At 72.5% G+C, this 115,343-nt stretch carries 74 protein-coding genes, 1 tRNA gene, 2 pseudogenes and 1 CRISPR repeat array (2 of these 78 only partly in view); of the genes and pseudogenes, 48 read left to right on the top strand and 29 right to left on the bottom strand.

Annotation, left to right across the window (positions count from 1 at the left end):
- The 9 genes and pseudogenes from G443_RS05045 to G443_RS05010 form a co-directional block, all read left to right on the top strand.
- On the top strand, positions 1-772 hold the 3' portion of the coding sequence (locus tag G443_RS05045; protein ID WP_051314296.1) for a hypothetical protein. It extends 1,286 nt beyond the left edge of the window; the window shows 772 of its 2,058 coding nt (coding positions 1,287-2,058); the start codon falls outside the window, past its left edge; the stop codon is at positions 770-772.
- Positions 773-1,073: 301 nt separating this feature from the next.
- Positions 1,074-1,508, top strand: a complete 435-nt coding sequence (ssb, locus tag G443_RS05040) for a single-stranded DNA-binding protein (RefSeq protein WP_026420281.1) — start codon at positions 1,074-1,076, stop codon at positions 1,506-1,508.
- A gap of 97 nt (positions 1,509-1,605) precedes the next feature.
- Positions 1,606-2,193 carry a GGDEF domain-containing protein gene (locus G443_RS05035; protein ID WP_051314297.1) on the top strand — a complete coding sequence of 196 codons (588 nt, stop codon included), beginning with the start codon at positions 1,606-1,608 and terminating at the stop codon, positions 2,191-2,193.
- 148 nt (positions 2,194-2,341) lie between these two features.
- Positions 2,342-2,671, top strand: coding sequence for a hypothetical protein (locus G443_RS05030; protein WP_026420282.1), 330 nt, complete (start codon positions 2,342-2,344; stop codon positions 2,669-2,671).
- Positions 2,664-3,563: a bifunctional DNA primase/polymerase gene (locus tag G443_RS05025; protein ID WP_051314298.1), complete on the top strand. Its 900-nt coding sequence runs from the start codon at positions 2,664-2,666 to the stop codon at positions 3,561-3,563. Before G443_RS05030 ends, G443_RS05025 begins: the two co-directional genes overlap by 8 nt.
- Before the next feature lie 57 nt (positions 3,564-3,620).
- Positions 3,621-4,883 carry a DUF3631 domain-containing protein gene (locus G443_RS05020; RefSeq protein WP_051314299.1) on the top strand — a complete coding sequence of 421 codons (1,263 nt, stop codon included), beginning with the start codon at positions 3,621-3,623 and terminating at the stop codon, positions 4,881-4,883.
- 117 nt (positions 4,884-5,000) lie between these two features.
- A pseudogene (locus G443_RS25720) lies at positions 5,001-5,372 on the top strand (RRQRL motif-containing zinc-binding protein); the annotation flags it as partial.
- Positions 5,373-5,430: 58 nt separating this feature from the next.
- Complete coding sequence (locus tag G443_RS05015; protein WP_026420283.1) at positions 5,431-5,649, top strand: helix-turn-helix domain-containing protein; 219 nt, start codon at positions 5,431-5,433, stop codon at positions 5,647-5,649.
- Positions 5,650-5,717: 68 nt separating this feature from the next.
- The gene (locus tag G443_RS05010; RefSeq protein WP_245588932.1) at positions 5,718-6,797 is read left to right on the top strand and encodes a site-specific integrase; all 1,080 of its coding nucleotides are present in this window, start codon (positions 5,718-5,720) and stop codon (positions 6,795-6,797) included.
- Between the two features lie 68 nt (positions 6,798-6,865).
- On the opposite strand, the gene G443_RS05005 is transcribed toward G443_RS05010, so the two are convergent.
- From G443_RS05005 to G443_RS04995, 3 genes are all read right to left on the bottom strand, one after another.
- Positions 6,866-6,939: transfer RNA gene (locus tag G443_RS05005), tRNA-Pro, on the bottom strand.
- A gap of 150 nt (positions 6,940-7,089) precedes the next feature.
- On the bottom strand, positions 7,090-7,716 hold the full coding sequence (locus tag G443_RS05000) for a DUF4291 domain-containing protein (protein ID WP_051314300.1): 627 nt from the start codon (positions 7,714-7,716) through the stop codon (positions 7,090-7,092).
- Positions 7,717-7,909: 193 nt separating this feature from the next.
- Positions 7,910-9,349, bottom strand: a complete 1,440-nt coding sequence (locus G443_RS04995; RefSeq protein WP_051314301.1) for an alkaline phosphatase — start codon at positions 9,347-9,349, stop codon at positions 7,910-7,912.
- A gap of 782 nt (positions 9,350-10,131) precedes the next feature.
- On the opposite strand from G443_RS04995, the gene G443_RS04990 reads away from it, so the two are divergent.
- The gene (locus G443_RS04990) at positions 10,132-11,076 is read left to right on the top strand and encodes a hypothetical protein (RefSeq protein WP_026420285.1); all 945 of its coding nucleotides are present in this window, start codon (positions 10,132-10,134) and stop codon (positions 11,074-11,076) included.
- A 540-nt stretch (positions 11,077-11,616) separates the two neighbouring features.
- Here the strand turns inward: G443_RS04990 and G443_RS24875 are convergent.
- On the bottom strand, positions 11,617-15,135 hold the full coding sequence (locus G443_RS24875; RefSeq protein ID WP_026420286.1) for a glycoside hydrolase family 2: 3,519 nt from the start codon (positions 15,133-15,135) through the stop codon (positions 11,617-11,619).
- Positions 15,136-16,561: 1,426 nt separating this feature from the next.
- Between G443_RS24875 and G443_RS04975 the strand changes: the two genes are divergently transcribed.
- Entirely contained in the window at positions 16,562-17,560 is a 999-nt protein-coding gene (locus tag G443_RS04975) for a pirin family protein (protein WP_035292903.1), read from the top strand.
- A 286-nt stretch (positions 17,561-17,846) separates the two neighbouring features.
- Here G443_RS04975 and G443_RS04970 read toward each other — a convergent pair whose 3' ends face one another.
- Complete coding sequence (locus G443_RS04970) at positions 17,847-18,677, bottom strand: aldo/keto reductase (RefSeq protein ID WP_026420287.1); 831 nt, start codon at positions 18,675-18,677, stop codon at positions 17,847-17,849.
- A 371-nt stretch (positions 18,678-19,048) separates the two neighbouring features.
- On the opposite strand from G443_RS04970, the gene trxA reads away from it, so the two are divergent.
- Positions 19,049-19,420: a thioredoxin gene (gene trxA / locus G443_RS04965; protein WP_026420288.1), complete on the top strand. Its 372-nt coding sequence runs from the start codon at positions 19,049-19,051 to the stop codon at positions 19,418-19,420.
- A 365-nt stretch (positions 19,421-19,785) separates the two neighbouring features.
- Here trxA and G443_RS04960 read toward each other — a convergent pair.
- Positions 19,786-21,416, bottom strand: a pseudogene (locus G443_RS04960) (PucR family transcriptional regulator).
- A 127-nt stretch (positions 21,417-21,543) separates the two neighbouring features.
- Between G443_RS04960 and pruA the strand changes: the two are divergent.
- Both pruA and G443_RS04950 read left to right on the top strand, forming a co-directional pair.
- Positions 21,544-23,169, top strand: a complete 1,626-nt coding sequence (gene pruA, locus G443_RS04955) for an L-glutamate gamma-semialdehyde dehydrogenase (protein ID WP_026420290.1) — start codon at positions 21,544-21,546, stop codon at positions 23,167-23,169.
- A gap of 25 nt (positions 23,170-23,194) precedes the next feature.
- Complete coding sequence (locus tag G443_RS04950; protein WP_026420291.1) at positions 23,195-24,124, top strand: proline dehydrogenase family protein; 930 nt, start codon at positions 23,195-23,197, stop codon at positions 24,122-24,124.
- Between the two features lie 497 nt (positions 24,125-24,621).
- Positions 24,622-26,793: a CRISPR direct-repeat array (repeat unit 37 nt; unit sequence GTTGCACCGGCCCTCCAGGGCCGGTGAGGATCGCAAC).
- Between the two features lie 233 nt (positions 26,794-27,026).
- Here G443_RS04950 and G443_RS04945 read toward each other — a convergent pair.
- From G443_RS04945 to G443_RS04930, 4 genes are all read right to left on the bottom strand, one after another.
- Positions 27,027-27,389, bottom strand: coding sequence for a hypothetical protein (locus G443_RS04945; RefSeq protein ID WP_026420292.1), 363 nt, complete (start codon positions 27,387-27,389; stop codon positions 27,027-27,029).
- Between the two features lie 698 nt (positions 27,390-28,087).
- Positions 28,088-28,501: a RidA family protein gene (locus tag G443_RS04940; RefSeq protein WP_026420293.1), complete on the bottom strand. Its 414-nt coding sequence runs from the start codon at positions 28,499-28,501 to the stop codon at positions 28,088-28,090.
- Between the two features lie 16 nt (positions 28,502-28,517).
- Positions 28,518-29,291 carry an IclR family transcriptional regulator gene (locus tag G443_RS04935; RefSeq protein WP_035292905.1) on the bottom strand — a complete coding sequence of 258 codons (774 nt, stop codon included), beginning with the start codon at positions 29,289-29,291 and terminating at the stop codon, positions 28,518-28,520.
- Between the two features lie 61 nt (positions 29,292-29,352).
- Complete coding sequence (locus G443_RS04930; RefSeq protein ID WP_026420294.1) at positions 29,353-30,390, bottom strand: sugar kinase; 1,038 nt, start codon at positions 30,388-30,390, stop codon at positions 29,353-29,355.
- A 310-nt stretch (positions 30,391-30,700) separates the two neighbouring features.
- On the opposite strand from G443_RS04930, the gene G443_RS04925 reads away from it, so the two are divergent.
- The 4 genes from G443_RS04925 to G443_RS04910 all read left to right on the top strand — a co-directional run bounded on the left by G443_RS04925 (position 30,701) and on the right by G443_RS04910 (position 35,419).
- On the top strand, positions 30,701-31,423 hold the full coding sequence (locus G443_RS04925) for a bifunctional 4-hydroxy-2-oxoglutarate aldolase/2-dehydro-3-deoxy-phosphogluconate aldolase (RefSeq protein WP_051314303.1): 723 nt from the start codon (positions 30,701-30,703) through the stop codon (positions 31,421-31,423).
- Between the two features lie 101 nt (positions 31,424-31,524).
- Positions 31,525-32,676, top strand: coding sequence for a M20 family metallopeptidase (locus G443_RS04920; RefSeq protein WP_051314304.1), 1,152 nt, complete (start codon positions 31,525-31,527; stop codon positions 32,674-32,676).
- The gene (locus G443_RS04915; RefSeq protein ID WP_051314305.1) at positions 32,673-34,007 is read left to right on the top strand and encodes an alanine racemase; all 1,335 of its coding nucleotides are present in this window, start codon (positions 32,673-32,675) and stop codon (positions 34,005-34,007) included. The genes G443_RS04920 and G443_RS04915 overlap by 4 nt, the downstream gene beginning before the upstream one ends.
- 77 nt (positions 34,008-34,084) lie before the next feature.
- On the top strand, positions 34,085-35,419 hold the full coding sequence (locus G443_RS04910) for an MFS transporter (protein WP_081715668.1): 1,335 nt from the start codon (positions 34,085-34,087) through the stop codon (positions 35,417-35,419).
- 283 nt (positions 35,420-35,702) lie between these two features.
- Here G443_RS04910 and G443_RS04905 read toward each other — a convergent pair whose 3' ends face one another.
- Together G443_RS04905 and G443_RS04900 are read right to left on the bottom strand one after the other, a co-directional pair.
- On the bottom strand, positions 35,703-36,653 hold the full coding sequence (locus G443_RS04905) for a glycoside hydrolase family 16 protein (RefSeq protein ID WP_026420296.1): 951 nt from the start codon (positions 36,651-36,653) through the stop codon (positions 35,703-35,705).
- A 1,131-nt stretch (positions 36,654-37,784) separates the two neighbouring features.
- Positions 37,785-38,750, bottom strand: coding sequence for an arsenic resistance protein (locus tag G443_RS04900; protein WP_026420297.1), 966 nt, complete (start codon positions 38,748-38,750; stop codon positions 37,785-37,787).
- A gap of 804 nt (positions 38,751-39,554) precedes the next feature.
- Here G443_RS04900 and G443_RS04895 point away from each other — a divergent pair.
- From G443_RS04895 to G443_RS04880, 4 genes are all read left to right on the top strand, one after another.
- Entirely contained in the window at positions 39,555-43,019 is a 3,465-nt protein-coding gene (locus G443_RS04895) for a hypothetical protein (protein ID WP_253860143.1), read from the top strand.
- A gap of 70 nt (positions 43,020-43,089) precedes the next feature.
- Positions 43,090-43,914: a hypothetical protein gene (locus G443_RS04890; protein WP_253860142.1), complete on the top strand. Its 825-nt coding sequence runs from the start codon at positions 43,090-43,092 to the stop codon at positions 43,912-43,914.
- A 28-nt stretch (positions 43,915-43,942) separates the two neighbouring features.
- A complete protein-coding gene (locus G443_RS04885; protein WP_253860141.1) occupies positions 43,943-44,842 on the top strand; it encodes a S8 family serine peptidase in 900 nt (299 codons plus the stop codon).
- A complete protein-coding gene (locus G443_RS04880) occupies positions 44,806-45,639 on the top strand; it encodes a hypothetical protein (RefSeq protein ID WP_504919247.1) in 834 nt (277 codons plus the stop codon). The genes G443_RS04885 and G443_RS04880 overlap by 37 nt, the downstream gene beginning before the upstream one ends.
- A 22-nt stretch (positions 45,640-45,661) precedes the next feature.
- Here the strand turns inward: G443_RS04880 and G443_RS04875 are convergent, their stop codons facing one another.
- The 3 genes from G443_RS04875 to G443_RS04865 form a co-directional block, all read right to left on the bottom strand.
- Entirely contained in the window at positions 45,662-46,021 is a 360-nt protein-coding gene (locus G443_RS04875; RefSeq protein ID WP_026420301.1) for a DoxX family protein, read from the bottom strand.
- Positions 46,018-46,623, bottom strand: coding sequence for a TetR/AcrR family transcriptional regulator (locus tag G443_RS04870; RefSeq protein ID WP_026420302.1), 606 nt, complete (start codon positions 46,621-46,623; stop codon positions 46,018-46,020). The genes G443_RS04875 and G443_RS04870 overlap by 4 nt, the downstream gene beginning before the upstream one ends.
- Before the next feature lie 453 nt (positions 46,624-47,076).
- Complete coding sequence (locus tag G443_RS04865; protein WP_026420303.1) at positions 47,077-47,541, bottom strand: NUDIX hydrolase; 465 nt, start codon at positions 47,539-47,541, stop codon at positions 47,077-47,079.
- Between the two features lie 298 nt (positions 47,542-47,839).
- Here G443_RS04865 and G443_RS04860 point away from each other — a divergent pair, with 298 nt between their 5' ends.
- Positions 47,840-48,223 carry a VOC family protein gene (locus G443_RS04860; RefSeq protein WP_103056897.1) on the top strand — a complete coding sequence of 128 codons (384 nt, stop codon included), beginning with the start codon at positions 47,840-47,842 and terminating at the stop codon, positions 48,221-48,223.
- 335 nt (positions 48,224-48,558) lie between these two features.
- On the opposite strand, the gene G443_RS04855 is transcribed toward G443_RS04860, so the two are convergent.
- Positions 48,559-52,557 (bottom strand): type VII secretion protein EccC, encoded by a 3,999-nt coding sequence (locus tag G443_RS04855; RefSeq protein WP_026420305.1) that lies wholly within the window; start codon positions 52,555-52,557, stop codon positions 48,559-48,561.
- A gap of 143 nt (positions 52,558-52,700) precedes the next feature.
- Between G443_RS04855 and eccD the strand changes: the two genes are divergently transcribed.
- The 10 genes from eccD (at position 52,701) to G443_RS04800 (ending at position 66,286) form a co-directional block, all read left to right on the top strand.
- Positions 52,701-54,098: a type VII secretion integral membrane protein EccD gene (gene eccD / locus G443_RS04850; RefSeq protein ID WP_026420306.1), complete on the top strand. Its 1,398-nt coding sequence runs from the start codon at positions 52,701-52,703 to the stop codon at positions 54,096-54,098.
- Positions 54,099-54,179: 81 nt separating this feature from the next.
- Entirely contained in the window at positions 54,180-55,631 is a 1,452-nt protein-coding gene (gene eccB, locus G443_RS04845) for a type VII secretion protein EccB (RefSeq protein ID WP_051314308.1), read from the top strand.
- Positions 55,632-55,782: 151 nt separating this feature from the next.
- Complete coding sequence (locus G443_RS04840) at positions 55,783-56,112, top strand: WXG100 family type VII secretion target (protein WP_026420307.1); 330 nt, start codon at positions 55,783-55,785, stop codon at positions 56,110-56,112.
- A gap of 53 nt (positions 56,113-56,165) precedes the next feature.
- Complete coding sequence (locus G443_RS04835; RefSeq protein WP_026420308.1) at positions 56,166-56,453, top strand: WXG100 family type VII secretion target; 288 nt, start codon at positions 56,166-56,168, stop codon at positions 56,451-56,453.
- A gap of 98 nt (positions 56,454-56,551) precedes the next feature.
- A complete protein-coding gene (locus G443_RS04830) occupies positions 56,552-57,475 on the top strand; it encodes a WXG100 family type VII secretion target (RefSeq protein ID WP_026420309.1) in 924 nt (307 codons plus the stop codon).
- Between the two features lie 147 nt (positions 57,476-57,622).
- Positions 57,623-60,838, top strand: coding sequence for a hypothetical protein (locus tag G443_RS24870; RefSeq protein WP_026420310.1), 3,216 nt, complete (start codon positions 57,623-57,625; stop codon positions 60,836-60,838).
- 62 nt (positions 60,839-60,900) lie between these two features.
- Positions 60,901-62,724: a WXG100 family type VII secretion target gene (locus tag G443_RS04815; protein WP_026420311.1), complete on the top strand. Its 1,824-nt coding sequence runs from the start codon at positions 60,901-60,903 to the stop codon at positions 62,722-62,724.
- 49 nt (positions 62,725-62,773) lie between these two features.
- The gene (locus G443_RS04810) at positions 62,774-63,256 is read left to right on the top strand and encodes a YbaB/EbfC family nucleoid-associated protein (RefSeq protein WP_030107302.1); all 483 of its coding nucleotides are present in this window, start codon (positions 62,774-62,776) and stop codon (positions 63,254-63,256) included.
- A 119-nt stretch (positions 63,257-63,375) separates the two neighbouring features.
- Positions 63,376-63,726, top strand: a complete 351-nt coding sequence (locus G443_RS04805) for a hypothetical protein (protein ID WP_030107301.1) — start codon at positions 63,376-63,378, stop codon at positions 63,724-63,726.
- Between the two features lie 19 nt (positions 63,727-63,745).
- A complete protein-coding gene (locus G443_RS04800; protein WP_253860139.1) occupies positions 63,746-66,286 on the top strand; it encodes a WXG100-like domain-containing protein in 2,541 nt (846 codons plus the stop codon).
- On the opposite strand, the gene G443_RS04795 is transcribed toward G443_RS04800, so the two are convergent.
- From G443_RS04795 to G443_RS04785, 3 genes are all read right to left on the bottom strand, one after another.
- On the bottom strand, positions 66,204-66,830 hold the full coding sequence (locus G443_RS04795; protein ID WP_253860138.1) for a hypothetical protein: 627 nt from the start codon (positions 66,828-66,830) through the stop codon (positions 66,204-66,206). The two genes, G443_RS04800 and G443_RS04795, sit on opposite strands and share 83 nt — an antisense overlap.
- On the bottom strand, positions 66,758-67,687 hold the full coding sequence (locus G443_RS04790) for a hypothetical protein (RefSeq protein WP_253860137.1): 930 nt from the start codon (positions 67,685-67,687) through the stop codon (positions 66,758-66,760). The genes G443_RS04795 and G443_RS04790 overlap by 73 nt, the downstream gene beginning before the upstream one ends.
- 69 nt (positions 67,688-67,756) lie before the next feature.
- Entirely contained in the window at positions 67,757-67,969 is a 213-nt protein-coding gene (locus G443_RS04785; protein WP_156038848.1) for a hypothetical protein, read from the bottom strand.
- A 442-nt stretch (positions 67,970-68,411) separates the two neighbouring features.
- On the opposite strand from G443_RS04785, the gene G443_RS04780 reads away from it, so the two are divergent.
- From G443_RS04780 to G443_RS04765, 4 genes are all read left to right on the top strand, one after another.
- Positions 68,412-72,434 (top strand): hypothetical protein, encoded by a 4,023-nt coding sequence (locus G443_RS04780; RefSeq protein WP_253860136.1) that lies wholly within the window; start codon positions 68,412-68,414, stop codon positions 72,432-72,434.
- Positions 72,428-76,252, top strand: a complete 3,825-nt coding sequence (locus G443_RS04775) for a hypothetical protein (protein ID WP_253860135.1) — start codon at positions 72,428-72,430, stop codon at positions 76,250-76,252. The genes G443_RS04780 and G443_RS04775 overlap by 7 nt, the downstream gene beginning before the upstream one ends.
- Entirely contained in the window at positions 76,249-82,455 is a 6,207-nt protein-coding gene (locus tag G443_RS04770) for a hypothetical protein (RefSeq protein WP_253860134.1), read from the top strand. The genes G443_RS04775 and G443_RS04770 overlap by 4 nt, the downstream gene beginning before the upstream one ends.
- A gap of 273 nt (positions 82,456-82,728) precedes the next feature.
- The gene (locus tag G443_RS04765) at positions 82,729-83,709 is read left to right on the top strand and encodes a hypothetical protein (RefSeq protein ID WP_026420313.1); all 981 of its coding nucleotides are present in this window, start codon (positions 82,729-82,731) and stop codon (positions 83,707-83,709) included.
- A 410-nt stretch (positions 83,710-84,119) separates the two neighbouring features.
- Here the strand turns inward: G443_RS04765 and G443_RS04760 are convergent, their stop codons facing one another.
- A complete protein-coding gene (locus G443_RS04760; RefSeq protein WP_051314309.1) occupies positions 84,120-86,954 on the bottom strand; it encodes an AAA family ATPase in 2,835 nt (944 codons plus the stop codon).
- 306 nt (positions 86,955-87,260) lie between these two features.
- Between G443_RS04760 and G443_RS04755 the strand changes: the two genes are divergently transcribed.
- Both G443_RS04755 and G443_RS04750 read left to right on the top strand, forming a co-directional pair.
- Entirely contained in the window at positions 87,261-90,152 is a 2,892-nt protein-coding gene (locus G443_RS04755) for a helix-turn-helix transcriptional regulator (protein WP_162147333.1), read from the top strand.
- On the top strand, positions 90,149-92,602 hold the full coding sequence (locus G443_RS04750; protein ID WP_026420315.1) for a right-handed parallel beta-helix repeat-containing protein: 2,454 nt from the start codon (positions 90,149-90,151) through the stop codon (positions 92,600-92,602). Before G443_RS04755 ends, G443_RS04750 begins: the two co-directional genes overlap by 4 nt.
- Here G443_RS04750 and G443_RS04745 read toward each other — a convergent pair.
- The 3 genes from G443_RS04745 to G443_RS04735 are packed head-to-tail and all read right to left on the bottom strand — an operon-like array spanning position 92,595 to position 94,695.
- Entirely contained in the window at positions 92,595-93,392 is a 798-nt protein-coding gene (locus G443_RS04745) for an ABC transporter permease (protein ID WP_026420316.1), read from the bottom strand. The two genes, G443_RS04750 and G443_RS04745, sit on opposite strands and share 8 nt — an antisense overlap.
- Positions 93,389-94,327 (bottom strand): ABC transporter ATP-binding protein, encoded by a 939-nt coding sequence (locus G443_RS04740; protein ID WP_026420317.1) that lies wholly within the window; start codon positions 94,325-94,327, stop codon positions 93,389-93,391. The genes G443_RS04745 and G443_RS04740 overlap by 4 nt, the downstream gene beginning before the upstream one ends.
- Positions 94,324-94,695, bottom strand: a complete 372-nt coding sequence (locus G443_RS04735; RefSeq protein WP_026420318.1) for a hypothetical protein — start codon at positions 94,693-94,695, stop codon at positions 94,324-94,326. Before G443_RS04735 ends, G443_RS04740 begins: the two co-directional genes overlap by 4 nt.
- A 308-nt stretch (positions 94,696-95,003) precedes the next feature.
- Between G443_RS04735 and G443_RS04730 the strand changes: the two genes are divergently transcribed.
- A complete protein-coding gene (locus G443_RS04730) occupies positions 95,004-95,426 on the top strand; it encodes a GntR family transcriptional regulator (RefSeq protein WP_026420319.1) in 423 nt (140 codons plus the stop codon).
- Positions 95,427-95,504: 78 nt separating this feature from the next.
- On the opposite strand, the gene G443_RS04725 is transcribed toward G443_RS04730, so the two are convergent.
- From G443_RS04725 to G443_RS04705, 5 genes are all read right to left on the bottom strand, one after another.
- The gene (locus G443_RS04725) at positions 95,505-96,764 is read right to left on the bottom strand and encodes a cation:proton antiporter (RefSeq protein ID WP_051314310.1); all 1,260 of its coding nucleotides are present in this window, start codon (positions 96,762-96,764) and stop codon (positions 95,505-95,507) included.
- Between the two features lie 748 nt (positions 96,765-97,512).
- Entirely contained in the window at positions 97,513-99,060 is a 1,548-nt protein-coding gene (locus G443_RS04720; RefSeq protein WP_026420321.1) for a tryptophan halogenase family protein, read from the bottom strand.
- Positions 99,061-100,378: 1,318 nt separating this feature from the next.
- Positions 100,379-101,401, bottom strand: a complete 1,023-nt coding sequence (locus tag G443_RS04715; RefSeq protein ID WP_035292908.1) for a class I SAM-dependent methyltransferase — start codon at positions 101,399-101,401, stop codon at positions 100,379-100,381.
- 115 nt (positions 101,402-101,516) lie between these two features.
- A complete protein-coding gene (locus G443_RS04710; RefSeq protein WP_051314311.1) occupies positions 101,517-102,644 on the bottom strand; it encodes a branched-chain amino acid aminotransferase in 1,128 nt (375 codons plus the stop codon).
- A 296-nt stretch (positions 102,645-102,940) separates the two neighbouring features.
- Positions 102,941-103,090 carry a hypothetical protein gene (locus G443_RS04705; protein WP_155886255.1) on the bottom strand — a complete coding sequence of 50 codons (150 nt, stop codon included), beginning with the start codon at positions 103,088-103,090 and terminating at the stop codon, positions 102,941-102,943.
- Positions 103,091-103,887: 797 nt separating this feature from the next.
- Here G443_RS04705 and G443_RS04700 point away from each other — a divergent pair.
- From G443_RS04700 to G443_RS04690, 3 genes are all read left to right on the top strand, one after another.
- Positions 103,888-104,115: an MbtH family protein gene (locus G443_RS04700; RefSeq protein ID WP_026420323.1), complete on the top strand. Its 228-nt coding sequence runs from the start codon at positions 103,888-103,890 to the stop codon at positions 104,113-104,115.
- Positions 104,116-104,374: 259 nt separating this feature from the next.
- Positions 104,375-105,712, top strand: coding sequence for an aspartate aminotransferase family protein (locus tag G443_RS04695; protein ID WP_026420324.1), 1,338 nt, complete (start codon positions 104,375-104,377; stop codon positions 105,710-105,712).
- Between the two features lie 90 nt (positions 105,713-105,802).
- A complete protein-coding gene (locus tag G443_RS04690) occupies positions 105,803-106,618 on the top strand; it encodes an alpha/beta fold hydrolase (protein ID WP_026420325.1) in 816 nt (271 codons plus the stop codon).
- A 379-nt stretch (positions 106,619-106,997) separates the two neighbouring features.
- Here G443_RS04690 and G443_RS04685 read toward each other — a convergent pair whose 3' ends face one another.
- Positions 106,998-107,723: a FadR/GntR family transcriptional regulator gene (locus tag G443_RS04685; RefSeq protein WP_026420326.1), complete on the bottom strand. Its 726-nt coding sequence runs from the start codon at positions 107,721-107,723 to the stop codon at positions 106,998-107,000.
- 537 nt (positions 107,724-108,260) lie between these two features.
- On the opposite strand from G443_RS04685, the gene G443_RS04680 reads away from it, so the two are divergent.
- From G443_RS04680 to G443_RS04660, 5 genes are all read left to right on the top strand, one after another.
- Positions 108,261-110,057, top strand: coding sequence for a gamma-glutamyltransferase family protein (locus tag G443_RS04680; protein WP_026420327.1), 1,797 nt, complete (start codon positions 108,261-108,263; stop codon positions 110,055-110,057).
- Positions 110,058-110,154: 97 nt separating this feature from the next.
- Entirely contained in the window at positions 110,155-111,801 is a 1,647-nt protein-coding gene (locus G443_RS04675; protein ID WP_026420328.1) for an ABC transporter substrate-binding protein, read from the top strand.
- A 1-nt stretch (position 111,802) separates the two neighbouring features.
- Complete coding sequence (locus G443_RS04670; RefSeq protein ID WP_026420329.1) at positions 111,803-112,756, top strand: ABC transporter permease; 954 nt, start codon at positions 111,803-111,805, stop codon at positions 112,754-112,756.
- A complete protein-coding gene (locus tag G443_RS04665) occupies positions 112,753-113,646 on the top strand; it encodes an ABC transporter permease (RefSeq protein WP_026420330.1) in 894 nt (297 codons plus the stop codon). Before G443_RS04670 ends, G443_RS04665 begins: the two co-directional genes overlap by 4 nt.
- On the top strand, positions 113,643-115,343 hold the 5' portion of the coding sequence (locus G443_RS04660; RefSeq protein WP_051314312.1) for an ABC transporter ATP-binding protein. 210 nt of this gene lie beyond the right edge of the window; 1,701 of the gene's 1,911 nt are visible here — the first part of the coding sequence; its start codon is at positions 113,643-113,645; the stop codon falls past the right edge of the window. Before G443_RS04665 ends, G443_RS04660 begins: the two co-directional genes overlap by 4 nt.

Here is a 115,343-nt window from a genome sequence, read left to right as displayed (position 1 = left end):
GGTGTCCATGTCGGTGCAGGACCCCGAGGAGCTGGGCTATCTGTTCGGCTGGCAGTGCAAGGCGTCCCCGGGCGACATCCCGTATCCGGGCTGTGGCCTCTACCTACAGGACGCGAGTGGCAACCCCAGGCCGTTCAAGGGCTTCCGTCTCGTGGGCGACGCGTTGGAGAACCTGGCCATCGCCGTGGCCGGGTCCCGGCCGGCCCTCGACGCCGCCAGCGCCGAGGTCGCCGGGCCGGACTACACAGGCCGGTGGGACTGGGACCGGACCTCCCACCTGTTCGACGACGGCGACGACGCCGAGGACGTCCCCCTTGCGTCTGCAGCAGCGGAGCCGGGCGGCGCTGCGACGACCTCGCCGCTGGACCAGCTCGACGACGCCGCCACGGTGTTCGCGCAACCCGCACCGCTCGTTGCGGGCGGTGGAGAAGTCGACTGGTCCGACCCGTCGGCGTGGCCCTCGATCACCGTCCCCACCACCGCCCCGGTCGAGGTGGCGGGCCTGCCTCGGTTGATCAGCCGGCTCCTCGAGGTGATGGGCACCGCCGACCGTGCCCACACCGCGACCCTCGCCGGAGACCTCGACATGGAGCCCGACAAGCTGGGAGGTCTCCTTCGGGCTGTCGACGTGAGGCCGCTTCCGCACGCGTTCAGCGTGCGGGGTGAGACCCGGCGTGGCTACGCCCGGGTCGACCTCGAGGCGGTTGCGGAGCGTATCCGCGCCGGGCAGGTGGAGGTGCCGGCCGAGGTCGCCGAGTGGGGTCGCGAGTAACCCCCACACCCCCTCCCACAGTGGGTCCCACACCCCTCCCACACCCCCACACCCCTCCCACGTGGGACCCCCACACCCGAATATGGGGATCTGCCTGGGGATATCGGGTCCCTGTGGGGGTGTGGGACCCCCACAGCCCACCCCCCTTCTGCGGGGGGTAGGGCCGCACACCCCGGGGGAGGCGTGGGACCCCCACACCCCCCACACCTCGCCACGCACACACGGTCGCACCGGCCTCCCCGGTGCTGATCAACCACACCCACGTACGACTACACAGAGTCACATAGTTGGAGGGATTGTCATGGCTGGCCTGCCCGAGATCGTCGTCACCGGGACCCTCGTCGCCGACCCGGAGATCCGCTACACCGGAACCGGGGTGGCCGTGTGCAACTTCACCGTCGCGGCCAACGACCGCCGCCGTAACCAGACGGGCGAGTGGGAGGACGGGGACGCCACGTTCCTGCGCTGCTCGGTGTGGCGACAGTACGCCGAGCACGTCTCCGAGTCCCTGTCGAAGGGGCAGCGGGTCCTCGTCACCGGGGAACTGCGGCAGCGCAGCTACGAGCACGACGGGCAGAAGCGCACCGCGTTTGAGCTGTCCGTCAACGAGGTGGGCCCGTCGCTGCGGTGGGCCACCGCGAAGGTCACCAAGGCCACCAGGAGCCCCGCCGGTTCCAGTGACGAGCCGTGGACCACGGGAACCCGTGGCGCGACCGTCGACGAGCCGCCCTTCTGACACCGCAGACGCACCACACTCCCGGGTGCCCGGGCCAGCCCCAGCCTGCCAGCAACAGGCTGGCCCGGGTGCTCCCAACTCCGATTGGAGCACCGTCATGTTCCCACGTTCCCGTCGGCGGCTGCGCGCCGAGCTCGCCGCGGTGCGCGCCGAGCGCGACGACCTGCGGCGCAAGCTGCGAACCGACCCACTCACCGGCCTGCCCAACCGCAGCGGTCTGCTCGACGTCGCCGCGCGCACCACCCACGGCACCGTCGGGTTGCTGCTCCTCGACCTCGACCGGTTCAAGCCGGTCAACGACACCCACGGCCACCGGGTCGGCGACCGTGTCCTGCGGGCGGTGGCGCACCGGCTGACCCAGGCCACCGACCCCACCGAGGTCCCCGTGCGCTTGCACGGGGACGAGTTCGCGATCTGGCTCGGACCGTGCGACCCGGCCCGCGCGACCCGGCGGGCGCGGGACCTCACCCTCGCCCTGGCCGCGCCGTACCGCATCGGCGGCCTGGTCCTGACCGTCCCGGCCAGCATCGGCGCCGCCGCCTCGAGCGCCCCGGTCGACGTGGCGGGCCTGCTCGCGCACGCCGACCGGGGCATGTACCAGGCCAAACGCCGGCGCGCCGCCGCCACGGCGCTGCCAGGTCCTGCCCGGCCGGCCACGCCCCGTGTGAACCGGGAGACGGCCTGATGCGGCGGCCGCAGCGCTCGAAGCGCACCAAGCCGTCCTGGTCCCAACCGCCCCGGGGGCGGCCGTCCCGCTGGTCCTGCCGCGCCCACGGCACCCGCCGAGGCCGGCCCTGCCCCGACTGCACCGAACCCAACGAGGGGAGCACGACGTGACTACCGACCCGACCCGACTTGGTCTGATCGAGGCCACCACCCGGCACACCGTCACCGCCGTCCTGGTCACCCCCGCCCTGCGCCGCACCAGTGGGCTGCGGCCCAGCGAGTACGAACCGCGTCGCCTCGAGGTCACCTACACGCGCGAGCCCGGCTGCGACTGGCACGTCGTCGTCTCGGTCACCGGGCCGATGGTGCTCCACACCGGACGTCCGGTCCGGCGGATCATCGGCGAGTACTGGGGCGGCGCGCGGATCGAGACCGCTCCCGGGTGGGTTCAGACGTTCGTGGAGCGACACCACCCGGAGGTGGTCGGCCGTGTCTGAGTCCGAGCTGATGCGCGCCGCGCTCGCGGCGGCGCGGCGGGGGTGGCACGTCTTCCCGTGCCGTGCTGGTCGGAAGCCGCCGGCGGTCCGATCCTGGGAGGACCGTGCGACCACCGACGCCGATCGGATCCGCCGGTGCTGGGCCGCCGGTGAGTGGAACATCGGGGTCGCCGCTGGCCCGAGCCAGCTCGTGGTGATCGACCTCGACGTGGCCAAACCCGGCGAGCACCCCCCCAGGGGGCTGGGACATGCGGGGATCAGCGGAGGCCTCGACAGCCTCACCGCCCTCGCAGAGGACGAGGGCGCCCCCCTCGCGGACCTGCTGGACACCTACACGGTTCGCACGCCCAGCGGTGGCGAGCACCTGTACTTCCAGGCCCCGCCCGGGTGCGGCGTGCGCTGCTCTGCGGGGCGGCTCGCCCGGTGGATCGACGTCCGCGCCGCGGGCGGGTACGTCCTCGGCGCGGGCTCGGTCGGCCCCGGCGGGCCGTACACACCCACCGGGGCCGACCACATCGCCGAGCTGCCGGGGTGGATCACCCGCCGGCTCGCTGATCGGCCGGCACCGGCGATCTCAGCGCCACGTCAGACGGCCGTCACGCACCCAGACGCCTACGTGCAGGCCGCGCTCGACGGGGAGTGGCGGCGGGTGCGTACGGCCCAGCCAGGCGGCAGGAACCAGGCGCTGTTCGTCGCCGCCGCCTCGCTCGGGCGGCTGGTGGCGGCGGGTCGGCTGACCGAGGTCGAGGTGCGCCGACACCTGGACCAGGCCACCACCCCCCATGTCCCAGCCGCGTACACCCAGCGCGAACGGGACGCGACCGTGACCAGCGGCATCCGCCACGGAATCCGCCGGGGAGGCCACCCGGCCGGCAGGGACACCGCAGCCTGACCGACCGCGCGGTGGGGGCCCCACGGGGGCCTCCACCGCCGAACCGTAAGGACACACATGACCTCGCACGCCCCGGACGGCGCCGCCACCCTCGACGCCGTCACCGCCTACATCCGCCGCTTCTCGGCTCTCCCGTCGCACCACTGCGCGCCCACGCTGGCGCTCTGGTACGCGCACACGCACGTGGCGGAGAAGTTCTACATCACCCCTCGGCTGATCCTGTCCAGCGCCGAGCCCGGGTCCGGCAAGACCAGGGTTCTGGAAGTCGCTCAGTACCTGGTGGCGCGCCCGGAGATGACCATCATCCCCTCGAGCGCCGCGCTCTTCAGGATGATCGCGGACCTCCCGACGATCCTCCTCGATGAGATCGACGCCATCTGGAACCCGAAGTCGGCCGGCCAGTACGAGGACCTGCGTGCCCTGATCAACTCGGGGTACAAGCGGACCGCGACGATCCCGCGTTGCGTCACCGAGGGCGGCGCTGTGAGGGTGGAGCACTTCAGGGTGTTCGCACCCGTCGCACTCGCGGGGATCGCGGGGCATATGCCGCCCACCATCACCACGCGCGCCATCATCATCCACATGCGCCGCCGCGCTGCCGGGGAGCAGGTGGACTCCTTCCGCGAGCAGACGGTGGAACGGGAGTGCCGCCCCCTCCGCGAGGCCCTGCACGGGTGGGCGCGGTCGGTCGCGGACCGGGTCGAGACGGCCCTCCCGGCGCTACCCGACGGTGTTCGGGACCGGCCGGCGGAGATCTGGGAACCGCTCCTAGCACTCGCCGACGCCGCAGGCGGGCACTGGCCGGACACCGCCCGCGCCGCATGCCGATGGTTCGCGGTGGAGACGGTGCCGGAGGAAACCTCGATCGGCGTCCGGCTGCTCTCGGATGTCCGCGAGGTCTTCGCCCGTCGCAGGACTGACCGGGTGCCGACCACGGCGCTGCTGGCTGACCTCAACGCCCTCGAGGAGGCGCCGTGGGGCGATCTGGCAGGGCGCCCCCTCGATGCGCGCCGACTGGCGCGGGAACTGGGGCGGTACGGCGTGCGTCCGGGGCCGATCCGGGTGCACGGCGCGGTGACGAAGGGGTACCAGGCGTCGGGTTCGACGGGGCTGGAGGACGCCTGGAGCCGCTACCTGCCGCCACCGGCGGTTACATCGGTTACGACGGTTACACCGCAGGTCAGCCCCGTAACCGAGGACAGCCACGTAACCGACGGTGCGGTTACGGCGGAACGTGCGGTTACGCCCCTGACCAGGGATGTAACCGCTGTAACCGATGTAACCGACTTCCGGGGGGTCGTCCCCTCCACCGCGTCCTGAACCGAACCGAGGGCCGCCCGCGACCGCGCGGGCGGCCCTTCACATCTTCCACGTGAGAGGACACGCCATGCTTCCCACCTACGTCCCCGTACCGGTCCTGCTCGCGGAGCGCGACCGGTGACCGCCCAGCGTCGGTGGCGGACCTCGCTCGACTGCTACGACCCGACGGGGGACCGCCACCCCGTGCCCACGTACCCGTGGGGCGCGGCACCGCCGCACCTCGTCACCCGGCGCCAGCTGCGCGAGCAAGGGCTGTGCCCTGGCGGACAGGGGCCGGTGGCGCAGATTCTCCGGGTGCGTCGGCGGCGTCCTACCGAGCCCCTGTTCGCGCTGCTGTACGACATCCGCACGGCCCGCGAGAAGCGTGTGCCGACGCCCGCGCAGGCTGTGGCGATCGCCGCCATGCTCCGCGCGCAGCGGCTCTGCGGGACGTGCGGGAAGGACGCCGGATACCGCGTCCCCCGAACACCGCCCTGCGCCGGCGACTGCGTTGACTGCGCCGGCCTAGCTGGCCGCATACCTGGATATGGAGGTCCCGTTGTCCACGATGAACAGATTCAGCCCGAATGCCGTACCGAAGCGGCACCTGTACCGGGTTACCGACGTCATGGTGCTGCTGTCGATGAGCCGCTCGGTGATCTACGAGCAGATGAGGGCGGGCCGGATCCGGTCGGTATGTCAGGGTCGCGCCCGGCGCATACCGGCGTCGGCACTCGCCGAGTACATCGCGCTGCTTGAGTGCGAAGCGAAGGGAGATCGACCTTGACCAGACGGCGTAGCCGCGGTGATGGCGGTCTGCACTGGCACGCCGGTCGTCAACGGTGGATCGCGTGGGTGACGACCGGGTATAGCGATAGCGGGAAGCGCCGGACGCGCAGCGCCAGCGGCCGGACGAAGACTGAAGCCAAGGAGAAGCTCCGCGAGCTGGTCAGCGACCGCGACGCCGGCCTCACGAGCGACGGTGGATACACCGTTGCGGACGCGGTGACCAGCTGGCTCGCACACGGGCTTCATGGGCGCAACCCCAAGACCGTGGAGAACTATCGGTACAACGCCCAGGGGCACATTCTCCCATTCCTAGGCCGGCGGAAGCTTCGCGAGCTGTCGGCCGAGGACGTCGAGCTCTGGTTGTCCCGGCGGGCGGCGCACCTGAGCACGCGGACGCTACGGCTGCTGCACTCGATCCTGAGCCGCTCCGTCCGCCATGCCCAGGCTCGGGACAAGGTGGCGCGCAACGTCGTGAACCTCTGTGACATCCCGGGGGGCCGACCGGGGCGTCCGTCGAAGTCGCTCACCCTGGAACAGGCCATGTCGGTCCTAGACGCAGCCGTCGGGACACCGTTGCACGCCTACATCGTGTTGTCCCTATTGATAGGCGCACGCCCCGAGGAGCTGCGACCGCTCACGTGGGATCACGTCGACCTGCACGGCCGGCCGGCAGCGACGCCGCCGGTACCACGCAGCATCGAGGTCTGGCACTCTGTCCGCGCGGGCGGAGACACCAAGACCAAGAAGTCTCGACGGACACTGGCGCTGCCGCTCCGCTGCGTCGTGGCGCTGCGCCTTCATCGCCTGCGCCAGGTTGCGGCGGCCAAGCGCGGCGGCCGCCGCTGGGACCCGCGCGGGCTGGTCTTTCCGTCCACTGCCGGCACGCAGCTCGACGCGCATAACGTGCGCCGGGCATTCCGCCGAGTCATCAAGGCAGCCGGCTTACCACCGGAGCAGTGGACGCCACGGGAATTGCGGCACAGCTTCGTCTCGGTGATGTCGGCATCTGGAGTCCCGGTGGAGGACATCGCGCGACTCGTCGGGCACAGCGGGACGGCGGTGACTGAGCGGGTCTACCGGAAGGAGATTCGCCCGGCGCTGAACGAAGGAGCGAAGATCATGGACACCGTCTTCCAGACACGGTAGACAGGCAGATAGGCAGGCAAAAAGCGATCAGGGCCGATGCCCTGTAGCATCGGCCCTGATCGTAACCGTCGGGACGACAGGATTTGAACCTGCGACCCCTTGACCCCCAGTCAAGTGCGCTACCAAGCTGCGCCACGTCCCGGTTACCGTCTCGGTGTGAACACAGACTACCCCACGCCTCCCACGCGGCCCGACCGGGGGGTGCGTATCGTCGTCAGGCCGTTCTGACCTGGGGTGATGTGGCACCAGGAAGAACGAGGTCCCCTTGTTCCCGGGCTACCGGTAGGGGGTCTCACCTGCCCTGGCCGTTCGTCCGGGCGGGAGCTGGCCCGGTGACGTCGATCCGCTCGGCGATATCGGCGGGCACCGTCAACGGGTGCTCCTCGGGCAACAGCGCACGCGCCCCGTCCTGATCGCCAGCCCGCACCAGGCGCCCCACCTCGCGGGCGAGTTCGGTGACGTCGGTGAGTTCCACGATCCACTCGTCGACGTAGCGGCGGCTGGCCTCCGGGCCGAGCCCGATCTGGATGGAGCGCTGGGGAAGGGGGTTCAGGTCCATGTCCCGGTCCGGGTCCCACTGCACCCGGACCGGGCTTTCCGCCAGCTGCCGTCGCCAGGCCTCCCTGTTCGGGTGCCGTCCCGCGCCGTGGCTGCTGGCGCACGACCGGCGAAGAGCCCACCACAGCCCTTCGAGGCTGATCCGCACGGCGAGCACCCGTTCCTGGCCTGGCTTCGTGGCCCAGCCGCAGCGGTACATCATCCAGCGGAACGAGGGCTTGATCCAGGTCATCCGCTCCTGCTTGAAGGGAGCGACGAAGGTGCCGGCCCGCAACGCCGGGTCGGCGATCGCGGCCGGGTAGGCCTGGTAGACCACGACGCTGCTCGCGTCGGCATTGGCTCGGACCTCGCGGAGGGACACGGGACGAGCATCGGGTGCGCCGGCCGCTGGGGCAACGGATTTCCCCGGGGTGGCCCCGGGAGCCCGGCCGGGGCGACGGGTGGTCACGGACGGGGAGGAGCACGGTTGGGCGCCGGGTATGGGTCCGGGCTCGCGGGGCGGGGCCGCCACCAGTGGTGGCGGCCCCGAGTCAGTCCGGGTCGACCAGGAGTGCTCAGCGTCCCCAGAAGTCGAAGACGACCTTGGCGACATCGGTGTTGTTCAGGTACTGACCCCGGACGGGGTCGATGTTGTCGGCGTGCTGTTCGAGACGGCTCGCGCCCGGTCCCTTCGCGAACAACGGCACGAGGGCGTTGGTGTGGTTACCTGAGTGCCAGGAGACGTGGGGCAGCTGCCCGGCCGAGCCGATCACCGGGGTCCAGGTCGGGTCGGCGCCGGGGCCGGCCAGGTAGCCGGTCTCGTGGTCGGCGGTGACGACGACGAGGGTCTCGTGCCAGCTGCTGGACTCCTCCACCCAGTCCACGACGGCCTCGACGGCCCGGTTGAAGTCGATCTGCTCCTCGATCACCCGTGCGGTGTCGTTGTCGTGGCTGGCCCAGTCGACCGCTCCACCCTCGATCATGAGGAACAGCCCCTCGTCAGAGGCGTTCTCCAGGACGGCGAGGGCACTGGTCGTCATGTCGGCGAGGGTGGGCACGTTCTCGACTGGCGGCGCGGTGTAGGGGAGCGCTCCGGGGACCGGTCGTCCGTCGGGCGTGCGGTCCGGGCCTCCTCGGTCGTACTGGAGGGTCGCCGCGACCTGGGGAACGCCGAGCACGTGGCGGGGTGGGTTCGAGGACTGGGCGAGCGCGGCGAACTCCTCGGGGGTTTCGACGAGGTCGAACGCGGTGGCGCCCCGCTGCACGGCTCCCCAGGTCCACTCGTCGACGTAGCGGTGGTCGGGCTCGTCGCGACGCTGACCGTCCTCGTCGAAGTCGGGGTGGCCGGGGCCGAAGACGACGTTGATGTCGTGCTCGAACAACATCTCCTTGGCGATGCCGTGGTAGTCGTTGCGGTCCGGGTTGTGGGCCACGTAGGCGGCGGGGGTGGCGTGGCTGAACGGCACGCTGGAGACGACGCCGGATGCCTTGCCCAGTTCCTGGGCCCGTTCGGTCAGGTTCTTGACGGGACCGCGGTCCGGGGCGAGACCGATCGCACCGTTGTAGGTGCGGACTCCGGTGGCCAGCGCGGTGCCGGCGGCGGAGGAGTCGGTGAAGTCCTCGCTGGGGTAGTCGAACCCGGCCCACGCCCGGTCCGCCTCGTAGGAGTGACCGTCGTGGTAGGTGGACATGCCGAGCTGGACGGGCCAGTCCTCGTAGACCTGAGCGGGGGTGGCGGGCAGGTGCTCGGTGGTTCCCGAGTCGGGGTCGACGCGGACCTGGTGCGCGGTGGTGCCGTGTTCCCAGAGGCTCGCGACGTCGACGTGGTTGTAGCCCATGCCATCGCTGATGAGGTGAATGACGTTCTTCGGGCCGAAGCCGAGCGGGGCCACGTGTTCCGCCGTGCCCGGTTCCAGACCCACGGCGGTGGGCGCGCCGATCGTCAACGCGAGGGCGCTCGCCGCGGCCACGGAGGCGGGTCTCCGCCAGCGTTGTCTACCCGCTTTCTCGGTCATCACGTCACTCCCTTTCCGAGTGGGTGCTTCCGTTTCGCTGGTGTGGCCCGCCGGCAGGGCATTCACACTCTGTCATCACACTTTGGTGAATGCAAGATGGACGTACTGTCTCGTTCGGGTCGCTCTCGTGCGGTTCCTCGTGTTCGGGGCCGCCGGGCGACGGCCTCGATGTCACTCTCGGTAACGTTCGTGGTGCGAAGTTCCCTTTTCTCCGCGCGTGCGGTTCCTTTTCCGTGAGGAGGTTCGCGGCCCTTTCGGGAAAAGGCGGGTCAATCATCTCCCCCGATTTCCGGAATCGGCGACGGCGGTGGTGGGAAAAGGGTGCTCCACGTGTTTTCGGCGTGCCGTTCGCGCGGCGCCGGAAGCGGGGGGCGTCCGAGGAGCGGGGGCGGCGTGGTGCCGTTCGCGGTGCGCAACGGCGGTGCGCTCTGGCGCGCTCCACTCGGCCGGATCGCTGACCGTTCGGCCGGAAGGGGGTCACCTGTCGGGTGGCGGCGGGCGGTGGGGGATTCGCCGACGCCGGCAGGTGCGGGGCGGCCGGGGCGTCCGCTCGGATTCGTGAGTTCCGCGTGAAGTGGGCCGGTGGTCCGTGCTTTCCCGGACCACCGGCCGTGGCATCCCGTCCGCGACCGGGCACCGAGGGTAGTCCCCGCCGCCGGGGTTCCGGCCACCGCACCGCACGCCGGGCCGAGCCGGCTGGCACCGGCTTCACCGGTCCGGCGGCGGCGGATCGCCGTGATGGACGTGTCGTCGACCGGGGTGAGGCCGGTAGGAAAGGAGGGGTGGCGGCGAAGCACGACAACCAGTGGCCCGTGGTGGTAACCGACTCCTGCGCCGGGGCCTACGCCCGGTGGCGCGGGCTCACCGACCACGGCGCGGCGAAGGCGACCCTGCGGCGGATGGTCGACGAGCTGGGTGAGGTCACCGACCAACTCCCGCCCCAACTGGCGGGCCGACGGAGCAGGTCCGGGTTCTTCCTCCTGGTCCCGGACACCCTGGTGCTCCCCCTGGTGCGCGACTCGGACGGGTCGACCCGCTGGATCGCGACCCACTGCGTTCCCTTCCCGGCGTGCGATCCGCCCGACCTGGACGCCCTGGTGGCCCTGCGGGGCCGGGAGCTGCTGGCCCGGATCCACCTGACGCGGCACGCGGTCGAACGGTTCCAGGAACGCTGTGGGGGCGCCCCCGACCTCGACGACGCCGCCCGGCAGCTCAGGAGCACGATCGCGCCGACGGTGCGGGCTCGTCGCCGCCCACCGGGTTGGTGCCGGACCACCCCCGCCGAGGTGTTCCTCGTCGCCGGCGAACACGACCAGTACTGCCTGCCGTGTCGGCCGGGAGCGGTGGCCGAACTGGACGCGACCACCTGCCTGCACCGCGCCTCGGACCTCTTCGAGCGCACGGGGGCGAGGCTGCACGCCGTGTGCCAGGTGGACCGGACCCGGTTGCCGGTGGGCGGCGAGGCCGACCGGCTCCTGTCGTCCTCGGTGCCCCTCGGCGGAACCCTGGCCTGGGCACGTCCGAAGTGGGCGGCCCCCCACGACGGGGCGACCTGGTGGGTCGTCTTCCCCAACCGCGTCGCCGCGCCCGTCCGGTGGCAGCCAGCGAAACCCAACCGGCCGCTGCGGGTGCTCGGAGTCCACGACGGCCGGCCCTGGCCGGTCCGGTTGTGGAGCCGTATCCGCCACCGGCTCCGCCGTCGGGGGACTGGAAACCGACCCGGGTGATCCGCATCGTGGACCGGTGCCCCGGTGGGGAGCGGCCAGCGGAGGAGGTTTCGGGGCACGGGCCGTGGCATTCCCGGGTGACCGAGGAGCCACACGGGGCGCCTCCGCGGGGGAGTGGACACCGGGTGCCGTGCCGGGAACGGCGCATCGCGCGGGCAGGGGCCGCTCACTGTCCTCCCCGCGCACCTCCCGGCTCGGGGAGGCCGGTCGCGACCCGGGACGTGTGCGGCGGTGGCACCGCATGCCGCCGTTCCTGGCGCCCCGCGGTCGCTGCCACGCCGTGGGGTTATTCCTCAAGAGTTCGGTCGTTCACGGACCAGGGCGGAGGGGCGCTCTGCTGGAGCCGTGTCGATGTCGCTCGGCGCCTCGACCGGCGGTCGGAGCCGGACCGCCCGCCGAGGCCGGGCAAGTCGCGGACGAGTCGGGGCACACCCTCCCCCGGACGAATCTGGGCGGATCGCCAGCGGGTTCGGGCGACCGGTCCGGATCGGGCAGGGGCCGGCCCGCCGTCCCGGGCCGGCCCCGTACCAGTGGTCCCGCTCAGCTCAGGTCGAGCTCCCACGGTTCCTCGGTGACCTGCCTGCCCTCCCCAGTGGAGTAGTACGCCCGGGTCCGCACGGTCACCGGGCCGTCCCCGTCAGGGACCACCCGGTAGCGCAGGTGCGCGCCCTCACCGGGAGCCAGCTCGCCGACGGTGTGGTCGCCCAACGCTTCGACCGTCCACCCCTCGGGCGCCACGAACGCCGGCCGCACGTCGCGCACGACCTCGCCGGAGTCGTTGACCACGCTCACGGTCATGGCGGCCTCCGCACCGGCGGTGGCGTCGCCGGCCAGCAGGTGCGTGGTCACCCCGGCGGCCTCGGCGGTCCGCAGGTAGGGCTCACCTCCGGCCACCGCCGGCCCGGGCAGGCCGGCGCCTTCGGACAGCACCAGCTGTGGTGGCACACCGAACCGCCCCGTGCGCGGGCCCAGCACGGTCAGACCGCCTCCGGCTCCCCGCAGGGTGACGGTGACCTCGCCGTCGGCGACGGCGGCCCGCATGTCCTCGACGTCGAGGTCGAGCAGCACCCGGTAGCCGTACTGCCCCGGGTGGAACCCGGACTCGTGGGACAACGCGCCCCTGGCGTCCGCCGGGTCGTCTGGGAGCACGACGGCCTCCGTCTCCACCACGGTTCCCGCGCCGGACACGGTCGCGCTCAGGGTGGTCGGGAAGACCCGTTCCGAGGTCTGGGGGAACGAGGTGCGCGGCAGCGACGGGCGGGACGCGGCCGCCTCGAGGACCAGCTGGGCGCTGTCGAAACCACCGTCCCGCAGGTCCTCCGGCACGGTCAGGTGCCAGCGGAACTCGCCGTCACCCCACCCGACCACGGCCGACGCGCCGTCCTGGGAGAACACCTCCGAACCCTGGGGCCACTCCACGTCCGCGCCCGCCGGGTCGAGGGCCAACGTTCCCGCCGCCTGCTCGGCCGCCGCGCCCCACGCCGCCAGCACCGTCTGGCCGGAGGCGACCGGTTGGCCGTCGGAGAGCAGCTCCGCGTCCAGTCGCCCGGCGACGAACCCGTCAGGCGGACGGACCTCCACCGTCGTCAACTCGGTGACCGCGAACGTCTCGGGCGAGACCGGTACCTCCGCCCAGTCCGAGGACGGCAGCTCCGCCCCGGTGCCGTCGGTGCCGGTCACCCGCCACCGCAGCGTGGTCTCCCCGAGGTCCCGACCGGAGAACAACGACGAACGCACCACCAGTCCGATCGGGTCGTCCCCGACGAGCCGTTGCACGGGGCGTTCCCCGACCAGCAGCACGTCGTCGGCGTTGGCCAACCCGACCCCGCCCTGCGCCCCGTCGGCGTCGAGGTAGCCGGGCACCTGGAGGGTGCGGTCGTAGGCCGCCCACCCGTTCCACTCCCACTCCAGGTCGGTGAGCTCGGTGAACAGGTAGCCGCTCATCTTCTGCTCGGCGCGGAACAGCTCGGCGGTGTACCGGAAGGGCGTGGCCACCTCCTGGTCCTTCTCCCGGCCACCGCTCCACGGGCCGAACTCGGAGTTCATCAGCGGCTGCCCGGACTGGGTCCGCCCGTCCTCGAAGTTGTGCGTCGACCCGGGGTAGGTGTTGGACACGATCCGGTCCACCGTCGCCGCCCACTCCTCCCAGGTGGAGTAGTAGCCGTGGAAGTCGTTGATGTCGGTGACCAGGTGGCCGTTCTCGCAGCACGGCGAGTTGTCCACCACCAGCCGCGTCCCCCGCACCAGGTCCGTGGTCAGGTCGAACATCCGCTCGATCCAGGGTTTGGCGTCGTCCCTGATCGGGCCACCCGGTGTGGCGTTGAAGCCCCACGCCTCGTTGAACGCGTCCCAGATGACGATGGACGGGTGGTTGTAGTCGCGGTGCACGGCGTCCCGCAGGACCTCCTCCCACAGGCGTTCGGCCTCCGGTCCGTAGCCGTCGTAACCGAAGTTCGGCTGGTCGTACCAGACGAGCAGCCCCAGGACGTCCGCCCAGTGGTAGTACAGCGGGTCGTTGACCTTGATGTGGGGGCGCACCGAGTTGAACCCGAGCTGCTTGGTCAGCGCCAGGTCGAACAGCACCGATCCCTTGCCGGGGTCCTCCAGCTCGCCGCCGCGCAGGTCGGCGCCCTGGTACAGGCCGGTGTAGCTGTAGTTGCCCCACGGGTTGAAGTTCTGGTCCAGCACCGAGCGCAGGTAGACGGGCCGGTTGTTCAGGAACAGGTACTGGTACTGCTCGGCCGGGTCGTCCTGCTCCTCGGGCGAGTGCCCGGGGAGCCACTCACGACTCACGGTGCGCAGCCCGAACCAGGTGTCCACCCTGTCCGATCCCGCCTGATCGGTGAGGCTCGCGTCCACCCGGTACAGCCAGGGCGCCTCCGGTTCCCACAGCCGGGGGTCGGGCACGTCGATGACCGCGCTTCCCGCGCCGTCCACCAGCGTCACCGTCGCCGTGGCCACCACCTCGCCGACGGTGGGCTCCACGGGCACCGGCAGCCCCGGCGCGGACACGCCGTCCTGCCGCTGCCCGGCACGCGCGCCCGGTTCCCCGTCCTGGGCGCGCACCGCCAGCTCCACCGTCCCGTCAGGAGCGCCCCGCGCCTCGACGTCCACCGTGACCCGGGCGGCGGTGGCCTCGCGCCCGTCGAAGTCGATCTCCGGTGTGGTGTGCACCGTGGTGAGCCGCGCCGAGTCCGCCGGTTCGATCCACACCGACTGCCAGATGCCGCCCGTGTCGGTGTACCAGCCCATCTGCTTGCCCTGGGGGTACGGGGTGGTCGCGGAGTTGTCCGGGACCTCGACGCGCACGACGAGGGAGTGCTCCGCCCCGGGGCGTAGGGGGCCGAGATCGACGTCGAAGGGGGAGTAGCCCCCGTCGTTCTCCCCGACGCGGTTCCCGTCGAGGAACACCTCCGCCCGCCACTCGACGGCGCCGAAACGGAGCAGGGTGCCGCGGTCGGTCGGCCAGTCCTCGGGGACCGTCAGGTCCCGCTGGTACCAGACCGTTCCCCTGGCCTCGGCGAACTGGCTCGCGTACACCTGGTTGCCCGCGCGCCGTTCCTCACCGATCCCGGCGAGGGAGTTGTAGGCGAAGGGCACCCGCACCGCGTGCGCCCACTCGTGGTCCCCCTCGTGCCAGCCCTCGTCCACGCCGACGTCGGAGGGGTCGAAGTCGAGCGACCAGGTGCCGTTCAGCGAGGCCCACTGGCCGTCCACTCCGGCGCGGCGGTCGAAGTCGGGGCGGGGGTAGTCCGGGTGTGGGACGGTGTCCGGGGTTTCCGCCTCCAACGCGAGGGTCACCGGTGCGTTCGGATCCTCCAGTGGGTGCCAGCCGAAGGAGTAGCCCTGGCGCGCGGCGACCAGGGCCAACGCGTCCACCGGGGCCTCGGGCACGGTGAACCTGCCGTCGGCGTCGGTCCGCACGGTGCTGGTCTGCTCGGTGACGTGGACGACCGCGCCGGGGAGGGGGCGGCCGGTGTCCGCGTCGACCACCTGGCCGTTGACAGTGGTGGTGGCCGGTTCGGCGTCGGCGGAACCGGGGGTGCTGAGTGGAGCCATGCCTCCCATGATGACCACGGCGGCGAGGATCGCGGTGGGACGACGTCGGGGCGGATGTGGTCGGGCCGGGGTGTCTGCGCCTTGCCGGGACCAATGCATGACTGGCACCTCTCCTGGTCGCTGCCGTTCGTTCAGCCCTTGCGCGTCGGGGTGGTCGCTGGCTCGGGTGTCCCGCGACCGGGTTGGTGGGCTCGGGGGCGGTGGTCGTGCCGGGCTTGCCAGCATCGGTGACCTTCGCCGGTGGGTGGCGAACCGACGCGGCTCGCCCGCTCGTCCGGGTGAGTCGCGGACGACGGCGGCCGGGCGTTCCGGGGCGCCGGCTGGGGCCGCCGGCGGGCCGGGCGCGGGCGGGCGAGGCCCCGACCCGGAGCCGGCGCCCGTCGGGCGCGGCAGTGGACGGGGGTGGTCGGGGCCGTCCCGCCGGCGGTGGCGGTTCCCGTTCCGGCGCGCCCCGGGGGCGGATCGGGGCGCCGGGCACCAGGCGGGTGGGCGTGGTGTCGTTGGCCGCCCGGTGCGGTGGCCGCACGGTGGGCGAGGTGCGCGCGGGGGTCGGTGTGCCGGCTGGGCCACGGCGGGCCGGGTTCCCTGAGGGGCGGCACGGGTGTCCCGCCGCCGCTGGGGACGTCGCCTGGTCCGGGCCGCGCCCCGGTGTCGGCGCGCCGGGTGGCCGAGCTCTCGGGATCGGCCGTCTCGGGGGTGCCCTCGAGCCGGGCGCCAGCCGCCCAGGGGACTGACCGGGGCACGCGTTCGGGGTGGGCTCGGGGGAGTCGGGCGAGTTCACGGGAGGGCGAACCGCGCAGCAACCCACACCTCCGACCCGGCGAGGGCACGACCAGCTGGTGGGGTCGTGGTCGGCGGCGACGCCGACGAACCGAGCCTAGGGCGGTCCCGGCGGAGGTGGTCCCGCTGAGCAGGCGAAGTCCCATCCGCTCGGACGGCGCAGCGCGTTCGACGGGAAGCGGACCCACCTACGCCGGACGAGTGAGTGGTGCGCACCCGGTGCACGATGGCACGACCCGACGCGCCGGCGAGTGCGCGTCGGGCCGAGGTGCTCCGGTCCCGGCCGGAGCGGGGAACGGGTGGCCCTCCGCTCGCGCGAAGCCCGGGTCCTCGGGCCCGGTGACCGCCTGACCCGTGTCGGAGGTGGGGACGTCGCCGCACCGCGTCGGGGTGGCGGTTCCGGTGGGCCCGCGCCCGCTCCCGTCGGCTGGCCGGCGCGCGGGCCCGTCCCACCAGGAGCCACGGTTCCGAGCGGAGGGCACCGGTGGGACGTGGTGCCGGGAGTGTTGGGGTCGAGGCGGCCGTGTGTTGGGCGGCGCCCAACCGGAAACCCGGACGGCGGGAACTCCACCAAACTAGATGAAACTTCAACTAAACTGGCGTGGTCGGGACGACGCGCGTCCCGAGTCGCACCAGGAGGGGCGCCATGCCAGCCGTCACCGTCGAGAACACCCTGGAACTGCCTCGCCTCGCCGAGGCGGCCCCCGAGGGTCGTCAACGCCCCGTCAGGTCCGTGACCACCGCGCCCTCCGGCCACGAGGGTGAGGGGTTCCCGGTGTACCGGGCGTTCGCCGGCGTCTCGGCCGGTCTCCTCGACCCGTTCATCCACCTGGACCAGATGGGCGAGGTCGAGTACGCGCCCGGCGAGCCCAAGGGAACCCCCTGGCACCCGCACCGGGGCTTCGAGACCGTCACCTACATGATCGACGGCCAGATGGAGCACAGCGACTCCCACGGCGGTGGCGGCGTGATCGCCGACGGCGCCACCCAGTGGATGACGGCCGGCAGCGGCATCCTCCACATCGAGAAGCCACCGGAGCACCTGGTCATGTCGGGTGGCCTGTTCCACGGCATTCAGCTCTGGGTCAACCTGCCCCGCGCCAACAAGTGGAACCCACCCCAGTACCAGAGCATCGAGGGCGGGGAGACCACCCTGCTGTCCTCCCCCGACGGAGGAGCCCTGGTCAGGGTGATCGCCGGCGAGGTCGACGGACACCACGGCCCCGGCAACACCTTCACCCCGATCACGCTGCTCCACGCGACCCTCAGCCCCGGCGCCCGCCTGGTGCTGCCCTGGCGCACCGACTTCAACGCGCTCGTCTACGCCCTCTCCGGGCGCGGCGGAGTGGGGGAGGAGCGGCGCCCCCTGCGCGCGGCCCAGCTCGCGGTCTTCGGCGCGGGCGACCTCCTCACCATCGAGGCCACCGACCACCCCGACGCCCGCACCCCCGACCTCGACGTGCTCGTCCTCGGTGGCCAGCCGATCCGGGAGCCCGTCGTGCAGTACGGGCCCTTCGTCATGAACTCGAAGGCGGAGGTCATCCAGGCCTTCGAGGACTTCCAGGCCGGCCGGATGGGCGTCATCCCCACCGAACGCGTCCCGCACGCCGGGCACGACCAGGCACCACCGGCCCGGGAGAACTGACCGGGTGGCACGGGTGGCGGTCGACCGGCGTCACCCGCACCCCACCCGCGCACTGCCGGGACGGGGCGCACCGCCGTCCGCCCCCGACGCCGCCGTGGCGGCAACGGTGGGCCCACCAGGACACGCGGGAACTCCGCTCCTCGTCGTGCGCTCGCCACCACGGCCGTTCGCCGCCACGGCCGCTCGCCGGTGCCGGCCCACCGCCGTCCGGTCCGGCCAGGCGTCCACGGCGGCGCCCGGCCCGGACCCCCCATCCCGAGGGATGGACGGGTGGTCGGGGGAAGGCTCAGGACAGCACGTCCGGGTCGGGACCCCCTCGGGCGCCGGTCTCCATCCCGGCGATGGAGTCCATGTCGTCCGCGTCGAGGCGGAAGTCGAACACGTCGATGTTCTCCCGCATCCGAGACGGGGTCGACGACTTCGGGATCACCACGTTGCCCAGCTGGATGTGCCAGCGCAGCACGATCTGGGCCGGAGTGCGGCCGTGTTTGGCGGCGAGCTGGGTCAGCGTCGGATCCTCCAGCAGGCCCCCCTTGCCCTGGCCCAGCGGCCCCCACGCCTCGGTGGCGATCCCGTTGGACGCGTCGAACTCCCGAACCGCCAACTGCTGGAGGCGGGGGTGCAGTTCGACCTGGTTGACCGCCGGCACGATCCCGCTGGCCTCGAACAGCCGGGCCAGGTGCGCGGGTTGGAAGTTGGACACGCCGATGGCCCTGGTGCGGTCCTCGGAGTAGATCCGCTCGAAGGCCCGCCACGTGTCCACGTACCGGTCGAGCTTGGGCGCCGGCCAGTGGATGAGGTACAGGTCGACCTGGTCCAGGCCCAGGCGTTCCAACGAGGCGTCGAAGGCGCGCAGGGTGGAGTCGTAACCCTGGTCGGTGTTCCACAGCTTCGTGGTGACGAACAGTTCCTCCCGGGGGATTCTCGACTCGGCGAGCGCCCGGCCGGTCCCGACCTCGTTCTGGTAGAGCGCCGCCGTGTCGATGCTGCGGTACCCGGCGTCCAGCGCCGCCCGCACCGTCGCGGTCGCCTCCTCGTCCGGAACCTGGTACACGCCGAAGCCGAGCTGGGGCATGGCGACGCCGTTGTTCAGGGTGAGCGTGGGAACGGTGGTCACGGCGAGGACGTCCTCTCCTGTTCGGTGGAGAACCGCGGGACGCGCGGTTCCTGGGGTGGCCGGTCGGCCGCGCGGGTCCGCCCCGGAGGGGAACCCGCTCTCGTGGGGCTACCCAGCACGGGCGGGAACGCACCTCGGACCTCCCGCCTCACCGTGACCGGCTCGGGGGCCGGGCCGGGCAGGCGCTCCCGGCGCGGCGGTCCCGATCCTGGCCGAGAACGCCGCCCGACCGGCCCGGGGGGTGGGTGGCCCGGAGCGTTCGACCCAGTTCCCCGAGGTGAACGGCCCCTCCCGGAGCCGAGGAATACCCGGCCGGGGCATCGTGTTGGTCACCAGTGCCGGCACTCCCAACCCCAGGAAGCAGGCAATCCATGAGCAACACGGTCGAACTGACCAAGGAGAACTTCAACGAGGTCGTGTCCGAGAACGACTTCGTTCTGGTCGACTTCTGGGCGTCCTGGTGCGGCCCCTGCCGCCAGTTCGCGCCCGTCTACGACCGCGTCGCCGACAAGAACCCCGACCTGGTGTTCGGCAAGGTCGACACCGAGGCCCAGCAGGAGCTGGCCGGGGCGTTCGAGATCCGTTCCATCCCCACCCTGGCCATCATCCGGGACAACGTGCTGGTCTTCTCCCAGCCCGGCGCCCTCCCGGAGGCGGCGTTGGAGGACGTGATTCGGCAGGCGCGGGAACTGGACATGGACGAGGTGCGGCGCTCCGTCGCCGAGTCCAGCAAGGCCGAGTGAACCGCTCGCCGTCACGCGTCGCGCCCGCCCCGGTGCCCTGAACGGGTGCCGGGGCGGAGCGCTGTCGTAGGCGATTGGGGTCCCCGCCCGGAGACCGGGAGTCCCCCGGTCCCCTCCAGTCCTCGCCCGGTGACCGCCTCTCCGACCAGCTGGACGCGCGCCGTCACCGCCCCTGGTCGACGAGCACCCGGACGTCCCGCCACCACGTCACCTCGAAACGGCCGGAATAGCCGTCGGGCGGGTTGGCCGGCCGAACCGCCCGGCCCCGCCACCACCCACATCCGCTGCCATTCGCCAGCCGGGGTGTGCCCCGACACCAGGACGAGGCGCGACAGCCGGATGCCCCCTCCGGAACCACCGCCGGCTCACTCGCGCAACCGCAACTGGAGCTCCGTGAACAGGCGTTGCCGCGCGTCTCCCAGGTCGAGACCGCTCACCTCCTCCGCCCGCCGAATCCGGTACCGCAGCGTGTTCGGGTGCACGTGCAGCCGCCGCGCCGCCGCCCGGACATCCCCGAACGACTCCAGGTAGGCCACCACCGACCCCACCAACGAGCCGTTGTTCCTCTCGTCGTGCCGGCGCAGCGCCGTCACCCTCGGGTCCCGAATCGCCGGGTGCTCGGCCAGCAGGTCCACCGTCTCGCTGACCAGCACCTCCGCCCGCCAGTCCGCGATCGTCGCCACCCGCGCCGCCGTGTCCCCGGCCATCGCGTCCAACACCCGATCCGCCTGCCGACGCGAGTCCGCGGCACCCCCCAACTCCGGCACCACCGACCCCACCGCGGCCCGCACCACCAATCCGATACCCCGCGACGCCGAGATGATCTCCCGCGCCAACCCCACCACCGCCGCCTCCCCGGAACCGCTCAGCTCCGGGAGCAACGCGTAGGTGCGCGTACCCAACTGGCTGACCAGCGCCCCACGCCGGAACGCGGCGGCATGCATCGAGATCACGTTCCCCAACTGGTCCCGGCGCAACTCCAGCTCGGGCCGGTCCACCACCGCCCCCGGCGACTCCACCCGCGAGGCGAACGCGACCACCGCCGCCGGACGCCGGGAATCCACCCCCAACTGCCCGGCGGCAGCAGACGGGTCCAGGCGCCCGTTCAACAACCCGGCCAGCAGGTTCTCCCGCAGCCGCAACCCGGCCGAGGGCTCGTTGCGGTGCCGCACCAGCTGCAGGGCGGTCACCCGCGCCGCCCCCAACAAGGACCGCTCCGCGTGCTCGGTCAACGGCTCGTCACCCTCCTGCACCCAGATCGCGCCCAACGGCCGCCCACCCGCGTGCACCCCCACCGCGATCCGCCGCCGAATCCCCAGGTCCGGGCGTTCGTCGATCCGCACCACGTCCTCCCCCGACCGCAACCGCTGGTACACGCCCCACTCGCGCAGCATCTCCAGGTACGGCTCCGGCCCCTGGCGCCCCAGGATCGACAACCTCCGCAACTCGTCCACCTCACCGGAGGACCGCGAATAGGCCAACACCCGCGCCGCCGTGTCCTCGATGCTCACGATGCCGCCCGTCAGGTGAGCGACCGTCTGCGCCGTCGAGAACAGGTCACCCAACACCTCGCCCTCGTCGGCGTCCGCGCTGACCCGCGCCCGGCTCACCACCCCGCTCGCCAGGGACTCCACCTGCTCCCACCGGGCAGCCGGGCGCACGGCCAGCAACGCCACCCCCGCGTCGACCGCCGCCGCCCGCAACGCGTCCGACGCCCCCGACGACGTCACCTTCACCGCCACCGCCGCCGCCCCCGTCGCGCCGCCGCCCGCACCGCCGGCAGAGCCGAGGCGTCCCGCGCCCCGATCAACAGGATCAGATCCCCCCGCTGGGTGTCCGGGGCGTCCTCCGGATCCAGGATCACCACCTCACCGATCACCACGTCCAACCCAGCGGGAGCGGCCACCAGCTCCACCAACGGGTCGTCCAAAGCCAGCAGCAGCTGCCGCAGCGACGCCCCCGGCGCCCCGGCGGCGGACACACCCCGCACCGTCACACCCACCCCCTTCGTTCGATCGAACAAACTTCCACCACGAACACTAGCCAGTCGGCCAAGCCTTCCGCGCTGCCCCGGGCCTAAGGTCCGTCACATCGATCCACCCACCGCCGGAAGGAGCCGTCCTGTGGACGCCGTCACCAACGTTCCGACGCCGCAGAACGAACCTGTCCTCTCCTACGCGCCGGGCACCCCCGAGCGCGCGGAGCTGCAGGCGAAGCTGACCGAGCTGGCCGCCGAGCCCCGCGAGCTGACGCTCACCATCGGCGGTGAACAGCGGATGGGCGGTGGCCGGCGGATCGACGTCGTGCAGCCGCACAACCACCGCCACGTGCTCGGCACCCTCGGCAACGCCACCCAGCAGGACGCCACCGACGCCGTCGAGGCCGCCCGCCAGGCCGCCCCCGGCTGGCGCGCCCTCAGCTACGACGACCGCGCCGCCGTGCTGCTGCGCGCCGCCGACCTGCTCAGCGGCCCCTGGCGTTCCACCCTCAACGCCGCCACCATGCTCGGCCAGTCGAAGACCGCCATCCAGGCCGAGATCGACTCCGCCTGCGAGCTCGCCGACTTCTGGCGCTTCAACGTCCAGTACGGCCGGGACATCCTCACCGAGCAGCCCCGCAGCTCCGCCGGCGTGTGGAACCGGATGGACCACCGGCCGCTGGAGGGCTTCGTCTACGCGATCACGCCCTTCAACTTCACCGCCATCGCCGGCAACCTCCCCACCGCCCCCGCCCTGATGGGCAACACGGTCGTGTGGAAGCCCGCGCCCACCCAGAGCTTCGCCGCGCACCTCACCATGCGGTTGCTGGAGGCGGCCGGTCTCCCGCCGGGCGTCATCAACCTCGTCACCGGTGACGGCCTGGACGTCTCCGAGGTGGCCCTCGCCCAGCCCGACCTGGCCGGCATCCACTTCACCGGCTCCACCGCCACCTTCCAGCACCTGTGGGGCGCGGTCGGCGCCAACATCGCCAACTACCGCGGCTACCCGAGGATCGTCGGCGAGACCGGCGGCAAGGACTTCGTCCTCGCCCACCCCTCCGCCGACGTCGACACCCTCCGCACCGCCCTCGTCCGGGGAGCCTTCGAGTTCCAGGGCCAGAAGTGCTCCGCCGCCTCCCGCGCCTACATCCCCCGCTCGCTGTGGACCCGGCTCCGCGACGACCTCGTCGCGGAGGTCGAGGGCCTCACCATGGGTGACGTCACCGACCTGTCCAACTTCATGGGCGCCGTCATCGACGACCGTTCCTTCGCCAAGCTGTCCCGGGTGCTGGACATGGCCCGCACCGACCCGACGCTCGAGGTCATCGCCGGCGGCACCGCCGACGACAGCGAGGGCTACTTCGTGCGGCCGACCGTCCTCGTCGGCACCGACCCCGAGCACGAGGTGTTCCGCGACGAGTACTTCGGGCCGGTGCTCGCCGTGCACGTCTACGACGACGCCGACTTCGAGAAGGTCGTCCGCCAGATGGAGAGCGTGTCCCCCTACGCGCTCACCGGGGCCGTCATCGCCCAGGACCGGTCCGCCATCGCCTACGCCAGCGAGCAGCTGCGCTTCGCCGCCGGCAACTTCTACGTCAACGACAAGCCCACCGGCGCCGTCGTCGGCCAGCAGCCCTTCGGCGGGGCCCGGGCCTCGGGCACCAACGACAAGGCCGGCTCCGTGCTGAACCTGCTGCGCTGGACCAGCCCCCGCTCCCTCAAGGAGACGCTGGTGCCGCCGACGTCGAGCGGCTACCCGCACCAGGGCTGAGCATCACCGCGTGAGGAGAAACCCCATGTTGCGATCCATCCTGCTCGCGGCGGGCCGCTCGCCGCTCGCCAGAACCGTCGTCGAACGGACCCCGGCGACCAGGTACGTGGTCCGGCGCTTCGTCGCCGGCGACACCCTCGACGACGCCATCACCGCCACCACGGCGTTGGCCGACGACGGGTTGCGCATCACCCTCGACCACCTCGGCGAGGACACCACGGACCGGGAGCAGGCGGACGCGACGGTCGACGCCTACGTGCGACTGCTGGACCGGCTGCGGACGGCGAACCTGGCCCAGGCGGCCGAGGTGTCGCTCAAGCTGTCCGCCGTCGGCCAGTTCCTGGGATCGGACGGTCAGCGGATCGCCCTCGACAACGCCCGCCGGGTGTGCGAGGCCGCCGCTGCCGCCGGGACCACGGTCACCCTCGACATGGAGGACCACACCACCACCGACTCCACCCTCGAGGTCCTCCGCGAACTCCGGACGGACTGGCCGTGGGTCGGGGCGGTGCTCCAGGCGTACCTGCGGCGCACCGAGGCCGACTGCCGGGACCTCGCCGGCCCCGGCAGCCGGGTCCGGTTGTGCAAGGGCGCCTACAAGGAGCCGTCCTCGGTGGCGTTCCAGTCGCGGCACGAGGTGGACCGGGCCTACGTGCGGTGCCTCGACGTCCTGATGTCGGGGGAGGGCTACCCGATGGTGGCGACCCACGACCCCAGGCTCGTCGCCATCACAGCGAGGCTGGCCGGGGACAACAACCGGGCGCGGGACAGCTACGAGTACCAGATGCTCTACGGGATCCGTCCCGAGGAACAGCTCAGGCTGGCGGGGGAGGGCAACACCATGCGCGTGTACCTGCCCTACGGCGACGAGTGGTACGGCTACTTCATGCGCAGGCTGGCCGAGCGGCCCGCGAACGTGGGCTTCTTCCTGCGGGCACTCGCCACGAAGAGCTGACCACCCCTGACCTGCGGTGCGTCGCCGTGACCAGCCTGGCGGCGCACCGCAACACCACCCGTGTCCCCGAACGCCCGCGCGGGGACACGGCCCGTCGGCCCGGTCCACCACTCCGGTGGGCCGGGCCGAGGTCCACCCAGGCCCGCCCCGCATGCGCGCCGGGCGGTGCGCCAGGGCCTGCGCGCGCCGGGTGGCCACCAGGTGCGGGGCAGGGGCGACGGTGCGGAGGAGGGGCCCCGGCGCTCACGGGGCGCTGTGCTCGGGAGGTCCATGCCGGGGCGGCGGTAACATCAACCGGTGTCCTTCGGTAGCGGTGTCCCCGCAGCCGTGCGCTCGGTGCAACGGCATCCGATCAGCCGCCTCCCTCGAGCGCGGATCGGAAGCGTCACGCGACACACCGGTGCTCTCCTAAGCGAATCCCGGGCGTGTTGTCCGATATGTCTGTCTCATGGTGGCGTGGTGTCGCCTCTAGACTGGAAACCCGCTGCTCGCGCAGCGTTGCACCGGCCCTCCAGGGCCGGTGAGGATCGCAACTCGCTTGAGCTGTCTACCCGGGACGTCTGGCTGCGGGGTTGCACCGGCCCTCCAGGGCCGGTGAGGATCGCAACGCGCACCGGCCGGGCCGATCTGCGTTCAGGGGTCACGTTGCACCGGCCCTCCAGGGCCGGTGAGGATCGCAACGAGGACCGCCGCGTCCGGGGTGCCGTCCGGGGTGTGCGGTTGCACCGGCCCTCCAGGGCCGGTGAGGATCGCAACCGTCCCGAGCGCACCAAAATTGGGGAGGACGGCGAGGCGTTGCACCGGCCCTCCAGGGCCGGTGAGGATCGCAACGCCGATTTGGGGCCACCCGTATCACATTGGGGCCCCTGTTGCACCGGCCCTCCAGGGCCGGTGAGGATCGCAACGCGATGTGGAGTGGTCGGACTCCGACCGTAACCTCGTGTTGCACCGGCCCTCCAGGGCCGGTGAGGATCGCAACGCGTCGCGTCGTGCGCACGGTCCGCGCCCCTCACCCTGGTTGCACCGGCCCTCCAGGGCCGGTGAGGATCGCAACTTCGACGCCGCCAACACGGCCTGGAGGAACGCCGGGCGTGTTGCACCGGCCCTCCAGGGCCGGTGAGGATCGCAACGCTGACCCCTGCTGCCGCTGCCGGCCTGGAGCTGAGTTGCACCGGCCCTCCAGGGCCGGTGAGGATCGCAACACCCGACCCCGATCACCACGACCGCGCGGACCTGACCGGTTGCACCGGCCCTCCAGGGCCGGTGAGGATCGCAACCCGGGACACCGCCGGCCCGGCGGTGTCCCGGCGCCGGCGTTGCACCGGCCCTCCAGGGCCGGTGAGGATCGCAACGCCAGCTGGTTGGCGTGCTGGCTGGGCCACGCCGCGTTGCACCGGCCCTCCAGGGCCGGTGAGGATCGCAACGCGGATCTCCATGGCCACGGAGGGTAGCGGGCGGGGGGTTGCACCGGCCCTCCAGGGCCGGTGAGGATCGCAACCCCCGCCGTCCCAGCCGCGCCCGCGCGGCGCCGACGGCGGTTGCACCGGCCCTCCAGGGCCGGTGAGGATCGCAACACCCTCGGGAATGCGGTGCAGCACACGGTGGGGGCCGTTGCACCGGCCCTCCAGGGCCGGTGAGGATCGCAACGTGCCCCGATGGCCAGGAAACCGAAGGCGCCTGCCTGGGGTTGCACCGGCCCTCCAGGGCCGGTGAGGATCGCAACCTTGCCAAACTTGACCTCCTCTTTGCTGCGGCCGTCGTTGCACCGGCCCTCCAGGGCCGGTGAGGATCGCAACTCCGCCGGGCGCCAGGAACATGACCCAGCCGATCAGGTTGCACCGGCCCTCCAGGGCCGGTGAGGATCGCAACGTCGACAAGCCAGCGCTGACCCTCGGGCTGGCGGTGGTTGCACCGGCCCTCCAGGGCCGGTGAGGATCGCAACGCCCCCCCTCCGAAGGGGAGGGCGTCAACCAACAGTTGCACCGGCCCTCCAGGGCCGGTGAGGATCGCAACGGCCGCCGCCAGGAGGATCCGGTCGGTGGCGGCGGGTTGCACCGGCCCTCCAGGGCCGGTGAGGATCGCAACACCAAGACCGGCCAGGACCTCTGGCCCCTGAAACCCGTTGCACCGGCCCTCCGGGGCCGGTGAGGATCGCAACGCGGGCCATGCGGCCGGCACGTTTGATGCCGTCGGGGGTTGCACCCGCCCTCCGGGGCCGGTGAGGATCGCAACGAGGCTGACCGGCGCGGGCGGCGCGGTCAGCCCACCGTCGCACCGGCCCTCCGGGGCCGGTGAGGATCGCAACCGCATCCTCGACGACGACCCCGCGTTCATGGCCACGTTGCACCGGCCCTTCGGGGCCGGTGAGGATCGCAACGTGGTGGCTCCGCTGGGGCGAGTACGCCCGGCACTGTTGCACCGGCCCTTCGGGGCCGGTGAGGATCGCAACGAAAGCGTGAAGCTGGCCTCGTCGAGGACGAGGAGTTGCACCGGCCCTCCGGGACCGGTGAGGATCGCAACGTCGACGCGGAGCAGGAGCGCGGCCGGGAAGCCGAGCGTTGCACCGGCCCTGGAGGGCCGGTGAGGATCGCAACAGTGCCTCGCCCGAAGACTCCCGCGAGCTGGCCCGCCAGTTGCACCGGCCCTCCAGGGCCGGTGAGGATCGCAACGAGGTCACGCACTTCGTCATGCGGGGCGACTTCGGCGTTGCACCGGCCCTCCGGGGCGGTGAGGATCTGTAGAACTGAGCATGTCCGTCACGATCATGGAGGCCTAGGGGAGTGCGCTGTTCAGGACGATCTCGCGAAAGGTGTCGTCCTTCAATCGCAGCGCGCGGCGCCGTCCGCCTCGATCTCCTCCACCTCGTCCCCGTAGTTCTGCTCGTCGACCTCGAGGAACGTGTTCAGCTGAAGCAGTACACGGGGGCTGACGGGTCCAGTTGCCCGTACGCGCGGGCGTGGTTGATGCCGATCGAGTTCCGTTCTCCGGTCGCCGGGTCGATTCCGACCGAGGTGAGCTCGTCGTCGAGGAGTTCGCAGGGGTCCAGACCTCCCAGGGTTGCGCTTGCCGAGGAGGAACCAGTTCCGCTGCTCGGTGTGGACGCCCCGCCCGTCGCGGAGGCGTCCGTTTCGGACGTCCCCGACTGGTCGCCGTTGGTGGTGGGGGTGGCGTGACCGGCCGACTCCCGGACGCAGCCGCTGATCGTGACGAGCGCCGCCAGCAGTGGACCTACCAGGACCCGGCCGCAGCGTCTGGAGGCTCCCATGCCGGTTGGTCTCCCTTCTGGTTCGGGACCGCGGCGTTCTCCTCGTCCGTCCCGACCGTCGAGTGCGCGCAGGCCCGTACCGCGGCGGCGACCTCGCGAAGCGACCGCACGTGGAGCACGAGTTTTTTCCTGGCGAGGGGGTGCCGGCGGCCGCAGCGCGGTCCTGCCGTTCCATCGTCCTGGCGGGGCGGACGTCACTCGACCCCAGAGCTACCCGCTCGAGGTCCTCGAAGAGCGTCAGCCTGCGTTCGGCGCGGTCCGCGATGGCATCCAGCTTGGTGGACATGGCCTCGGCGCTGTCCGCATTGGGGGTGACGCGGCCGCGGCCGCGGCGGGGGTGAACGCCGCGATCGTCCCGCCGAGTGCGGGCGGGGGTTGCGTCGAGTTCGCGGGTGAGCCAGGTGCTGCGTCCTGCGATCCCGTCGTGCCGTGCCCACCTCGTGGCTTCATCGATCAGCGCGAGGCTGTGGTCAACGACACGGGGGTTGGTCACTGGTGTGGAGTGCGGGGATGTGCGCACCACCGGAGGAGCACGACTCCTGACAGTGTCGTGTGAGGACGGTGCTGTCGAACCGCGGGTTTCTGGTTGCCGCCGGTCGGCGTCTTCGGGGATGCCGGGGGAGGGCGCCTCGGCCCGGGTGCTGGCGCGCTGACGCGAACGGAGCGCGGACTGGCCAACACCCGGGTGGGGCGGGGAGTCAGTCGTTGACGACGGCGAGGGCGTCGATCTCCACGAGCATCTCCTCGCGGGGCAGGCCGGTGAACACGGTCGTCCGCGCGGGCAGCACGCCACTGGGCACCCGGGCGGTGACGAACTCGCCGTACGCCTCGTTCATGGTGGCGAAGTCGTCGCGGGTGGTGAGGTAGACGCGCAGCATGATGACGTCCTCGAAGCTCGCGCCGCCCGCCGCGAGGATGGCCGCCACGTTCTCCAGGGTGCGGATCGTCTGCGCGTGGACGTCACCATGGAAGACGTACTCGTTGCTGGTCGGGTCGACCGGGCCCTGACCGGACACCTGGAGCAGCGGTCCCTTGCGGACCCCCTGGGAAAAGGTGTGCGCGGGGGCCGGGGCGGCGTCGGTACGGATCGCGGTCTTGCTCTGGGCAGCCATCGAGCTGACCCCTCTCTCAACGGGCCGAGGTGGATCTCGGCGGTGCGGTGCCGCCGTACCCGCAGTCGCGGGAGATCGCGGCGGCGGTGGACAGCAGGTCCGGGAGGAGTTCCAGGACCTGTTCGTAGCTGAGCACGACGGTGGGCACGGACACGGACACCGCGGCGGCCACCCGACCGCTGGCGTCCCGTACGGGCGCGCCGACGCAGTTGATGAACGACTCGTGTTCGGCCTGGTCCACCGCGTATCCCTGGTCGGCGACCCGGTCGAGCTCGGCCAGCAGGGTGGGGGCGTCGGTGATGGTCTGGTCGGTGAACCGGACGAAGTCGATGCCGTCGACGACCCCGCGCCGTTTCGCGGGCGGCATGTCGGCGAGCAGCACCTTGGACACGGCGGCGCAGTTCAGGGGGGCGCGCAGGCCGATCCTCGAGTACATCCGCACCGGGTGGCGGGAGTCGTACTTGTCGACGTAGATGACCTCGCCCGCCTCGTAGACGGCGAGGTGCACGGTCTGCCCGGTGCGCTGGTTCAGCTCTGCGAGGTGGGGGGAGGCGATGTTCCGCACCTCCCGTTGCTCGAGGGCGAGGCTGGACAGCGCGAAGAGCCGGGATCCGAGGTGGTACCGGTGGGCGTCGTCGCGGAAGACGAAGCGTTCGCTCTCCAGGGTCCGCAGCAGCCGCAACACGGTCGTCTTGTGCACGCCCAACCGTTCAGCGAGGTCGTCCAGCGACTGCTCCCGTTCGCCGAGGTCGATCAGAATGCTCAGCGCCCTGGCCAGACTCTGGCTCACGCTCCCACCTCCTGGTCCGGGCGTGGTCGACGCGTTCGTCGCCCGCCTCCTGGTTCCGCCGTCACGACGCTACCGGCGGGGTGTCGACGCCCAGCCGGCTCACCCTGGTCCGCGCCCATTCGTCATCGGTGCGGGCCAGGAGCGCGGTGATGGTCGCGGGGGAGGGGGGAACGCCGTGGTCGCCGGGCACCGCCAACGCGCGGGCGGCGCACAGGTGCCCGAGGCGGAGGCGGTGCGCCACCGGCAGGTCCCGGAGGGTGCCGGCGAGGTAGCCGGCGGCGAAGGCGTCACCCGCTCCCACGGGTTCCACCACCTCGACGTCGAGGGCGGGCACGACGACCTCGGCGCCGGTCCGGTCCACGGCGATCGCGTCGTGCGCGTCGTTCTTCACGACCAGCATGTCGGGGTTCGGGAGGAGTTCGCGGAGGCGGGCGGGGGACGAGCTGCCCAGCACCTCGGCGGCCTCGTCGGCTCCGAGGAGGACGACGTCGGCGAGCGCGCAGAGGCGTCCGAGCACGGCGGGGTCGCGTCCGTGCCAGAGGCCGGGGCGCCAGTTCAGGTCGAAGCTGACGGTGGTGGACGGCCTGGGCCTGGAGAGCAGGTGCCACAGCAGGTCGGTGGCGGAGTCGGAGATCCCGGCGGTGATGCCGGTGACGTGAACCAGGTCGGCCCGGTCCAGCAGGTCGCGCGCCGGCCCGCCGGAGACCAGGTCCGGGGACATCGCGGAGGCCGCTGACGCGGCACGGTAGTAGTGCATGCGGCTGCGTCCGGCGGGGAGGTCCCCGGTTCCGTCGCCGGTCTCCTTGACGTAGAGGCCGGTCGGGCGGAGCGGGTCGATCTCGACGGCGGAAACGTCCACCCCGCGGTCGGCGATGTCCGCCCGCAGGTACCGACCGAATCCGTCGTCGCCCAGGCGGGACACCCAGGAGGTGTCGACGCCGAGTCCGGCGAGCGCACCGGCCACGTTCGACTCGGCGCCGCCGGCATAGCGCCGGAACTCCTCGGCGTGTTCCAGCGGTCCGGTCCGGTGCGGCACCAGCACCACCATCGACTCGCCGACGCACACGGCTCGCGGCGGGCGCTGGGCTGGCAGGGGCATGAACGCTCCTTGGTCGAGGTCGGCGCGGTGCTGCGGCCGGTCGTGCGTGCTACCGCCAGGTGGCGGCGTGTTCCTGGTCCGTCCCGGCCAGTCCGGGTGCCGTGGTCCGCCATTGACCCCGGCGCGGTCGAATGCTACAACCTCCCAATCGAAATACGCAATAAGTGTTGCGTATGACGCAATGCAAGTGGTGGGGTCGTTCCCGGCTCTCGACGGAACCCACGGCGACCGCGCCACCACCCGGCCAACACCCCGACATCGCCGTCACCCGGCCGACCACCGGTGGCTCGCCAGCACAAGGAGCAACACGATGACCGCCAGGGAACCCCGCGTCCCCCCGGGCTCGTCACCACCCGAGGCCCACCCCGCCGTGGAAGCCCTCGCGACTGACCGCGCCCTCGTCGTCGTCCGAGCCAGCACTCTCCCGGACGCCGCCGAGCTCACGGCGGCACTCACCGCCGGCGGCCTGCGCATCGTCGAGTTCACCTTCACCACCCCCGACCTGCCCCGCCACCTCCGCCGCGCCTCGGACACCTCGGCGGAGACCGGGGCCATCGTCGGGGCCGGCACCGTCCGCACCGCGGACCAGGCCAGGGCCGCCGCCGACGCCGGAGCCCGCTTCCTCGTCACCCCGGGCCTCCAGCCCGAGGTCGCCGAGGCGGCCCACGACCTCGGCCTCCCCGTCCTGCTCGGCGCGTTCACCCCCAGCGAGGTGCTCACCGCCCAGGACCTCGGAGCCGCCGCCGTCAAGGTCTTCCCCGCGAACCGGCTCGGCCCCCGCTACGTCCGCGACCTCGCCGGCCCCCTGCCCACCACCCCGCTGGTGCCCTCCGGGGGTGTCACCGCGCGCGACGCCGCCGCGTACCTGGCAGCCGGCGCGTTCGCCGTCGCCGCCGGCACCGACGTCGCCCCCGCCGAGGCCATCGCCGCCGGCGACTGGCCCGCCCTCACCCGCCGCGCCGCCGAGTTCGTCCGGGCGCTCCGCGCTCGACCCGCGACGCCGGACCACCCGACCCCCGAGGCGGTCGCCTGACCGACCCCACCCGACACCGCGCCGTCCCCGACCAGCCAACCCCCGAACCGCCCGCACCACCAACACACCGCCGTGTTCCCGGCGGCGGACCAGGAGGAGCCATGACTGACGTCGTCGACCTCGTGTCGCAGCTGATCCGCATCCCCAGCGTCAACCCGAGGGGACGCGCCGAACCCGCCGAAACACCGCTCGCCGAGTTCGTCGCCGACTGGGCCCGACGGCACGGCATGACCGCCGACCTCCACGAGGTCCTCGACGGCCGGTACAACGTCGTCGTCACCGTCCCCGGCGACAGCGCGGACACGATCCTGCTGGAGACCCACCTCGACACCGTCGAGACCGAGGGCATGACCGTGCCCCCGTTCGAACCCACCATCCGCGACGGCCTCCTCTACGGACGGGGCTCCTGCGACGCCAAGGGGCCCCTCGCGGTGTTCCTCACCGCCATGGCAGAACTCGCCGCCGGCGGCCCCCGACCCCACACCGTCACCCTCGCCGGCGTCGTCGACGAGGAACACATCTACCGGGGCGTCCTCGCACTGCGAGACCAGGGCATCAACCCGGTCGGCGCCGTCATCGGCGAACCCACCTCGCTGCGCATGGTCACCGCCCACAAGGGCTGCATGCGCTGCCGGATCACCGCTCGCGGGCCCGGCGGCCACAGTTCCGAACCGTGGGGCAAGACCAACCCGATCACCACCGCCGCCCGCATCGTGGACTACCTCGCCGACGAGTACGCCCCGGCCCTCGACGCCAAGGCCCGTCCCCTGGTGGGACCGCCCTCCCTCGCCGTCACCATGATCGACGGCGGTTCCGGCCCCAACGTCCTGCCCGAGAGCACCACCCTGACCATCGACCGCCGCACCGTCGCCGGCGAGGACCCCCACCAGGTGTGGGGAGAACTCCGCGACGAACTCCTCCGCCGCTGGCCCGAGGGCGTCGACGTCGCCGAACCCCACATCGTCGACTACGCCCTGGAAACAGACCCCGAGGACCCGTTCGTCCGCTCCGTCGCGTCCGTGCTGGCCGGGGCAGGGCACAACCCGGAGGCCAAGGGCGTGGGACACGGCACCGACGCGTCCAAGATCGCCCTCGACGGCGTGCCCTGCGTCGTCTTCGGCCCCGGCGCGATCGCCCAGGCGCACACGCCGGCGGAGTTCGTGCCCTTGGACGAACTCCACGCTGCCCGCAAGGTGGTGGGAGAGCTGCTCCGCAGCCCGGTCCTCGACACAAAGGGAGCGCAGGCACGATGACGGACAACACCGGAACCACCCGCACCCCCACCGACCCCGCACGCCCGGACCCCGGGTTCATCGACGACGGCGCGATCGGCTGGCGGTTCAAGGGGCTGCCCCCGGCGGCCGCGCACCAGACCCTCGCCCAACTGGGTGACTCCGGACGCCGGATCTTCGACGGGGACTTCGGCTTCCCCCTGCTCGTGCTGCGGGACTCCGCGCTGCGCCACAACGCGGAACTGATGGCCCTCTTCGCCGCCGACCGGGGCATGTCGCTGGCGCCCCACCTGAAGACGTCCGCCTCCCCGCAGGTGGCCGACTACGCGCTCCGCGCCGGAGCGTGGGGCGTCACCGTGGCCAACCCGTTCCAGGCCCGGGTGTTCATGGCCGCCGGTCACGACCGCATCCTGCTGGCCAACCAGCTCGTCGACCGGGCCTTCGCCGTCGAGGCGGCCCAGTGGCTCGGGGAGGACCCGGAACGGCGCTTCTCCTGCTACGTGGACTCCCCGGCCGGCGTCGCCGTGCTGGCCGACGCCCTCGCCGACCAGGACCCCAACCGCCCCCTGCCCGTTCTCGTGGAGGTCGGCCACGAAGGCGGACGCGGCGGCTGCCGGGACACCGCCGCCCTGGCCGCCACGATCGACGCCGTGCGCGCCAACCCCACGCTCGCCCTGGCCGGCGTATCCGGGTACGAGGGGTCGGTCAGCCACTCGCGGGGCAGCGAAGGCCTGCGCGCCGTGCGCGACTACCTCAGCTGGGTGCGGGCCGCCATGGACACCGTCCTCGCGCACCGCGACCCCCGGCTCCCCGAATACGTGGTCTCCGCTGGCGGCAGCCTCTACTTCGACCTGGTCGGCGAGGAACTCGCCACCGGGTGGCCCGCCGACGTCCCCGTCCGCGTGATCGCCCGGCCCGGTGCCTACCTCACCCACGACCAGGGCCTCTACCACGCACTGTCCCCACTCGACGGCTCGGGCTCCGACCCGGCCGAGGTGGCCAGGCTCGCCCCCGCCATCGAGGTGTGGGCACCGGTGCTCACCAGGCCCACCCCCGACCAGGTCATCCTCGGAGCCGGCCGACGGGAGCTGAACTACGACGAAGGGCTCCCACTCCCCATCGAGGCCAGGGACCACCGGGGCGGGTCACCCCGCCCCACCACGGGATGGCAGGTCACCGCGCTCAACGACCAGCACGCCTTCCTCACCGTCCCACCGGACGCCGACCTCGGGCCCTCCGACCTGGTGCGCCTGGGCATCTCCCATCCGTGCACCGCCCACGACCGCTGGCTCTCCGCGGTCATCGCCGCCGACGACGACACCGTCGTCTCGGTGGCCCGCTGCTACTTCTGACCAGCAGCGCTCGTCCACGCCGCCCGGCCCGTGTCACACGAACCCCGCGGCCCGCGCCACCCAGAAGGACAACCGCCATGACCGCCCCCACCTCCACCGAGGCCTCCACCGAGAAGAGATCACGAACCCGGTTCGCGATCCTCGCCTCGAACTTCATGATCCTGATGCTCAACTACGCGGACCGGGCCGTCATCGGCGTGGCCGCCCCGCTGATCATCACCGAGTTCGGCTTCTCCAACGCCGCGTTCGGCTGGATCCTGGCCGCCTTCGCCTTCACCTACTCGCCGTTCGGCTTCATCGGCGGGTGGCTGGCCGACAAGTTCGGCCCGGCCAAGGTGATGGGGTGGGCAGCCATCGCCTGGTCGGTGTTCACCGCGCTGACCGCGGCCGGCGTCGGCTTCGTCAGCCTCCTCATCATCCGGTTGCTGTTCGGAGCCGGTGAAGGGCCCCAGGCCACGGTCACCGCGAAGGTCATGCACAACTGGTTCCCGAAGAAGGAACTGGGCACGGCGGTCGGCATCGCCAACGCCGCCACCCCGTTGGGTGGGGCGATCGGCACCCCGGTCGTCGTGGCGATCATGGACGCCACCCAGGGCAACTGGCGGCTGCCCTTCATCATCTTCGGTGTCCTGGGTGTCCTCTTCGCCATCGGCTGGTTCGTCGTCGTCCGCGACACCCCCGAGCAGCATCCCTGGGTGTCGAAGGGCGAACTGGCGCACATCCGCCAGGACGCCGCCCCGGCCGCCGAGGACGACGCCGACGCCGACGCGAACGCGGAACCGTGGTGGCGCTACCTGACGCTGCCGGCGGTGTGGACGACGGCGGTGGCGTTCTTCGGGTACGCCTGGATCCTGTGGACGTTCCTCAACTGGTTCCCCACGTACCTGGTGAACGAGCGGGGCATCGACCTCAGCGATCTCGCCGTCACCGGCGCCATCCCCTGGGTGGGCGGGTGCATCGGCCTGGCGCTGGGGGGCGCGTTCACCGACTGGTTGGTGCGGCGCACCGGCAAGTCGGTGGCCCCCCGGCGTTGGACCGTCGTGATCTGCCTGGCCGCCACCGGCCTGCTGTTCGGCTCGATCGGCACGGTCAGCGGCACGGGCAGCGCGGTCGCGCTGATGACGGTCGTGGTGTTCCTGCTGTACTTCACCGGCGCCCAGTACTGGCTCATCGTGGGTGAGGCGGTGCCCGGCTCGCGGTACGGCTCGGTGTCGGGCGCCATGCAGATGTTCGCCACGACCGCGTCGATCATCGCGCCGATGATCACCGGGTACCTGGTGGACTCGTCCCTCGGCTGGACGGGCACCTTCACGGTCGCCGCCGTGGTGGCCCTGACCGGTGCGCTGCTGCTGGCGTTCTTCGGCCGGGTCCGCACCCCGGACACCCGCCAGGCTGGCCAGCCGGCGAGCTGAGCTGAGCGAGTGGAGGAGCGGTGGGGCCGACGCCCAGCAGGGTGTCGGCCGCACCATTCGGTCGTTGAGCCCAACGTCCCTGATTCCCGGTTCCCGCCACGGTGAACGCCCTCGGTGCGGAGTACCACAGTGTCGTGACGCTGCGAGGTGACCGTTCGCGCGCCGTGGGCAGCCTCCGCCTGTGAACTCAACCAGGCCGGAGCATCCTGTGGACCCAGCCAGGCCGGAGCACTCGGCGGAGCGGTATGTCCCTGGGTGCTCCGGCTGGCGTGGCGTACCGGGCTCACTCCGTGATGGTGTCCAGGTGGGGGATTCCGGCGGCGCGTTGGGCCGCTACCTGCGCGGCCACCTCGGCGGGGCTGAGGATCTCGTCCTTCGCGTGGTACACCCAGTCGACCTCCTGCTCGTAGGTCCGGCTCGCCGAACTCCCCACGAAGCCCTCCGGGATGAACCATTGGTTGAAGTCGATGCTCATCCGGCTGGCCGGGTAGTTCGGGCCGCCGTGCTCGGCGACGAGCTGACCGTCCAGGTAGTAGCGGATCGTCCGGGTACCGCCGTCGGCCTGCACCACGAGGTCGTGCCAGCCCTCCAGCGATCCTGGGCGGACGGTCGACTCGTTGCGCGCGTCCCACGGATCGGGCCGGTAGGTGTCCCAGCTGGTCAGGAACAGCGCCGAGGACGGCTGCCCCCAGCCGCCGTTGGGCAGGTACTCGAAGTCCAGTTCCCCGTACTCCGGGTCGTAGTCCCAGCGCAGGGGAGTGATGGTGTAGAAGGTCTGGAGGACCTGGTCGCCGTCGGGGCCGCTCACCGGGGTGTCGGTGAACCGCACCCTGGCCGCGTAGGTGCCGTGGTGGAAACGGCGTTGGGTGTTGATCTGCGCCTGGGAGGTGCCGGCCACCGTGCCGTCGGTCGTCGCCTCCAGCCGCAACACCGCCCCCGCCCCCTCCGACCGGAAGCTGATGTTGGCGGCCGACCAGGTGTCACCGCCGATACCGGGACCTCCCGGGTAGTTCCGCACGCTCCAGCCGCGTTCCCGCAGGCGCGGGTCGGTGTGGCTTGTGTAGTCGAAGTCGTCGAAGAGCACCTGGGTGGGGGCCTCAGCTGCTTCCGCCCCGGCTGTCGCGGTGCCGCCGAGAGCGGGGAGGAGGCCCACGGGCAGGGCGACCGCGCCGGCGAGAGCGACCAGTGCGGGGAGGTGACGACGGCGGGCTGACCGTCCTGTTCCAAGGGGCATTCCACGCTCCTGTCTTCCACGCGACCGCTTCGACCTGCGGGGTGGCTACCGCCGACGGCGTCCGACCCCGTACGAGGCCCCATGCCGCTCGGCAGGTCGTTCCGTCGTCGGCCGCTGACCAACCGGCACCTGGTGGGTGCGGGCGGACTACTGGTACCGCATCGACGGCCGTGACCGGGGACACCGGGGTGGGGGAGCGAGCGTCTGGCCGGCCGGCGGTACGGGCGCGGTGCCGCCTGTGTGAAGGACGCTTCGTCCTGCTCACCGGCAGGTCGAGGGTCTGCGCGACCCAGGACGGGCAGTGTCGACAGTCGACGAGGTGCCTCGCGAGCTGTCCAGGAGGCTGTCCGCCGCGCTACGGCGAACGGCGCAGGCGAGGACGAGCCCCGTTGATGGCGGTTCCCGCCGGGGCGGGTCGGCGGGGAGGTGGGTTCGTACTGCCGCCGTCGGACGCGATGCGGTGACGGCCCTGCCCCGTTCGACCGCGAGGGGATCAGGGAGCTGATCCGGGGCAGGCCGATCACCGTCGTGATGGTGGATCAGCCGCCGTGTCCGACGGTACGTGGGCGACGGTCACGACGGGGTGCCCGTACGCCGCGAGCAGGGCCGGTCCGGGAGTGACCGGCGTGCTGTCGCCGTTCGGCGGAGGCGCGGCGGCCCTCTGGCGTGCGGTCCCCGCCGCAGGACGCGCCAGCGGGGTGGTTCGGCGTTGGTGGCGCCGAGAACTCCTCGCTCGTCCCCTCCGGTTAGCGGTCCGGGTGCGGCACTTCCGTGCTGTGCGGAACGCACCTCGATCCGCTCGGCGCGCGGGAGCTCGTGTGGCGCGGGGCGCGGTGGGGGTCCGGGCGCGTCCGCTGGCGACGAAGCGCGCCGCCAACAGGCCCCGGCAACGCGGAGCTTCACCGCTCGCCCAGGGCCGGTCGCCAGCCCGCGTGAAGGAAACTCGTCGGTAGAGCGGTGGGCCGGGAGTGCGCCGTCCCGCCACCCGGGACGGCTTCCCATGCCCCGCCGTCCCCGGGGCCTCCCGGATCTCGACGTCCGCTCCCTCCCAGGCTGGGGATTCCGGGGCAGCTCCTGGAACCCGGGCGGCGCACGGGCCAGTCCGGCGGCGTTGGCCACGCCACCCGCCGCTCAGCCCGTCGAACCAGCTGGTTCCCGCACCCGGACGACCTGGCTGAGCAGGGCGAGCACCGGCAGTTCCAGCAGCGGCCCCACCACCAGCGCCACGGCGATCAACGGGCGGTCCGGGAACGCGGCAACCGCCACGGCCAACGCGATCGGCGAGTTGCGGGCCGTGGTGGTCATCGTCAACGTCACCCGTTGGTCGGCGGGCAGGCGCAGCGCACGTCCGGTCCCCACGGCCAGCAGCGGCGTGACGACGAAGAAGACCAGCAGGGGGATCAGCAGGGCGAGCAGCGCGGACCCGTGTTCGACGACGGTGCGCACCTGCCAGGCGAACATCGCGAACACGGCCACGCAGAGCAGGGGCAGCACCAACGCTCCCGCCGGGCCGTCCAGCACGCGGTCGCGCCACGCCGGTCCGCGCCACCGGCCGGTGCCCCAGCGGAGCCCCAGGCCCAACGCGAGCGGGACGACCAGGACGACGAGGACGGCCTCGACCAGGGTCCCCGCGTCCACCATGGCGGCCGGCCCGCCCAGCAGCACCACGTACACGGGGAGCAGTACCAGTTGGAGCACGAGGTTCACCGGCAGCAGCGCGGCGGCGAGACCCAGGTGACCCCGGGCCAGTGAGGTGAAGACCAGGTACCAGTCGGTGCAGGGGGTGACGAGCAGCAGCAACAGGCCTATCCGCAGGTCCGGCGCGTCTCCCAGCAGCCCCGACCCCAGAGCCCACGCCAGCAGCGGTGTCCAGACGAAGTTGAGGACCAGGCTGGTCGTGACGACCGCCCCAGCCCGGCGGACCGCCCCGACCTGGGCGGCGTCGAGTCGCGCGAAGACGCAGACGAGCATCAGCAGTAGCGCCGGCAGCACCAGGTGCTCCAGCACCGCGCCCACGGGCCAGGCCACGCCCACCGCGAGGCCACCGCCGGCGGCCGCCGCCACCAGGACGCTCTGCAGGCGCTCCCAGCGGGACATCAGGAACACCCGCCCGTTCGCTCCGGCCCGCCGGTGGGTCCAGCGGCGGGTCCGGCGGGCGACACGTCCGCCGCGTCGACCCCGCGCGGCTGGAGGAGCGGGGCACGGCGGTGCGGTGAGTGGCGGTGCGGGGAGTGGCGGTGCGGCCGACCGGCTGCCGCACCGCTCGTCGTGGGCCTGTCCGGGGAGGCGTGCCGGTGGCCGGGAGCGGCCGCGCTCGACGGCGACATCGGTGTGGTGGGCACGCGTCGCGGCACCCCGGCCCGGGCGGAGTCGCGCCGGGTGCGGGTCCCGCCTCCGGAGGTGGTGGCGGGCCACCAGAGCGGCACGTGGGATCGGGAGGCGGCGGCCGGGTGAGCTGCGACGACGCGGCCCTGGCGACAGGACGAGGACACCCGTTCACGCTAGTGAGCGGCGGGCTTCACCCTCGTCGCGGGGACGAGGTCGCGAGATCCAGCTCACCCCTTCGGGTGATAAGATCCGCCGACTCGCCTCGCATGGTCAGTGTGGAACCGTGACGCCCTCACGGACGCGAAACATCGACGTCCCGTGTCGTGAGGGAAACCCCTGGATCGCTCACAGGCGAGGGTACCGCCCCCGGTGGCGCGATGGTGATCACCGAGACTGGCCCGCGAGGAGTGGCGACCCACTGACCTGGGAGACGGACCCGGCACCGGTGAGCGGAAAGACCGAGAATCGAGACGCGCCCTGATGCAGCCGCCGCACGACGAGCGGGCCGGCACACGGCCCGAACCCGACGGTGACTTCCTCCTCCAAGCACGCGGACCGAACGTGCTGATCCGGATGGCAGGAGACCGGGACGAGGAGGAACAGCGGTTCCTGCGGGAGCTGCCCGCCGTCACCGACAACACCATCGTGGTCGTGGCCCCGTCCGTCCTCCGGACGGGGAACCTGTGGCCGCTGCTGTGGGAGGCCTGCCGGTTCGGCCTCCCGGAGTCGCGGGGGCCCGGCCACCAGCTGTGGCTCGCCGTCCCCGAACTGGGGGACGTCGAGGGGCCTCACGCCCGCTGGGCCGCCGAGCTCAGCTCCGCGTTCCGGGTGGACATCGTCGCACCCGAGGCCGATGTGGAGTGGGTCGCTGGTGGACACCTCTACGCGGGAGGCGCCGCCGGCGAGTCGGGTTGGCGGTTCTTCCGTGGCCGTCAGCCCACGTTCCGGTTCGCGGTGCGGTGGCGCCGCCCCTACTGGGAGGCGCTCGTCCCGCCGGGCCCGACCACCACCGACGAACTCCAGGCTGACCCGATCCCCGCTGGCCTCTACGTCCGGTCCCGCTCCGGGCAGCCGCTGCCCGAACACGCGGGCCGGCAGGTCCGCCTGTCGGACGCCGCGCCCCGGGTGGTGCTGGACCTGGCTGGTGGCCTGCCCAGCCCGGAGGAGACGGCCGTCCTGGTCGACCGGCTGCCCCCGGGGTTGCGGCGGTACCTGACCGTCGTGCCCGTCAACGGTGTCCGGCCGCTGTCCGACTGGGCGAGTCGCCTCGCCGCGCTGCTCGACCACGACGTGGTGCTGCCCAGCGTCTCCCTGATCCGTGGCCGCGACGGCGGCTGGCGCCCAGCCGCCCTGCCCGACCTCGCGGATCTCGACGCCCACGACCAGCTGAGCCTGCGCTGCCACCCCCCGCTTGGCAGGCCGCGAGTGGTGGAACGGCTGGCGGTGTCGGATCTCCTCGTCGATCCCGAGGTGGAGGTTCCGGCGGAGACGGACTGCCCGGGTGCCAACGAGCAGACCGTCGTGCTGCCCGTGGTGGGCGCGCCCGCCGCCCCTCGGTTCGCGCCGGGGGAGACAGCGCCCGTCCTGGGTGGGGCCGCCTCGGATGGCGGGGCCGCCGGGGACGCCGAGTGGGCGGACGGGGAGTCCGACCAGGAGGACGCGGCGGGCGCTGCCGGGGCGTCGGGACCGGGCACCCCCGCCGGCGAACCGCACCCGGACGACGAGGCGTCGCCGGCACGAGCTGCGGTCGCGGAGGAGGAAGGGGTGACACCGCGCCCCGCCGTCGTCCCCTCCGGGGACGACGAGGCGAACCTCCCGCGAGGAACCACGTCCCCGGAGCTGGGGGCGGCTCCGCCGCCAGAGGCCGAGGAGGCTGACGGCGGGATGCCCGGCGCCGAGGGCGGAGCCTCCGGCAGCGGGCAGCCACCTCGCGCCGAGGAATCCGCCGGACGGGAGGAGAGTCCCCATCCCGGCGCCGCCCCCCTCGGCCGGGAGGAGTCCCGCGACGACTCGGCCCCAACCGGGGCGGCCACCTCCGAGGCGGCCTGGACGGCGCCGGAGGACGGGCGGGCAGGAGGTGGCGACCCGGTCCCGTCCGAGGAGCGAGCCGCCACGGACACCGCACCGGCGGAGCCCCCGTCCGAGCAGGACGGTCCCGGCGACGTCCCGCCGCGACCGTCCCCCACCGAACCCACCTGGTCCGCCGAGCCGACGCCGGCGACCGACGGGGCAGCGGCCGACGCCGGCGTCGGGGTCGATGACGAGCACCCCGGCCACCGGCCGACCTCGGCCCCCCTGTGGTGGGTGCGGCATGACCCGGAGCATCCCGCCCGCAACGACCGACCGGTGGCGCCGGCCGCGACGATGGCTCCGCCGCCCGGCACCGACCACGTGTCGAACGGTGCACCACGGCCAGGTGGGATCGCGAACCGGCCGGTGACGGAGTCGCGCGACGGCGCGACCCGGCCCGGTGATCCCGAGGTCGACCCCCGAGAACCGGTCACCGGGCACACCGCTCCCGCCACCGACGAGGTCGACGCCGCCACCGAGCCGGCCACGGACCGGCGCCTCCGACACGGGGGAACACCGACGCCCACCGGGACCCGGGATGAGCCGTCCACCTCGGACGTCGAGGCTGGCCCGGTGCGGGTGGACGCGCGGCCCGCCGCCCCCGGCCACGAAGGCACTTCCCCGGCCCGCCCCTCCGAGGGGCGGTCGACCCCCGAGGGGGCCGACGACCCCTCGACGCCTCCCGCCGCCGGACCGGCGGACACCCCGCCAGCGCGAGCCGACGAGGCCCCGGCCGGCGACGCGGACCAGGACCGCGCCCTGACCCGGGAGCCGGCGGCGGGCGAACCGGACCGCGGCGCCCACCCCGGCACGGAGGCGACCACCGCCGCCCGTGACCGGGTTCCCGGCACTCACCGCGCCGGGGACGGCCCGGACGGAGGCGAGCCGCGCGACCGGCGGCAGGCGGATGGCGACCGCTCGGTGGGCCCCGCCGCCGACCTCCCCGCGCTTCCGCCCACCGAACCCCGGCCGGTGGATCATTCGACCGTCGACGCGGCGGCTTCCCCCACCCCTTCCCCCACCCCTTCCTCCGATTCCGACTCTCACCTCGACCGCGCGACCTGGGCCACGGACCGCGAGGCGGAGGTGTCGCCGGAATCCCCCGGCCCCGTCGCCGGCGGGGGCTCCGAGGCCGCCGCGACCCCCGACGGCGGGGCGCGGGAGGACGGCGGTGAGGCGGAGCCACGCGCGGTCGACCAGCCGGGGACGCGGCCCGCCGACATCGACGAGCACCCCCGGCCCGAGGTGGCGGGCGACGTCACGGGTGCGACCGACGAGACCGCGATCCCGCCCGAAGCCCCGTCCCCCGGGCACCTCGACGCCCACGGTGGCCCTCGGGAGGACCACCAGGACCCGGGGGCGGCGCCGGTCGCCGGTGCGCCACCGGCTCCACCCGCCGACGGGGGCATCGCCCACCCGACCGCCGTTCAGGAGGACCAGCCCCCGGTGCCCGAGGCGGACGCTGGCGGCGCCGACGCGCCACCCGCCCCGGTGGAGGCGGCCCGCCCGTCGAACCCGCCGTCGTCCCCCTCGTCCCCGTTCGGCCGGCCACGGTCGCGGAACCGAAGCCAGCCGACCTCACGACCCCGCCGGCCGGCCGGCACCGGCCGGCGGACCCACCGCCGGAGGCGCGGGACGTCCCACCGCCCCCTGCGGAACCTCCGGCGGCGGCTCCCCGCGAGCCGGCCCCCACCCCACCCCACCGCCCGGCCCGACGACGTCCTCGACCCCGGGCCGATGGGACCTCACCTTCTACGCCGAGGAGCCACCGCCCAGCGAGACCAGCCCCGCCACGGAACAGCCCTCGACCGTCGAGCAAACCCCGACCGTCGACGCGACCGAGGGCCCTGTTGGCGAACCAGCGGCTCCGGGGGCCGAATCCGAGGACCCTGCCACCGAACCGGCCGGAACGGAGGGCGCGCCGTCCACCGAGGACACCGACGACCCGGAGCCCGCGCCAGGGGATGAGGGGGACCGTTCGGGGTCCGAGGAGGACACCGGTGAGGAGGACCCCAACGGGGAGGCGGCTGTCGGGTGGGTGCCGCCGGACCACCGGAGCACCGAAGCGGAACGAGCCGCGCTCGCCAGGCTCGTCGGCGAGGACTACGAGAACGCGTTGGCCACCGTCAACGCGGCCCTGGCCATGTCACCGGTCCTGCGCGGCGCGGGCGGGGAGTCCGCGAAGGCCGACTTCGTGGCCGTGTGCCTGTACCTGGCCCACGAGGGGTACGGGGGCCGGGTCCTGAACGAGGCCCTGCGATCGGACGGCGGTCGCGGCTGGCGCGATCTCGTCGCCTGCCTGACCTCGGGCCTCCGCCGGCTTCCCGTCCACCGCGGCGCGACCTTCCAACAGGCACACCTCCCCGACGACGGGGACCGGCTCCGGGAGGTGTGCCCACCGGCGGAGGTGCTGGACGAACCGGGTTTCCTCAGCGCCACGGCGGCGCACGACCTGAACACCCCCGACGCCACCGTCGACCTGCTCATCTGGTCCACCACCGGCCGCCGGGTCGGGATGCTGGGGGCCGGCGGCCTACCCGAGGAGGTGGTGTTCTTCTCCCACAGCCGGTTCAAGGTGCTCGACGTCGTGGGCGGGGCCGCCACCCGGCCCGCCGTGCTCGCCAGGGAGCTGCGGGCCAACGAGACCAGCCTGGGCATCGGTCTGGACGAGGTCGACGCCCAGGTGCTGGCGCGGCTGCGGCGGGCGTTAGGCCGTCGGCAGCGCGCCACGCCGCGCGAGTTGTCCGAGGAGGAGACGTTCGGCCGGTGGGCCGCGCCCTTCGGCCTGACCGGGTCGGCCATGCCCTCGTCCTCCTCGACCACCACCGCCACCGCCACCGCGACCGCCGGCTCCGCCGACTGACCGGGTACCACCGAACCGGAGATCTGAGATGAACAGGCGTCCTGACGCCGGGGCCCGCGCTTCCCGTGCCCGCAGGGGAGCCCTGCTCGCCGTCGCGGTGCTGCTCTGCCCGCAGCTCGCCGTGGGAACCGCGAGCGCCCAGGAGGTGCCCCCGGTACCCACCGTCGACTCCGGCTGCCTGCCCCCGCCCGCGATGGTCGAGGAGTCCGTGCCCTGGGCGCAGCGCCGGATGCTGCCCCGGCGGGTCTGGGAACTGACGCGGGGCGAGGGAGTGACGGTGGCGGTGATCGACTCCGGGGTCGACGGCGCCGTCCCCCAGCTCGAGGGCGTGGTGCTGCCTGGCGTCGACCTGGTCAACGGGGGCGGGGGGTCGGCCGACGACGACTGCTACGGGCACGGGACCTTCGTCGCCGGCATCATCGCCGCCCAGCCCGCGGAGGGCACCGGGTTCGCCGGAATCGCCCCGGGTGCGCGCATCCTCCCGTTGCGCAACGCCAACAGCCAGAACGACGGGTCCGCGCCGGTGATGGCCCAGGCCATCCATCGGGCGGTCGACGAGGGCGCGGGCGTCATCAACATCTCGGCGAGCACGACCTACCCGAACGAGGAGCTGCGCGCGGCGGTGGAGCGGGCCACCACCTCCGACGTGCTCGTCGTCGCCTCCGCCGCCAACAACGCCCAGGAGGGCAACCCCACCTCCTACCCGGCCGCGTATCCGGGCGTGCTCGCGGTGGGCGCGATCGACGCCCAGGGCGAGCGGGGCGAGTTCTCGCAGACGGGCGAGTTCGTCAGCCTGGTCGCTCCCGGCGTCGACGTGGTGAGCCTGGGCCCGGCGGCCCCGGGCACTGGCAGGGCAGCGGGACGAGCTACGCGGCGCCCTTCGTCAGCGGGGTGGCCGCGCTGGTGCGGTCGCGGTACCCGGAGTTGACCGCGAGCCAGGTCGCCCACCGGCTCCGGGTCACCGCGGACCCGCCCCCGGCCGAACGCCCGGACCCCGCCCTGGGCTGGGGCGTGGTGAACCCGTACGCGGCCGTCACCGCCGTGGTGCCCTCGGAACTGGAGGAGCAGCCGAGCCCGGCGCGGCAGCCGACGATCTCCCACCCGGTGATCCCCGAGGACGACCCGATCCCCCGCATCGTCGCCACCCTCACGGTGGCCTCCGCCGCCGTCCTCGCGTTCGTCGGTGTCCTGGCCGGCGTGTTCGGTCCGCCGGGATGGCGCCGGCGGTGGCGCCGGAGCCGTGTCGCCGTCGTCGCCGGTGCGGACGAGGCGGGCGCGAACTCCTCGGTCGAGCCCCCGGGCGGTCCCGACGGCGGACCGTCGGACCCCGACGGGGGCGACCAGCCGGACGGCGCGGTCAGGGAGGGGAACCCCCGGGCCGTCACCCCCGCCGGGGGTGCGGTCGGCCGGCGCGGCCGGCCCCCGCCGCCGAGGTGCCCTGAGCGGGGGCCGAGAGCGGACGTCCCCGTCCCGGTGTCGACACCGGCGTTGGGAGGACCCGATCGGGGCCGGGTCGCCGAGGGGGTCGCCCGTCGGCCCCGATCGTGCCGGGGCCGGGGACGGGCGACCCGGCCGCGAGGGGGCCGACGTCCGCCGCCGGGTTCTCCGGCGCTCGAGCGGCGTGGGCGGCGCGACGAGGCCACCGGTCACCGGCTGACCGCCCCGCCGTGCTGGACCTGGGGCGTGCCCTCCGCACTCTGGTCGGGCGGCGGAGCGTCGCCGTGACCCCCGGCGGTGCTCGCGGCGGCTAGACCACGTACGAGAACACGAACACCACCACGGAGAAGACGAGCAGCCCCAGGCAGTTGACCCAGAACTCCTGTCGGAGGAACCGGGCTCTGACGTGCGCGTACGAGGCGCACAGGAAGTAGGCCACCACTCCGGCGTTCGCGGCGGCCCCGACTCCCGGCACCCAGATGCCGACGAGGAGTCCCGCGCTCGCCAGTGCCTTGATGACGACGAGGGTCCACCACCACTCCCGGGGGAAGCCCACCCCGTCGAGGCAGTCGCGAATGAACTTCGGCGGTCGGATCGAGAGCGCCGCGTCCAGGAGGAGTACCGAGGCAAGCGCCGCCGGGAGCCACCAGAGGGCAGGGACGAGTGTCATGACGAGTGGTCCTCACTGGAGCAGATGGTGGTGATGGTGTCGCACAGGCGATCACTGATCGTGGTGGCCTCGTCGTCGGGACCGGCTGCCCAGCCGAACAGCGCTCCGACGTAGGCGAAGTAGATCGCGGTCGCCAGCGAGGTGGGGTCGCGTGTTCCCGGGCGGCCGCCCGCCTCGAGCACGTCGCGGATCTCATCCACCAGCGTCGTGGACAGTTCGGTGAAGACGGTGGAGGAGTGGTTCCCGGCGACGAGGATCGAGGCGTACGCCCTGGCGAGGCCTGGGCGGGTGGTGAAGAGGTCGAGGAACGGTGTCAGGAGCGACATCACGCGAGCCGCGCACGGGACTCCGGTCGCGGATGGCGGCTCGGTGACCGAGCCGCGCCGGGCCAGGTGCACCTGTTCGATGAGCCTGTCGAAGATGGCGACGAGGAGCCCGCTCTTGTCGCCCACCGCCATGACGGTGCCGACGCTCACGCCCGCCGACGCGGCGATGTCCCGGACCGTGGTGGCCGCGAAGCCCTGCTCGAGGAACAGGGCGTCGGCTGCGGCGAGCACCTTCGCGTGCGTCGCGCTTCGTAGTCGATCTCGTGTCGTACCCATCCGACCCACCAGACTGAACGAGTTCACTGAACACGTTCAGCACACTGTGGTGGTCCCGCGCCTCCGGCACCCATCACGCCATCGGCGGCTCTCCTGGCCCTGAGGCCCGCGCGTCGCCGGCCCCGCTCTCGGTCACGGTGGGCAGGGCCGGGGCGTCGTCCTTCGCGTCGTCCCAGCTGATCACCGGCACGGCCAGCCTCCACCGGACCCCCGTCGAGCGTGGTCAGGAACCCGTCCCGCCGCCGGTGGACGACCCCCGGGGCGGATCGGCGCCCTCAGGCGCGTGGCACGCCGGAGGTCTCCTGGTGCGGTGAGGTGTGGTCCGGGCGGGCCGCGCGGGTAGACCGGTGCCCCGGGTCGAGGCACGGCTGGCACCCACCTGGATCCGCCACGACGTCGGGATCCCGCCGCCCCACGTCCCCGCACCGCCCGGCGGGTCCTGGGGTTTCGTGGTCAGTGTCGGGAACGCGTGACCTCGGTGTCGTCCCAACCCAGCACCGACAGGGCCACGCCCGCCCGGTAGTGCGCGATGCCCACCGCCGAGTAGGCGATCAGCGGGCTCGGCAGGGCGTCGAACCGGAACCAGGCCACGCCGGAGCTCTTCTCGGGTTCCCTGTTGAACGGAACTCCCGACCACCTGGTCGCTTCGAAGAACAGACCCAACCGGGGTTCCACGCCGGGAGCGGTGACGTGCGCCGTGTGGACCAGCCGCAGCTGGTCCTGCCTGACCGAGACGCCGACCTCCTCACGCGCCTCGCGGGCGGCTCCGGCGAGGACGGACTCCCCGGCCTCCAGTTTTCCCGCCGGCAGGTGCCACTGGCCGTCGAACCTCGGGTCGGTGTCCCTGCGGAGGCTCAGCAGGAGCTCGTCGTCGCGCACCAGGATGACGTGCACGTCGACGAGGTGGCGTTCTGGCATCGGTGGCCTCCGGGCGGCCGGTGGTGGGGACGTACCGTCCGGGAGCCTACGGACCCGCCCCACCCGCGTCCCTGGTGGCAGCGCCGCTCCACGCCGGTGCTCCGGTGCCGGCCTCCACGCATCAGGGCGGTCCCGCCCCGCCCTGGACCGGGGTCGAGGCGCGACGTTGTCCGCGCCGCGCGACCGGGCCTACGGTGGAGGCAGCCCCTCGACGTGAAGCCGGGAGGTCGAGTGGGACGGGGACCGCAGGAAGGTCCGGCGATCGTGCCCTCGTCCCGTGGAGGGCCGAACAGTGCGAATGATCTTCGTGAACCTGCCGGTCAGGGACCTCGAGCGGTCGAAGCGGTTCTTCGGCGAGCTGGGTTTCTCCTTCGACCCCACGTTCTCCAACGACACCGTCGCCGGGATGGTCGTCGAGCGGAACATCTACGTGATGCTGCTGGAGGAGGAGCAGTTCCGGCAGTTCATCACCGACGAGATCAGTGACACCTCCACCACCACGGAGGTGCTGACCTGCCTGTCGGCGGACAGCCGGGAACAGGTCGACGACCTGGTGGCGAAGGCGATCGCCGCCGGCGGGCGGCCCTGGAAGCCGCCGATGGAGGATGGCCCGATGTACGGGGGGAGCTTCCAGGACCCCGACGGGCACGTGTGGGAACTGGTGCACATGGCCATGACGTGACAGCTCCCGCTTCGCCCTGACCGGTTGTCGTCGGGATGCGGTCCGAAGCGCTCGCCCGGAGGTAGGGCCTCCGTGGGCTCGGCGCTGCCGCTGGCCACGGTGCCCGTGGGGCACGTCGTCCGGCGGTCGGCGCGGCAGTCGCGCCGCCGGCCTCCGACCGGGGGCGCGCTGCTCGACGCCGTCGGCGGCGCGTCGACCCCCAGACTCCAGGCACGTCTTGGTGAGCGCGGTCGTGCTCGGGACCGGGCTCGTCGTGCTGAGCCTGACCGGGCTTCGGGACCGGACGCCCGGGGGCCGTCGCGGGTGAGCGTCGACCGACCCCCGGGCGCGGGGACTCACCCCTGCTCGCGGTCGTCCAGCAGCGCCGTCTGCACCATGCGGACCGCCCGCCGGCGGTTGACGTGCTGGGCCCGGCCCACCGGGAGCGTCTTCGGCCGCAGGTCCCCCAGGAACCGCCCCTCGTCCTTCGGGCAGGAGAACATCAGCGCCGGGGTCCCCAGCTCCCACATCTGCCGCACGACCGGATCACTCATCGCCCGGTTCGCCCCCGCCGTGCTCCTGGCGATGATCACGTGCAGGCCGATGTCCGCCGCCTGCGGCAGCATCGGCAGCAGCGGTTGCAGCGGGCTGCCGCCGTAGCCGCCGCCCATGAGCTCGAAGTCGTCCACGAGGATGAACAGCCGGCCACCGGTCCACCAGTCCCGCTTGGACAGCCGGTCAGGAGTGATCTCCGGGCCGGGCAACCGCTTCTTGATCAGTTCGGCGACGTGCCCGACGTTCTCCCCGAACGAGTCGCTGGTCACCGAGTAGGCGATCTGGTGCTCCTGGGGTGCCGCGTCGTACAGCTCGCGGCGGAAGTCGGCGAACATGATCCGGGCCTCCCCCGCCGGGTGGTGGGCGGCCACCGACCGGGCGATGTGGCGGAGGAGGTTCGTCTTCCCGGTCTCGCCGTCGCCGAACACCAACAGGTGGGGGGTGACGTCGAAGTCGTGCCACAGCGGGGCCAGGTCCACATCGTCCAGGCCCAACGCCACGCGCACCTCGGCCTCCGGCCGGTCGGCCTGGGGCCCCGGCAGGTCCCGGGCCGACACGGTCGCCGGCAGCATCCGCACCGGCGGCGCCTGGGGCACGCCGGGCATCGCGAAGGTGTCCACCAGGTCGAGGGCGGCGTCGGGCAGGTCGTCGGTGCTGGACCGGCCGTCCACCCTCGGCAGCGCCGTCAGGTAGTGCATCGCGTCCGCCGTGATGCCACGTCCGGGGATGGCGGGCACCTGGGCGGCGATCTTGCCGCCGATCTCGGAGTCCACCGGGTCGCCCAGCCGCAGCTCGAACCGGGTGCCGAGCACGTCCCGCAGCCAGGGCCGCATCTCCGCCCACCGCGTCGCGGCCACCATGAGGTGGATGCCGAAGGTCAGACCCCGCGCGGCGATCTCCCCGAGCCGGTCCTCCAGCTCCTCGAACTCCTGCCGGACGGTGTACCAGCCGTCGATGACCAGGAACACGTCCCCGTAGGGGTCCTGCTCGACCAGCCGCCCCTCCCTGCGGGCCCGCCGGTAGTTGGCGATCGAGTCGATGTTGTTCGCCTGGAACAGCAGCTCCCGCCGTTCCAACAACGCCGACATCTCCATCACGGTGCGGCTGACCCGGTCCCGGTCGAGCCGGTTCGCCACGCTACCCACGTGCGGGAGGCCCGAGAGCGAGGACAGGGTGCCACCGCCGAAGTCCAGGCAGTAGAACTGCACCTCGGTGGCGTCGTGCATGAGGCTGAGCCCGGTGATCACGGTGCGCAGCACGGTGCTCTTCCCGCTCTGCGGCCCGCCCACCACGGCCATGTGCCCCGCCGAACCCGACAGGTCGGCGGTCAGCAGGTCGCGGCGCTGCTGCTCGGGGAGGTCGACCAGCGCCATCGGCGCGTTCAGCGGGCGCACCAGCGACGGGTCGGCCACCATCAGGCCGCGCCCCGGCTCCTCCAACAGGGGCGGCAGCAGCTCGTCGAGGGTGGCGGAGCGGCGCAGCGGCGGCAACCACACCTGGTGGGCGCGTGGCCCGAGCCCGCGCAACCGGTCGATGAGCACGTCCAGCACGCTCAGCCCGGCCTGCTTCGCGCCCGCCTCCCGCTCCGCGGCGAGTTCCTCCTCGCTGACCAGCCGTTCCGTCCGCACCTTCGGTGCCAGGTAGCCCGCTTCGAAGGCGTGCAACTGCTCCTCGATGACCTGCCTGCTGTGCTGGCGACGGCTGGACCGGTACGCACCGGAGACGTAGGCGCCCTTGAACCGCTCCAGGGTGTGGGTGTCGCTGCGCAGGTAGCCGTTGCCAGGGGAGGTGGGCAGCTCGTAGGCGTCGGGCACGCCGATCACCGCGCGGCTCTCCATCGCCGAGAACGTGCGCAGACCGATCCGGTAGGACAGGTGCGTCTCGACCTTGGAGATGCGGCCCTCGTCCAGGCGCTGGGAGGCCAGCAGCAGGTGCACGCCCAGGCTTCGGCCGAGACGTCCGATGGTGGCGAACACGTCGATGAAGTCGGGCTTGCTCACCAGCATCTCGCTGAACTCGTCGACCACGACGAACAGGGCCGGCAACGGTTCGAGGGGGACCCCGTTGCGCCGGGCCTGTTCGTAGTCGCGGCGGGACGCGTAGTTGCCCGCCGCCCGCAGCAGCTCCTGCCGCCGGGTCATCTCCCCGGTCAACGCGTCCGCCATCCGGTCGACCAGTTCCAGCTCGTCGACGAGGTTGGTGATGACGGCCGACGTGTGGGGTAACTGGTCGAACCCGAGGAAGGCCGCGCCGCCCTTGAAGTCCACGAGGACGAAGTTCAGTTCCTCCGAGGAGTGGGTGATGGCCAGCGCGGCGACGAGGGTCCGCAGCAGCTCGCTCTTGCCGGACCCGGTGGCGCCCACCAGCATCCCGTGCGGGCCCATCCCGGACTCGGCCGACTCCTTGATGTCCAGGTCCACCGGCGTTCCGTCCTCGGCCACCCCGATGGGGACCCGGAGACGCTGGCGGGAGGAGCGGGCCAGCCGGACCGGGGTCGGGTCGAAGGTCCGGGCGTCGCCGACCCCCAACAGGGTCGTCAGCTCGTAGTCACCGCTGAGCGGGGCGCTGGTGTCGTTGCTGGTGCTCATCCGCTGGTGGGCCATGCCCCTGGCCAGCGCGGCCGCCGCCTGGACCGACATGCGGTCCGGGGCGCACAGCGTCGCGGAGCTCTCCTTACCGGTGCGGTCGAAGCTGACCCGGCCGATCTCCTCCGCGCTCACCTCCAGGTGCAGCACGCTCCGGTTCGGCCGCCACGGCAGTGTGCCGCCGACGTCGATGAGCACCGTGTTCTGGTAACCGGTGTCCACGCTCTGGTGACCGGGCGGCGGTTCCACACCGTCGACCACGATCACCACCAGCGGTTCGCCCGCAGTGATCATCGTGCCGGTCTCGAACTTGGTGCGAGCGGTGAAGGACTCCCCGAGCCGTTCCTCCAACTCGGCGAAGTCCTGGCCCACCATCCGCAGCGGCCCCAGCGCGTCCCTGCGATCGGGGTCCTGGGCGTGCGGAAGCCACTTCACCCAGTCCCACTCCGGCAGGTTCTCGCCCTTCGCGCAGACCGCGATCGTCAGGTCGTTGGGGGAGTGGAACGCCGCGAGCTGCGCCAACATCGCCCGCACCAGGTCCCTGCCAGCGGCCTGGTCGCCCCGGAGTTGGATCCGCGCGAAACCCCGCAGGTAGACCGCGATCGGCGACGGGGAGAGCGTGCTGTACGCGCGCAGGAACCGGCGCAACGCGTGCGCGGACAACGGTTCAAGGTCCTCCACCGGTTTGGTCTGCGGTGGGATCAGCTTCATCGCCGAGTGCTGCGAGCCAAGACCCAGCCGCACCTCCCCGAAGTCGTCGTGCCCGGTGCGCCGTTCCCACAGCCGGTAGCTCAGGATCAGCGACCAGAGGGACGCCGGATCGGGGTGGGTCCAGGTCGCCGCCCGGTGCTGCGCGGCCAACTTCTCCCGGACCTGTTTGCGCACCTGCGAGAGGTAGCGGAGGTAGTCCCGCCGCTCGCCGTGCATCTGCCGTTTGCGTTCGGACGCCGTCCTCGCCAGCTGGCCCACCAGCATGCCGATGCTCGCGATGCCCATCATCCCGCCAGCCATGTAGGACAGCGGGCTGGAGTTGGGCTGGAGGAAGATCAGCATCATGGCGCCGGAGCCCAACGCCATGGGCAGGTAGGTGAGGACGGTGGCCATGTTGCCGCTCTGCGGCTCCGGCACCGTGGGCGGCTCCTGGAGGCCCAGCTCCCCACCGGGCATCTTCGGACCGACCCGGCGCGGGGGCCTGCGGAACAACGTCGTGCTCACCGTGTCTCCTTTGGCGAGAGATAACCCTCAAAACACCGGCGGTACCGCACGAACGGAGCAATGCTGCGACATTCGTGGCTAGCTTCCGCCTTGTCAAGGGAACGGAAACCCGGCCAACCGGGGTATGAGGAACTCAACACCACGTGGATGACGCGTCCAAGGATGCCACAAGTCAACTCTGCCGACTTCGGTTGGTGATCGGGGACAACGCCGTTGATCTGGCGTTGCCCAGCGATGTCCCCCTGGTCGACCTGCTGCCGGCGATCCTCCGGCAGGCCGGCGGAGACCTGGCCGACGAGGCCGTCGAACATGAGGGGTTCGTGCTCCAGCGGTTGGGGCAGCCACCGTTCGACGAGGAGTACACCCCCGGAGAACTCGGCCTGGTCGACGGGGAGACCGTGCACCTGCGCCCTCGCACCGACGGGCTCCCCGCCATCGACTTCGACGACCTCGTGGCCGGGGTCGCCGACCAGTCCCGGATGCGTCGGGACCGGTGGAAACCCCGTGCCACCCGCAACATGCTGCTCGGCTTCGCCGGCGCCACCCTGCTGCTCGGCCTCCTGGTCCTCCTGGTGCCCGGCCCGGTGGTGCCCCGGGTCTCGGTGATGGGCGGGATCGCCGCGGTGCTGCTGGTCGCCGCCGCCGTGGTGTCCAGGTCCGTGCGGGACACGGTGACCGGCGCCGTGCTGGCCGTCGCCGGCTTCGGCTACGCGGCCGGGTTCGGCTGGCTGTTCCCGCTGGTGTTCTCCGATTCGACGACCGCGACCGTCAGCGCCGTCTGCGCCTCGGCGGCCGGCGCGGCGGCCCTGGTGCTCGGGCTGGTCGGCGTCGCCGACGCCGCGCTGGTCTTCACCGGTGGGCTCGTGCTCTCGGTGTTCACCCTCGCGACGGCGCTGCTCGCCGGCAGTGACACCCTCGGCGTGTCAGGGGCGGCCGGGATCGTGCTGGTGGTGACCCTCGTCGCGCAGAACTTCGTGCCGAGCATGTCCTTCCGCCTCGGCCGGCTGGGGCTGCCCACCCTGCCCACCGCGCCGGAGGAACTGAACGAGGACATCGAACCCACCCCGTTCCAGTCCGTCATCGACGGCGCCCTGGCCACCGACAGGTACATGACGACGTTGTACCTGGTGTTCTCGGTGATCGAGGCCGCGTTGCTGACGGCGCTGGTCTGGAACGGTTCGGGTTGGGCGCTGATCACCGCCGCCGTGGTGGGGCTGCTGCTGGTGCTGCGCTCCCGGCACCTCGACGCCGGTCGCCACCGGTGGTCCCTGCTGGCGGCCGGCGGCTATGGCCTGGCCGCCGTCGTGGTCGCCTTCGCCGCCGATCAGGCCCTGCTCGAACGGCTCGCCTGGGTGTTCGGCGGCGTGATGGTCCTCGCCGTGGCGTTGCTCGCCGGTAGCGCGAAGATGCCCGGCTACCGGCCGCCTCCCTACTGGGGGCGGACCGTGGACATCCTGGAGACGTTGTGCGCGGCGGCGGTGGCGCCACTGCTGTTGGCGATGCTCGACGTGTACGGGATCATGCGGGGGCTCGCGGGCTGAGCGCCCGCCCGCCCCACCGGCCGTCGCGGTCGCCGCGACGGCCCACCGAATCAGCAGTCCACCCGGGAACAAGGAGGGGCCGTGCAGTCGCGGCGCGACCAGGTCCAAGCCTACTTCTTCGTCGTGGGCCGGCTGGTGTCCGCGCTGATGCGGGCCAGAACCGACGAACCGGCCCCGCCGCACCGCCGCTTCGGCACCGGCTTCTTCGGCGGTGTGCTGCTGGCCGCCCTGATCAGCGCGGGCTTCGGGGTGTACGGGCTGATCGTGCCCAGTGGCAACGACTCGTGGCGTGCCGCCGGCACGATCATCGTCGAGGAGGAGACCGGCGCCCGGTACCTGTACCTGGACGGGCTCCTGCACCCCGTCCTGAACTACGCCTCGGCCCGGCTCGCCGTCAACGACGCGCGGGGGCAGGTGTCGCAGGTGTCCCAGCGGTCGTTGGAGGGCGTGCCGCGCGGGGTGCCCATCGGCATACCCAACGCGCCGGACTCGTTGCCGGCGGCGGCGGACATGACGGACGGCCCGTGGCTGTCCTGCGCCTCCACCACCACCGACGAGGCCGGCCAGGACCGCCCCGCCACCACCCTGCTGGTCGCCGGTCCCGGTGGCATCACCCTCGCTGACGGCGAGGGTCTGCTCGTCGTCGGCCCGGACGACCAGACGCACCTGGTGTGGCAGGGCCGCAAGTACCGTTTCCCGGACGGCACCATCGCCGCCGCTCTCGGGTACGACACCGTCACCCCGCTCCGGGTCACCACCAGCTGGATCAACGCGTTGCCCACCGGGCCGGACCTCGGTCCTCCCGAGGTCGAGGGCATCGGCGAGCCGACCGCGCCCATCGGGAACAGCCCTGGCGTGGTCGGCCAGATCTACCAGGTGGACAACCCGGTGATCGACGCCACCGAGTTCTACGTGCTGCGGCGGGACGGCCTGGCGGCGGTGAGCCCGACGATGGCGAGCCTCGCCCTGGCCTCCCCGGCCACCGCGACCGCCTACCCGGCCGGCGGTGTCCGCCCGATCGCGATCGGTCCGGAAGCCCTCGCCGGAGCGCCGCGTTCCTCGGCCCCGATCGCCGGCACCGACCACCCGAACACCCCGCCGACCCTGGTCGACCTGGACGGATCGGCGAGCGTCCGGCCGTGCGTGCGCTTCACCCTCGGCTCCACCGACGGACCCGACATCGCGGTGAGCATGGTGGACCGCGACACCGTCGACGGACCGGTGAGCCCGGCGCGCGGTACCGAGGCCGGTAGCGCCGACCGGGTTCTCGTGCCCCCGAACAGCGGGGTCCTGGTGCGGGATCTGCCGGCGCCCGGGGTGGACGGCGGAACCCACTACCTCGTCACCGACCTCGGGGTGAAGTACCCGCTGGCCTCCACCCAGGTGGCGGCGACCCTCGGGTACGGGGGAAGCCGGTCGGTGCCCGTCCCTGGCGAGCTGCTCGCCGCCCTGCCGACGGGGCCGGTGCTCGATCCGGAACAGGCCATTCGGCCGCGTCAACCCGTGCCGCCCCAGTCCGAGGGGGACAACTGAGGGATACCCCTGCGACAGTGCCAGGGGGATGCGTTCCGGTCGGAACGCACTCGGAATCAGTGATGTGCTTACTTCTGTCAGCATCGGTGAAACCGCGGTTCCGTGGTTGTCGATGCGTCCCGTGTTTTCCTATGCCGACGGTGAGGGTGAGATGTCCCAGCAGACACGTTTGACTCCCGCAGAGCTCCGCGCCACCGCGGGCCGGCACGACAGCGAGGCGGACTCGCTGAACCGCGAGCGCCAGCGGGTTCAGGGTGAGGTGTCGGCGCTGGTCTCCGGGAACAGCGGCGCTCTGATCAACACGCTCAAGAGGGTTCACGAGCAGTGGGACGGCGAGTTCGCGAGGATCGAGCAGAAGCTCCGTGAGATGGCCGAGCAGGTGCGGAACTCCGCGAACAAGCTCGAGAGCACCGACGAGACGTCCGGACAGGACCTCATGAACGTCGGGAACCAGGGCAACCCGTACGCCGGGATGCTCTGAGTTCCTGACTTCCGTACGTCCCTCGCACGACCCAGTCTTCCGAACGGAGCGACATGAGCGAGAACATCAACTACGTCTACCCGAAGATCGCCGAGGGCATCAACATCATGCGGAACTCGGCCAGGGGCATCCAGGCTTCGGTGGACGGGCTGCGCAGCGACACCCAGCGGCAGCTCGCCTCCTTCGACGGTGAGGCCGCGACGGCCTACGGCTCGAAGTCGAAGCTGGTGACGCAGGCGTTCGACTCGGCGAACATGACGTTGAACAACGCCGCCACCTCCATCGAGAGCGCCGCTGACAGCCTCCAGCGTCAGGACCGCTCGTCGGCCGGCGGTTTCTGAGGCCCTGGGAAAGCGGAACCCGCCGTTGATGGGTTCCGCTTTCCCGCGTGTCGGTTCCGAGGCGGTCCACCGCCACTGATCCTCTGGAGTCGCCAACCATGTCCCACTCCAACACGGCCATGGACCCGGACGAGGTCCGGAACGCGGCCGCCGCGCTCAAGAACCTCCTGCCGAACTTCGACGAGATGATGTCGGAACTCCTGTCCATCGAGATCCGGCCCGGCAACCTGGCGGCCGGTCACTTCCTCGAGGACGTCGTCGGGAACCGCAAGGAGGAGCTCCGCCAGCACCTGCTGGACCTCAAGAAGGTCGTCACCTACATCGGGGACAACCTTGAGGAGATCGCCGGCCTCTTCGAGGACGTCGACGAGACCAACGCCGCCGAGCTCGCCAGGGTGACCTCCCAGATCGACGGCCTCGTGAGCGACATGGCGCTCCAGCCTCCCGAGCCCGTGCCGGGCGATCCCGAGTACATGCCCTCGGACTACCCCTACCCGGGGCAGCAACACGGGTACGCGCCCCCGCCGTCGCAGTACACGCCGGCGAACAGCGGGTATCCCGGCCAGGACCCGACCTACCAGGCGCCCAACGGTGGGTACGTCGGCCAGCCGCTCACCTACGAGTCGCAGAACGTCCCAGCGAACTACCAGTACGGGACGCAGCAGCCGACCTACCCGTCGCAGCACGGGGGGTACCCGGCGCAGCCGGTCACCTACGAGTCGCAGAGCATCCCCGCCAACTACGGTTACCCGGTCAACCACGGTTACCCGGCGACTCCGGCGCTCCCGGTCATGCCGGTCATCCCGGTCACACCGGTCATCCCGGCGATCCCGCTGGAGCCCGCGTACGCGCCGGTGGAGCCGATGAACGCGCCGATGCTGCCCGTCGAGCGCGCGTACACCCCGTTGGAGCCGATGAACGCGCCGGCACTGCCCGTCGAGCGCGGGCTGACCCCGTTGGAGCCGCGGTTCATCCCGGCGGAGCCCGCGATCCCGGCCGAGAGGCTCGACCACGACGCGTAGGCCCAGCAGTGCCCGCGCCGCACGGCGGGCACACCGACAGATCACCGAGCCTCCCGCGTTCCCCCGCGCCTCGGGGAACGCAGGGGGACCCGATGCCGCCGGTGGCCTTCGCCGCCCTCCGCCCACGCCCCACGAGGGAGAACACCGATGTCCGATCGTTTGAACGGCGAGAACGACCGGCCGTCCACCAGCTATGCCGACTCGTCGATGGAATGGCTGGTCGAGACCGCCAGGACCATCGAACCCCCCACGCTGCGGCACGCCGGTGAGGTATTCCCCAACATCGCGCAGAACCTCGACACCACCCTCGACTCGATCAAGTCGCAGGCGAAGAAGCTCGACGAGGACGGGATCTTCGAGGGCGCGGCCGCCGAGTCGTTCCAGAACTACGTCGGCGAACTGCTGCGGATCTCGGGGCGGGTGGTGAACGCGCTCTCGCCCAGCCACTTCGACCAACACCCGATCCGGGGCGAGGACGGCGGGGGCGGCAACTCCGGCGGGTACGGCATCTTCGTCGACGTCGGGGACCGGGCACAGGAAGCCAGGGACACGATCCTCGACGAGGTCGAGGCGGCGCAGGGCTTCTACAAGTCTGCCGCGCAGCTCATCTCGGCGGGTGTCGGCGTGATGTTCTTCAGCCCCGCCACGGCGATGATGCTCTTCGGGCTCGGCAAGGTGGCCGCCGAGATGGGCAAGGAGCGGCTGAAGAAGGCCCGCGAGGCCATGCAACACCTCTCCGACGAGGTGTACCTGCCGGTCGGTGACTCCCTGAAGGACTCCCTCGGCAAGGCGTTGGACACGCCGGTGTCCTCCGCCGGCGCGGTCTTCCAGCCACCGCCCGTCGAGACTGTCGGAAACCCGCCCGGGGTTCCGGGCAACGGCCAGGGGATGCCAGGGGAGCAGCTGCCGGACCAGATCCCCCAGGAGAACATCCCCGGCGTCCCCGCGGAGGAGGGGTTCGGGGGCGAGATCCCATCGGAGGCCGGGCAGCTCGCACCGGGTGAAGCGGTACCGGGGCTGGACACCGAGGGGCTGGCCACCACTCCCGGTGAGCTGGGGGAGGAGGCCCTCGGGGAGAACGGCGAGGGCATCGGCGGCGGCGCGCCCGGCGTGGGCGGTGGCGGGGCCGGCGACCCGGCCGGGGGCGAGACGCCCGGCGGTCTGGACGTGGGTGGCGCCGGCGAGGAGGCGCAGCAGGCCGTCGAGGACGCGAAGGCGGCGGGACAGGACGCCATCGACGGCCTCAACGAGATCGGGAACAGCGCGCCGAGCCTCGACTCGGCCGGTGAGGGCGCGGGTGGCGGCTCCCCCGGTGGCTCCCCCGGCGGCCTCGACATCGGCGAGGGCATCGGTGGCGAGGAAGGCGTCGGTGGCGAGGAGGGCGTCGGCGGCGGTGGCGAGGGTGCCGGCGGTGGCGGCGACTCGGCAGCCGGCGAGGCAGCGCGGCAGGCCGTCGAGGACGCCAAGGCAGCCGGTCAGGAGGCCATCGACGGCCTGAACGAGATCGGCGGCGGTGGTCTGGACGGCATCGGTGGCGACGCGCCCGGCGAGGGCGGCGGTGGCGCCCCGATCGGCGGCGGCGTGCCCGGCTTCGGCGGCGGCGGTTCCGAGGGGACCGGTGGCGGCGGGGACTCCGCCGGCGGTGGGGACAACGGCGCCGGTGAGGCGGCCCGGCAGGCCGTCGAGGACGCGAAGCGGGCCGGTCAGGAGGCCATCGACGGCCTCAACGAGATCGGCGGCGGCGGTCTCGACGGCATCGGCGGTGGCGTCCCAGGCGGTGGCGTGCCCGGCGGCGGGGCGCCTGGATCCGGCGACCGGGACCCCGAGTCGCGCCGCGCCATCGAGGACGCGAAGCGGGCCGGCCAGGAGGCCATCGACGGCCTCGACGACCTGGTCAACGGGGGCGGCCTCGGCATCGGCGAGGACGGGAGTTTCGACCCGGGAGCCGCCCGACAGGCGATCGACGACGCCGAGGCCGGATTCCGCGAGGCCCAGGACCAACTGGAGGGCATCGACACCAGCGGGATGTCCCCCCAGGAACGGCAGGCCATCGAGGACGCCAGGGACCGCCTCAGCGACGGCCTCGGCAGCCTCGACGAGGCCAGGAACGCCCTCGACCCCTCGGTCAGCGAGGGCGAACGCGCCGTCGACGACGCCGCCCGACAGGCCCAGGACGCACTGGACGAACTCGGTCAGATCGGTTCCTCCACCCCCGGCGGCCTCCCCGACGGCTCCCAGGACGCGGTCGACGGTGCCCGCCGCGCCGCGGAGGAGGCCATGGCCGGGCTGGAGGGCATCGACCTCACCGGCGACCCCGCCGAGGTCAGCGAGGCACTCGAACAGGCCAGGTCAGGTTTCGAAGCCGCCGACGACCTGTTGGCGGGCATGGACATGAGCGACATGTCCGACGCCGAGCGGCAGGCCATCGAGGACGTCCGCGACAAGCTCGGCGAGAGCATGGACAGCCTCACCGACGTTCCGCTCCCCGGCCAGCCACAGCTGTTGCCCGCCGACTTCAACGACGCGCAGCGCGACTTCGACAACGCCCGAGGACGTCTCGGCGACATCGAGACCGACGGGATGTCGGAGGCGTCGCGCCAGGCGGTCGACGACGCCAGGCGGATGGCGGAGGAAGCCGTCGCCGGCCTCGGCGAGATCAACCTCGACGGCGACCCCGACCTCGCGCGGCAGGGCCTGGAATCCGCCGACGGCGGATTCCGGGACGCGGAGGACCGGCTCGCCGGGATCGACACCAGCGCCCTCCCCGAGGAGGCCCGGCAGGCCATCGAGGACGCCCGCCAGTCGCTGTCCGAGGGGCGGGAGAGCCTGTCCGGTCTGCTGTCGCGTGAGGGTGACACCGACTCGTGGCGCGACGCCGCCACCGAGGCCAAGGCGGCCACCAGTGACCTGGAGTCCTTCCTCTCCGGTGGCGGCGCCGGTGGCGGTGGGGCGCCGGATCTGGAGTCGATCGGTGCTGGCGGAGGTGCCGGTGGCGGCGTGCCGGACCTCGGCTCCATCGGCGGTGGCGGTGGCGGTGGCGTCGACCCCGGGGTGGGCGTGGGCGCACCGAGGACACTGCCGGCCATGGACCCGGCCGCCATGACGAGGACCCCGTCCTTCAACGTGGCACCGCCCGGAGCGACGATGCCCCAGTCGGTGTCCTCGGTGTCCGTGCCCGCGACCCAGTCGGCCGGCGGACCGGGCGGGCACGGGATGCCGATGATGCCCCCGATGTCCCCCGGCATGGCGGCGGCCGGCGCGGGTGGGCAGAACCAGAAGCGGGAACGCGAGGCCTGGATCGGGGCGGACGACGAGGAATGGTCCGACGACCGTTCCATCTCCCCGGTGGTGGGACGCGAATGAGCGAGCCGGCCAGCGCGGGTACGGCGATGACACGTCAGGCGTGAGCACGAGGAGGATCACGGATGGAGCTGGTCTCCGACACCACCCAGCCGCCCGACCCGGGCGACTTCGGGGGCGTTCCACCGACGCTGGAGGGCGCCGTGGCGGCGCTCGCGGCCGCCGACCCCGACCGGTTCTACCGCGCCGCGGACAGCTTCGACGGCATCGTCACCCGGCTCAACGGGGTGTTGGACGAGGTACGTCGACACTGGAACCGGCTCGACGAGGTCTGGCAGGGCGGTTCGGCCAAGGACAGGTTGTCCGAGCGGAGGACGAGGACGGACAACGTCGTCGTCCAGGTGACCGACACCCTGAGCACGCCGAGTTACTCCTCCCGCACCAGGGAGGCCGGGGACGCCCTGGTGCGGGCACAGCGGCAGCTGAAGGACATCCAGCAGTCGACGGTCCAGATGGACCCGCTGCCCACCGACATGCCGGCGGAGGACGCCGCGCACGCCAACGCCGCGCGGGCGGAACACGCCGCCAGGGTCAAGGACGAGCAGGCGGCGCATGTGCTCCACCGGCTGTCCGCCGACTACAACCAGACCAGTGCCACCCTGCGGCAGCTTCCCGAGGTGACCGCGGCCGACGCTCGGGTGCGGGCCAACGCGCCCATGACCCGCGTGACCCAGGTCGGGGTCACCACGGCCTCCGCCCCGATGTCGGTGCTCGGCGCCCCGGCGAACGGCGTTCCGCTCTCCCCGACCGGGCTGGCCGCTCCCGAGCAGCAGGAGGTGACCCCGTACGCGGGAGCGCCGGCCGCCGTGGCCGGTGCCGCCCCCTACGGGGCGGTCCAGCAACGCATGGGTGTCCTGGGGCAGCCGGCCGCGTCGTCGCAGCCCGTCGGTGACGAGAAGTACGGGGTCAACTCGGTGGCGCGCCCCGCCGGCGTCGGCGTCGTCGGCGGTGTCGGCGACCGCGCCGGCCAGCCTGGGCAGTACGGGCAGTCGGGGGAGGACGGCCAGTGGTCCACTCCGGGTGATGTCACGGTCGGTCTGGACGCGCAGGCGGTGCAGACCGTCGGACACGCCCCCGTGGTCCCCGCCGCGCCCGGGGCACCGGTGGCGCCCGTCGCACCGGTGTCGAACGTCCCGGTCGGGGTCGAGGCGGGTGGACGGGTGCCGGTGGCGGGCATCGGAGTGCCCGGCGGCGTCGGCACCAACGTGCCCCGGTTCCCGCAGCCGGTGAACCCGGTCGTGCCGCCCGTCTCCAACCAGTCCGGGGACCGCCCGGGCAACCCGCCGGGGCACAACCCGTCGCCGACGAACCCGTCGGGTGGCCGACCGCCAGCGGGGCAGCCTCCGCTGAACACCCTGCCGCCGGGCAGTGGGCCCGGGTCGGTGCCCGTCCAGAACCCCCAGTTCGGGCAGACCCCCGGCGGGGTGACGCCCCCGGGTGCGCTCCCACCAGGCAAGGTCACCCCGGGGCTGCCGGTCCTCGGCGCCACACCCGGGGGCATCCCGCCGTCCGGTGTGGTCTCGCCGGGCAGCGCGGTGCCGCCAGGGGCGATCCCGCCCGGTGCGGTTCCGCCGGTGCCAGGCGGGACGCCAGGAAGCGCGGTCCCGGGCCAGCCCCTCGGCGGAGCGCCACTGCCCGGCGGGACGCCCGGGCGGTTGCCGGTGTCCACCCCGGGCGGCGTCTTCGGGTTCGACATGGGGATGGGGACCCCTGGCGTCGTGACCCCGGGGGGTTCGGGAGACTCCAGAGCTCCGTTCATGCCGATGGGAGGAATGGGCGCGGGTGCCGGCCAACAGGAGGAGGACCGGCTGCGAGACGCTCCCTACACCGAGTCCGACTCGTGGTCGGTCGCCCGCGAGGGTTCCGCCGGAGTGATCGGCCGGGACTGACAGCCCGCCCCACCGTCCCCGACAGCAACATCCAGCAGGAGGACCTGACATGACCGCCGGCTTTAACCCGTTCAGCGGCCAAGGCCTGCCCGACGTCGCCGGAGCCCTCGCGGAGTTCGAGAAGCAGCAGGCGCGGCTGATCAAGCTCCAGGAGGACATCTCCAAGGCGTCGACGACGGTCGACTCCGACAACAAGATGCTCACCGTGACCCTCGACGGCAACGGCCAGCTGCGCGAGATCAAGGTGAACACGACCCAGTACCGCAAGATGACGCCCAAGGAACTGGCCGAGGTCCTCACCAAGACGTTGCGGAAGGCGAACTCGGAGCACCTCAAGTCGATGGGTGAGCTGATGGGCGGGTCCCCGGTCCCCAACGTGGACTTCGAGGACTTCGCCTCGGGGCGCAGCGACTTCGGCGAACTGCTCCAGGGCATCCTCGACCCGATCATCGCCGACCAGGGCGCCACCACGCAGAAACCCGAGCTGAAGAAGCCGCGTCCCCAGGACGACGGCTGGGACCACGACCGCTGACCGCCCTGGGGGCCGCCCCTGACCCCGGCGGCCTCCCCCTTCGTTGACCCGAGACCACCGCGTGTCCCCCCAGGACACCGGGTCCCCCCTGGAGGGGGCCCGAGAGGAAGGAGAGCGGCGTGGCCGACGAGACCTCAGTGGACACCACCGAAGTGTTCATCCACAACAAGGAGGACCGGGAGGCCATCGAGGACTTCGGTGCAGCGTGGCGCGAGCTCTGCCAGGTCCTCGACGCCAACGACGGCTGCTGGAGCACCGACGACATCGGGAAGGCGTTCGCGAACAAGTACGTCGAACCCGCTGACGGGCAGGTCCAGAGCCTGGAGGACGTCTACGAGATCTGCGCGAACATGTCGGGTTTCGTGCCCGAGGTGGTCGAGTTGTTCATGCAGATCGACAGCGAGGGGGCGCAGGACCTCGGCTCCGCCATCGACCATCTCCGCAGGGGTCGGCCCGACACCTCGGGCTGAGTACGGAACTGGGTGAGACATGACCACGGAACTGCCTGCCGGACTCCAGACCGCTCTCAAGATCGTCGCGGGCCAGCCCTGGCCCGAGGGGAGTGAGAGCGGCCTGCGTTCGATCAGCAGCGCGTGGTCGAAGATGGCGGACGAACTCGAGGTGTTCGCCGTCGCCATGGAGCGCTCCGCCCGCAACATGTCCCAGGACATGACGGGCGAGTTCTCCGACGGCTACCAGGACTGGGCCGCCCGGCAGGTCCGGACCAAACTCGACGAGCTCCGCGCCGGAGCCCAGGAGCTGTCGAGCCTGGCGAAGAACACCGCCGCCGACATCCAGCAGGCCCGTATCATGATCATCGTCCAGCTGGTGATGGTCGCCGCGGCGCTCGCCATGGCCTGGATCCCGTTCTTCGGTGGGGCCATCGTCTCCGCCGCCGTCACGGCGGCGCGCACGGTGATCTCGCAGGTCCTGCGCAACGTGATCACCAAGATCCTGGGCCGCACCATCGGCAACCAGGTCATCCGCACCGTCGGCACCACCATCCCCCGCGCCGTTGGCGGTGTCGGCAACAAGATCGGCGGCGGCGTCAACAAGGTCGTCGGCAACCGGGCCGGGAACGTCGTCAACCAGGTCGGCCGGCAGACCGTCAACAGCACCGCCCAGGAGGTCGGGCTCGACGTCGCCATCCAGAGTGGCCAGATCGCCACCGGGGGCCGTGACGACTGGAACAAGGACAACACCATCGGCGCGGCGATCGGCGGCGCGACGAACGGCGCGGCCAGCGGCCTCCTCGGTGCGGGTGGGCGAGGGCTGGGCAACAAGATCGGTGACGGCAAGTTCGGCGGCGGGCCGCAGAACTTCCACAACTCCAAGCCGGGCGAGGCCCTCAGCATGTTCGGCGGAGCGGCGCGGGAGGGCGTCGCGGCCGGTATCAGCGACGCCGCCACCGCGGCGGCGATGGGTGGCGAGTTCAACCCGTTCTCGATGAGCGCGGGCTTCTTCGGCGGGTTCAGCGGTCGAGGTGGCCGAGGCGGTGGCGGTGAGGGGGACGGGGTCGATGTCGGGACCGGCGACGACCTGACGGGACCGCCGACGCTCGACACGGAGAACAACCAGGCCCCGGTCCAGGAGGGCGGCGACGCGCCCCCAGCCGAGGAGGGGACCGGAGGCGGCGGGTCCGACAGCCGAGGGAACTCGACCGAGTTCGGTGGGCAGCAGGACAGCGGGAACCAGCACGCCGGCGACCGGGGGAACGCGGATCGGCCGGGCGAGTCCCAGTTCGGCCGCGACGGGACGGAGGGCGCCGGTAGCCCCCACGACCGGACTAGCAACCCGGGCGACACACCTGGCCATCGGGGCGGTCAACACTCCTCGGAGCAGGTCAGCCCGGACGCGCGCGGCGATCGGTCAGGCGGGTACGACACCCCGGGGCAGGACGGCCGAGGCCAGAACACTCCCGGCGGCGACGAGCGGACCTCGGGCTTCAACGGTGGCGTGCCCAGCCAGGTGAGCAACAACCAGCAGGGACCCGGGCAGCAGTCCAACCAGAACCAGCAGTCCAACCAGTCCAACCAGAGCGGCCGGCCTGGTGCCCAGAACGGTGGCCAGAACGACGTCAACCAGCCCGCCGGGCGGGACACGGTCCCCGGTGGGCAGCGCGGGGACTCCGGCGAGGGCATCGTCACCGAGTCCCGGGGCGAGCGGGGCGGCAACGGTGACGTCACCTCCCGGGACCGTCCGGACACCGTGGGCTCGCCGGACAGCGGCCGCGACTCCGCCTCGCGGGCCGACTCCGACACGAACGGCCGCCAGGAGACGAGCGACTCCCCAGGCAACCGGCAGTCGAACTCGAACGGCGGCGAGGGCGGGTGGAACCAGGGCGGGGAGACCGTTCCCGGGAACGCGCACGCCGACACCAGCCACGGCCAGGGCGGGCAGGAGTCCAACCCCGGGGAGGGACGCGGGCAGCGCGGGGAGGGCACCGACTCCGCCGGCCGCGAGACCGGTGACCGCCAGGGGACCGGAGAGCACCGGTCCACCGAGACGACCCCGGGCGAGAACGGCCGGGGCTCGGGGCAGGACTCCCAGTCCGGCCGTGACTCCGGAGCGGTCGGCGACGAGTCCCGCGACTCGCACCGGGGCACCGACAGCCGGTCCGACACCGGTGACGGTGCGAACGGCGGCGAACGCGGCGAGGACTCGCGACCCGGCCGGGAGTCGAGCGACCGCGATTCCAGCGGAACACCGGGCCGGGACACCGGTTCGGAGCAGCGGGACGGTCAGCGGTCCGGTGACGTCGACGGCGGTCCCGGTGAGCGGGGTGAGCGTGGTGGCGAGGAGGGTGCTCGGAGGGGGCAGGACGATTCGTCGTCGGAGCGTTCCGGGAGTCGTCCGGGTGAGCGGTCGGGTGAGGATGATCAGCGTTCCGGTGGTGAGTGGGGGAGCGGTGACCAGCGTGAGGGGGTCGTGGTGGGGACTCCTCGGATCAGCGCGGCGGTGAGGACGGTCGTTGGTCCGGTGGTGAGCGGGGTCTGGTTCGGAGCAGCGGGACGGTCAGCGGTCCGGTGACGTCGACGGCGGTCCCGGTGAGCGGGGTGAGCGTGGTGGCGAGGAGGGTGCTCGGAGGGGGCAGGACGATTCGTCGTCGGAGCGTTCCGGGAGTCGTCCGGGTGAGCGGTCGGGTGAGGATGATCAGCGTTCCGGTGGTGAGTGGGGGAGCGGTGACCAGCGTGAGGGGGGTCGTGGTGGGGACTCCTCGGATCAGCGCGGCGGTGAGGACGGTCGTTGGTCCGGTGGTGAGCGGGGTTCCGGTTCGGAGCAGCGGGACGGCCAGCGGTCCGGTGACGTAGGCAGCGGTCCCGGTGAGCGCGGGGAACGCGGTGGCGGGGACGACGTCGGCTCGGGTAGGGGCGAGCACGGCCGGCCGGAACCCGGGACTGAGGAGAACCGGGTCGGGCGGGACGACGTGTCGGAGCGCGGCGACGACCGTTCTAACCACCGGACCGGCGACGACGGGCAGCGGACGGGTGACCGGGGAGGTCAGCACTCCGACAACCGACCCGAGCAGGGGCGGACCACCCCCGTCGTCGAGGACCACCGTGGTGACGGCCACCGCGCTCCCGACTCCCACTCCCAGCCCCAGCAGGGCGGCGGGCAGCGGGACTCCTCCTCCGACGGTCCCACCCGGGTCACCCCCGACCAGCACACCTCGACGGGACGCGCCCAGGACACCGACGCCCAGCAGCACACCGGGCGTCCCGAACCCACGTCGAGCCCGTCCTCGGACCGGGGCGCGCAGGGGCCGCTGCCGGGCGGCCGCTTCCAGGAGGCGGAGCAAACCGGACCGAGCCCGAACGGCCGTACCGGGTCGTCCACCAGCTCCGACCAGCCATCCACCAGCGTCCAGCACCCCCCGACCACGGGCGACACCGGTGGTGGGCAGTCCCCCGCCCCGCAGCAGGGACAGCAGGGCGGCGGCACGCCGCACCAGGACCGACCCACCACGACGAGTTCCGACACCTCGGGGCAGCGCGCGGACACCCCGGTGGCGTCCCAGGCGGCGCCCCCACCCACGACGCAGTCCGGCTCCGGGACCCCCACCAACCAGGGGGGGAACACCGCGACGCAACCGACGAACTCGAACCAGCAGAGCGCTCCGCCGCCGGCGCCCGCCGCACGACCGGTGCCCACCGCCGTGCCGACGACCAGCACGCCCATCACCAGCACGCCCGTCACCAGCGGTCCCGTCCCCACCACGACGAGCACGCCGGCACCCGCACCGGTGGTCACGAGCAGCGGCCCACCGAGCACCCCCACCCCCACTCCGGTGACCTCCGATGCCGGGGCCACCGCGCCAACGCCCAGCCCGTCCACAGGCGGCCAGGCGACCACGCCGGCCACCCCGACCCCGAACGGTCCCGCACCCCAACCCGCCCCGGGCCCCAGCACCAGCACCACGCCAACTCCCACCCCGCCCACCCCACCGCCCGGCGGTGGCGGGCAGTCGAGCACTCCGACACCGCCGCCCACGAGCGGCGGTCACACCTCGACCACACCGGGTTCCTCGCACACCCAGCCGCCGCAGTCCCCGCCAGCCGTCCCCGACCGGGGAGGCGTGTCCACCGAGTCCCGCCCCTCGGGCCCCGCCCCGGAGCGCCCCACTCCCCGGCCGATCGTCGAGGTGGGCACCACTCCCGCCCCCAAGGCACCGACCGGCGGCCCGATCACCGGGCAGACCGCCAGCCACACCACGGGGGCTCCACCGAATCCCGGTCCGAACCAGGGGCCGGCCACCCCACCACCGGCTCCCCGCCCCGACGACCCCGGCCGACCCACCCCGCCGCCGGAGAGCAACCGGCCCCCGACGAGTGGTGGCCAGCCCAGCCGCCCCGAGCCGATGCCCGTCCAACCGCCGGACCGGCGCGCCGAGGGCGGCCCGACACCCCCACCCGGCCAGCGGCCCACCCCCGGACGAGGGGACACCGAACAGCCGGGCCCGACACCCGTCCTCGTGCCACCCGGCCCCACCCCGAACGGCGGTTCCACCCCGCCCAGTGGACGGGACCGGTCCGGCGGACAGGACGGTCGAGCCGACACGAACACCCCGAGTGACGGTCCCCAGCGGCCTCGGACCGAGTCCGAACTCGCGGCACCACCCGCTCCGCCACCCCGCCCGGCGATCACTCCGGAGGAGGTGACGAGGATCTACGACGTCCAGCGGGAGGCACTGGACGAACAGCTCACTCAGGTCCGGGCGGGCCGCACGATGACGTGGGACACCATGACGTCCTCGGACGGCGGTGTCTCGGTGTGGGTGGAGCGCGCCACACCGGACGTCGACTACCCGGTGAAGCGGGAGGCCCTCCAGGGGGCGCTGGACAGGGTTTCCCGCGCCGGTTACCGGTTCCCGGGTCCGGTGATGGTGACGATGGCTCCCCCCGACGCGCGGGGCGTGCTGACGCAGATGATGCACCTGCGGGACCCGGGGACCGGCGCCCACTCCTGGCACCTGCTGCTCGGCCCGAACGTCTTCCGGCCCAACGACGCCTCCGGCACCGACTACGGGGTGCGAGGAGGGGTCGGGGAGAGCGGGATGCGTGGGGTGGCGCACCGCGTCGCCGACGCCCGGTACGACGCCAAGCACAAGTTCCAGTCCCTGGGCATCGGGAGGCCGAAGTCGGAGTCCCGGAACTACCGCACGGCGATCGCCGAGGCGACCCTCGTGCACGAGTTCGGCCACGGCCTGCACACCGCGCACGACCCGTCGCAGTGGTTGCGGGTGCAGCAGCACGCGATGCGAGGCACCCAGCCGGTCCCGAATGCCGCTCCGAGCGCGCTGGACGTCAGCCACTACGCGACGAACAGTGGCCTGGAGTTCGTCGCCGAGGTCTTCACCGGCCAGGTGTACGGGGAGTCCTTCCCCGTTGGCGTGCGCAACGACTACGACGAGTGGGGCGGGCCGCCGCTGCCCTCCCCGCAGGCCCCACCGCCCCGCCCCGCCCTCACCCCCGAACGGGTCAACGAGATCTACCAGGTCCAGCGGGAGGTGTCGAACGAGCAGTTGGCGCGGATCCGCTCCGGCGGTGAGACGCGGTTCGACACCGTGACCTCGTCCGACGGCGGCGTCACGGTGCGCGTCGAGCACGCGACCCGGGATCCCGACTGGCCGGTGAAGAAGGATGCCCTCCAGGGGGCGCTGGACAAGGTGTCGGGCGCCGGTTACCGGTTCCCGGGGCCGGTGACGGTGTCCCTCGCACCGCCAGGGACCACCGGGGTGCTCACGCAGATGCTGCACCTGCGGGACCCGAACACCGGCACCCAGTCGTGGCACCTGCTGTTCGGCCCGAACGTCTTCCGGCCCAACGACGCGTCCGGCGCCGACTACGGGGTACGGGGAGGGGTCGGGGAGAGCGGGATGCGTGGGGTGGCGCACCGTGTCGCCGACGCCCGGTACGAGGCCAAGCACAAGTTGCAGTCGCTGTACCCCGGGAACCACAAGCCCAGGTCGAACACCTACCGCAGGGCCGTCGCGGAAGCGACCTTCGTGCACGAGCTGGGGCACGGTCTGCACACCGCCCAGGACCCGTCGCAGTGGTTGCGGGTGCAGGACCACGCCCTTCAGGGCACCCCGCCGACCTCCAACGCGGCGCAGAGCGCGATGGACGTCAGCCACTACGCGACGAACAGCGGCCTGGAGTTCGTCGCGGAGGTCTTCACCGCCCAGGTGTACGGCGAGGCACTACCCCACGACGTGCGCGGCGAGTACGCCGAGTGGGGCGGTCCGCAGAGCACCAACCCGCCCGCCCCACGCGCCCCGCTGCCCGGGGACGCTGACCACGGCGGGTCCACCACCGGCGAACCGGGCCGGAACCCCACCGACCAGACCACCACCGACGACCGGTCCGGCCCGGGCACCCGGGACTCCGAGGGTTCCCCCGGTCGCCCGGCGCGGCCCGGACGGGACGTCCCACCGCTGGATCCCGAACTACGCGCGAAGCTGGACGAGACGCCCTGGGTGGAACGTCGGAAGTACCGCCAGCTGCCCAGTCAGGACAGCCGCAGCGGCCTCGTGCCCCCTGGTGAGGGCGTGCCGCCCAAGCGGATCGTCCCCGGCCGCCCCTACGGGGAGCACACCGCCTTCGACGTGCGACGCGCCCAGGTCGGCGATCAGGGTGTCACCGAGGTGCGGGTCGTCGTGCGCGTCAACCCGGACCCGGGGTCCACCGCGGACCCCGACGCCGTCTGGGCCGAGGCGAGCAAGGGCGTCGACGACTACTTCAACTCCCGCGACCTGCGCCTGCCCAACGGCGATCAGCTCCGGGTGCGGATCGAGCGTGCCGAGGGCGACCAGCCAGCACACCACGAGGTGCGGATCACCGAGAGCGGGCGGAACGACCAGCGCAACTGGCGTCCGGGACAACCTGGCCTCGTCTACGCCCACGAGGTCGGCCACATGATCGGCCTGCCCGACGAGTACAACCCCTCCGGTGAGGCCGACGGCCTGACGATCACCGGCACCCTCATGGGTGGTGAGACCACCTACCGCGACGCCGACGGGACCATCCGGGAAATGCCGGGGGTCCAGATCCCCGACCGCTACCTGCGGGTCCTCGACCAGCACATCGGCGACCTCTCCGCCGACACCGGGCCGTCGTCGTCCCGCACCTCCCCCGAGGGATCCTCGGGGGACCGGGGTGAGCGGGGCGGGCCCGACCGGTCCCGAGCGGAGAGCGACGCGCCCCACGACCTCGACGCGCCCCCCGCACCGGGGAGCCGCAGGGAACAGGCCGTCGAGCAGCGGGAGATGGAGCTGTCCCGCAAGTACCACACCAGGATCGGACCGGCACCGGGCACGGACGGCAAGCACTTCAGCCACTCCATGCTCGACAGGATCGACACCGTGCTGGGGGGCCTGCCGCCCCTGCACGTCCGGGACAACCCGTTCCTCGACTCGATCGTCCGCTCGGAGAGCAGTAGCGGCGCGAGCCGCTACAACCTCGACACCAACAGCATCGAGGTGGTGAACCCCGGCGGGATGCCCTCCTGGCTCTACACCCGGCTGGACCGGGGGATCGGCTGGCAGCGGTGGCTGATGGACCTCGGCCCGCTCTCCCAGTACGAAGGGCTGGGCGCCCGGGACGCCCTCAGGATCGGCGGCGAACGACGGCACGTCATGGGCGGGGTGTCCGACGTCCTGGCGCACGGCAACCTCGTGGAGTGGACACTCCGGCACGAGGTCGCCCACTCCGTGGACAACGGGCACGACTGGTTGGAGAACCACGCCCACGAGGACCGGTTCGGCGGTTGGCGGGTCCACGTCAACAGCAACGGCGACCACGACCTGTCGAGCGTGGCCGATGCGGTCGTCACCAAGGTCGGGATGACACCGGAACAGGCCGCCCGCACCGACAGGTCGGGGAGCACCACCTTCGACGACGCCCTGGAAACGGCGCTGCACCCCGAAGGCACCAGGAGCGATCCCGGCAACCTCGACCGGCTCCTCACCGACTACGGCCACCACGGCCCGGAATACCGGGCCAAGGTCCAACAGGCCATCGACTTCGCCCGGGCCGCGCTGCGGCAACCCTGGACCCTCGACGACGGTGGTGGCGACCGGCTCACCGTCGACGGGCGCATCTACCAGGTGAGCCCGCACAACCAGTGGGTGAGCTACCAGGCCTCGGCCCGGGACAACGCGGTGTCCAACTACCAGTTCTCCGATCCGATGGAGTGGTTCGCCGAGGCCTACGCCGCCTACCACGATCCCACCCCGGGACCCCGCGACGCCCTCACCCAGGAGGCGCGGGACTGGTTCGAACACAACGCCCGCGAGGCCACCCCGGCCGGCAGCCCGCGCCTGGGCGGCACCGAACTCGCCGCGCCCCCGCACCGCCACCGGGGCCCGCGCCCCAGGGCACGGCGCCCGACTCGCGAGCCGGCCAGGGCGAGCAGCCGCCCGCCACGAACCCGACCAGCAGTCCGAGCGAGGGCGACGCGCCCAACCCCGACACCAGCCAACGCGGGGGCAACGACACCCGGACGACGCCGGACCCGACCGTCGACGAGGCCACGAGGCAGGCACCTCCGGGGGAGGTGGACGGAACCCGCGAGCCCACCTCCGAACGCGCCACGGATTCCACCGAACAGCGCCAGAGCCGCGAACCGCGACGTGCGCCGCTTCCCACGCCGCGTGCCTCCTCCGCCCCGCCGGTGCTGACGTCGCCGCTGGTGAACGAGCGCCCGCCGACGCCGAACACCCACGACCCCGCTCCCAGCCCCGTCGAACGGGCCGCATTCGACGCGGAGGGCACCAGCGGAACCGGCCGGGGGCCGCGAGTGCCGGAGAGCACCCCGGTGAGTGAGGGTGAGGGGTCGAACCAGGTCGTCGCGGACCGGGAGCCCACGACGCGCGTCGAGCCGGACGGGTCGGATCCGGCGCTGGTCGAGGACGGTGGCGCCACCACGACGACCACCGACGGTCGACCGTCCACGACCGAGGTCCCGCCGGCGCCGCCGGAGACCGCGCGGGGCGAGGGTGCGTCGGACGAAGCCGGCGGCCGGGTTCCCGTGCGGGACGAGGCCGGGAGCACCGAGGATCGGGTTCGTGCCGACGACGCCGTCCAGGACGGTGCGGAGCGGCCCGTGGTGCCCGCTGCGACGCGGGAAGGCGGGACGTCCACCACCGATGCGGAGACCGGCGGGTCCACACCCGCGCCGCCCCGCCGGGTCCGGTTCGCCGAGCCGGTGGAGAGGACCGCCGACTTCGAGGGGGATCGCCCCGAGTGGATCACGGAGCTGCTGGAGCGCGCCCGTGAACGGCGCGAGCACCCGCAGGACGGACTGACCGAGGGCGGCCTGGAGGAGCGGGGCACCGAGGGCACTGGCGGGACCACCCGGGATTCGCGGGTGCCGGAGAGCACCCCGGTGAGTGAGGGTGAGGGGTCGAACCAGGTCGTCGCGGACCGGGAGCCCACGACGCGCGTCGACTCGGACGGATCGGACCCGGTGCGGAGTGCGGACCACGTTCCCACCACCGAGGACACCAACCCTGAGCTGACCACGTCCGAGGTCCCGCCGGCGCCACCCGAGACCGCGCCGGGCGACGGTGCGTCGAACGACCCCGAAGGCCGGGTTCCCGACCGGGACACGGCCGGAGGCATCGAGGAACGGGGCGGTGTGGACCGCCCGGCCCAGGAAGGTGGATCGGCCACCCCCGATCCCGAGGGCGGCACGCCGCGCCGGCGGTACGACGTCGACGACCGCTCGGATCCCGAGTTCGCCCCGCCCCCCGAGCGGGGTTCCGGGCAACAGCGGGACTCCGGTCGGCGCTACCCGTTCGAGACCATCCCCGACGACTCGGTGATCTCCGACTTCTCCTACCTCGTTCGATCGAACAGGGACTTCTCGGAGTTCGACGCGGAACCTCCCGCGCCGAGCACCACGCGGCCGGCCGCGGGGCCGAACCCCTCGCGGGACCCCGGATCGACGACGTTCACGTCCCCGTTCGAGACCGAATCCGCCCCCCACCGGGTGCACATCTCGCGACTGCTCGATCAGGAACCTGGCCAGCACAGCCATCGTGAGGGGGACGACCCGCTGACCGAGCGCGTCACGCGGGAGACGGGCCACGACACGACGGTCAGTCCCGAGCGGACGACCGAGTCGGCCGTGCGGGAGACGGGCCATGAGACGACGGTCAGTCCCGAGCGGACGACTGACACCGACACGCCGGGGGCCGAGAAGAAGCCCAAGCGCGATCTGATGCCCCGGGACCTCAAGGATGCCGGAACACTCGGTCCGGAGGCCAAGATCCGGTCCATCGAGCTGGACCAGGACTCCAAGTCCTCGACGACGTCGTCCCAGGGCGGGCCGACGTCGGGGAGGAAGCCGACCCCGGCACAGCAGCTCACCACCATCCTCGACACCCTCACCGCCGGGGATCGGCCGAAGAAGCTGGGGTTGAGCCCGACCGAGGGGACGACGCTGCGCACCCAGGTGCGGGACCTCGTCCGACGGGAGGGCACGGTGGCCGCGCTGCGCCTGCTGACCGACGGACACCTGTTCCAGTTCACCGGGGACAAGGGCTCGGTCCGCGATGTCTGGGTTCGGCTCACGCCGGAATCGGTCCTGCCGGCCCCGGACGACACCGCCACGAAGTCGACCACGACGTCGGATTCCTCCGACGGGACGAAGACGAGTCGCGAGGACGGTTCCAAGGCGAACGCCAAGGACTCACCCGACGCCAAGGACTCGCCCGACGCCAAGGACTCGCCCGACGCCAAGGACTCGCCCGACGCCAAGGACTCGAAGGAGCCCAAGGGCAAGGACGGCAAGGACGGCAAGGACGGCAAGGACGGCAAGGACGGCAAGGACGGCAAGGACGGCAAGGACGGCAAGGACGGCAAGGACGGCAAGGACGGCAAGGACGAGGGGCCCAAGGACGAGGTCGCGCCCGGCACGTCGATCTCCTCGGAGCGTTCCCGGAACAAGCAGGTCAGCCGTTCCCTGATGCCCTTCACCCTTCGTGCGGGCACGCTGCTCCAGATGTTGACGGGCGCACCGATCATGGTGACGCCAACCTTCAGGAGCACGGCCGAGCGGTCCACCCAGGACAGCACGCAGCGTGTGGGAACCTCCTCGCGCTCGGTGTCCAAGGAGGGCGACCCCTCCCTGTTCGACGTCCGCTTCCGGGCCGACGTCGAGGTGCGGGGCAGCGGGAAGCCGAAGGAACCGGGGGTCAGCCTCCCCGGCGAGTTCCGGCTGAGCTACTCCGAAACGGCGCTGCGCGACGCCCGCCCCGGAGAATCCGCCTCGACATCGACCCCGAAGTCCGACACCGGGACAACCACGGAGGGTGGGACGTCCGTCGTCGACACCCGATCAGCGCCGGCTGACCAGAACACCACGTCGCGGGACAAGGCGGGCGAGGACACCCGGACGACCGAGGACACCAGCGGCAAGGACACCAAGGCCGACAGGGAGAAGGACACCAAGGCGGACAAGGACGTCTCGTCCCCGCAGGAGGGCACGAGGAACCCCGCCCCGCCCAAGCCGAGACCGGCGGTCGCCCTGCCACCCGCCCTGCTCGACCACATCGTGTCCGTGGATCTCGTCTCGGGCCTGGGGCAGGTCCGGGCGGACGTCATGAGCAAGCTGCCCGCCAGCGTCCCCGTCGACGGGACCATCCGCCGGGACGCGGTGAGCCGGATCAACTCGGCGCATGTGGAGAAGTCGGGGCCCGACGCCCTCATCCACGGACTGTCCACCTCCAATCCACAGCCTTCTGGGCGACGCACCTACCACCAGGTCCTCCCTGACGTCAGCACGACCACGACCACCAGGTTCCGCGGCTTCCAACGGCACGACGCCGGTGAAGCCACCCTCGGCCACGAGGCCTCCGCGACCGGGAGTCAGTCGAACGAGAAGGGGATTTCCAGCGGTTTCGAGCTCGGGGTCGAGGTACGCGGTTACGGTCCCGGTGGAGAACTGAGCCACGGCCAGCAGATGAACTTGGGCGGGGTCGGCACGCTCGGCTTCGGCGCTTCCCGGAAGACGACGGGCTCGTTGGCCTACAACCAGGCACTCAAGAGCGAGTCGAAGATCGATTCCGACACCACCCTCTTCGTGCTGGACGCCGAGTTCAGCGCGGACGTCTCCGCCACCCGGTTCCGGGGGATGGAGAACGTCGACTTCACCGTCGACGGCAAGGAGGGCAAGGTGCACCTGCGGGTTCGCGGCTCCGATGCGGACACCGTGGAGCTCCTGCTCAACGAGGCGCTCAAGGACCAGCCGGCCACCACCGAGAAGTCGACGGGTGGCGAGGGGTCGACGACGGTCGACAAGTCCGGCGGCGCCGAGGGGTCGACCACCGTCGACAAGTCCGGTAGCACCGACAAGGGGAGCGAGACGGGGGCCCCGCGCCCGCCGGGAAGACCGGTCAGACCGACAACCAGGGTTCGGGCGACCGAGCGGCGGCGGACACCAATCCCACCACCAGCCCGCCCGCCGCGAACGGAGGACGGCAGGCCAACGTGACGCGGTGGGACCGGCTTTCGGTCCCCCTGCCGGTGCGCAGGCTCTTCGGCGGTGGGCGGGACACGTCGACGACGAACGGCGACCCCGCCTCGGGTATCCCGCTGACCCCCATCGCGCAGCCGAACCCCGCGAGTCAGACCGGCGCGGACACCCAGACTCCCGCCCAGTCGGCAGGAGACCAGCACGGCACCTCGGGTACCGACGGGAGCGGCAACGACCGCGCGAAGCGGGGCGAGACCGGGACCGCGGGCCGGAACCCGGCAGGGACCGACCCGGCGAACGTCACGACCAGCAAGCCGGAGTCGGGTGGGGGCGAGTCCGGCGGCGGTACCACCGACACGACCTCGTCCACGAGCAAGCCGGAGTCGGGTGGGGACGAGTCCAGCGGTGGCAACACCGACACGACCTCGTCCACCGCCAAGGACGGCTCAACGACGCCGAACCGTCCCAGCGTCGAGCGGCAGGCCGCCCTGAGGGCTGCCACCGACGCGAGCCTGTTCAACCACACCGAGCGCGTCAAGGGCGCGCACCAGGCCCTGGCCAAGGCGCACGCCGACATCGAGCAGCGCCTCACCAGGGATGGCGTCGTCGTCGACAAGCACGTCAGGGCACAGATCACCAGGAGCCTGACCGCCGCCATCAGCCAGTCGCGGGTCGAAGGCGACTACCACCGCATCTCCGTGCCGGGCAGCCCCCCGCTCACCTCGACCGTCCGAGTGGCGTCGCGAGAGTTCGAGATCGCTCTGACGGCCACGCCCGACAGCGACCCCGTGACCGCCGTCCACTCCGAACGGTCGGTCAAGGAAGGTGAGATCACCGCCACCCCGGGACAGGGCGCCGGGCTCGGGACCAAGATCCAGACCGCCGGTGCGCAGTTCGCCTCGTTGATGTTCGGCTTCCGCTCCCGCCTGAGCGGTGCGCCCAACCTCCAGCGCTTCCTGGGTGGCTTCCACCTCGGGCCGGGGTACCGTTCCGAGCACAACCACGGCTCGGGGCTGACCAGCACGACCAGCGTCGAGAAGAAGATCAAGTACAAGGGTCCGATCCGGGAGATCGAGCGCGGCGGGCAGTTGAACGTCACCATCACGGAGCCGTCCAACGACAAGGGCGGCAGGACCGACATCTCCGTCCCGGTGGTCGCTCGCCACCAGGTACCGGAGTTCCAGGTACCCACCGACGGCAAGGACAACCCGCAACGGTCGGTGGAGGAGTCCCTGCCCGGCAAGCCGATCACCGACCCCAAGGACGCGGACTTCCAGAAGAGCAGCCGGGAGGACGGGATCGACCTGTCCGGCGCCCTGGTGACACGGCCCGTCAACGACCTGACCGCCATCAACGACGCGCTGAGGACCGCGCAGCAGGACGTGCGCGAGAGGGTCAACGCGAAGCCGAGCGACACCGACACCACGATGGTGATCGACTCCGAGTGGTGGGCCGCGAACCAGGACCGCCTCCTGGGAGAGGGCGCCGTGCTCTCGAACGGCACGGAGAAGGGAACCGTTCTCGACCGCACCGAAAGCGGTGTCATCGGGATGCGCGCGCACGGCGCCACCTACGTGGACAGCCCGCCCGGGCTGACGCCGAGCGAGCAGACCACGGTGGACAGCTCCCGCAAGCAGACCAGCGGGAGCAGCAGCGACACCTCGATGAACGTCAACGTGATGGTCACCCCCGTCACGGGCAACGCGGGGAAGAGCTGGTCGAGCGAGCAGTCGGCGGGCAAGGGCTACGGCGCGAAGAAGGTCACCGCCGTCGAGGGAATCAAGGACACGGTGTACCACCGGTACCGTGCCGACGCCCTGGTGACCATCTCGGCCCACGCCTGGCAGAACCTCCTCGGGCAGCCGAACCAGGACGCCTGGGGGCACCGGAACTTCTTCGGGTACCCGATGGCTCCGGCGACCAAGACCGTCACGGTGCTCATCCCCAAGGCACTCGAGTTCGTGGTCACCGACACCCAGCGCCAGGAGAAGAAGCTCCCCGAGCCGCCCAGCACGGCGAAGGACGGCACGAAGGAGACCAGCGAGGGCGGATCGACCGGGACGACGAAGGAGGGCACGGAGGGAACGAAGTCCCCGGACCAGGACGCGCCGAACACCGAGGCCGGCCCGGCGAGCGACCAGACCGAGGGCCGCGACTCGGCGAGCGACGGGCGACACGACGGCCAGCGGCGCGGTCCGGCCGACACCACCGAGTCCGCCATGCGGGACACGGCCGGTGGGGATGGTCGGACGAACCAGCGAGGCGAACGCTCGGCCGAGACCACCGACGCGACGGACACCACCACGTCGACGACGAGAGCTCCGGAGAACCCCAACGGGGACACCACCGGAACGACTCCGGAGAACAGCACCGGGAAGGCTCCGGAGAACAGCACCGGAACGACCCCGGAGAACAGCACCGGGAAGGCTCCCGAGAATTCCACCGGGAAGGCACCCGGGAAGGACCCGGCCTCCACGGCGAAGGACGGGACGACGGAGACCGACGGGAGCACCGCGACCACCGAGAGCCCGAAGAAGAACCCGGGCGCTGGTACCCGGAAGCTCCCGCCCTACATCGGGGTTGGGACCGCGCTGGGCGCCGACACCGCCCTCGTTTCCCCGGAGGGCCTGAAGGAGCTCGACGCGACGCTCAAGAAGGTGATCGCCCAGGTCACCCCCGGCGCCGCGCCCTTCGTCAAGGCAGGTGACCAGAACCCGCCCCCGATCGGCGCACTGGCCCGCACGGCCGAGCTCACCGCTGAATCCAGGGGTGGAGCCACCGTGGAGCGCATGGCCACCGGGCAGGCGAGCGTGCTCCACACCCAGTCGATGGTCTTCAAGGACCGGACCTACGAGTACCGGGTGATCGCGCGGGAGGATCCGAGCAAGGAGATCACCCACCTCGGGGCCGAAGAGCGGAAACACCAGTCCGAGCAGGCCTCCTCCACGCCGAGCGAGGTGGGTGGCGGCAGGGGCACGGGCTGGTCCGCCGCCGCCGGCCTCAGCTACATGTTCGGGGAGACCCCGGCCGAGGGACCACCTCCCGGCGGGATGGGTGGCCCCGTGTTCGGTGGGAGCTGGAGCGGCAGCAAGAGCGTGTCGCGCACCGACGAGGCCGTGGACAAGCGCGGGGACAAGGTCGAGGTGACCCAGGTCGAGCGGTTCACGGTGCCTGTCACCTACGAGATCGAGGTGTACCAGGTCGACACGCCCGGCATGATCATGTCCAAGATCTCCGGTGGGCACAGTCCGCACGTCCTGAACTCCAGCAACTACCGGAAACCCTCGACGCGTCAGCTGCCCGTGCCCGAGGAACTGAGAACGGTTCCCGGGAAGGTCGACCTGCTGGTCCCGCACGACGACACGCTGCCCGTGGAACGGACCGACGGGGACACGAGCGGCTCCACGCGCGGCGACGGGCAGTCGAAGTCCGAGGGGAAGCAACCGGAGGGCAAGTCGAACGAGGGCAGGTCGAACGTCGCTGCCTCGTCCTCGACGGCAGCACCGAAGTCGACGTCCGACCAGGCGACGTCGAACTCGGAGCGGCAGGACAGGTCCCCCTCGACCGGTGCCCCCGCCGGCCGGGAGCGGATGCCGAAACTGGAGGCGCTCGGCAAGGACGAGAAACCCACCGGGAAGGACTACACCGACGTACTCAGCAAGGCGACTACCCTCCGCGTGCGCGGGATCGCCACCGACGGGCTCGCCGACCACGTGGTCGACTCCGCCGTTCGAGCACCGAACAAGGGCGGTGACCCGTCACACCGCGCCGAGCGCCTCTACGGGGACGCCACGGAGGAGCGTCGGGAGATCCGGGACCTGGCCTCCGAGCGGCAGCTGTCCGTGCACCTCCCGCGCATCCTCGGGGAAGGGATGCCCTACTCGCACGAGGTCGTCAACCGCAACCGCTATCGGACCGCGAAGCACACCACAGAGATCAAGCCGAAGGTGTACGAGGTCGAGTTCGACGGGTCCCGCACCATCAAGCGCGAGATCTCGTCGACCAGCGGGCACTCGACCTCGATCAGCCACACACAAGGCAAGGTCAAGGGACCGAACGCCGGTGCGATGGGCACCAACCCGAGCAACCCGGCCGGTGGTACCGGTGGGGGCACACCCGGCCTGACCCGGCGGGAGGGCAGTTCGTACAGCGAGAAGAGCGAGAACACCTCGGGGGAGAAGAGCACTCACGAGAACGTCACGCTGTACCGCTACCGCGCGGACGTCTACTACGACATCGTCAACAGCTTCCACAAGCGGCGCAACATCTTCCCCTGGCCCCTGGAGCGTGTTCTCCTCAGCCCGCTGGACATCACCACGACCACGACGGTGCGTGGCCGCGAGGGGCTGTACTTCGAGCTGAACGAGGCCGAAGCCAAGGAACTCGGCCTGCCGACCGAGAAGAAGCCGGCCGTCGAGCAGAAGAAGCCGGCTGAGCAGGAGGCCGCGGTCGAGCAGAAGGCTCCGGTCGAGCAGAAGACTCCGGCTGAGCAGAAGGCTCCGGTCGAGCAGGAGGCCGCGGTCGAGCAGAAGGCTCCGGTCGAGCAGAAGGCTCCGGTCGAGCAGGAAGCCTCTGGCGAGCAGAAGTCGTCCCCTGGCGAGCAGGAGTCCCCGTCCGTCGAGCAGCAGGCCCCGGTCGTGGAGCAGAGCACTCCGGTGGTCGAGCCGGAGGGGCCGCCGGCCGTGGAGCAGCGGTCACCGGTGGCCGAGCCCGAGGCGCCGGTCGTGGAGCCGGAGGACGCTGCCGTCGAGGGGACCGTGCCGGAGCAACGGGAGCAGCCGGGCGTGGAGCCGGAGGGGCCCGCGACTGAGCGGCGGGCGCCGGGCGTGGAGCCGGAGGGCCGTGAGGTTGAGCCGGAGGGTTCACCGGCGGTCGAGTCGAACGCTTCTCCCGCCGATGAGCAGGAGACCTCGCGGTCGGAGGACCCTGCTGTCGAGGTGACGGCGCCGGTGGAGCAGCAGGCGCCCGTGGTGCGGAAGCCACCGGTTGTCGAGCAGCAAGGAAGTGCGCAGTCGGAGGGGACGGTCGTTGAGCTGACGGCACCGACGGAGCAGAAGGCACCAGTTGTCGAGCCAGCATCCCCAGCCGTTGACCCGGAGGCCACGGCCGTCACGTCGGTGGCGCCGGATGTCGAGCCGCTCGCCCCTGCCCCTGATTCGGAGGCGACGCTCCAGCCGGAGGCGACGACCACGACGACCGTGCGCCCAGAGGCGGCGGTCCAGCCGGAGCCGGCTGAGGCGACCGCGCGGCCGGAGGAGACCACCCCACCAGCCGAGCAACCGGCGGGGGCTGTCCAGGCGGAGACGACCGGTCAGCAGACGACAGCAACCGCCGAGCCGGAGGTGCCCGCCGGCGTCCAGCAGACGTCTACCGCGCCCCCGCCGCCGCTGACCGTGGTGGAGGACCTCGCGGCCTTCCTGAACCCGGAGCCGGCGGCCCAGGTGGCCCCGGCGGCGGGCCAACCGGCGTCGACCGCCGGCCAGCAGCCGCCGGCGCCCTTGGTCGTGAGCAGCGCCGCCGCTGCCCAGGCCGTCGCGACCGAGCCGGCGGTGACGCCGACCAGCACACCGCCGCCCGCGTCGCCGGTCGCACAGCAGACCCCGGTCGCCGGTGCGGCGGAGACCGGCACCCCGGCTGAGCCGGTCGTCGTCTTCGACGACGACGACGTCCTCCCCGCCAACCCGGCGCTCTACGCCGATCTCAGCCAGGACGACGGGAACCAGGGGAGCAACTTGTGGTACTGGGTGGGCAGACCGCCCGAGGACATCGACAGCTTCGTCCGCATCGAACAGTTCTGCGCGGTCCTCGCGACCCGGTGGCTGAACACCCCCACGCCGGAGCCCGCGCCGAACCAGCGGTTCGCGGACCTCGACGAGACCGAACGCAACAGCGCGGTGAACACGCTGATCGCGTGGAACGGGGCGGCCGACGGCCAAGCCGCCCAGGTCGAGTGGGTCCATGACCAGCTCGACCCCGAGGGCGCTCGGCGACCGACCTCCGAGGAACTGGTGAACCTGCTCCAGGCGGGTGAACTCGGCGCCGGGGACCGGATCTGGCTGGCGACCGGGAGCCATGCGACCGCCGTGATGATGATCTCACCGACGGAGGGCTTCTTCTACGAGCCCAACACCGGACGGGTGGAGCGGGTGTCGATCGAAGGGCTGACGCGCCGCTTCGTGGAGAACACGGCTTTCGTGCTCGCACCACCGAGGAGCGCGTGAGCGCGGTGCGAACGGTGGACGCGCGCGTGCCCGGGACGACGAGCGGTCGCCCAGGCCAGGCGACTCCCGGTGGCCGGAATCAGGACGGGTTCGCGGAGGGCGCTCCGCTCGCACCGCGCGTGAGCAGCCCGATCCCGGGCTCCGGGCGTGAGACGCACTCGTGCGGAGCAGGGCGCACACCACTCGGCGGGGTGGGGCGGACGGCGGCGTGGCGGCCGTGGCCGGTCCGGACCGACCAGGCCGAGCACGACCACCTGACGGAAGGAGAAGCGCATGCTGTCCCCCCATGAGGCGCTGTTGAGGTTGGCGCCCCTGCTGCCGGAGGACGTCCTCTGGCAGAGCAGGCGTTGGCTGGCCGCCGGCCACTGGGAGCTGGCCGGGCGGGCGGTGGTGATGAGCCTCGCCGACCACGGGATCGACGTCCCCCTCGGGTTGCGCGAGGTGTTGGCGAGCGCCGGGGGTGCGACCACGCCGCTGCTGTCCCTGCTCCGCGACGACGAGTCGGGGGACACGCCGGCCTGGGAGTTCGTCGACGAGCGCGCCCGCGACGTCCTGGTCCCGGTGGCCGCGTCGGCCGTCGTCACCGAGGTCCTCTCCGCGACGCCGGGAGAGCACACCGCCTGGCAGGTGTGGCGGGTCGGCACCATCGAGGTGCCCGGTATCCCACCACGTCTCGTGCACCTCGTGGAGACCACGGCCACCATGGAGGGCGCCGCGGAGCTGGCCAGCAGGCTCGGTGACGCGTTGGTCGAGATCGGCCTGGTCAGCCCGGCCGTTGAGGTGTTCTCACCGGAGACCAGCCTTCCCGACTACCAGACACTGGCCCTGATCAGCGGACGTGAGGTGTTCGCCTCGCAGCCACCACCGGTCCCGAGGCTGGCGGAACTGGACGAGGATCGGGTTCGCCTGTTCGACCCGGCCAACGCCGTCGACACCGGCGACCGGGACGAGGAACTGGGCTACCTCGCCGGTGGTCACCCCCTGGTGGAGAGCGCCCTGCCCGGCTACGACCTGCTCGACGACTCGGCCGGCCGGGTCGTGCCCGGCGGCCTGCTGACCGACGGGATCTGGGTGTGGCCGGCGGCCCTGGGCTACTACCTCGACCGGTACGGCGTGCCGATCCCCACCGAGCTCAGCGCGCACGTCAGGGCCGCCGAGACCCGGCCCCTCGTGCCGTCCCGCCGTGAGTGGTTGGCCACCGTCGCCCTCGTGCTGGACGCCCAGCAGGAGGGCGTCACCCCGGCGGCGGGGTAGACCGACGGGGCAGCGCCGCCCGGGTGGGGTGCCGCGCCCCGAGGCGGACCACCGGGAGGATGTGGATCGGCCCGGTGCGGGGTGGGAGGCGTTCGCCTCCACCCGGGTCCCGGGGCCGTCCCGACGGGGATGCCCGGCGAGCAGGAGCCACGGGACGGCGGCATCCCGGGTGGACCGTCGACGGCTGGCGCGGCTGGTGGCAGCACGCGCCACGGCGTTCGCCTTCCCCGTACCACCGGGCAGCGACCGGAACCCGGGCTTCGCGGCCCCAGGTGTCCGTCGGTGGAGTCGCCGCGACGCTCGCCCACGTGCCGCGACGGCCCGGCCGTCACCGAACGCACCCGGGGCGGTGTGACGGAGACCGAGCGGCCGGGCCCGCCACCCGGCGGCGACGGGACGTCCGGCCACCCTCACGGGTACTCGCCGGTCAGCATGGCCGCCGCGAGGTCCACCCTGGACCCGTAGCCCCCTTTGGCGAACAGGCGGGTCAGCCGCCCTTCGACGCTCTTCTCGCTGGTCTGGAGAGCCGTCGCCAGCTCCCGGTTGCTGAGCCCCTCGGTCACCAGCACCGCCAGCAGCAGTTCGTTCTCGGCGGTCGTCGCGGTGCGTCCCGGGACCGGGAGGTTGTGCGCCCGCATCAGGTTCCGGGTCCTGGCCCGCCACAGCAGGGCGTCGAGGTCACCGAACAGCTGGTAGGCCTCGGGTAACAGCTCGTCGGGCCGGTACCCCAACGACGACGCCAGCAGTGCCGTGCCCGCGATCTCCGAGGGCTGCGCGCGTTCCCGGGCCAGCTCGACCGCCGCCGCCGCCGCGTCCCGGTCGCGGTGGACCAGCGCCTGGCTGCGCAGCGACAGGAGTTCGGTGCGCCCGGTCCCCATCCGGCGCGCGACCGAGGTGATCGCCGCGAGGTGGCCGGTGGCCTCCTCGACCCGGCCCTCGGCCGCGGCGATCTCCGCCAGTTCCGCCCAGAGTTCGTCGGTGCCGAGGACGAACCCGGCGGCCGCCGCCCGGTCCAGGCCCCTGCGCAGCGCGAGGATCGCGCCATCGCCATCGCCCAGCAGACGGCGGATGCGAGCCTGGGCCAGGTCCAGCAGGTAGTCGGCCTGCACGGGTTGGGACCGCGCCGACTCGGCGAGTTCGTTCGCCCTGGCCAGCCGACCCCGAGCGGCGAGGATCTTCACCGCGTCCCGGTACATGATCGTTGGCCCCGGCGGCCTGGCCACCGTGTTCCCGGCCGCCATGCTGCGGCGTGCGACGTCCATCGCGGCGACCCAGTCGCCGCGCATCTGGTGGATCATGAACTGGTCGGTCGTCAGCAGCTGGTCCACGCGGATGCCCTCCGCCGACAGCAGTTCCAGGGTCCGGGTCAGTTCCCCCATCGCCAGGAGCATGCTGACCTGGTAGCGCAGCCGTTCGAAGCGCAGCTGCGGCACGTCCTGGCCGCGCCAACGGGAGGAGTCGGCGAGGAACTCCCGGAACTCCGCCGGATCGCCCTGCCAGATCGCCGCCCCCGCTCCCAGGATGTGCGCGAAGTCGGCGGAGGCGGGCTCCCGGGACCAGCTGTCCCTGGTCGCCGCCAGCAGGGCCCGCCCCTCGCCGTACCGCTGCAACTGGAAGAGCGCCGCCGCCCTGGACACCGCGTGCTGCCCAGGGCCCCCGGGCAGCACGGTCCGTTCGCCGTCGGCGATCCCGCGCAACGGCCCGGTGTTCCCCGTCGCCCACTGGCAGGTCACGTAGATGACGCCGAGTTCCTGCCGAGCGGACTCCGGGACGTAGGGGGCGTGCCGGCTGATCAGCTCCTCCGCGCTGTCCGCGGCGTCAGTGGGACGTTCGTTGATGGCGCAGGCGGCGCAGTGCCCCACGAGGGTCATCGCGCGCCGGGTCGGGTCGGTGATCAGTTCCGCCGCGGCCCGGAGCCACCGCGCGGACCGCAGGCCGTGGGTGAACAGGGTGGCGCCGCCCCGGTCGGTCAACTCCGCGGCGGCCCGTTCCGGGTCGACGAGGCCCCCCGCCTCGACCAGCAGGTCCGCCACGGCGTCCTGGTCAAGGGCGGTCGGGCCTCCCTCCCACACCCGGGCGACGGCGAGGGCGGACAGCCGACGGCGCTGGTACGGGCCCAGGCCGGCCCGCAACGCCTCCCGGACCGCCGGCAGCCGGAAGCGCCAGCCACGCCGGCCCGCCACCAGCACCCTGCGTCGCCGCAGCAGGTCGAGCGCCCCCCGCACCGTCGGAGCCGGCTGGGCCAACGCCTCGGTGAGCATCGTCTCGACGCCGACTCCCAGGGGAGCCAGGACCGCCAGCGCCTCGGCCACCGACCTGGCCAGGGGGCCGGCCTCACGGATCGGCGCGAGCAGCGGGCTCCTCGTGGTGAACCGGGGCGGTTCGAACTGGGGCACCAGGTAGGCGTGGCGGTCGACGACCCGCAACGCACCCGACTCGGAGAGCCCCCGCACGGCCCACCGGAGGGCGGCGGGGTTCCCCCGGGACAGCGAACGGAGTTCCCGCGTGAGCACCGGGTCCGGTCGTGCCTGGAGCCACTCGGTGAGCAGCCGGTGGTCCTGGTCGCGGGTCAGCGGACGCAGCACGGTGGACGAGAGCAGCCCGTCGTCGGTCATGCGGGCGACGACCTCGGCCTCCTGCCCCCCGAACGGGCCGACCGGGTCCGGCGCACCGTCGACGCGCGCGGAGAGGACGATGCCGCACCCGGTGCCCAGCAGTCTCCTCGCCAACGGTTCCACCACGCGTCCGCTGTCGCCGTCCAGCCAGTGCGCGTCGTCGACGAGGATCACCAGCGGGGCGTGCGCGCGCAGGACCTGGGCCAGCGCCGCGGCCAACCGCGCGTCCGTCTCGGGTGCCCGCTGGTCCGGGGGTACGGCGCTGACCCGGGCCACCAGGTCGAGCAGCACCTCCCGTGCGGAGGTGGGCCCGGCCGGCCCGGTGGGCGGCTCCGGGACCGACGGCAGGCAGGTGAGGAGACGGTAGACGGCGCTGTACCGGGTTCCCCCGTCGTCCTGGCTGGCCGACAGGGAGAGGGTGCGGATGCCAGCCGCGCGCAACCGCCCCCGCAGGGCGCGCAGCAGCGAGGTCCGGCCGGCACCGGCCTCGCCGAGCACCCGCGCGAACGGGGGGCCGTCGGCGCGGGCGCACTCCGCGGCGAGGCGGTCGATCACCTCGTTCCTGCCGACCAGCGGCGGAGGTGCGGGACGCGCGGAGGTGGATCCGTGCACGAGTGGCGCGTGGTTCACCGGGTGCCTTTCCTGGCGGTCGAGCGCGTCGCCCTGCGGTGACACGACAGCGGGAAGCGCCACGGTGCGCTCCGGACGGAGGGGGACGGCCGTTCGGCCGTCCGCCGGACGACGAAAACGGACATGCGGAGGAGATCCCTCGAATTAGGGGCGAGGGGAGCCCCCCATCCCCTGAAGGAGGAATGGTGCGCTAGGAACGGGTGGTGGTAGATGGCCGCGTTGGCCCGGCAGCCCGCGCGAAGCCCATCACCGGAGACGATCGAGGTGATTGGTGAGAGAAGGCTTATGGGTCGGAGAGTCGCGACCGTGATCGGAAGAAGGCACCACCTCCAGGTCCTCACCGCGCTGGTGGACACCGCCGAGAACTTCGGCTCGTCGCTGCTGCTCCGTGGCGACACCGGCGCCGGGAAGACCACCCTCGTCGAGACCGCCCGTCGGGTGTGGACGAGACAGGGGGCACGTGTGCTCACGGTCGACACAGCCCAGCCCAGCCAGCCGCTCACCTTGGACCTCGTGATCGAATCCCTACGTGACCAGCTGGATCATGTCACAGACCCCGAGTTCGCGGAGCGGGTAGCGGCGGCCGCGCGGATGCGGGACCGACTCCGCCATTCGACGGAGCCCCAGCTGTTGGCGCTGGTCCACACGATCAGTGTCGCGCTGAGCCGACTCGTCGCGATCCAGCGGACCGTGCTGGTGGTCGACGACGCGCACCGGGTGAGTTCCGTCACCAGGCCCGCCTTCGCCCTCCTCCTCCAGAACGCCAGGGCCGCCGGGTGCGCCGTCGTCGTCACCACCGGCCTCCGAAGCGCCGGATGTTCCTTCCTCCACCAGCTCGTGGCCACCGCCGACGACATCCTCGACGTCGAGCCGCTGGACGGGGAGGACGCCCACCAACTGCTGGCCCGCGCGCTGCCCGTGGACCAGGTCGCCGTCGACCCCGGCCTGGAGGGTGCGCTGCGCACCGCGCTGGGCGGGCTCTACGGCAACCCGGGGACCGTGCTGACCACCGTCCGTTCCCTCGCCGAGGGTGGGCGACTGCGGATGATCGACGACCACCTCTGCCTGGTGCGGCCCGAGGAGACCATCCGCCTCGACGAGGACCACGAACTGACCACCCGCGTCCGCGCCGCCGGCGCGGACGCCGAGGCGCTGGCCGCCACCGTGGCCACCGTTCCCGGACTCCGGGTGGACGACCTGCCGGTGATCAGCGAGGTCATCGGTACGGACCTCGACTCGGCCGGGCACGCGCTGGACCGTCTCGTCGGCGACGGTGTGCTCCGGTTGGACGCGGCGGGACGGCTGGCCTTCCCCGTGCCGGCGCTCGCGGCGACGCTGCGCTGGCGCGGCGGACCCGAGGCCGCCCGCGAACGGCACCGGTCCTTCGCGGAGGTCCTCCGCCGCCGGTCCCGCCGTGGCATCGCCGTCGACCGGGCGCGACTGGCGGACCACGTCGCCGCGGCCGGCCCGGCGCTACCGTGGCCCGACGCGGCCGACCTGCTGGTGACCGAGGCCGACTCCCGGCGGAACAGCCAACCGCTGTCGGCGATGACGTGGTACGCGGCCGCCCTGCGCCGGCTCACCGCCACCGACCCCCGGTGGTGGCACGTCTTCCGGTGGGTGACCCGCCTCCAGTTCGGACTGGGGCACTACGACGCCGTGTCCTCCACCACCCGGGCCGCGCTGCCCCTGCTGCGCGGCCTGGTGGGGGCCAGCACCGGGAGCGGCGACCGGGTGGCGCGGCCGGGCGCCTCCGGCGGGGCCGACGACCTGTTCGACATCTCGATCCGGTGGCTCTTCGCCGCCATGCAGCAGCAGCGCGTCGACGACGTGGACGAGGTGTTGTCCCTCCTGGAGGAGGTGTGGGGTGACACGTCCTGGGGGCCGCGCATCGCCCGGTCCTGCGCGCTGATGCTGCGTGGACGGCTCCAGGCCGCCGTCGAGGTCGAACGGCGGGCCCTGCGCACCAGCGGGGAACTCGCCGGGGACCACGGGACCGGGGAGCTCGTCATCACCGGCCTGGAGGCGATGGCCTTGACCACCGCGCTGGCCGGCGACCGCCGTTCCTTCGAATGGGCGTGGGGTCGCCTGCGGGAGGACAGGGGAGCGGACGGTCAGGACGTGCCGACCCGGGACCACCTGCGGGACTCCGCCCTCCTCGTCGACTACACCACGGCCTTCGGCCTGGTCCTCGGCGACCGGTACGCGCCGCCGGTCGACGGACCGCTGCCCGGCTACCAACTGCTCCTCTCCCACTACTGGTCAGGCGAGTGGGACGCCGCGCTGTCACTGGCGAGGAGCCTGGAGGCGGCCGCGGACGGCGAGGACACCCCACCCCTGCACCTCGTCCGCGTGTTCGCCGCCGAGATGTGCTCGGAACGCGGCGAGTTCGACCGGGCCTGGGCCTGGCTGGAACGGATCCCCGCCACGACGGTCTGCGGCCACTACCTGGCCTGGGTCCGGTGTGGTCTGCTGCACCGGACCGGGGACACCGTGGCCGCCGACGTCGTCGGGTGGCAGAACTACCACCGCCACCGGCGGGCTGGATACCTGGCGTTGGCCCCGTTGCTCACCCGGCTGACGGACCAGGCCAGTCGCCAGGGCGACGAGGACGGTGCCCGGCGCGGGCTCGCCGAGCTGGAACGGCTCGACGACGAGGTCGGCTCGCCCGGGAGCAGGCAGTCGGTGCTGCTGATGCGCGGCCTGGTGGAGGGGGACGTGGCGGCCCTCGACGAGGGCCTGCGGATGGCGCGGGCACGGGGCGACCAGCCGTCGGTGGCTCGGGCCCTGCTCATCAAGGCGGGCGCCGCGCCCGACCAACGTCGGTGGCTGCGGGAGTTCCACCAGGTGTGCGAGCGGCTGCACGGCGACGGCGGCCGGGGCCACCTGGTCGAACTGATGCGGGGCATGGGTCTGTCGCCGGTCCGGGTCCGCGCCCGCCGCCCCGACTTCTCCGACCTCGAGCTGCGCATCATCGACCTCGTGAGCGACGGGCGGACCAACCGGCAGATCGCGGTGACCGTCGGCGTCAGCGAGAAGACCGTGGAGAGCCGGCTGACCAGGTTGTTCTCCCGCACGGGGTGCCGCTCCCGTACCGAACTGGCGGCGGCCAGGATCGAGGGCCGCCTGTCCGGCGGCCCCGACCCCCGCACCGACCACCCGTCCACACCACGGCTTGGAGAGGCAGTACCCACATGACCGGGCAGCTCATCAGTGTCTCGGCGGTCGAGCCCGGACAGCACCGGTCGCTCGCCGGTGCCCTGGCCACCGCGCCCGACGGCGCCGTCATCAGCGTCGGCCCCGGCCGGTACACGGAGGCACTGGTCGTCACCCGGCAGGTGACGATCACGGCGGAGGACGGCCCCGGCACGGTCGAGATCCTCTCCGAGACGGGAACACCGCTGAACCTGCTCGCCCCGGTCACCCTCTCCGGCCTCACCGTCCGCTCCACCGACCAGGAGGCCCCCGCCCTCATCAGCCAGGAAGGGCGGAGCACCATCACGGAATGCGAGATCAGCGCCCAGGGCTGGGCCGCCCTGGTCGCGCACGAACGCGGCGCCGTGAACCTGGCGGACAGCCGGGTGACCAACCCCGGTGGCGCCGGTGTCGTCATCACCGCATCCGTGCGCAGCCAACTGCGCCAGTGCCGTTTCGAGGACCTGGGCACCTCGGCCGTCGTCGTCGCCCAACGCGGGCGGCTCTCCGTGTCCGGGTGCCACATCGCCAGGGTCGCCGGCAACGGGATCTGCCTCAACGGTGACGCGAGCGTCGCCGTCAGCGACACCGTGATCGCCGGCGCGGCCAAACCGGCGGTCGCCGTCGAGGAGGGGGCCAGCGCGGACCTGCGCCGGGTCACCGTCCGCGAGTCGGAGGGCGTCGGCTTCTACCTGGCGACCACCGGCTCCGTCAGCGTGGACGACTGCCAGGCCGAGCGGACGGCCGAGGGCCTGCTCGTCTCCCAGCGCACCACCGCCACGCTCAGCCAGTTCCGGGTGTCCAACGCCCGGGAGCACGGCCTCCGCGCCGCCGGCCAGTCGACCCTGACCGTGCGGGGCTGCGTCATCACCGACGTGGGCGGCGCCGGGGTGCTGCTCACCGACGGCTCCACCCTGGACGCGGAGGAACTGGTGGTGTCCACCCCGGCCGGTGCCGGGGTCGGCGTGCACGCCGAGGGGACCACGGCGAGCCTGACCCGGCTGCGAGTGCGCGACTCCGGCGGCAACGCCGTCGAGGTGGTCGAGGGCGCCACCGCCGAACTCACCCGCATGGAGGTCGAACGCTGCGGCGCCGCCGCCGTCCTGGTCGCGGAGAACGCGAAGGTCGGTGTCGACGGCGGCAGCGTCCAGGGCGCCAGGACGTCGGGGCTGGCCGTCACCAAGGGCGGCACCGCCGCGTTCACGGGCTGCGACGTCTACGGGTCCGGTGGGGACGGCGTGTTCGTCGGCAAGGGCGGCCGGGTGGTGATGAGCGGCTCCCGGAGCCGGGGCAGCGGCGGCCACGGGGTGCAGGTCACCGCCGAGGGCAGCGCGGAACTGACCGGCTGCGAGTTCACCGACAACGGCAGCGACGGCGTCCACGTCCAGACCGCCGAGCCCGTCACGGTCCGGGACTGCGTCACCCGGGGCAACACCGGAGCCGGGCTCCGCCGGTTGTTGGCCGACGCGCGGCTCACGGTCACCTCGCTGACCAGCGAGCGCAACGGGTTCCCCGACGCCTACCTGACCGCGGGAGAGGGCGGCGCGGCCGCCGCCCCCGCACCGGGGGCAGCCAGCCAGCCGGCCCACGCCGAGACCGCCAACGGGAACGGGGGTGACAGCCTCAGCGCTCCCCTCGCCGAACTCCACGGCCTGGTCGGCCTGGAAGGCGTCAAGCGGGACGTGACCGGCCTGGTCAACCTGAACCGGATGGCGAAACGCCGGCAGGAGGCGGGCCTCTCGGTTCCCCCGATGAGCCGCCACCTCGTCTTCGCCGGTGCCCCGGGAACCGGCAAGACCACGGTGGGCCGGCTCTACGGCGCGATCCTCGCCGAACTCGGCGTGCTCACCTCGGGGCACCTCGTCGAGGTCGCCAGGGCCGACCTGGTCGCCCAGATCATCGGTGGCACCGCGATCAAGACGACCGAGGCGTTCACCAAGGCGCTGGGCGGCGTCCTCTTCATCGACGAGGCCTACACCCTCAGCGCGCAGAGCGGCGGAACCGGCCCGGACTTCGGCCGCGAGGCCATCGACACCATCGTGAAGCTGATGGAGGACCACCGCAGCGAGGTCGTCGTCATCGTCGCCGGCTACTCGAAGGAGATGCGGGAGTTCCTCGCCTCCAACCCGGGGCTGGAGTCCCGGTTCACCCGCACCATCGAGTTCGAGAACTACGACGCCGACGAGATGGTCACGATCATCCGCCAGCAGTGCGAACGGCACGACTACCAGCTCGACCACGACGCGGCGGTGGTGCTCCGCGACTACTTCGAGGTGCTGCCCAAGGACGCCACCTTCGGCAACGGTCGCACCGCCCGCAAGACCTTCGAGCACATGGTGGACCGGCAGGCTTCCCGGTTGGCGGTCACCTCGGACGCCTCGACCTCCGACCTGACCAAGCTGACCGTGGCGGACCTGGACTTCCTGAAGCCCGCCGGTCAGCCCGTCACGTGACGTCCCGCCGCAGCGGCACCGCGACCGCGAGGGCGGCCGCGACGATCGCGTAGCCGGCGAGCACGAGCGCGCCCAGCGGCGCGGACAGCAGGGTGCTGGACGAGCCGCTGGTCTGCTCGGCGATGGCGTCGGCGAGGTAGGTGAACCCGGTCAGCGACGCCGTCGCCCCACCCGGGAGGTAGGGGTAGGCGGCGTTGATGCCGGGCACCGCCAGCAGCACCAGCTCCACCATGTAGAGGTAGCCGACCACGGCGGCCAACGCCGCGATCTGGTTGCGGATGAGCGCGCCGAACCCGACTCCGATGACCATGAACGCGGCCATCGCCAACGCCACGCGAACCAGCAGCTCCGCCACCGTCGCACCCGGGAGCCCGAGGGTGATGTCCCGTGCCGCCGCCCCGCCGTACAGCGCCGCCCCGGCCGTGCCCGCCACGATCGCGCCGTAGCAGAGCCCGGCGACCGCGAAGGTGATCAGCTTCGCCACCAGGACCCGCCACCGACGGGGTTCGAACAGGAAGGTGAAGGAGATGGTGCGGTGCCGGTACTCGGAGGTCACGGCGAGCGTGCCGAGCGCTGCCGGCACGAACACGGTGAAGGACAGCATGCCGAGGAGGCCGCGGACCCCCTCCTCGGTGTCCAGCCCCGGCATCGGAGGATCAAAGTTCTCCGGCCCCAACAGGGTCAATCCGCCGATCAGGGCGCCGCCGCAGACCAGGGCGCCGATGAGTGCTCCGAGCCAGAGCCGCGAGGACAGCAGACGCGTCGCCTCCGCGCTGATCAACCGGTTCACCGGACACTCTCCCTGGGGTCCGAGGTCAGTCGTAGGAAGACCTGTTCGAGGGTGGATCGTTCCGGCGTCAACTCGTGCACCCGGAGCCGGTGGTCGGCGGCGAGGTCCGCGATCTGGGCGGTGGTGAGTCCCTCGACGCGGATCGTGCCGGCTTCGAGCCGCTCGACCGAGGTGGCGCGCGTCCCCTGGACGGACTCGGCGCGCAACGTCTCGGCAAGGCGTTCGTCGTCCGGTGAGCGGACGACGACGGCCGCCGTCGCGGCCGAGGACAGTTCGGCCATGGTCCCGGAGGCCACCAGTTCCCCCCGGCGCACCACGACGACCTCGTCCACGACCTGCTCGACCTCGCTGAGCACGTGGCTCGACACCAGGACGGTGCGCCCCTGGTCGGCGAGGCCCTTCAGGAAGGAGCGCAACCAGGCGATCCCCTCCGGGTCGAGCCCGTTGCTGGGCTCGTCCAGCAACAGCACTCGCGCGTCCCCGAGGAGCGCCGTGGCCAGGTTCAACCGCTGCCGCATGCCCGTGGAGAAGCCCCGCGTCCTCCTGTCGGCGAACTCGCCGATGCCCAGCTGGTGGATGACCTCGTCGACGCGGTCGAGCGGGTAGCCGCCCATCCGGCAGTACACGGCGAGGTGGTCGCGGGCGACGTGGCCCGGGTGGAAACTGGACGAGTCGAGGACCGCGCCGACGGTGCGGGAAGGGTGCGGCAGGTCCGCGTAGGGGCGGCCGCCGATGGTCGCGGTGCCCGAGGTCGGGGTGACCAGGCCGAGGATCATCCTCATGGTGGTCGTCTTCCCGGCCCCGTTCGGGCCGAGGAATCCGGTGACCACCCCTGGTTCGACGGTGAAGCTCAGGCCGTTGACCGCCGTGACGGAGCCGAACCTTTTGGTCAGGTCGCGCACCTCGACCCGGACCCCGCCGCCGTCCCCGCTCACCGGGACGTCGCCCGTCGACGTGTGATGTCACCCGCGACCGAGGGGGCGTCGGGGGTGCTGACCATCACCTCGTCGATCCGCAGCCCGGCGTCGTACTTGTCCAGGATGATCCGCAGCGCAGGGGTGCCCCGGCGGACCGAGACGAGTTGCTGGATCCCGGTCCCGGTTCCCCACATGCCGACCTTCATCACCCCGGTGACGAACATCCCCGCGCGGCGCGCACCCTTGGTGGACAGGGACTTCTCGACGACGGTGACGTCCCTGATGGCGGAGAGCGGGATCGTCACCACGCGCCGGGCCACCAGCGGGACCTCGGCGGCGTTGAACCTGACGACGACCTCGTCGTCCGACACGGTCACGGAAGCCATGCTCGTCCCCTTTCCCGACGGCGCGCCCGCGTGGCGCGCCCTCCCGATGTGCCTGGAAGTGCTGGCACGGCCCGTCCCACCCCCGACGGGCGACGCGCGTGGAGGTACCGCAGAGTCAGGTGGCAGCTGGGTGGCCCGTCGGGGCGGGCCGATCGCTCCTCCGCCGTCCGCGCGCGTGACCGGCCCTGGCCCGGGCGGGTCCGCGAGGACGCCGGTGCTCCCTCGGCCGCTACCGGTCGCCCCACCGCGCCATCCACCCCCAGCTGATCTTGTGTTCTAGTTGATGTATACCAGCTAGGATGGCGTGGGTGCGCCTCAATCTCGACCTCGACAGCGAAATTCCGATCTACCAGCAGATTCGGGACCGACTGGTGGAGGCCGTCGCCGACGGCCGCCTCGCTGAGGGGACGGTTCTGCCATCCACGAGGAAGCTCGCTGGCGACCTCGCCATCAACTTCCACACGGTGGGCAAGGCCTACGACCTGCTGCGCCGAGAAGGAGTCATCCGGATCAACCGGGGGAGCGGGGCCGTCGTCCGCCGGGACCGCCGATCCGGATCCGCCGCCCCCCGCTTCGTGGAGGACTGGCACCGTCGGCTGCGCACCCTGCTCGCCGAGGCCGAAGTGCTCGGGCTGAGCCGGTCCGAGGTGATCGAGCGCTGTTCCCAGGTGCAGCGAGCCTTCGGCCAGGCCGCGGCCGACCCGACACCGCCGGTGAGCGCCCGCCTCTGACGCCGCCACCCCGGCCACCAACCGCATCCCCGGCGACGGATGCCGCCACCGCGCCACGTTCCATCGCCGAGGCGAGCGCTACACCGTGGCCGGTTCGGCGGGTCGCCGCCTGCTGGCGAGGAGGGACAACAGCGGCCCGGTCATCGCGGTCGTCACCAGGGCCATCGCCACGAGCACCAGGAACAGGCCGGCCGAGAGGATACCGGCCGCGTAGCCGGCCTGGAGCACCACGATCTCGGTGAGCCCCCGCGTGTTCATCAGCACCGCGAAGGTGGCCGCCTCACCCCTGGGCAGCCGGGCCAGCCGGGCCCCCAGGTAGCCCCCGCCGACCTTGCCCAGGATCCCGAGCACGACCGCGAGCACCGTCGTGCCCAGGGGGAAGCCGCTGCTCGGGCCGCTGAAGAGGTCCAGACCCGCGACGACGAAGAACACCGGGACCAACGCCCTCCCCACGGTCGCCAGCCGCCCCACGGGGCCGTCCCACCCCCCGAGGGCACCGCCGCCGGGAACCGCGAGGCCAACGAGGAAGGCACCGACCACGGCCGTGAGCCCCCAGTGTTCCAACAGCACCGCCGTACCCAGGGCGGCCAGGGCAAGGAGGAGCGAGGTGCTCCGGACGAACCTCGACGCCCACGCGGACGCCCCGCCCGACCGCAGCAGAGCTCGACACCCCAGAGCGGTGGGGATCCCCACCGCCATGACGAGCATCGACACCAGCGCCCCGCCCACCCCTCCGGCGGTCAGCCCGATGGCGACGGCGAGGAGAACCCACGCCACCATGTCCGTCGCCACGGCGGCCGACATCGCGAGGTCACCCACCGGAGTTCCGTTCAACCTCCGGTCCACCAGGATGCGGGCCAACACCGGTACCGCCGTCACCGCCATCGCGATGGCGACGAACAGGAGGAAGGCCGGGCGGGGCGCGTCGCCGCGCAGCTCCGTGTCACCGGTGGACAACACCCACCACCCCAGCAACAACCCGCTTCCCAACGCCGGTACCAGCGAACCCACGGTGACCCACCCGACCGAGCGGGCGCGCAGCCCGCCGTCCTTCCTTCCCAGCTCGTGGACGATGCTGACCAGGAACAGGACCAGCCCGACCGTGCCGACGAGGTGCAGCACCTCCACCACCGGCGCCGGGAGCACGAGGCTGACGGTGTCCTCCCCGGCCACCGCCCCGATCAGCGGAACGACCAGCAGGCCCGCCGCGATCTCGCCGATGACGCTCGGCTGGCGGAGCAGCACCGCCAGCCGGCGGCCGAGCACGGCCAACAGCAGCACCGCGGCCAGGGCCCCCACCACGTGCAGCACCCCAAGGATCGGATCCCAGACTGTCATCAACACGTCTCCAGTGGTCGGGAGCGGAATCGCGGGTCATCGGGTCCCGGCGGGTCGCACGTCCCGCGCCGGGCCGGCGGGTCGGCCAAGGCGAGCGCTCCACACCGGTGGGGGCCAGCGACCCCGTCCGCTGTGGACGGCCGGCGTGGGCGCGTCGCGCGGGGGGAGCCGACGGTGACCGGGCGCGCCGCGTCCGACGCGACGCCCCGTGGGCGCTGCCCCGGTGCCCTGCGCGGTGACCACCTCGCCGAGCACGACCTCGTGGCCACCGAGCCCGTGCGCGTCACGCATCCAGCGGTCGACCAGCGGAGCCGCGCCCACCCGGCGCGGCCCAGCCACTCCAGGACCCGTCCGCCACCGGAATTCGGGGGAGGTGGTCCGGACACCGCCGAGGAGGACGGCTCCGCCACCGGCCAGACCGCCACCGGCGCGGCGCGCACCGCGAAGGCACCGCGCCGGAGCGCGACGGCCGGGGACGGGTTCGCGGCGGGGAGGCACGCCAGCGACACCGGCGGGTCTGGGAGTCGCCGCGCGCGGGACGCCCACGTCATCAGCACCGGAGCATCGCGGGAACCGGAGGTGACCGCCCCGACTCCGGCGGGCAGCCCGGGCATCAGCACGCCGAACCCGTCGCGGCCCTCCCCTCGTGGCCAGGGCACGGGGGGAGGACCAGCTGGCAGCGCTGGCACGTCGGTCACACCACGCTCCCCTTCGGCTTCGCGACGGTCCCGTCCTCCGCCGGCACGGTTCAGTGCGACTGGGCGAAGTACTCGTACTGGCTGGGCAGCCGCCCCACCAGATCCTTGGCCTGGTGCTGGATGAGCCGCATCTCCTCGCGTGCCGAGGTGTCGTCCATGTGCGCCAGTGCGGGGGGAGCGGCCAGCGGGATGCCCCCGAGCCCCATCAACATCGAGACGTAGGAGTAGGCCTCGAAACCGTGGTAGTGGGGGTAGATGCTCTCCGCGTCGGGAAGCTTGGTCCGCCACTGCTCGAGCCGTTCCCCGAGCCCGTCCGGGATGACGCGCGTCTTGGCGTCCCGCCAGTACTCGTTGTCGGCCCGCGCGGCCGCCCGGTAGTGGAGTACCAGGAACTCCCGAACACCGTCCATCGCGTGGTTCACGGCCCGGTTGAACGACGTCCGCAGCTGGGGGGACCACCGCTGGTCCGGGAAGTGCTTGACCAGGTTCTCGATGTTGTTCTGGATGAAGAAGATCCCCGTCGACTCCAGCGGCTCGACGAAGCCGCTGGACAGGCCCACCGCCACGCAGTTGTTGACCCACGAGTCGCGGCTTCGGCCGATCCGCATCCGGATGTGGTTCGCCTCCAGCCCGTCGGCCTCCGGCCCGACGAACTCGCGCAGGGCACGCTCCGCATCCTCCGGGGAGCAGTAGTCGCTGGCGTAGACGTACCCCGTCCCGATGCGGTCGAACAGGGGGATCGTCCAGATCCACCCCGCGTCCATCGCGGTGGCGGTCGTGCAGGGCCGCAGGCCCTTCGTCTCCACGTCCACCGGAACGCGGAGAGCCACCGCGCTGTCGTTGGGCAGGGTGTCCTGGTAGGACTCGAAGGGCTCACCCAGGGCCTTGCCGAGCAGGAGGCCGCGGAAGCCCGTGCAGTCGAGGAACAGGTCACCGCGCACGTCCCCGTGTTCCCTGGTCCGGACGTGGCTGATCCAGCCCCGGTCGTCCAGCACCACCTCCTCGACGTGGTCCACGACGTGGTGCACGCCCCGGTCGGTGCCGTACTCGGTGAGGAAGTCCGCGAGCAGTGCCGCGTCGAAGTGGTAGGCGTAGGGGAACTGCGTGCTCTGCTCGGACAGCGTCGTGCGGTACATCCGCCCACCGGACTCCAGGTCCAGCTCCGGTTCGAACAGGCGGTGGTCCAGGAACCGGGGGGACTTCTTCGCGTCCGCGAGGGACGAGACGAGGAAGACGTCCTTGTCGAAGCGATCCGAGGCCGGCTCGTGGAGCCACCAGTCGCTGAGGGGGAAACCGTCCACCACCCGCAGCCGTTCGAACGGGTGGTAGAAGTGGTGGCCCTTCGCCCGCCAGTTCTCGAAACGGATGCCCAGCTTGTAGGTCGCGTTGCACCTGGGCATCCAGTCGCTTTCCCGGAGTCCCAGGTAGTCGAAGAACTGTTGGACCGTGCTGAACGTCGCCTCGCCGACCCCGATCGTGCTGACTCGGGGTGACTCGACGACGGTGACCTCGATGCGGTCGGCGAAGGCGGCCTTGAGGTAGGCCGCCGACATCCAACCCGCGGTTCCCCCGCCCACGATCACGACGCTCCTGAGCATCTGCGTGTCCTTCCGTTGTCGGAGTGGGTGTTCCTGTGCCGTCCGTCCGGGGACGGCGGTGGAGCGGCGCGGCGGGTCCATGGCGCCCGCGCCCTCGCGTTCGGGCCAGCGGGAGCCGCCGACCCCCGACGTGCGTCGGCACCGGCTGGGCTGGCTGGGAGGCGCGGACGACACGCCGTCGCGGAACAGGACGGCCACGGGACGTGGATCGCGCGTCAGGCGTTCGTCAGCGACCGGCGGGTCCGCTCACGCGGGTGCGGCGCGTCGCGGATCCGGGCGCGAGGTGGTCGAGCCAGGACCGAGTGCGCGGTCGATCCGGTGGTGCCCCGATCGGTCCTCGACGCGCGAGATGCGGGGGACGGCGGGCTGCCCCCGGGCCGTCCCATCCGTCGAGGACACCGGAGCGGAGCAACGGACAGGGCCGGCCGGGAGCTCCGCACGTCCTCTTCCGACAGTGGGAGGACGGGACCGACCCCGTCCGACGCCGTGTGCTCCCACCACGGTGTCCCGCGCTCCCGGCGCCGACGGGACGACCGTGGTGGCGGTGCGGAGGACCGGCGCACGGTCGGCGGCGCGCCCTCGACCCACCCGTGGTGGTGGCGCGCGCGGCCACGCCCCCCACCGCCCTGGCCGACATCGCGTCGCGCGCCCTCGCCCAGTGGCACCAGCCCTCCCGCCGTCCGTGTGCGCGACCACTCGGTCACGACGAGCCGAGAACCCTCGGTGCGGTACCAGCGCCTCCTGACACGCACCCCGCCGAGCCGTGCCCACGGGCGGTGCCGATCCCGGTCGTCGACGGGGGAGAGGGCGAACGTGTCGTCGTTGTCGAATGGTCTGCGCATCGGCCAACAGCGCTTCCTGCGAGGCGTGTGCGAACCCGGGCGTGGGCCGCCGACGCAACGTACCCGCGGTGATCTGGACCGAGGTTGAAATCGCGGTGACGCGAGCATGTACCCGCAGGTGGGTGAGCGCTGTCGACGCGCTGGACGTCAGGGACGCGCCATCATGGACCAACGGTGGGTGGAAACGGGGTGGGCCAGGCCGTCGTGAACCCGACGGGACGACCCGCTCGCGGGCGGCCGCCCCACGAGCGACGACCGGGGCCGGCCGGCAATCGCTGGATCGACGCGACGTCAACCGGGGAATGCCGCCAGGACGTCGGGAAGCGTTGATGAACGGGGAGCGTCCAATCCCACGTGGACCCTCGGGTCCGCCGCTCCGGCCGCGCCGGTCGACAGCGGGGACGTCGACGACGCCGAGCGGGGCGGTGCCCCGACGACGGCCGGTGCGCCGCCCCGCCGCGACGGGGGCACCGGGCCTAGGCCTTGGTGGCCCGGAACAGCCGGCCGGTCGGGAAGCGGTGTGGCACGCACTCCACCGACGAGAAGCCGGCACCGGACAACTTGGCGGTCCACTCCTCCTCGCTGAGGAGACGGCGGCGCATGAACTGCTTGTGGTAGTAGCTCACGATCGCGCTGAACCGCCGTTCCCGGATGTTCTTCACGTACGGCACCGCGTCGGTGATCGCCATCATGCCGCCAGGCCGCAGGCCCTCCCGGCAGTTGGCGAGCACGGCGTCGGCGACATGCTCCTCGTCGGGCATCATGTCGTGGAAGACGAAGCCCGCGTGCACCACGTCAGCCCCCAGCACCGGCGTGGGGTCCTCGGCGACCGACTGGATCGGTGCCTCGATGACGGTGAGCCGGTCGGCCACACCAGCGCGCTCGGCCGCCAGGACCGCCTCCTCGCAGGACGGGCCGTCCAGGTCCAGGGCCACCGCCGTGGTCTCCGGGAGCTGGAGCATGACCTCGATCAGCAGTCGGGCGGTGCCGGCGCCCAGGTCGACCACCCGGGAGGGACGGGCGTCGAGGATCGTCTGGAGGGCGACCGGGTAGAACCCCTTCGAACCCATCCACTCCGAGGACACCGCCACCTGGCGGCCGTCCCTGGGGTACTTCGCCCTCGAGTCCAGGGGAGCGCGCAGGAACTCCACGGCGTTGTTCACGAACGGGCGGTTCGCGTTCATCGCCCACGACAGGTAGCCCGACTCGTACTGGATCTGGTCGAAGTCATCGGCCACCCGCAGGCCCCCCTCCCCATCGGGGGAGTCGACCATGATGCCGGCCGAGGACATCGCCTCCAGGTAGTTGGCGACGCCCTCCTCGGGGAGGTCCGCCTCGGCCGCCAGCCTCGCGGCGGTCACGCTCTGCCCCTGGTCGATGTGGGGGAGCAGACCGAGGCGGTCCCCGATCTCCAGCAGCGCGGCGGCGCCCGCCGCGTCGGCCGCCGCCTCCCGGGGGCCCACCGCGACGGTGGTCGGTACCTCGTCAGTGACGGTCATCTCTCGTGTCCTCTCACAGGCTGAACCGGGGCATGGCCGGGGAACTCCCAGGCCGTCGTGGGAACGATCGGGTCGGGCCGGCAGTGGATGCCGGCGGGAGCGCGGGAGGCGGCGGTCAACCGACCGGGACCATCCAGCCATGCCGGTCGGGGACCAGCCCGTGTTGGACGTCGAGCAGCGCGGTCCGCAGGCGGGCGGCGAGCGGCCCCGCCCGACCCCCGTTCACGGTCCAGTCGCCGGCCGCCGACCGGACCGTCCCGACGGGAGTCACCACCGCCGCCGTTCCGCAGGCGAACACCTCCCGCAGCGAGCCACCATCCGCCCACCTCCGCCACTGCTCCACGCTGATCGGTTCCTCGGATGTCGACCACCCGAGATCCGAGGCGATCGTGATCAGGGAGTCGCGGGTCACTCGCGGCAGGATCGTGCCGCGCAGCGGTGGGGTCAGCAGACGCGGCGCCTCCTCGGGGCCCACGGCGAAGAACAGGTTCATCCCACCCATCTCCTCGACCCAGCGGCGCTCGACCGCGTCCAGCCACACGACCTGGTCACAGCCCCGCTCCCTCGCCTGCTCCTGGGCGAGCAGACTCGCCGCGTAGTTCCCCGGGGTCTTGGCCTCACCGGTGCCACCCGGCGCCGCCCGGACGTGGTCCTCGCAGACCCAGACGGTCCTCGGGCGGAGTTCACCCGGGAAGAAGTTGTCGGTGACGAAGGCGATCAGCAGGAACAGGTACTCGCGGGCCGGACGCAGGTCCAGGTCGGCCTCGGTGGCCATCAGGACGGGGCGCAGGTAGAGGCTTTTGCCGACCTCTGCCGGCACCCAGGCCCGGTCGGCCCGAACGAGCTCGGTCACGGCGGAGGTGAACAGCGCCGTCGGCATCTCGGGCATCGCGAGCCGAGTCGCCGACCGCTGGAGACGCCTGGCCGCCGCGTCGGGACGGAAGATCCCGACCCGGCCGTCCGCGAGGGAGTACGCCTTCAGTCCTTCGAACACGATCTGGCCGTAATGGATGCCGACGGTCGCCGGGTCGAACTCCAGGGCTTGGTACGGGCGCAGGCGCGCCTCGTGCCAGCCGGCATCCTCGGTCCACCGGATCGTCACCATGTGCTCGGTGAGGACCCGGCCGAACCCCGGGTGGCGCATGCGGTCGGTCCGGACGGCCGTGGTGAGCCGGTCGGCCGGAGGCACGTGGGCGACGTCGAACGGCGCCGCGGCGGCCGGAGTCGTCGTTCGGTGGTTCATCGGTCTCCCAGCACGGAGGCGCCGCGACGGGTGGCGGCGCGCGGGCGGTTCCGGACGGCACGGCCGGACGCGGGAAGGCGCGTGGGGCGGCGTCCCGGCCCGCGAGCTCTCGGTGGGCGCGGGAGTCCGGGACACCAGGTCCGATCAGCTCGTCTGGCGGGCGGCGGGCGGCGGGCGGCGGGCGGCCCCTGGGTGTCACCAGCGTCTGGCCGGCGGACCGACCACGCGGCACGGGCTCCCCACGCCGCGACCCGGAATCCGTGACCGGTCCGAACGGCCCAGGGAAACGATCCTTCTCACCGCGAGCGGATCTCGTTCAGGAGCTTTCCCAGACCACGGGAAACGATCCACCAGTCATTGTTCCCCTCGGCGCGCTGGCGGGAGCCGACCTGCTCGTTCGACGTGTTCTCGATCGCGGATAACCGTCCATCGTCGTCCTCGTCCACTCCTGATCGCCCTCGGCTGGCGAAACTGCGAAGGACGCTAACAACGCAGTCCGGGCCGGACGAGGACCTTCAGGTGTCCGTGAAACCTCCTTCTCGGAGGGCCCGGCCCCCCTTGCGGGTGCGATGGGGCAGCGGCCCGCCGGCGCCCGCCCCTCTGGTGGGCCGTTGCCGGTGACACGACCGCTCTACCTGGCCGGCGCCGTGTCGGTGCCGGCCCGAGATCGTGCCCTCCCAGCCGGGTGCTCCGGATCCAACGCCCCAGGCAGGCACCCCCGGGCCGTTCGAGCACGAGGGCGCCGTTCCCGGCGGGCCGCTTCCCCGCCAGGCCCACCAGGGCTGCCGATCCCGACGTCCCAGTCGACCTCCGGCATCCCGGTCGACCGTGACGTCCTGCGGCCGGGCGAAGCCACCAGCCCTGAGCCCGGGGACAACGGAGGGAGCGGCGGACCTCTCCCGGGGAGCACGCGGACGTGCCCGCAGGCCAGCCGACCAAGGGCGTCAGGAGCTCCACCGTGCCGACGACTCGCCGGCGGACTCGCGCCGTGACCAGCGTTCCCAACATGAGGCGAAAGTCCTTGACGCTCCACATCGTCCTCGAATTGAATGGCACGCGGAACGGGGGACAGGGCGAATCGGCGTGTTCGACACCGGACGACCCGTTGTTCCGGGAGACCGCCGTTTCGCGGCTGGCAGTTCGAGAGGACGAACAGGACGCCGAACACGACCTCCCGGCCGGCCCGCGAGCCGATGGCCGGTGGGTGATCGCACTGCTCGGCACGGACGACGGAGGAACGCTGATGACCAATCCGTTCGAAGATCCGGACGCGACCTACCTGGTGCTCATCAACGACGAGGGCCAGTACTCCCTCTGGCCGTCGTTCGCGGAGGTGCCGGGTGGCTGGACCGTCGTGGTGACCGAGACCGACCGGCAGTCCTGCCTCGACTACATCGAGGAGAACTGGACTGACATGCGCCCCAGGAGCCTCGTCCGTGAGATGGAGGGGGCCGGGAGCTCCGGCGACTGACGAGGTCCGGACGGGGGTTCACCGGGGGACGGCCGGGTCCGCCCCGGCGGTCCCGGACCGGGCCAGTGCCGGGACGGCACCATCCACCCCGGCTCGGCGTACGCCCGCGCCCTCCCGGGCGCGGGGCCTCCGGGTCCGCCCTCGGCCTCCCGAACGGGACGACCGGGCTCCGGGGCACACTGGGAGTCGGTCCCGGGGTGACCCGTCGGTCACCTCGGGACCGACCTCCACGGACACCGCGAGAAGGGGCCGCAAGGGCATGAGCGACGCCGCCGAGATCTCCGCCGCCGAGCGCGACCACGTCTTCCACTCCTGGTCGGCGCAGGGGTCGGTGAACCCGTTGCCCATCGCCGGCGGCGAGGGGTGCTGGTTCTGGGACCACGACGGGAACCGGTACCTGGACCTCGCCTCCCAACTGGTCAACGTGAACCTCGGCCACCAACATCCCAGGGTCGTGGCCGCCATCCGCGACCAGGCCGAGCGGCTCTGCACCGTCGCGCCGCAGTTCGGCAACGAGACGCGGTCCACCCTGGCCCGACTCATCGTCGAACGCGCGCCGGGGGACCTCGACGCGGTGTTCTTCACCAACGGTGGCACGGAGGCCGTCGAGCACGCGGTGCGGATGGCCAGGCTGCACACCGGGCGCCACAAGGTCCTCTCGGCCTACCGCTCCTACCACGGGGCGACCGCCGGCTCCATCACGTTGACCGGGGACCCGAGGCGGTGGGCGAACGAGCCCGGTGTGCCCGGCGTCGCGCGCTTCTTCGGCCCGCACCTCTACCGGTCCGCGTTCCACGCCACCACCGAGGAGGAGGAGAGCGACCGCGCGCTGCGCCACCTCGCCGAGGTCATCCAGTTCGAGGGACCGGACACGGTGGCCGCCGTCCTGCTCGAACCGGTCGTGGGCACCAACGGCGTGCTCGTCCCCCCGCCGGGGTACCTGGCGGGAGTGCGGGAACTCTGCGACCGGCACGGCATCCTGCTCATCTCCGACGAGGTGATGGTCGGGTTCGGCCGGGTCGGGGAGTGGTTCGCGGTGGACGCCTGGGACGTCACCCCGGACCTGATCACCTTCGCCAAGGGGGTCAATTCCGGTTACGTCCCACTGGGTGGCGTGGTCATCTCACGGCGGATCGCGGACACGTTCACCGACCGGGCCTACCCGGGCGGACTGACCTACTCGGGCCATCCACTCGCCTGCGCCGCCGGGGTCGCCTCCATCCAGGTGTTCGAGGAGACCGACCTGCTGCGCCGGGTGCGGCGCCTGGGTTCGGAGGTCGTGGAACCGGCGCTGCGGGAGCTCGCCGAGCGCCACCCCTCCGTCGGGCACGTGCGTGGGCGGGGCCTGTTCTGGGCGGTGGAGCTGGTGCGGGACAGGGACACCCGGGAACCCCTGGTGCCGTTCAACGCCAGCGGCGCCGACGCGGCCCCGATGAACCAGCTGGCCGCGGCCATGCGGGCGAACGGGGTCTGGCCCTTCGTGAACATGAACAGGCTGCACCTCGCCCCTCCGCTGGTGATCAGCGAGGAGGAGCTGGCGCTGGGGCTCAAGGCCCTCGACGAGGCCCTCGCGGTCACCGACGCCCTGGTGGGCTGACAACGCCCGGACCGGGCGGGCCGACGGGCCGCCGTCGCCGCCGCCACCGGAGGCGGCGGCCGACCAGATCACGACAGACAGGGGTAGGGCATGTCGACCGCGGACATCAACGGCATCCGCGTCCAGTACGAGGATGTCGGAGACGGCGAGCCCGTCGTGCTCGTCATGGGGTCCGGTTCGACCGGGCGGGCCTGGCACCTGCACCAGGTGCCCGCCCTGGTGTCGGCGGGGTACCGGGTCATCACCTTCGACAACCGGGGTAGTTCGGCCAGCACCCGCGACCTGGTCGGGTTCACCGTCGAGGACCTGGTCGCCGACACGGTCGGGCTCATCGAGCACCTCGGGCTCGGGCCCTGTCGGCTGGTGGGCACCTCGATGGGAGCCCACGTCGTCCAGGAACTCCTGGTGACCAGGGCGGACCTGGTCAGCCAGGCGGTGCTGATGGCCACCCGGGGCCGGACCGACGTCATGCGGCGGTTCGCGGCCCTGGCGGAACGGGAGCAGGTGGACAGCGGAGTCGAGCTGCCGGCCCGCTACGCGGCCTCGATCCGCGCCATGCAGGTGCTCTCACCGGCGACCCTGAACGACGACCGGAAGTGCCAGGACTGGCTGGACATCTTCGAGATGGTGCCCGCCGAACACTCCAAGGGCTACCGGGCGCAGTTGGACCTCGACATCATCCCGGACCGGCTGGCCGCCTACCGGTCGATCACCACGCCCACGCTGGTGATCGGTTTCGCCGACGACCTCGTCCTCCCGCCGCACCTGTGCCGGGAGGTCGCCGACGCCATTCCGGCCGCCCGGTACGTCGAGTTGGCCGACTCCGGCCACTACGGGTACCTGGAGCGACCGGAGGCGGTCAACGCCGAGTTGGTCTCGTTCTTCGCCGAGCGCCGCGTGCGCTGACCGGATCCGGGGGCCGGTGCCGCCAGTCGGGGGACACCGCCGGGAGCGGGTTCCCGGCCCGCATCCGGCGTTCCACCGGGTGGCCGGCCGGACGTCCCGCGCGTGACCTCGAATGCCGACCGCGCCCCCGAATGGTCGATAATCCCTGTCTCTTCAGTGTCTAGTGAAATCAACCCCGTGTGTGCTCGCGCACCACCAGGGATCACGGAGAAGCGACCACTGCCCGAACCCGGCCCTCGTCTCGCGGCGGAGGGTCGACCGCCAGCGCACCCGTTCCCCGGACCGGACCAGCCCGGGGCGAGTGGGGATGCCTCCCCGGCTCGTGGGCCGGGTCGGCGAGCGGCCCAACGGGCACCCCGACGCGACCTCCCCGGTCGGGTCAGGACCCGGACGGAACCGGGCCCGCGTCCTCCGAGGTGGCGGTGATCCGCCGCAGCACCGAGTCGATGTGGGCGGCGGTGGCGGCACTCGCCCCCTCCGGGTCGTGCCGTTCGATCGCCCGCAGGATCTCCCGGTGCTCCTCGATGGAGGACCGGCGCCGCGCCGCCGACACGAGGGCCTCGTCCCTGCTGGCCTCGGTGATCTCGTGCACGCGGTCCAGCAACCGCACCAGCAGCGGGTTGTGCGTGTACTGGGCGATCGCCCGGTGGAAGGTGCGGTCGAGATCGGCGAACCCGGTCGGCGTGGGGTCCCGCGTCATCTCGTCCACCAGCCCCGCGAGCTGGGCCACGTTCGCCGGAGTGGCCCGCAGCGCCGCCCGCGCCGCCACCGGCGGCTCCACGCACGCCCGCACCTCCATGACCTGGAGCAGTTCGATCCGCTCGGCGTCAAGCCCGGAGGCCAGCAGCTCCCCGAAGCGGCTCGCCGTCGGGTCGAGGACCACGGTGCCGGAACCGGGCCGGCGCGCGACCAGACCCCGCGAGGCCAGGTCCCGCAGCGCCTCGCGGACCGAGCCCCGGGACACCCCCAGGGCCTCGGCCAGTTCGCGCTCCGCCGGCACCCGGTCACCCGGCCGGAGGCTTCCGGTCAGGATCAGGCGTTCGATGTCGATGGCCAGGGTGTCCGGCCTCGACAGGCTCGGGCGCCGCAGGCGGTGCCAGTCCATCCTCACGCTCCCCCAGAGTTGACCGGTGCGCCGGACGCTACCGTCCCCCGGCGCGGCGCAACCTCGCCGTAACAGAGCGCTGACAGGTCGGTAATCCGTCTGCTGTTGGCTCTTCGGAACCGCCCCGAAGTGGAGTACGCTCGCTCGCCAACTGGTCCTACCAATGTACCAATCCAGTCGGTGTCGAGTCCGCTACGGGATGTGGGAACACGTGATCGGAGACCCCGCGCACGGTTCCGGTGGCCCGCGACGCCGACCGGACGGCGCGCCCGCCGCCCACCCGGAGGCGAACGGTGTCCGACACGGCGGACGACGACGTCTGACGGGTGCCACCCCACCCGAGCCGTCAGCGCACCAACGCCGTCGCGACCCGACGGGCACCGGCGCCGGCGTCCGCGGCACCCGAACCCACCCCTGTTCTTGGCGGGGGTGTTCCGGCGATGCTCGACGACGCGGACCCCGCCCCCGACCGGACGGGTTCGCGCGACCCGGTGGACCAGCCGTCCCCCACCCCCGCACCACGAAGGAGCCGACCAGGTGTTCACGACGAGACCGACGCTGCAGGGCACGCACGGCATGGTGTCCTCGACCCACTGGCTCGCCTCGGCCTCCGCGATGGCCGTGCTCGAGGACGGCGGCAACGCCTTCGACGCCGCCGTGGCGGCGGGTTTCGTGCTCCACGTCGTCGAACCACACCTCAACGGCCCCGCGGGTGAGGTGCCGATCATCCTCGCGCCCGCCGGAGGGCGCCCCCAGGTCCTCGCCGGTCAGGGCCCCGCTCCCCAGGGCGCGACCATCGAGCACTACACGTCCCTCGGGCTGGACCTGGTGCCGGGAACGGGCCCCCTGGCGGCCGCCGTGCCCGCCGCCTTCGACGCCTGGATGGTGCTGCTGCGGGACCACGGCACCCGAAGCCTCGCCGACGTCCTGAAGTACGCGATCGGCTACGCCGAGCACGGCCACCCCGCGGTCGACCGGGTGGGCGCCACCGTCGAGACGGTCCGCGAGCTCTTCGAGACCGAGTGGACGACGTCCGCGGAGGTCTACCTGCGGGGCGGACGGTCGCCCCGCCCCGGGGAACTGCTGCGCAACCCCGCCCTCGCGTCGACCTGGCGGCGTCTGGTGGCCGAATCGGAGGCGGCGGGCACCGGGCGGGAAACCCAGATCGAGGCGGCGCGCCGCGTGTGGCGGGAGGGCTTCATCGCCGAGGCGCTGGCCGAACAGGCCGCCACCCCCACCATGGACAGCTCCGGAGAACGGCACGGCGGGACGCTGACCGGCTCCGACCTCGCCGCCTTCGAGGTCGGCTACGAGGACCCCGTCGCCCACGAGTGGAACGGGTGGACCGTGTGCAAGGCCGGTCCCTGGAGCCAGGGCCCCGCCTTCCTCCAGCAGCTGGCACTGCTGCCCGAGGACCTCACCTATGACGGTCCCGACTACCACCACGTGCTCGTCGAGGGCACCAAACTCGCGATGGCCGACCGCGAGGCCTGGTACGGGGATGCCGCGGAGGTGCCCCTGGCCGAGCTCCTCTCGCCCGGGTACAACGCCGAACGCCGCGCCCTCGTCGGGGAGACCGCCTCGTTCGAGCTGCGGCCCGGCAGCCCGGGCGGCCGACGTTCGGTCCTCGGCGAACACGTGCGCAAGGTCGCCGCCGGGGTGCCCGACGTCGCCGCCGGCGACGCCGGAGCGGGCGTGGGGGAACCCACCGTCGCCGACACCGGCGTCACCAGGGGCGACACCTGCCACCTCGACGTCGTCGACCGGTGGGGCAACATGGTCGCCGCGACGCCGAGCGGCGGCTGGCTCCAGTCCAACCCGGTCGTCCCCAGCCTCGGGTTCCCACTCGGGACCCGGCTCCAGATGGCGTGGCTCGAACCCGGGCTGCCCAACTCCCTGACCCCCGGGCGGCGCCCCCGCACCACCCTCACCCCCTCCCTCGCGCTGCGGGACGACGTGCCGGTCATGGCCTTCGGCACGCCGGGTGGCGACCAGCAGGACCAGTGGAGCCTGCACTTCTTCCTCGCAGTCGCGCTGCGGCGGCCGGTGCGGGGCGGGCTGGACCTGCAGGGCGCCATCGACGCCCCGAACTGGCACACCGACAGCTTCCCCAGCTCCTTCTACCCCCGGGGGATGCGGCCCGGCAGCGTCACCGTCGAGTCCCGCCTCGGTGAGGCGGCCATCGCCGAGCTCCGCCGACGGGGCCACGACGTCACCGTCGGCGGCCCCTGGTCCGAGGGCCGGCTGTGCGCCGTGGCCCGGGACCCGGAGACCGGCGTGCTGCTCGCCGGTGGCAACCCCCGGGGGATGCAGGGCTACGCGGTGGGGCGCTGACCGCCGGAGAACAGGCAGACAGGACGTTCGGCCCGTGGCCCCCGGCGCCCCGGTGGTACGGGCCGAACGACGGAACGGAAAGTGAGGTGAGGGGCGCGTGCCCTGGTCAAGCCCGAACGGGCGTCCCGGCCGATGGCGGACCCTGGGGGTCGTCACCACGGCCGGACTCGTGCTCGGCGGCTGCGCTCCGCTGGTCGAGCCGCAGACGGTCGTCAACGAGGAGCGCAGCGGAGTCGACCTGCCCGTCCGGAAGGGCGGGGAGATCTCGGTGGCGCTCGACGCCGACCCCGACGCACTCGACCCCACGTTGTCCAGCACCCTCGTCGGTCGCCAGGTCTACACGAGCGTTTGTGAGAAGCTCTACGATGTCGGGGAGAACCTGGAGATCGTCCCGCAACTGGCGGCCGACCTGCCCGAGATCTCCGACGACGGGCTCGACGTCACCATCCCGCTGCGGCGCGACCTGCTGTTCAACGACGGCACCGCACTCGACGCCCACGCGGTGAAGCGGAGCCTGGACCGGCACCGGGAGATGCCCGCGTCCCGCCGGGCCACCGAGCTGGAGAGCGTCCGCTCCGTCGAGGTCGTCGACGCCGACACCGTCCGGCTGCGGCTCCACCGGCCCTACGCTCCCCTCACCTCGATGCTCGCCGACCGCGCCGGCATGATCCTGTCCCCGACCGCCCTCGACGAACTCGGCGAGGACTTCGGGCAGGCCCCCGTCTGCGTCGGACCCTTCCACTTCGTCGAACGGGTGGCGCAGGACCGGATCGTCGTGGAGCGCAGCGAGCACTACTACGACGCCGACCTGGTCAACCTCGACCGGATCGTCTACCGGCCCATCCCGGACCCGACCATCAGGTTGGCGAACCTGCGGTCCGGCCAGCTCGACGCGATGTGGAAGGTCTCCCCGGACGACCTGCCCGCGGTGTCCAACGAGGACGGCCTCACACTGCTCAACCAGCCTTCCATCCAGTACATGGGCATGAGCGTGAACGTGATGAACACCGACGGCAACACCGCCGAACCCGGCCAGGTCGAGGGCCCGCTCGCCGAGGACCCCAGGGTGAGGCAGGCGCTGGCGCTGTCGTTGGACCGCGACACCATCAACGAGGTCGTGTTCAGCGGGCTCCACCAACCCGCCTGCGGACCCATCCCGCCCTCCAGCGAGTTCGCCACGGAGGAGACGCAGGCCTGCCCGGAGCACGACCCGGACCGGGCCAGGGAACTGCTCGCCGAGGCGGGGGTCCAGACCCCCGTCCCCGTCGAACTGATGATCAGCAACGAACCGCTCACCCTGCGGCTCGGGCAGGTCATCCAGGCGATGGCCGCCGAGGCCGGGTTCCAGGTCCGGCTCCGCCCCACCGAGTTCGCCGCCAGCATCGCCGAAGCCCAGTCCGGGAACTTCCAGACCTACATCTCCGGCTGGTCCGGTCGACCGGACCCCGACGGCAACATCGGGTCGTTCCACGTGCGCAGCGGCGCGAACAACTACAGCGGCCACTTCACGCCGGAGACCGACGAGCTGATCCGCGAGGCCGCCGAGGAGACCGATCCGGAGCGGCGTCGGGACCTGTACTCCGAACTCGTGCCTCGGCTGCGCGACTTCAACAACATCATCTACCTGTACCGGGAACGGCTCTACGCCGCGCACAGCACCGACCTCGCCGGTGTCCGCGTGTACCCGGACGGGTTGATGCGTTTCCGGGAGGCCGGTTTCGTCGCCGAGGGCGGTGAGGGGTGACATGGGACGCTACCTGCTGAACCGGCTGCTCCAGTCCCTGGTGACGCTGTTCCTGGTTTCCGTGGTGATCTTCGCCGGAGTCCGGGCGATGCCGGGTGACCCGGCCCTGCTCCTGGCCGGTGACGACCCCTCCCCGGAGACCGTGGCCGCCATCAACGAGCAGTACGGTTTCGACCGGGCCTGGCCGCTGCAGTACCTCACCTGGATCGGCCAGATGCTGCGGTGGGACTTCGGTGAGTCGATCCGGACCGGCATGCCGGTGTCGGAGACCATCCTCACCCGGCTGCCGGCGACCCTCGAACTGGCCGCGCTGAGCCTGCTCGTCGCCGCGCTCGTGGGGGTGCTCGCCGGAGTGGCCGCCGCCGTGCGGCAGGGCCGGCCCACCGACTGGCTCGCCAACGGGGTCGCGCTGCTGGGGCTCTCGGTGCCCAACTTCTGGTTGGGTCTGATGGGAATCCTCGTCTTCGCCGTGGCACTCGGGTGGCTGCCGGCCTCCGGGTACGTGCCGTTCTTCGAGTCCCCGGCCGGCAACCTCGCCAGCATGGTGATGCCCGCGATCGTCCTCGGCACCGGGCTCGCGGCGATCATCCTCCGGCAGACCAGGTCGTCGATGATCGAGGCGTTGAGTTCGGACTACGTCCGCACCGCGCGGGCCAAGGGCATGACCCCGCGCCGCGTGGTGGCCCACGCGCTGCGGAACAGCCTGATCACCGTGCTCACGATCCTCGGCCTGCAACTCGGCGCGCTGATCTCGGGAACAGTGGTGACCGAGCAGATCTTCGTGTTGCCCGGCTTCGGGCGGCTCATGGTCGAGTCCGTCTTCACCCGGGACTTCCCGGTGATCCAGGCGACCGTGATGGTCACCGCCGTCGGATACATCCTGGTGAACCTCGTCGTCGACCTGCTGTATTCGGTGGTCGACCCGCGGATCCGGGTGCAGGGAGGCGCACGATGACGACCGACGTCCACGCCGGGACCCCGACCTCCGGCGCCGGAGCCGGCAGGAGCCAGCGTCGCCGTGCGCTGCGCAGGCTGCGCCGGAACCCCGCCGGCATGGTCGGCCTGGTCCTGGTGGTCCTGCTGGTGCTCGCCGCGGCCCTCGCTCCGCTGCTCGCACCGGCCGACCCGGCCGCGGTCGACTTCGACCGCCTCCGGGAGCAGCCGTCGGCGGCGGCCTGGTTGGGCACCGACGAGTTCGGCCGGGACCAGCTGTCCCGCGTCCTGTTCGGACTGCGGTCCTCCCTGTTCGTCGGGGTCCTCGCGGTCCTGCTCGCCGTCGTCGTGGCGGTTCCGCTCGGACTGGCCGCCGGCTACTACCGCCGCTTCGTCGATCCCGTGGTCTCCCGGCTGACCGACACGATGTTGGCCTTCCCGTTCCTGGTGCTGGCGGTCGGCCTGGCCGCGATCCTGGGGCCCTCGCTGCTGAACGCGGCGATCGCGATCGGGGTGTCGCAGGTTCCCAACATCATCCGGGTGATGCGGGGGGAGACGTTGCGGCTGGCCAACGAGAACTACATCGACGCCGCCGTCGCGGGCGGCGCCCACGACGGCGTGATCCTGTTCCGGCACATCCTGCCCAACTCGGTCAACGCCCTGCTCATCCAGGTGACGGTGGGCATCCCGGCGGCGATCCTCGGCGAGGCCGTGCTGTCGTTCCTGGGCCTGGGTGTCCAGCCGCCGACACCGTCACTGGGCGTGATGCTCTCCAGCGCCCAGCCGTTCTTCGCGCAGGCACCCTGGCTCGCCCTGTTCCCCGGCCTGGTGATCGTCGCGGCCACGCTGGCGTTCAACCTGCTCGGCGACGGGTTGCGCGACGCACTGGATCCGAAGGGACACCGCCGATGAGCACGACAGCCAGTGGAACCGCCCACGAGGAGGCGGCCGAGGTGGAGCCGGTGCTGCGGCTGACCGACCTCTCCGTCGGTTTCCGCACCGAGGACGGGCCCGTGCGGGCCACCACGGGTGTCGGTTTCGACGTCCGCCCCGGTGAGGTCCTCGCCGTCGTGGGGGAGTCGGGTTCCGGCAAGAGCGTCAGCGCGATGTCGCTGCTGGGGCTGCTCCCGCCGAGCGCCACCGTCACGGGTTCGGCGACCCTCGCCGGCGAGGAGCTGGTCGGGATGCCCGAGCGGCGGTTGCGGGCTCTCCGGGGCAACGAGATCGCCATGATCTTCCAGGAGCCGATGACCTCGCTGAACCCGGTGTTCACCGTGGGGTGGCAGTTGGGGGAGGTGCTGCGCGAGCACCGTGGGCTGTCGCGGGCGGCGGCCCGGGAACGGTCCAGGGAACTCCTGGAACTCGTCGGCATCCCCGAGGCGGCCCGTCGCCTCGACTCCTACCCCCACCAGATGTCCGGCGGGCAGCGGCAGCGGGTCATGATCGCGATGGCGGTGGCGTGCGACCCGAGGGTGCTGGTCGCCGACGAACCCACCACCGCCCTGGACGTCACCGTGCAGGCCGAGATCCTGGACCTGCTGCGTGACCTGTGCCGGCGGCTGGGTACCGCGATCGTCCTGATCACCCACGACATGGGCGTCGTCGCCGACATCGCCGACCGGGTGGTGGTGATGCGGGACGGGCAGGTCGTCGAACGGGGTGACGTCCGTCAGGTCCTCACCGCACCACGGCACGAGTACACCGCCACCCTCCTCGCCGCCGTCCCCCACCTCGGGCGACCGAGGTCGGACGGCCCGGGGGCGGCGGGCGCGGACACCGCCACCGGTGCGGAGCGGCCCTCCCCGGCCGCACCGGAGCCGGCGAGCGGTGGGACGGAGCCCTCACCCCAGGTGGTCGAGCCCGGGGTGGCCGAGCCCGGGGTGGCCGAGCCCGGGGTGGCCGAGCCCGGCGCGGGCGAGCCCGAGGTGGCCCACGAGGACGCGGCTACCCCGCCGACCCGGCGCGGAGCTCCGGTGGTGACCACGCCCCGCGCCGGCGGGCGGGCCGCCACCGCCGACGTGGTGGACGTCCCGCCGGCACTGGAACTGCGGGACCTGGTCGTCGAGTACCACCAGGTGCGGGCGGTGCGCGAGGTGTCGGTGACCGTGGGCGCCGGCGAGGTGGTCGGGCTCGTCGGGGAGTCGGGGTCGGGCAAGTCCACGGTCGGGCGGTGCGCCGCCGGCCTGCAGCGGCCGACCTCGGGCACCGTGCGGGTCGCCGGGCACGACATCACCGCCCTGTCGGCGCGGCGGCTGCGTCCGCTGCGCCGCGACTTCAGCATCGTGTTCCAGGATCCCGCCTCGTCGCTGAACCCTCGGATGACGATCGGCGAGTCCATCGCGGAACCCCTGCGGATGCACCGGGTGAGCCGGGGGGCCGGGCTGCGGGACCGGGTGGCCGAGCTGTTGGAGAGCGTGTCCCTGCGCGCCGACATGCACGTCCGGTACCCGCACGAACTGTCCGGCGGGCAGCGGCAGCGGGTCAGCATCGCGCGGGCGCTGGCACTGGAGCCCAAGCTGCTGATCGCCGACGAGCCCACCAGTGCGCTGGACGTGTCGGTGCAGGCCAACGTGCTGCGGCTCTTCGTCGACCTGCAACGGCGATTGGGC

Origin of the sequence: Actinoalloteichus caeruleus DSM 43889 (genome assembly GCF_000429185.2) — a bacterium.
Taxonomy (GTDB): domain Bacteria; phylum Actinomycetota; class Actinomycetes; order Mycobacteriales; family Pseudonocardiaceae; genus Actinoalloteichus_B; species Actinoalloteichus_B caeruleus.
Note: the sequence above shows the minus strand (reverse complement) of the source record. Positions and strands in the feature narration are given on the sequence as shown.

Excerpts from the sequence above, each read along its gene's own strand:
- G443_RS04685 (WP_026420326.1), bottom strand. The coding sequence starts at position 107,723 with ATGGACTGGCACCGCCTGCGGCGCCCGAGCCTGTCGAGGCCGGACACC.
- G443_RS04995 (WP_051314301.1), bottom strand. The coding sequence starts at position 9,349 with ATGACCGAGAAAGCGGGTAGACAACGCTGGCGGAGACCCGCCTCCGTG.
- G443_RS04690 (WP_026420325.1), top strand. The coding sequence starts at position 105,803 with ATGTCGACCGCGGACATCAACGGCATCCGCGTCCAGTACGAGGATGTC.
- G443_RS04735 (WP_026420318.1), bottom strand. The coding sequence starts at position 94,695 with ATGGCTTCCGTGACCGTGTCGGACGACGAGGTCGTCGTCAGGTTCAAC.
- G443_RS04865 (WP_026420303.1), bottom strand. The coding sequence starts at position 47,541 with ATGCCAGAACGCCACCTCGTCGACGTGCACGTCATCCTGGTGCGCGAC.
- G443_RS04905 (WP_026420296.1), bottom strand. The coding sequence starts at position 36,653 with ATGCCCCTTGGAACAGGACGGTCAGCCCGCCGTCGTCACCTCCCCGCA.
- G443_RS04665 (WP_026420330.1), top strand. The coding sequence starts at position 112,753 with ATGACGACCGACGTCCACGCCGGGACCCCGACCTCCGGCGCCGGAGCC.
- G443_RS04950 (WP_026420291.1), top strand. The coding sequence starts at position 23,195 with ATGTTGCGATCCATCCTGCTCGCGGCGGGCCGCTCGCCGCTCGCCAGA.
- G443_RS04815 (WP_026420311.1), top strand. The coding sequence starts at position 60,901 with ATGGAGCTGGTCTCCGACACCACCCAGCCGCCCGACCCGGGCGACTTC.
- G443_RS24875 (WP_026420286.1), bottom strand. The coding sequence starts at position 15,135 with ATGGCTCCACTCAGCACCCCCGGTTCCGCCGACGCCGAACCGGCCACC.
- G443_RS04885 (WP_253860141.1), top strand. The coding sequence starts at position 43,943 with ATGAACAGGCGTCCTGACGCCGGGGCCCGCGCTTCCCGTGCCCGCAGG.
- G443_RS05035 (WP_051314297.1), top strand. The coding sequence starts at position 1,606 with ATGTTCCCACGTTCCCGTCGGCGGCTGCGCGCCGAGCTCGCCGCGGTG.
- G443_RS04765 (WP_026420313.1), top strand. The coding sequence starts at position 82,729 with ATGCTGTCCCCCCATGAGGCGCTGTTGAGGTTGGCGCCCCTGCTGCCG.
- G443_RS04695 (WP_026420324.1), top strand. The coding sequence starts at position 104,375 with ATGAGCGACGCCGCCGAGATCTCCGCCGCCGAGCGCGACCACGTCTTC.
- G443_RS04870 (WP_026420302.1), bottom strand. The coding sequence starts at position 46,623 with ATGGGTACGACACGAGATCGACTACGAAGCGCGACGCACGCGAAGGTG.
- G443_RS04830 (WP_026420309.1), top strand. The coding sequence starts at position 56,552 with ATGTCCCACTCCAACACGGCCATGGACCCGGACGAGGTCCGGAACGCG.
- G443_RS04910 (WP_081715668.1), top strand. The coding sequence starts at position 34,085 with ATGACCGCCCCCACCTCCACCGAGGCCTCCACCGAGAAGAGATCACGA.
- trxA (WP_026420288.1), top strand. The coding sequence starts at position 19,049 with ATGAGCAACACGGTCGAACTGACCAAGGAGAACTTCAACGAGGTCGTG.
- G443_RS04860 (WP_103056897.1), top strand. The coding sequence starts at position 47,840 with ATGATCTTCGTGAACCTGCCGGTCAGGGACCTCGAGCGGTCGAAGCGG.
- G443_RS04920 (WP_051314304.1), top strand. The coding sequence starts at position 31,525 with ATGACTGACGTCGTCGACCTCGTGTCGCAGCTGATCCGCATCCCCAGC.
- G443_RS04810 (WP_030107302.1), top strand. The coding sequence starts at position 62,774 with ATGACCGCCGGCTTTAACCCGTTCAGCGGCCAAGGCCTGCCCGACGTC.
- G443_RS04900 (WP_026420297.1), bottom strand. The coding sequence starts at position 38,750 with ATGTCCCGCTGGGAGCGCCTGCAGAGCGTCCTGGTGGCGGCGGCCGCC.
- G443_RS04715 (WP_035292908.1), bottom strand. The coding sequence starts at position 101,401 with ATGACCGTCACTGACGAGGTACCGACCACCGTCGCGGTGGGCCCCCGG.
- G443_RS24870 (WP_026420310.1), top strand. The coding sequence starts at position 57,623 with ATGTCCGATCGTTTGAACGGCGAGAACGACCGGCCGTCCACCAGCTAT.
- G443_RS04700 (WP_026420323.1), top strand. The coding sequence starts at position 103,888 with ATGACCAATCCGTTCGAAGATCCGGACGCGACCTACCTGGTGCTCATC.
- ssb (WP_026420281.1), top strand. The coding sequence starts at position 1,074 with ATGGCTGGCCTGCCCGAGATCGTCGTCACCGGGACCCTCGTCGCCGAC.
- G443_RS04840 (WP_026420307.1), top strand. The coding sequence starts at position 55,783 with ATGTCCCAGCAGACACGTTTGACTCCCGCAGAGCTCCGCGCCACCGCG.
- G443_RS04875 (WP_026420301.1), bottom strand. The coding sequence starts at position 46,021 with ATGACACTCGTCCCTGCCCTCTGGTGGCTCCCGGCGGCGCTTGCCTCG.
- G443_RS04930 (WP_026420294.1), bottom strand. The coding sequence starts at position 30,390 with ATGCCCCTGCCAGCCCAGCGCCCGCCGCGAGCCGTGTGCGTCGGCGAG.
- G443_RS04725 (WP_051314310.1), bottom strand. The coding sequence starts at position 96,764 with ATGACAGTCTGGGATCCGATCCTTGGGGTGCTGCACGTGGTGGGGGCC.
- G443_RS04800 (WP_253860139.1), top strand. The coding sequence starts at position 63,746 with ATGACCACGGAACTGCCTGCCGGACTCCAGACCGCTCTCAAGATCGTC.
- G443_RS04895 (WP_253860143.1), top strand. The coding sequence starts at position 39,555 with ATGGCAGGAGACCGGGACGAGGAGGAACAGCGGTTCCTGCGGGAGCTG.
- G443_RS04915 (WP_051314305.1), top strand. The coding sequence starts at position 32,673 with ATGACGGACAACACCGGAACCACCCGCACCCCCACCGACCCCGCACGC.
- G443_RS05015 (WP_026420283.1), top strand. The coding sequence starts at position 5,431 with ATGAACAGATTCAGCCCGAATGCCGTACCGAAGCGGCACCTGTACCGG.
- G443_RS04835 (WP_026420308.1), top strand. The coding sequence starts at position 56,166 with ATGAGCGAGAACATCAACTACGTCTACCCGAAGATCGCCGAGGGCATC.
- G443_RS04975 (WP_035292903.1), top strand. The coding sequence starts at position 16,562 with ATGCCAGCCGTCACCGTCGAGAACACCCTGGAACTGCCTCGCCTCGCC.
- G443_RS04710 (WP_051314311.1), bottom strand. The coding sequence starts at position 102,644 with ATGAACCACCGAACGACGACTCCGGCCGCCGCGGCGCCGTTCGACGTC.
- G443_RS04925 (WP_051314303.1), top strand. The coding sequence starts at position 30,701 with ATGACCGCCAGGGAACCCCGCGTCCCCCCGGGCTCGTCACCACCCGAG.
- G443_RS04720 (WP_026420321.1), bottom strand. The coding sequence starts at position 99,060 with ATGCTCAGGAGCGTCGTGATCGTGGGCGGGGGAACCGCGGGTTGGATG.
- G443_RS04940 (WP_026420293.1), bottom strand. The coding sequence starts at position 28,501 with ATGGCTGCCCAGAGCAAGACCGCGATCCGTACCGACGCCGCCCCGGCC.
- G443_RS04945 (WP_026420292.1), bottom strand. The coding sequence starts at position 27,389 with ATGGGAGCCTCCAGACGCTGCGGCCGGGTCCTGGTAGGTCCACTGCTG.
- G443_RS04750 (WP_026420315.1), top strand. The coding sequence starts at position 90,149 with ATGACCGGGCAGCTCATCAGTGTCTCGGCGGTCGAGCCCGGACAGCAC.
- G443_RS04670 (WP_026420329.1), top strand. The coding sequence starts at position 111,803 with ATGGGACGCTACCTGCTGAACCGGCTGCTCCAGTCCCTGGTGACGCTG.
- G443_RS05020 (WP_051314299.1), top strand. The coding sequence starts at position 3,621 with ATGACCTCGCACGCCCCGGACGGCGCCGCCACCCTCGACGCCGTCACC.